Raw genomic sequence first — 115,343 nt, 5'->3', positions numbered from 1 at the left:
CTGCCAGTATCCTACGGATTTCATTCTTCCCTTATTGATCCTGCAGAAGATGCATATAAAGAATTTTTAAGATCAAAATCTTTTAAACACCCTAAAATCCCGTTGGTATCCTGTTTAACGGGAAGCAGCATTCGCGAGATTCATAACGATTTCTTTTGGGATACTGTAAGAAGACCAATGAGATTTCGGGAAGCTATTCATTTTTTGGAAAGTCAGCATACGTGCCATTTCATTGATTTGGGGCCTTCAGGAACCTTAGCTGCGTTTGTTAAACAATTAATCTCGGGAGATTCAGCGAATCGCTGTTATTCAATCATCACACCATTTCATCAGGAGCTGAAAAATCTGGAGATGGTTGAGCGTTTACAGAAACTAGAAAGGAAGTAAACAAGATGATTACATATGTTTTTCCAGGACAAGGCTCCCAGCAAAAAGGAATGGGACAAGGACTTTTTGAGCAATATCAGCATTTGACCGACCAAGCAGATCAAATACTTGGATATTCAATCAAAAAACTCTGTACTGAAAAAGGCTATTTCGATGTCAATCATACTCAATATACTCAGCCGGCTTTATACGTGGTCAATGCACTCAGTTATTTGAAAAAGCTGGAGGAGACCGGCGAAAGACCTGATTTTGCGGCGGGGCATAGCTTAGGAGAATACAACGCGCTGTTTGCAGCAGGCGCATTTGACTTTGGGACAGGCTTAAAGCTGGTGAAAAAAAGAGGCGAGCTGATGGGACGGATTACTGGAGGCGGTATGGCTGCGGTGATCGGTTTACATAAGGAACAAGTTGCAGCCGTATTAGAAGAACATCATTTACATACGATTGATGTGGCAAATGAGAATACACCTCGGCAAATTGTGATTTCCGGGCAAAAAAAAGATATTGAAAAAGCGGGAGCTGTTTTTGAAACCATCCAGGATGTAAAGCTGTTCCACCCGTTAAACGTAAGCGGAGCTTTTCATTCCAGGTATATGAATGAAGCAAAACAAGAATTTAAGCAATTTATAGAAACATTCCATTTTGCACCTTTGTCTTTTCCGGTTATCTCGAATGTTTATGCAGAGCCTTATCAACAGGAAAGGCTGAAAGAGACCCTGTCTCAACAAATGAACAGCACGGTTAGATGGACAGACAGCATTCGTTATCTTATGGGAAGAGGAGCAATGGAATTTGAAGAAGTCGGTCCTGGAAAGGTGTTAACCGGCTTAATTACCCGCATAAAAAATGAAGCGGAGCCGTTAACACATCATGCTGATACAACAGAGAAAAATGCCTTTCCCGGCCAGCAAAATGAACAAGCAGAAACTGACGCCCATTCAGCTCGAATGTCTGCTGAGATTACAGCTCATTCATTAGGAAGTGCCGAGTTTAAAAAAGACTATCAACTTACATATGCTTATCTTGCAGGAGGAATGTACCGCGGTATTGCTTCGAAAGAAATGGTTGTAAAGATGTCAAAAGCGGGGATGATGGGGTTCTTTGGCACGGGCGGTTTGGATCTGAATAACGTTGAGGACGCGATTCTGTCTATTCAAGGCGAATTGGGGCAGGGACAAGCCTATGGCATTAACCTGGTGCACAATATGAAGCATATTGAATCAGAAGAAAAAATGATTGATCTTTTATTGAAACATAATGTGAGACATTTGGAAGCCTCCGCATTTCTAAGTGTCACTCCTGCTTTAGTAAGATACCGCGCAAAAGGATTGAAACGGCGTCCAAACGGTGAAGTGATATGTGCAAATCGAATGATAGCGAAAATCTCAAGGCCGGAGGTTGCCGAATCCTTTATGAGTCCTGCGCCGGAGAATATGGTAGAAAAGCTTTTAAGAGAAAACAAAATCACAACTAGTGAAGCTGAGTTATTGTGGGAGATCCCTGTGGCAGAGGATATTTGTGTGGAAGCAGACTCAGGCGGTCATACGGACGGCGGTGTCGCATACAGCTTGATGCCGGCGATGACATTATTAAGAGACGAAATGATGAAAAAGTATCGATATAACAAAAAAATACGCGTCGGTGCGGCAGGCGGGATAGGAACTCCTGAGGCGGCGATGGCTGCCTTTATGCTCGGTGCTGATTTTATCTTAACCGGCTCAATCAATCAGTGTACGGTTGAAGCGGCCACAAGTGACAGAGTGAAAGATTTATTGCAGCAAATGAATGTTCAAGATACGGCGTATGCGCCAGCGGGTGATATGTTCGAATCGGGCAGCAAAGTGCAAGTGCTAAAAAAAGGTGTGTTTTTTCCATCGCGAGCCAGCAAGCTGCATGAACTTTACCAGCGATTTGGATCATTGAGTGAGATCGATCAAAAGACCTTAACTCAGCTTGAGGAGAAATATTTTAAACGCAGTATCGAAAAAATATATGAAGATATTAAATTACACTATCCATCGGCAGAGATTGAGAAGGCTGAACGGAATCCGAAACATAAGATGGCATTGATTTTCAGATGGTACTTTAGGTACAGCTCGCAATTGGCGATCAGCGGAAGCGAAGAGTCTAAAGTCGATTATCAAGTTCACTGCGGCCCGGCGTTAGGGGCTTTTAATCAATGGGTGAAAGGCTCGGAATTAGAGAGCTGGCGGAACCGTCATGTGGATGACATCGGGAAAATATTAATGACAGAAACCGCAAAGTTACTTAACGACAGAATTGCATTATTTTCTCAAAAGGCGCTTTAAAGTCTATTGTGCAATAATAAAAGATTGAATATTGCGAAAAAATGGGCCGAGCCTGCATGTTTAACATTCCATTTAAAGGAGAGACAAACGTTATGAATAAACAGAAAGTCTTCGAAGTATTGATTACTAATATTTGTGAGGTTCTTCCGGAATTGGACGGACACCGTTTTGAGCCTGAAGACCGATTAGCTGATTTAGGGGCTGATTCTGTAGACAGGGCTGAAATTATAACCATGGTGCTTGAGGATTTATCATTAAAAATCCCTCGTGTCGAGCTGTCTGGTGTGAACAACATCGGCGAATTAGCTGAGGTGCTATATGATAAAGTACAATCCGCCTGAGATTCTGGTGACCGGTGTCGGAGTAACGGCAGCGATCGGCCAAGGAAAAGAGGCTTTTGTTTCTTCGTTGTTGTCTGGGAGGCATGCCTTTGAAGTGATGCAGCGTCCTGGCAGACAAAAAGACAGCCGGTTTATTGGGGCTGAAATTCCTTCGTTATCTTATCCGGACCGTCTTTCTAAGAAACTGCTAAGAAAAGCGTCATTTTCCAGCCGAGCTGCTTTGGTTACTCTCTCAGAGGCCTGGGAGGAGGCGAAGTTAGACGATGCTGGTTCCGCACGTATCGGGCTGGTAGCAGGAGGATCGAACTTTCAGCAAAGAGAGACCCTCCAGCTTTATGAGAATTATAGGGACCGCTCTGGTTTCATGTCGCCAGCATATGCACTGTCTTTTATGGATAGCGATCTTTGCGGTCTTTGTACAGAACAGTTTGGAATCACCGGTTTAGCTTATACGGCGGGAGGTGCTTCCGCAAGCGGCCAGTTAGCGGTGATTCAAGCAATTCAGCAAGTCCTGTCAGGAGAGGTTGATATTTGCATCGCACTGGGGGCGTTAATGGATATTTCCTATATGGAATGTGAGGCGCTCAGGGCTTTAGGCGCTATGGGAACGGATAAATATGCTGATGAGCCGGAAAACGCGTGCCGTCCCTTTGACCAGAACAGAGATGGATTTATTTATGGAGAATGCTGCGGCGCATTGGTGATAGAACGAAAAGATACGGCTGTCCGCCGGGGCGTAAAACCCTATGCTGCATTGTCTGGATGGTCAATCAAAGTAGACGGGAACCGCAATCCTGATCCTTCTTTAGAAGGGGAGATCTATGTTATACAAAAGGCATTGGAGCGAGCCGGTCTCACACCTGAAGAAATTGATTACATAAACCCTCATGGCACGGGTTCTTTCATTGGAGATGAAATTGAATTGAAGGCGCTGCATGCTTGCGGTCTTTCTCATGCTTATATAAATGCAACAAAATCAATAACCGGGCATGGGCTCAGTGCAGCAGGCATTGTTGAGATTATTTCTGTACTGCTTCAAATGAAAGAATCACGCCTGCATCCGAGCCGGAATTTACATGATCCAATTGATCCTTCCTTGCATTGGGTGACGGATCAATCAATTTCACACGACATAAAAAACGCGTTGAGTTTAAGCATGGGTTTTGGCGGAATGAATACCGCTGTTTGTATACAAAACATTGAAAAATGCGGAGGCGAATCATAAATGGTTTCTGCTGGAATAGAAGCGATGAATGTCTTTGGCGGAACGGCATACCTTGATGTCATGCAATTAGCCAAGTACAGACATTTAGATACTGCTAGATTTGAAAATTTATTAATGAAAGAAAAAGCGGTAGCACTGCCTTACGAAGATCCTGTGACCTTTGGAGTGAATGCGGCTAAACCGATTATTGATTCACTAAGTGACGCAGAGAAGGACAGGATTGAATTGCTGATCACCTGTTCCGAATCTGGGATCGATTTTGGAAAATCGTTAAGCACCTATATCCATGAACATTTAGGGCTCAATCGCAACTGCCGTTTGTTCGAAATAAAGCAAGCCTGTTATTCAGGAACTGCCGGATTTCAAATGGCAGTGAATTTTATATTATCCCAGACGTCTCCGGGTGCCAAAGCACTGGTCATCGCCAGTGATATTTCCCGTTTTTTAATCGCTGAAGGCGGAGACGCTTTAAGTGAGGATTGGTCCTATGCCGAGCCGAGTGCCGGAGCGGGAGCAGTGGCTGTTTTGATAGGCGAAAATCCCGAGGTGTTTCAAGTTGATCCCGGGGCAAACGGCTATTACGGCTACGAAGTGATGGATACGTGCCGTCCCATTCCCGACAGTGAGGCGGGAGATGCTGACCTGTCTTTAATGTCATATTTGGATTGCTGTGAACAAACGTTCTTGGAATATCAAAAACGTGTACCCGGGGCTCATTATCAAGATACGTTTCAATATCTAGCCTACCATACGCCTTTTGGCGGGATGGTGAAAGGGGCGCACCGAACAATGATGCGTAAGATGGCAAAGGCGAAAACGGCTGAGATAGAAACTGATTTTTTAAAACGGGTACAGCCTGGATTGCTCTACTGCCAAAGGGTCGGAAACATTATGGGAGCCGCATTGCTTCTGGCGTTGGCTAGCACTATTGACAAAGCGCAGCTTGACTCGCCTAAACGAATCGGCTGTTTCTCCTATGGTTCAGGCTGCTGTTCTGAATTTTACAGCGGAATTGCAACGCCTCAAGGCCAACAACGCCAGCGCTTATTTGAAATCGAGAAGCACTTGGACAATCGATATCATCTTTCAATGGATGAGTATGAAACGCTGTTCAAGGGAAGCGGGATGGTCCGGTTCGGAACTCGTAATGTCAAGCTGGATCTTGAGATGATTCCGGGGGTATTGCAGTTTCATCAAGAAAAGCCGAGGCTGTTTTTAGAAGAAATTTCTGAGTTTCATCGCAAGTACAGGTGGATGTCGTGACATACAAAACGATTAAGGTCCGGTTTCAAGAGTCAATTTGCTATCTAACCTTTCATCGTCCTGACGCTAATAATACGATCAATGACCAATTAATCGATGAATGTTTACATGTGATGAATCAATGTGAGACATCTTCCGTTACGGTCATTGTTTTAGAGGGGCTCCCGGAGGTATTTTGTTTCGGAGCGGATTTTCAAGAAATATATCAGGAGATGAAAAGCGGCAGAAAACAAGCGAGTGCTCAAGAACCTCTCTATGATTTGTGGCTGAAATTGCAGACTGGTCCTTTTGTCACCATTTCACATGTGCGTGGAAAAGTAAATGCCGGAGGTCTTGGATTTGTGGCTGCCAGTGATATTGTCATTGCGGATCAAACTGCATCATTCAGTCTGTCCGAGTTATTATTTGGTCTTTATCCAGCTTGTGTGCTGCCATTTCTGATTCGCAGGATCGGCTATCAAAAAGCGCATTATATGACATTAATGACAAAACCGATTTTTGTTCAGGAAGCCATGGAATGGGGCTTGGTAGATGCCTGTGACGCTCAAAGCGAGGTCCTGCTAAGAAAGCATTTATTGCGCTTGCGGCGGTTAAATAAAAAGGCAATTGCGCGGTATAAACAGTTTATCAATACATTGGATGACCGCCCGCGGCGTACGAAATCCATGGCTTTAACTGAAAATCAAGACATGTTTTCCGACCCTCAAAATCAAATGGGAATCATTAGGTACGTTGAAACGGGGCAGTTCCCTTGGGAGAAGAGCCCGTAAACTTGTGTGAAATACATACAATCAGAAACCGTTAGGAGGACATCATGACGCATTCTGTTGTAGAGCTTTTTGAAATCGAGCCCGCTATTATTCAGGTCAAGATGCATGACCGTGTTCATAAAAACGCGTTTTCGCAAGAACTCACAGACGGATTAATTCAAGCGTTCGAATTCATTCGCAATCAACAAAGCTATAAAGCAGTGATTTTAACGGGATACGACAATTATTTTGCTTCAGGCGGAACACAAGAAGGTTTGCTGAGAATCCAGCAAGGAATCACCAAGTTTACTGATGACAATCTCTATTCTCTGGCACTTGATTGCAGAATTCCCGTCATTGCTGCCATGCAGGGTCACGGAATTGGGGGCGGCTTTGTCATGGGGCTCTTTGCTGATTTTGTTATTCTGAGCAGGGAGAGCGTGTATACCGCTAATTTTATGAAATACGGGTTTACACCGGGTATGGGAGCTACTTTTATCGTTCCCCAAAAACTCGGGTTCAGCTTGGCGCAGGAGTTATTAATGAATGCAGGCAATTACCGGGGAGCCGATCTCGAAAAAAGAGGAATACCCTTTAAAGTCCTCCCTCGATCTGAAGTTTTGGAGTATGCTGTGGAGCTGGCGCGTGAGCTGGCGGAAAAACCGAGAAACTCCTTAATTACACTAAAAGACCACTTGGTTGCGCCGCTTCGCGAGCAGCTTCCCAGCGTGATAGAACAGGAGCTCGTTATGCATGAGAAAACATTTCATCAAGACGAAGTCAAAACGAGAATCACAGGTTTGTATGGGAATTAATTGAAAATAAAAATGATCGTCGTGTGATACATAAAAATGTGCAGGTGAAATGGAGGCAGCTCTATGAGAAATGATGTGAATACCCGCGGATTAGCTAATCCCTCTGTCAGTTATGGGGAGCCATTACATATATCCGAAGATCAACCGGCCACAATACCCGAGGTTTTATACAAAACTGCAGCGGAGCTTGGAGAAACAAAGGGGATCATTTATCTGCAGCCGGATGGAACTGAGATTCATCAATCTTACGGCCGTTTATGGAAGGACGCGCTGCGTATTGTGAAGGGGCTCCGTCAATCTGGCCTGAGAGCAAAGGATAATGTGATCTTGCAGCTTGGTGACAATTCACAATTTATCCCTGCTTTCTGGGGCTGTGTTTCAACTGGAATTGTTCCGGCTCCTTTAGCTGTAGCCCCAACGTACACAGAGTCGAACAGCGGGACTCAAAAGCTGAAAGACGCATGGACACTTCTTGACCGGCCGCCGGTGATTACGAGTCGGGAATTGCTTCAGGAAATGATTGATTGGGCAAAAGAGCAAGAACTTGAAGGTTTTCGCGCCTTGGCTGTCGAGGATCTTTACTGTGATGAGATGGAAACCGACTGGCATCAAGCTCATCCTGAAGATTTGGCGCTTCTGCTGCTGACTTCAGGGAGTACGGGCACTCCCAAAGCAGTCATGCTCAATCACAAAAATATTTTAAGCATGGTGAAAGGCATTATTCAAATGCAAGGTTTTACAAGAGAGGATATCACGTTTAACTGGATGCCGTTTGATCATGTCGGAGGCATCGGGATGCTTCATTTGCGGGATGTTTATCTTGGCTGCCAAGAAATCAACGTCGCAAGTGAAACGATTTTGATGGAACCTCTAAAATGGCTTGATTGGATTGATCATTACCGTGCTTCTGTTACGTGGGCGCCGAATTTTGCTTTCGGACTGGTCACTGATTTTTCTGATGAAATGAAAAATCGAAACTGGGATCTGTCATCCATGCGCTATATGCTCAATGGCGGTGAAGCGATGGTCGCTAAAGTCGGGCGCAGAATGCTAGAGCTTTTAGAACCTCACGGATTGCCTGCTGATGCGATTCGCCCTGCATGGGGCATGTCCGAAACTTCATCCGGCGTGATTTTCTCTCGTGAGTTTACCCGTGCCGCAACAAGCGATGATGATGGTTTTGTGGAAATAGGCTCCCCGATTCCTGGGTTCTCCATGAGGATTGTGGATGACCATAATGAATTGGTTGAGGAAGGCGAGATCGGCCGTTTTCAAGTCTCCGGCCTCTCTGTTACCAGCGGATATTATCGGCGCCCGGATTTGAATGAGAGTGTGTTTACGGAGGATGGCTGGTTTGAAACTGGCGATCTCGGTTTTTTGCGCAATGGGCGTCTAACCATTACGGGCCGTACGAAAGATGCGATTATTATTAATGGTGTCAATTACTACAGCCATGCGATTGAATCCGCAGTTGAAGAATTAGCGGAAATCGAAACTTCTTATACTGCCGCCTGTGCTGTCCGTGTGAATAACAATACAACGGATCAGCTGGCTATCTTCTTTGTTACTTCCACCCAGATGAATGATGATGAAATCGTTCAGCTTCTTAGAAACATACAGTATCATGTCACGCAGACAATCGGTGTGACTCCCGAATTTTTACTGCCGGTGCATAAAGAAGAGATTCCGAAAACAGCTATAGGAAAGATTCAGCGCACGCAGCTGAAAACGGCATTTGAAAATGGAGAGTTCGACCACTTGCTTCACAAACCGAACCGTATAAACGGTGAGGGAGAGACACAAGAAGCAGATGATGCCAAAAGAATAAGAGAAGATATACAGGAATATCTGCTCAGCTGTTTTACTGATGAGCTTCATGTTTCCCGCAATTGGATTGAGCCCAACACCAATATCCAAAGCCTCGGTATTGACTCTATTAAGATGATGAAGCTTATTCGGGCGGTCGAGAAAAAATACCGCATCAGACTCACAGCCAGAGAGTTATATAAGTATCCTGCAATCGAATCTCTGGCCAACTATCTGTCTGAAAAAGAAGATTTGCGGAGCAGCCTGTCTGGTGACAAAGATAGCATTGACGCACCCCAATCAGAAGAGGCGAAAAAAAAGCAGGCAGCCTTTCAACCTCTTTCTGAAGTTCAAAAAGGTTTGTGGACATTGCAAAAAATGTCACCTGAAAATAGCGCGTATCACGTACCTCTCTGTTTTCGATTTACGTCAGCGCTTCACCTTGAAACTTTAAAGCAAGCTTTTCACTATGTGCTGAAACAGCATCCGATATTAAAGCATGTGATTCAAGAAAAAGACGGAGTGCCTTGCCTCAAAAATGAGCCGGCGCTGTCTCTTGATATCAAAACAGAAGACATTTCAGGTATGAAAGAGTCTGACACGACTGCTTATCTTAGAAAAATAGTAAAAGAACCGTATGTAAAGGAAAACAGCCCGTTAATGCGCGTCCGTGTTTTTTCCAGATCAGAAGAAGAGCACTTTTTGCTTGTGGTTATTCACCATATTATTTTTGACGGGATTTCTTCCCTGACGTTTATTCGCAGCCTTTTTGACAGCTATAAGCTTCTATTAGAAGGACAGGAGCCGAAAGAGTCTGTTTCACCGGCCGTTTATCATGATTTTGCCGCTTGGGAACAGTACATGCTTGCCGGTGAAGACGGCGGGAAACATCGTTCGTACTGGCGGAAACAGCTATCGGGCACATTGCCGAATCTTCAGCTGCCGGCTGTAAGCACCAGTACGTCCGTTTCAGAGTTTAAGGAAGACACATACGCTCGGCGGCTGCCCAGCAGTTTAATGAAGCATGTCAGATCGTTTGCCAAAGAGCATTCTACAAATGTTTCAACAGTATTGCTGAGCTGCTATATGATGCTGTTAGGCCGTTATTGCGATCAGAAAGAACTGATCGTCGGCATGCCTGCGATGGTGAGACCTGAAGAGCGATTTGATTCCTCTATTGGGCATTTTCTCAATATGCTGCCTATCCGGGGTGAACTGAAAGCGGGAGAAACTTTTTCTGAGTTTGTTTCGAGATTGCAATTCACAATCCTCGACGGACTGGATCATGCGGCTTATCCTTTTCCAAAAATGGTGCGGGATTTGAATATTTCTCGCCAGCAAGCAGGTTCACCTGTTTTTCAGACAGCTTTTTTCTATCAGAATTTTCTTCAAACTGGAAGTTATCAAAGTATGTTGAGTAAATATAAGGATTCCTTTTCTGTTGATTTCGTTGAGAGTATTCATCAAGAGGGTGAATACGAATTGGTGTTTGAGCTATGGGAAGAAGAAGAAAAAATGGAGCTGAACATCAAATACAATACTGGGCTGTTTGATACCGCTTCTATTTCCGCTATGTTCGATCATTTTGTTTATTTAACAGAACAGGCTGTTGGGAGTCCTTCTCAGACTTTAAAAGAGTATTCCTTATTAACTGACGAAGAGGAACAAATGATTCTCAGAACGTGGAACGCTACTGAAAAGAATTATCCACATGCGTGTTTTCATGAGTTATTTGAGCAGCAGGCGAAAAAGACGCCTAATCGGGCGGCTGTCAGCTATAAAGGTGAAACATTGACGTATCGGGAGCTTGATGAAAAAAGCACACAGCTGGCCATATATTTGCAGGCGCATGGAGCGGGGCCGGATCGCTTGGCAGGTATCTATGTGGATCGATCGCTGGAAATGATTGTGGGTTTATTGGCGATTCTCAAGGCAGGAGGAGCATATGTGCCGTTAGACCCGTCTTATCCGGCTGAGCGATTGGAATACATGCTGAAGGACAGTGAAGTCTCCATTACACTGACTACTTCCGAATTGGCCAATACTTTAAGCTGGAATGGGGTTCAGACAGTTTTGTTAGATCAGGACTGGGATGATATAGCTCAAGCCGCTTTTGATCGACGTGTTCTTTCGCGCACCGTCAAGCCGGAAAACTTGGCTTATGTCATTTATACGTCCGGCAGCACAGGGATGCCAAAAGGTGTCATGATTTCGCATAAAGCGTTGACAAACTTTCTCGTTTCCATGGGTGAGACGCCCGGTCTTTCATCAGCGGATAGCCTGCTTGCTGTGACAACTTACTGTTTTGATATAGCTGCTTTAGAGCTATATCTGCCTTTGATAAAGGGGGCGCAGTGCCATATTTGCCAAACTGAACATACAAAAGACGTTGAAAAACTGAAGCGCGACATACAAGATTTGAGACCGACAATCATGCAAGCAACCCCTGCGACATGGAAAATGCTCTTTTATTCAGGCTGGAAAAATGAAGAGGGAGTCAAGATTCTATGCGGAGGCGAAGCCTTACCTGAAAAACTAAAGCGGCATTTTCTCAATACGGACAGCGAAGCCTGGAATATGTTCGGACCTACGGAAACAACAGTCTGGTCTGCGGTCCAGCGTGTGAATGAAGAAAGCTCTCACATCACGATAGGCCGGCCTATCGCAAATACCCGGATTTATATTACCGATTCGCAGCTAACGCCTGTCCCGGCTGGTGTCCCGGGAGAGCTTTGCATTGCGGGGGACGGAGTGGCAAAGGGCTATTACAAACAGGGTGAATTGACGAATGAAAGATTTATAGACAGCCCTTTTGAGCTTGGGTCAAAGCTTTATAGAACTGGTGACATGGCACGCTGGCTTCCGGGAGGCAGGATTGAATATATCGGCCGCATCGACAACCAGGTGAAAATACGCGGATTCCGCATTGAGCTTGGCGATATTGAAAGCCGGCTTAATGAACATCCGGCTATTCAGGAAAGCGTCATTCTTGCAGCTGAACAGGATGGAGACGAGAAGCTCGCTGCCTATTATACAGTGAAAGATGCAAATTTATCTCTATCATCAAGGGAGTTGCGGAATTATTTAAAAAACAGTTTACCAGCCTATATGGTGCCTTCTTATTTTACCCAGCTTGACCATATGCCGTTAACACCGAACGGCAAGATAGACAGAAATACTCTGAAGAAACAAAAAGTGACAGCGAAGCAGCCAAGGCAAGGGAATATTGCTTCTATGAAAATACAGGAAACTATTTTATCTATTTGGCAAGATGTACTGAACGTTTATGACATTGAGCAGGAAGACGGATTTTTCGATGTGGGAGGCGATTCGCTTCTCGCTGTTACGGCGGCCGAACGCATCAAGCATAAACTATCCTGTGAGTTTACTGTCACAGACTTGTTTGAATACTCAACGATCAAAGGCATCAGTAAATATATCACTGAACAGCAAATGGCGGATACTGGTTTCTCTTTGACTTTAGCATCAGCGGAAAAGTCAGATAAGCCTATTCACATGCAAAATGTTACTGGTGATCTTCCGGATTATTATGAGGACAGTGTAGCGATTATTGGGATATCGTGTGAATTTCCAGGTGCGAAAAACCATGCTGAGTTTTGGGAGAACCTTAGAGACGGCAAGGAAAGTATTAAATTTTTCAGTACAGAAGAGCTTCGGAGTTTTGGTGTTTCAGAGGAACTGACTGAGAGCTCACGGTATGTCCCGGCTAAATCCTCGATTGAAGGGAAGGACGAGTTTGACCCTAGCTTCTTTCAAATATCACCTAAAGATGCTGAATTTATGGATCCGCAGCTGCGGATGCTCATGACTCAATCCTGGAAAGCGATAGAAGATGCAGGTTACGTGTCCAAACAGATTCCGGAAACGAGTGTTTATATGTCAGCAAGCAATAATTCATATCGCGCGCTCTTGCCAAAAGAAACAACGGAGAGCCTTGAAACGCCGGACGGTTATGTATCGTGGGTGCTTGCACAGAGCGGAACCATTCCGACGATGATTTCTCATAAGCTCGGATTGAAAGGGCCTAGCTATTTCGTTCATGCCAATTGTTCTTCTTCTTTAATCGGATTACATTCCGCCTATCAAAGCCTGATGTCTGGTGAATCTAAGTATGCTTTGGTCGGCGGAGCGACATTGCACACCGAGTCAAATATCGGATATGTGCATCAGTCAGGTTTGAATTTTTCAAGCGATGGGCATATTAAGGCATTTGATGCCTCTGCCGACGGAATGATTGGCGGTGAGGGCGTTGCCGTTGTATTGCTCAAAAAAGCAGCGGATGCCGTAAAAGACGGCGACCACATCTATGCGTTGTTAAGAGGCATAGGCGTAAATAACGATGGAGCTGACAAAGTCGGCTTTTATGCTCCAAGTGTAAAAGGACAGGCGGACGTGATTCAAAAGGTCATGAATCAAACGAATATTCAGCCTGAATCCATCAGCTATGTGGAAGCGCACGGTACAGGTACGAAGCTTGGAGATCCAATCGAGCTGTCAGCGTTGACGGCAGTTTACAGGCAGTATACAAATAAAAAACAATTTTGCGGAATCGGATCGGTCAAATCCAATATCGGACATGCTGATACGGCCGCCGGGCTGGCAGGCTGCATTAAGGTGGTGATGAGCCTTTACCATAATGAGCTTGCTCCTAGCATCAATTATAAGGATCCGAATCCAAATACAGACTTAGCTCATTCTCCTTTTTACGTCGTCGATCAAAAGAAAGCATTGAGTAATGAAATAAAAACGCACAGGGCTGCACTTAGTTCGTTCGGGCTTGGCGGGACAAACACTCATGCGATTTTCGAGCAATACAAAACAGTTTCTGCTGATCAGAAACAAACAGGGGCCTGCATCATTCCGATATCGGCAAAAAATAAAGAGCGGCTGCATGAGTATGTACATGGCATTCTGGTTCATTTGGAAAGAAGAGGGCTTGAAAGCGGCCGTCTGGCTGATTTTGCTTATACCCTTCAGGTCGGGCGAGAAGCAATGGAATATCGGGTTGCCTTTATCGCTGATCATGTGGATGAGTTAAAACAAAGGCTGGCTGATTTTATCAATGGAAATTCACCAATAGAAGGCTGTTATCAAGGAGAGAAGCAGCAAGCCAAGGATGTTTCATGGCTGACAGAGGATGAAGACAGCGCGGAACTGATTGGGAAGTGGCTCGCAAAAGGAAAAGTGAACAAGCTGGCGGAGATATGGAGTAAAGGAGCGCATATTGATTGGCTACAGCTTTACAAAGATGTGCGTCCAAACAGAATGAGTTTGCCGACATATCCTTTTGCAAAGGAACGATACTGGGCATCACAGGATGATCACAAGCTTTCGGGAAGAATGTCTGCTAAACAGACAGGCGTTAGTGCATTGCATCCGCTGCTTCATCAAAATACGTCAGACTTTTCTGAGCAGAGATTCAGTTCAGTTTTTACAGGTGAGGAATTCTTTCTGACAGATCATGTGGTGAGAGGGAAGCCGGTGCTCCCTGGGGTTGCCTACCTTGAAATGGCGCAAATGGCTGTAAACAAGGCGACAGGCAGCACGAACGAACAGGATGTCAGAATCAAATTGAATCACGCCGTTTGGGTTCAGCCTGTAGTGGTTGAGAGTCAGCCGGTTCATGTGCATATCAGTCTCTTTCCAGAAGAGGGTGGGAAAATCACATATGACATTTACAGTACCGGAGAAGGGTCAGACTCAGCCATACACAGTCAAGGCAGTGCGGAACTGATAACTGCAGCAGAAAAGCCGGCTTGGGATCTTGGTGAATTACAGCGCCGCTGCAGCCGGAAGGAGCTTTCGCCTCACCAATTTTACGAGGAAGGCAGAAGCAGAGGAATGTTTCATGGTCCGGCATTCCAAGGAATTCAGAAAGTGAATATCGGAAACAGAGAGGTTTTGGCACGATTGCAGCTGCCAGCATCTGTTTCTGACACACAGGAACGTTTTGTGCTGCATCCAAGTATGATGGACTCCGCTGTTCAGGCTGCCACAATCTGTATCATGCAGGAATTTACTGAGCAAAAATTGATTTTGCCGTTTGCGCTTGAAGAACTTGAAGTGATCAAAGGATGTACGTCTGCGATGTGGGCATATGCCCGGTTAAGTGACGGTGATCACGGCGGAGATATGGTGCAGAAAGCGGATATCGATTTGTTTGACGAGACTGGGGACGTATGCGTAAGGATGAAGGGATTTTCAACAAGAGTATTGGAAGGAGAAGTTCATTCGCCAAAACCTGCAGCTACACATGAGCGGTTAATGCTCGAGCCGATTTGGAATAAGCAGGATGAGGTGATCGCTAAAGATGTGACATCTTACGGAGAGCATCTCGTTGTCTTCTGTGAAACCGAACGAAAGGTCAGCGACGGCATTGCATCCCGCATGCAGAATGTGCATGTCATTACTCTGAATGAAACTGAGGGGAATATCGCTGAACGTTTTCAAAGCTATACACAGCAGGTTTTTGAACTCCTACAAAAGAAAATTCGCTCTAAAGCTAATCTGATCATTCAAGTGATTGTGCCGGGGAAAGGCGAGAAGCAATTGTTTGCGGGAATGTCCGGATTACTCAAAACAGCAGAATTGGAGTACAGCAAACTTACAGCTCAGATCATTGAGATCGAGAATCTGGAAGAGATCATTGGTCTTCATCAAAAGCTGATAGACGACAGTCAGAGGCCTGATGACAAACAGATCAAATATGAAGCTGGAGACCGCTTTGTCAAAGGCTGGCGTGAAATAGCGCGTCCGGCGGCTGCTGAGCTTCATATGCCATGGAAGGATAATGGCGTTTACCTTATCACAGGTGGAGCGGGGAGCTTAGGTCTTTTGTTTGCAAAAGAAATTGCCAATCGAGCCGTTCATCCGGCCATCATTCTTACGGGACGCTCAGTCTTAAGTGAGTATAAGGAGCAGGAGCTTGAGGCTCTCCGAAAGTTGGGTGCAGAGGTTATCTATAAACAGGCTGATGTTGGAGATCAAAAGGCGGTCTCACGGCTCATGGATGAAATCAAAGAGACGTACGGCCATCTCAATGGAATTCTTCACGGTGCAGGCATCATAAAAGATCACTTCATTGTGCATAAAACAAATAAAGAGTTTCAAGAAGTGTTACAGCCAAAAGTGAACGGTTTGTTTTATCTAGATGAATGCAGCAAAGATTGGCAGTTGGACTTTTTCATCTTGTTTTCATCTGTGTCCGGATGTTTAGGAAACACTGGACAAGCAGACTATGCAGCAGCCAATACATTTATGGATGCATTTGCCGCGTACAGAAACGCGCTTGCCGTGTCTAAGAAGCGGAACGGCACAACCATTTCCTTCAACTGGCCGTTATGGAAAGAGGGCGGTATGCAAGTTGATGCTGAAATTGAAAAGAGTATGTTGAAAAACGCAGGAATGGTCCCGATGCAAAGTGATCACGGCATTAAAGCCCTTTATCAAGGAATCGCTTCAGAAAAACCGCAAGTATTCGTGATGGAAGGTCAGCTTGCGAAAATGAAGCAAAAATTGCTCTCTTCCGGGTCTAAAATCAAACGGACGGATCATAAAAGCGCAGATAAACATAACAGCCAAACCCGTAAATTGGAACAGTCTTTCATCCAGATGGTCGGAGAGATTTTAAAAGTAAACACTGAAGATATTGATATCAATGCAGAACTCAGCGAGTACGGATTTGATTCGGTTACGTTTACTGTATTTACAAACCGGATTAATGAAGTGTACCGATTGGAGTTAGCGCCGACCATTTTCTTCGAATACGGAAGCATACGAAGCCTGGCTGAATATGTAATGTCTGAGTATCAGGATGAATGGCTGCATCAAGATGTAGCCGTCAGCGGGACTGATGAACCATCCAACTCTTTACCTGCTGCAGACAGCCTGCAAGCTTCATTGAGTCACATGGTCAGCGTCATTTTAAAAGTGAACGTTGATGATATCGATATCAATACAGAGCTGAGTGAGTATGGCTTTGATTCAGTTTCATTCACTGTATTTACGAATCAGATTAACGAAGCATATCAATTGGAATTGACACCGACCATTTTCTTTGAATATGGAAGGATTCAAAGTTTGGCTGACTATCTGATAGATGAATACAAGGAGGCTTTTGCTGAGGAGAACGTAATATCATCGGTTCCTGAAAAAGATGAAGAAACAGCTCCTGCGGCTCCAAGCATGACAAAGAGGAGAAAACAGCGCTTTAAACAGACTGTTATGCCAAAAGAGGAAAGAAACACAAATCAGACTGCCGATTATGAGCCGATCGCCATTGTCGGCATCAGCGGCCGGTTCCCTGGAGCCAATGACATAGATGAATTCTGGAGAAATCTTGAGGAAGGCAAAGACAGTATCACGGAAGTCCCGAAAGACCGTTGGGATTGGCGGGAGCATTTTGGAAATCCTGACTCAGAAGCCAATAAGACTGACATCAAATGGGGCGGATTTATTGATGGTGTAGCAGAATTTGATCCGTTGTTTTTTGGGATATCACCCCGTGAAGCCCATTATGTAGATCCTCAACAGAGGCTGTTAATGGAATATGCATGGAAGGTGATAGAAGATGCCGGATGCTCGCCGCAGAGCCTTTCAGGTACAGGGACAGGCATCTTTATCGGCACAGGAAATACAGGATATAAAGATTTATTTAATAAAGAAAATCTGCCGATTGAAGGTCATGCCGCAACAGGCCATATGATTCCTTCGGTCGGTCCGAATAGAATGAGTTATTTCTTAAATACCCATGGTCCAAGTGAACCGGTAGAAACGGCTTGTTCAAGCTCGCTAGTTGCGATTCACCGTGCTGTGACTGCCATGCAAAGCGGCGACTGTGAGATGGCAATCGCTGGAGGCGTGAACACGATATTAACCGAGGAGGCGCACATTAGCTACAGCAAAGCTGGCATGCTGAGCAAAGACGGTAGATGTAAAACATTCTCTGCTGATGCGAATGGTTATGTCAGAGGAGAAGGTGTCGGAATGGTCATGCTGAAAAAGCTGGCAGATGCTGAGCGCGATGGGAATCATATTTACGGCGTCATTCGGGGTACGGCAGAAAATCACGGAGGAAGAGCCAATACTCTGACATCGCCTAATCCGAAGGCGCAAGCTGATTTGCTGGTGCGTGCATATCGCCGTGCAGGCATAGATCCGAGTACAGTCACATATATCGAAGCGCACGGAACGGGGACTGAATTGGGAGATCCGATAGAAATAAACGGGCTGAAAGCCGCGTTTAAAGAACTGTCTAATAGGGATGAGCACACACAGCCGGAAATTCCGGATCATCGATGCGGGGTCGGCTCAGTTAAAAGCAATATCGGCCATTTGGAGCTGGCAGCGGGTATTTCAGGCCTGATTAAGGTACTGCTGCAGATGAAGCATAAAACCTTGGCCAAAAGCCTGCATTGCGATACGCTCAATCCTTACCTGCAGCTTACTGACAGTCCATTTTACATTGTTCAAGAAAAAGAGGAATGGAAAGCTGTCAAAGACCGGAACGGGAACGAAATCCCGCGCCGGGCAGGAATAAGTTCTTTTGGGATTGGCGGACTAAACGCCCATATTGTGATTGAAGAATACATTCCAAAAGCAGGTTCCCGACATGCGCTTACTGAACATCCGAACATTATTGTGCTGTCGGCTAAAAATAAACAAAGGCTAATGGATCGGGCTGCACAATTGCTGGGTGCCATTCGTGACAAAAAGTATACAGATCAAGATCTGCACCGTATCGCCTACACGCTTCAAGTCGGGCGGGAAGAAATGGATGAACGTATGGCTTGTATTGCGGGCACAATGCAGGAGCTTGAAGAAAAACTGCAAGCGTATGTTGACAGCAAGGAAGGGACTGAAGGGCTCTTCCGCGGACAGGCGAATCGAAACAAAGAAGCGTTGGCCATTTTTTCTGCTGATGAGGACTTGGCAATGGCTATTGAGGCTTGGGTCAGAAAGAGAAAATACGCCAAGCTTGCGGATTTATGGGTCAAAGGTGTCGCGGTTAATTGGGTTAAACTGTATGGCGAGGCGGCCAAACCGCGTCTGATAAGCCTTCCTTCATACCCGTTTGCGAAGGATTACTATTGGCTTCCGGCAGAGGAACGTCTTTCAGAACCGGACAACACAGAGTTCGTTGATCATAGTGAAAAGCGCACCTCATGTGTTTTGACAAAACAATGGAGCGCAAGTCCGATTGCCACAAAAACGCCGGGGACAAGGGCTGTTGCGATTCTCAGCAATGAAGAGACGGCAGACTTGGCAGCTGAAGTATCAAAGCATTTCCCGAAACATCTCATATTAAATGCGAGCCGGATTGACAACGAACAGTTAAGTAATGATTGGAAACAGTTTGACGGCCTTGTGGATTTAATCGGTTGCGGCGGACACGAGGAAGAACAGCTACATTGGATTAGCTGGATTCAAAGGCTGGTTGAAGACGGGCATAAAGAGGGACTCATGCTGCTTTGTGTGACGAAAGGGCTGGAATCATTCCAAAACCCTTCCGTGCAGATGACAGGAGCCTCCCGTGCTGGCTTGTATCGTATGCTTCAAAGCGAATACAGCCATTTGAGATCAAGGCATATGGATGCGGAAGACTCTGTTCATCCTCATATTCTCGCGAAGCAGATCGCTGAGGAGTTTTATTCCGATACTGAGGAGACGGAGGTTTGCTACAGAGAGGGCTTGCGGTATCAGGCTTACTTAAAAGCGCATCCGGTAACCTGGAGAGGAATCGAAGAGCGACAGACCTTCCCGGAAGAACATGTGCTTCTCATTACAGGCGGGACAAGAGGAATCGGACTATTAAGCGCCCGGCATTTTGCGGAACACTATGGAGTGAAAAAGCTGGTTTTGACAGGACGTGAGCAGCTTCCACCGCGAGAGGAATGGGCTCATGCTGAGACATTAAATACCTCTGTAGCGCAGAAAATTCAAGCGGTGCGGGAGCTGGAGGCACAAGGCATACAAGTTCAAATGCTGTCACTCTCTTTGTCTGATGAGACACAAGTACAGCAAGCCTTACATGATATCAATCAAACAATGGGGCCAATTGGCGGAGTCATTCATTGTGCAGGAATAACGGACATGGATACCTTGGCGTTTATCCGCAAAACAGCAGATGATATGCGGCAGGTACTGGAGCCGAAGGTGTCTGGGCTTACAACCCTTTATCGCTATGTAAGTCATGAGCCACTACAGTTTTTTGTATTATTTTCTTCTGTTTCGGCCATTATTCCGGCACTTTCGGCTGGACAAGCTGATTATGCCATGGCTAACAGCTATATGGATTATTTTGCAGAAGCACATAAGGAAAGTGCGCCAATCTACAGCATTCAGTGGCCGAATTGGAAAGAAACCGGTATGGGGGAAGTGACAAATCAAGTATATCGAGAAAGCGGCTTGCTGAGCATTACGAATTCAGAGGGCTTGCGTTTTCTGGATCAAATCTTATCTGGGACCTTGCAGCCGGTTGTCCTCCCTGCTATCACGAATCAGGAAAATTGGAAGGCAGATCGGCTGATGGAGCGGCGGATCCGGCAAGAATCTGGATTGAAAGAAGAAGCTTTGCTTGTATCACAACCCGAAAAAATCGGGAAAACCGCAGAGCCTGCTAAACATGAGCTGCTTTTAGATGAAACGCGGACATGGCTTGTTGCTTTGTTTTCTGAAGAGCTGAGAATCGAACGCGAACACCTGGAAATTGATGATTTATTTCAGGATTATGGTGTAGATTCTATTATTTTGGCACAGCTGCTCCAGCGTATTAATCGAAAGTTAGACGCAGCGCTCGATCCATCTATTCTTTATGAATATCCAACAATTCAGCGCTTTGCTGATTGGCTTGTAGGATCTTATGCCGAATCCTTGACTGCTCTGTTTGGAGAAAAGATAGCGGAAAATGCGGAAGCATCTTCGGCAAATAGAACTGAGACAGTCACACCTCACCCTGCGGAGGATCCAGCTTCTGTCAGCCGAAGACAGGTGCCGGTGTCCTCGTCACCGAGTTCTTATGCAGAGGATGATATCGCCGTTGTCGGATTATCTTGCCGCTTTCCGGGGGCGGATACACTGGAATCATATTGGTCGTTATTATCTGAGGGACGCTCGTCAATCGGACCGGTTCCGGCAGAGCGCTGGGGTTATCAGTCACCGTATTATGCCGGAGTCATTGATCACATCAGCCATTTCGATCCTGATTTCTTCCTGCTCCATGAAGAGGATGTAAAGGCGATGGACCCGCAAGCTTTATTGGTATTGGAAGAATGTTTGAAACTTTGGTATCACGCCGGATATACACCAGATGAAATAAAGGGTGAATCAATCGGTGTCTATCTTGGAGGCAGAAGCCAGCACAAGCCTGATGAAGAGAGTCTTCTTCATGCGAAGAATCCTATCGTGACAGTCGGCCAGAATTATGTAGCGGCAAATATTTCACAATTTTTTGATGTCCGCGGTCCGAGTGTTGTGTTAGATACAGCATGTTCATCAGCTTTAGTCGGCATGAACATGGCTATTCAGGCCTTGCACAGCGGGGATATGAAAGCTGCTGTAGTGGGCGGTGTCAGCTTGCTTGGTTCAGACGCTTCTCACCGGCTGTTTGAGCAGCGCGGCATTTTAAGTAAGCGTTCATCCTTCCATGTGTTTGATGAGCGTGCTGATGGCGTTGTTTTAGGTGAGGGTGTCGGAATGGTTCTGTTAAAAACGGTAAAACAGGCCATACAAGACGGAGATACCATTTATGCTGTGGTCAAAGCGGCCTCGGTCAATAATGACGGAAGAACCGCAGGGCCGGCAACACCTAATTTGGAGGCGCAAAAGGAAGTCATGAAGGCTGCGCTTGCCAAAAGCGGAAAACAGCCAGAGGACATCAGCTATCTTGAAGCAAACGGATCAGGCTCAATGGTAACCGATCTGCTTGAGCTTAAAGCGATTCAATCCGTGTACCGTTCAGGGAACGCGAATCCTCTTTCGCTCGGATCAATCAAGCCGAATATCGGACATCCGCTTTGTGCTGAAGGAATCGCAAGTTTTATCAAGGTTGTTCTGATGATGAAAGAGCGCAGTGTGGTTCCATTTTTATCAGGTGATAAAGAGATGTCACATTTCGATAAGCAGAAAGCGAATCTCACGTTCAGCCGATCGCTGGAAAAATGGACAGAACCGCTGCCTGCTGCGGCCATTAACTGCTTTGCTGATGGGGGGACAAACGCCCATGTCATTTTAGAGGCGTGGGATGAAGATAAAAAACGTGTGATTAAGCGTAGTCCAATATCCCCTCCTGAATTAAAGAAACGGGTGTTTTCGGCTGGCGTGTCAAAGCCGGAAGAGGAGACCTTAAAAATGGACACAGCAAACATATGGGATTCTTATGAAGTGGAGGTCTAACGTGAAAAATATAACGAAGCAACTCACTCTATCGTTAAAAAATCCGTTTATTTATCACCATGTGGTTTACGGACAACATGTTCTTCCGGGTTTGGCTTATATTGATATGATTTACCAGATATTCAGAGAACACGGCTATTCCTTCTCAGAGCTTCAGCTGCGGAACTTATCCATTTACCAGCCGTTGACTGCTAGACAGGATTCGGTAATTATGCTCAATATCGATTGCTCGGAGAAAAATGAAGGGCATTGGCAAATATCAGTTAAAGGCTTCGAAAAACGCCGTGATAAAGAAGCGTCAGATGAAAAGCTCTACATGAAGGCTGATATGCACACCGACGTGCCGGCAGTGTTTGAAGAAACACTGGAGATCAATCACCTCAAAGCAACTCCGGACACGATTGTACAGCTCGATAATGTGTATGAACAGTGCAGACGCCAAGAACTTGTGCATAGCGGATATATGAAAGCGAATGGACATATTTATGAAGAGGAAGACGGTGTGCTCCTTGATCTTTCTCTTGGCTCCGAAGCCATGCTTCATGCAGAAGGCTTTATGTTTCATCCGGCTCTCATTGATGGGAGCGGAGTGGGAGCCAACAATTTGCTTACATCTTTGCTTAAAGGGGAACAGAGGCTGTTTTTGCCTCTGTTCTATGAATCTTTTTCTGCTTCAGCCCTTTTGCAGACGCATTGCATGACAAGAATTAAGCGTTCATCTGTCCGTCAGGAAAAAGAGCTCATTTATGTAACGCTTGAATTTTTTAATGCTTCGGGAGAAAAGGTGGCTGAACTGAAAAACTTCACAAGTAAATTAGTGCGTGAAGCAGAGCTTATTCATGGAGGCCGCAAGGATTTGCCTCAAAACCAGGAGGCGAGAAAAGATACAGCCGAATTTTCACAGGCTGCAGAAGGAATCAAAGAGGTGTCATCGTCAGCCGAGAGTACGGGGACATACGAAGCAGCTGAACAATTCGTCAGCCAATTAATCGCAGACAAAATCAATAAGCCGGTCGAACAGATTGAAAAGCAGGTCGGCTATTATCAAATGGGCCTGAATTCTTCCGGGTTGCTTGAAGTGGTAGAAATCATCAGTGACAAAATTGGTGAGAGCCTTTCACCGACGCTCCTGTTTGAGCATACCACGATTGCGGAGCTGTCAGCGTTTCTTGCCCGGGAGTACGGTGAGCATTTTTCCTCCTCTCATTCTATTGATCAAAATGAACAAAAGCGTGCCGCTTTTCGCGCAATCGATCGCGGTACTGCTGAAAGCCGGAAGAGACGTGTACATGAGGATTCTGCCCGAACTGCATCTCTGAAGGCAGCGGAGGGAGACATTGCGATTATCGGCATGGCGGGCCGGTACCCGAAGGCAAACAATATTCATGACTTTTGGAACAATCTGAAAGAGGGAATGGATTGCATTAGCGAGATTCCCGAGTCGCGCTGGGATTGGAGACGCTTTGAAGGAATCACCTCCCCTTCAGGAAAAAGCATTTCTAAGTGGGGCGGATTTATTGATGATCCTGATTGCTTTGATCCCCGATTTTTCAGAATCACGCCTAGAGAAGCGGAGACAATGGATCCTCAGGAGCGGCTGTTTTTAGAAACATGCTGGGAAACGATTGAGGATGCTGGCTACACGCCGAAGACGTTGGCCACACCTAGAGGACGGAACAAAAGACAGCATGTAGGCGTTTTTGCCGGCGTCATGCACAAGGACTATACATTAGTCGGTGCTGAAGCAGCCTCGAAGGAAAATGTGTTCCCTCTCTCTCTCAACTACGCGCAAATTGCCAACAGAGTGTCCTATTTTTGCAATTTCCACGGGCCGAGTATGGCGGTTGATACGGTATGTTCCTCATCTTTAACTGCCGTACATCTGGCGTTGGAAAGCCTTCGCCACGGAGAGTGCGAGGTCGCATTAGCCGGCGGTGTTAACCTTTCTCTGCATCCGAATAAGTATATGACGTACGGTGTTTGGGATATGTTTTCCACTGACGGGCACTGCCGCACGTTTGGGAAGGATGGGGACGGCTATGTGCCGGCAGAAGGAATTGGTGCGGTCTTATTAAAGCCTTTACGCCAGGCCGAGAAAGATGGAGATCGTATTTATGCAGTAATTAAAGGAAGTGCAGTCAACCATGTAGGAACTGTAAGCGGGATTTCTGTGCCAAGTCCTGTTTCACAAGCTGATCTGATTGAGACGTGCTTGGAGAAAACAGGGATTGACCCGCGGACTGTCAGTTATGTGGAAGCGCACGGAACCGGTACATCTTTAGGAGATCCGATCGAATTACAGGGTCTGGTAAAAGCGTTCCGCCAATATACAGAGGATCGTCAGTTCTGTTCAATCGGTTCTGTCAAGTCAAATATCGGGCATGCGGAATCCGCCGCAGGTATCAGCGGTTTAAGCAAAGTCGCCCTTCAGCTTCACCATCAAACCCTCGTGCCTTCTTTGCATTCAGAAGAGCTGAACCCGTACGTTGACTTTGAAAAGTCGCCATTTTATGTACAGCATAAAACCGAAACTTGGAAGCAGCCTGTTATCAATGAGAATGGTGAGGGAATCATCTATCCGCGCCGGGCAAGCATCAGTTCGTTCGGTGCAACCGGTTCTAATGCCCATATGATTTTAGAAGAATACATTCCTGAAGCAGCGGAGCAGACCGTGTCTGTACCTGACACCACACCGGTGATTATTCCGCTTTCTGCCCGGAATCAAGAACGTCTTCATGTGTATGCGGAACGTCTTCTCGATTTTCTTCATGAGGGTATTGAAATCAGAGATGTGGCTTATACATTGCAGATTGGCCGTGAACCGATGGAAGAGCGGGTTGCTTTTTTGGCAGGCGGGATTCAAGAATTGAGAGGTCAATTAGAAGCATATCTAAAAGGACAGGAAACCATTGAGCATTACTGGAAGGGCCGAATGACAAAAGAAACCGGTGATATATCACTTTCCGGAGAAACAGTACATAAATGGCTGGAACAAGAAAATCTAAACCTGATCGCTGAAAAATGGGCCGGCGGATCTGCGGTTGATTGGAAGCTCTTATACGGGGGAAACAAACCTAAGCGGATCAGCTTGCCGACATACCCTTTCGCAAAAGTGCGGTATTGGGTGCCGGAGAAAGAGACTGACTTGCCAAAACAGAATTTGACCCAAGGCCATGCCATTCATCCTCTCCTGCACGAAAATGTGTCTGACATGTCGGGCGTGCGTTTTCGTTCAGAGTTCACAGGGCGTGAATTTTTCTTAAAGGATCATGTCATTAAAGGTCAGCGCATTTTACCCGGCGCAGCCTTGTTAGAAATGGTTCGGGCGGCTGCAGAAAAGGCGGCTGCGAACCAGATGCATGCAGATATTCGTCTTCAGGATATCGTTTGGATTCGCCCTGTTGCTGTCACAGATCTGCAATCAGACATATACGTTCACCTTTTTCCGGAAGACAATGGTGATATTTTGTTCGAAATCTGCAGGGAGAGTGACAGCGCGGGGGAGGAACCGGTGATATACGGCCAAGGAAGCGTTGTGCTTTGCCAGACTGAAGAAGCTCCTAAACTGAATATTGAAGAGGTGAAAGCAAGCTGCAGTAGACGCATTCTGCCGCCTGATGTATGCTATGACGCTTATGCGGAAATGGGAATTGAGTACGGTGACGGCCACAGAGCGATTGATACTATATATGTCGGGGCAAACGAAGCTCTAGCTAAATTGACGTTGCCGTCTGTCGTTTCACATACCCAAGATCATTATGTTTTGCATCCGAGCATGATTGATGCGGCATTTCAAGCTTCTATCGGTCTGAGGCTTGGAACAGAGGATGCCAGTTTGACAGAAAGACAAGCAATGCTGCCTTTCGCATTGCAGGATATCCAAATTTTCAAAGATTGTGAGACTTCGATGTGGGCCCGCGTGAAATACAGCGAGGACAGTACCGCTGCGGATCGTATTCAGAAGCTTGACATCGATTTGTGTAATGAAGCGGGCCAGGTATGCGTGCGAATGAAAGGTTATTCTGCCAGAACTCTAGAAAACGGGACGGATTTAGCAACTGGCATCCTTTTATTTGAGCATATATGGGAAGAAACAGCTGTTTCAGAGAAAAATGAGTTAATGGAATATCAGAGGCATAAAGTTATTGTTTGTGATATGGCAGAAAGGCAAATCGAAAGAATCCGGAACAAGTTTGACTGTACGGTATTAGAAAAAAGCGGGCAGGCAGTTCATGAACGGTTTAAAGCGTATGCTGTACAGTTATTCGAAGACATTCAACAGCTGCTAAACTCAAAACCTGGCGGGAATGTGCTCATTCAAGTCGCTGTTCCTGCATTGGACGAACCGCAGCTGCTGAACGGCTTAGCGGGACTTCTCAAAACGGCCCAGCTGGAAAACCCAGCATTCTATGGCCAGCTGATTGAATTTGATTCAGGGATATCTGCAACCGATCTGGCTGACAAATTAGCAGAATGCAGGCAATATCCTCATGATAACCATATCCGATATTGGCAAGGAAACCGGTATGTAAGCAAATGGAAAGAGACAGCAGCTGATCAACCGGGCACCGACATGCCATGGAAGGATAAAGGGGTTTATCTGATTACAGGCGGTGCAGGGGGGCTTGGTTTCCTATTTGCAAATGAAATTGCAAACAAAACGCGTGAGGCTGTCATGATTCTCACAGGCAGGTCTTCGCTCAATGAAAGAAAGCAGTCACAGCTTCAGAGGTTACAGAAAATGGGCGCGCGTGTTGTTTATAGACAAACCGATATGACTGAAAAAGAAGCTGTTATGGCTTTAACGAAAGAAATTCAAGAGGAATATGGCGGCTTAAATGGCATCATTCATAGCGCAGGCATTATAAAAGATAATTTCATTATTAAGAAAAAGAAAGATGAGATTCAAGATGTGCTCGCTCCAAAGGTCACCGGCCTGATTCATCTTGACGAAGCAACGAAAGATATCCCGCTCGACTTTTTTATCCTTTTTTCTTCAAATGCCGGGACAGTGGGAAGTGCAGGACAGGCGGATTACGCAATGGCAAATGCTTTTATGAATACATTCAGCGAGTACCGGAATGTCCAAGCAGCAGAGCACAAGCGCTACGGGAAAACCCTTTCCATGAGCTGGCCGCTGTGGAAAGACGGAGGCATGCATGTTGATGCTGAAACCGAAAGGATGCTGACGAGAGATACGGGTATGGTCGCCATGGAAGCAGATGACGGAATTCAGGCATTATACCATGGGTGGGCCTCAGGAAAATCGCAGCTGATGGTGGCTGCAGGCGCGGTAAGTAAAATCCATTCATTTTTGGATCAAACAGGAAATGGGCAATCTCCAAATGGAAAATACAAAAGTGAAATTCAGCATACTGAAAATGCGAGTTCCGTGATGGGAGCCGACGAAGAGATGCTGAGAGAAAAAGCAGAGGATTATTTCAAGAGTGTGCTTTCCTCAGTTACAAAGCTGCCTGTCAGCCAAATTGACGCCGAAGCTCCAATGGAGGATTACGGAATCGATTCAATTATGATCATGCATGTTACCGGACAATTAGAAAAAGTATTCGGTTCATTGTCTAAAACCTTGTTCTTTGAATACCTCAATATTCGGTCATTATCACAGTATTTTACTGAATCACATAGAGAAAAGCTGTTACACATCTTGGGGATTGAATCAGAAACATCTTCTTCAATAGAAGAAAATAGAAAGACAGATTCTGAGACCGAAGAGAAAAAAGAAATTCCGGTTCGCCGCAGAAAGTCCGGATTCGTCCCCATGCAAAGAAATGGGCAAAAGCAGTCTGCTGAAAAAGAAACGGAAGAGATTGCGATTATCGGAATCTCCGGACGCTATCCGCAAGCAGACAACATCCATGAACTGTGGAAAAACTTGAGGGACGGCCACGACTGTATTACCGAGATTCCTGAAGACCGCTGGGACCACAGTCTTTATTACGATAAAGATAAGGACAAACCAGGAAAAACGTACAGCAAGTGGGGAGGCTTTATTAAGGATGTAGATAAGTTTGATCCGCAATTTTTCCATATCTCTCCTCGTGAAGCAAAATTAATGGATCCGCAGGAGCGTTTATTTTTGCAATGTGTTTACGAAACGATGGAGGATGCCGGATATACAAGAGAGCACCTCGGACGTAAACGGGATGCTGAACTTGGCGGAAACGTAGGCGTTTATGTCGGTGTCATGTACGAAGAATATCAGCTGTACGGAGCGCAAGAACAAGCGCGGGGCCGATCTCTGGCTTTACCGGGAAATCCATCCTCTGTAGCAAACCGGGTATCCTATTATTTCGATTTCCATGGACCGAGTATGGCTCTGGATACGATGTGCTCTTCTTCATTGACCGCTATACATTTGGCTTGCCAAAGCTTGCAGCGCGGTGAATGTGAGGCAGCTTTCGCAGGGGGAGTCAATGTTTCAATCCACCCCAATAAATATTTGATGCTTGGACAGAACAAATTTATGTCAAGCAAAGGCAGGTGTGAAAGCTTTGGACAGGGAGGAGACGGCTATGTGCCGGGAGAAGGCGTTGGAGCTGTACTCCTTAAGCCATTGTCCAAAGCGATTGAAGATGGCGATCACATTTATGGAGTCATTAAGGGCACAGCCATTAATCACGGAGGAAAAACAAACGGATATTCAGTTCCTAACCCGAAAGCCCAGGCAGATGTCATTAAAAAGGCGGTTACAGAGGCGCAAATTGACCCGCGGGCTATCAGTTATATCGAAGCGCATGGCACAGGCACTTCACTCGGAGATCCTATTGAAATAACAGGACTGGCTAAAGTGTTCTCAGAACATACGAAAGACAAACAATTTTGTGCCATAGGCTCAGCCAAATCAAATATCGGGCACTGTGAGAGTGCAGCGGGCATTGCGGGATTAACAAAGGTATTGCTTCAAATGAAATACAGACAGCTGGCGCCTTCCCTTCATTCAAAAGTGCTGAATCCGAATATTGACTTTTTTAATTCTCCATTCAAAGTCCAGCAAGAACTTGAAGAATGGAAGAAGCCGATCATTGAAGTAAATGGAAAAGAAATTGAATGTCCGCGAATCGCAGGCCTCTCATCATTTGGCGCCGGAGGGGGCAACGCCCATATTCTAATAGAAGAATATGCTTCGACATCTGAGCCAGAGCATTCTTCAGCGGGACAGGCGGCTGTTATTGTGCTCTCAGCAAAAAATGAAGAGAGACTTCAAAAACGGGCGGAACGATTGCTGGATGCTCTCCGTGATGGGCGTTATTCTGAAGCCGATCTGCCTCGTATCGCATATACGCTTCAGGTCGGACGGGAAGCAATGAATGAGCGTTTGGCGTTTGTGGCTGAAAATATGCAGGAGCTTAAAGAAAAACTGAATGATTTTATCTCTGGAAAAGAACATATTGAACACTTATATCGGGGACAAGTGAAGCGAAATAAAGAAACCATGGCAGTTTTTGCGGTTGATGAAGATATGGCGAAGACAATTGAAGCATGGGTTCGCAAAGGAAAATTCGCAAAGTTTTTAGACCTCTGGGTCAAAGGATTAAATATCGATTGGAACATGCTTTATCAAAATGGTAAGCCGCGCCGTATCAGCTTGCCTGCCTATCCTTTTGCAAGAGACCGTTATTGGATAGAAGAAACTGTGGTGAAGACAGTTGAAAAAAGACCGGTGAAGCCGGCTGTTACATCACAGCCAGTCATCCAAGATCCATTTATTCCGGAAAAAGTAAGCGGTAAGCCTGCCAATATTTCGTTGCAGCCTTTGATGGCAAGCAGTCAGGAAACACAGCAAAGTACATCTGTTCCGCTGCAGCCGGTTAGAAAGCAGCAAACCATAACTGCTGAAGTCTTATGTGATGAACTGACGGCAAGCTTAGCGGACGTGTTATATATGGATCAAATTGAAATCGACCCGGACGAGGCATTTATTGATATCGGCATGGACTCCATTACCGGTCTTGAATGGATAAAATCAATCAATAAGAAATTTGGTACATCGCTTCTTGTGACCAAGGTTTATGATTATCCGACAATCCGTGATTTTGCCGCTTTCTTAAAAGATGAAGTAAGCACACAAGCTGATGGAGAAAATGCAGAAAACCATCCGCAAAAATCAGAGGAGACGTATACACCGATACAACGGGAATCCATCTTATCTAAACCGGATAATATTTCGTTGCCGCCTTTAGGCCATCATGAGCCGGAGCAGCAGAAACCAGTTGAAGACATTCAATATGCAGCTGCGGAAAATTCTGGTTCCAGTCAATATGCTGGAACAATTGAAACACTGAATGATGAATTAAAGGAAAGCATTGCTGAAGTGTTATGCATGGATTCCCAAGAGGTCGATATCGATGACACCTTTATCGATATCGGAATGGACTCCATTACAGGACTAGAATGGATAAAAGTAATCAATAAGCAATATGGCACATCATTTTCAGTTACCAAAGTTTATGATTATCCAACAATTCGTCAGTTTGCAAATATGTTAAAAGCCGAGCTTGTCAATCATAGTAATAGAAGTAATGAAAGAGCGGATGAGCTTTTCCAAGAGAATAAACAGCCTGAAGCACCAGCTAAAGCGAAACCCGCGGAGCGTTCGATTCAGCCTGTTCGGCTGCCAGCGATGAAAGCGCCTGAACAGAAACCAGACCGTTTTCATCAAGGTTACCGAGACGATGCGATAGCCATAGTCGGGATGGCAGGCAGATACCCCGGTGCCAAGGATGTAAGAGAATATTGGGGCAATCTGGTAAATGCAAGAAATGCGATCCGTGACATTCCGAAATCACGGTGGGATGTAGACAAATACTATGACCCGGCACTGAATCAAAAGGGGAAAGTCTACTGCAAATCACTGGGGATGTTGGATGATATTGAACATTTTGATCCGCTGTTTTTTAATATTCCGCCGTCAGAAGCTGAACTGATAGACCCGCAGCATCGAATCTTTTTGCAGGAAGGCTATAAAGCATTCGAGGATGCCGGATATAATGCGCAAACGTTAAGCAATAAAAAGTGCGGTGTTTATCTTGGCATTATGAGCAATGAATACGGAGTGATGCTGAATCGGAATCAGGCAAGAGCAAGCGCCACCGGAAACAGCTTTGCGATAGCGGCAGCGCGTATTCCGTATTATCTCAATTTAAAAGGGCCGGCGATTCCGATCGATACGGCATGCTCATCCTCACTTGTCGGTACACATTTAGCGCGTCAAGCATTAGTAAACAAAGAAATTGATATGGCGCTGGTGGGAGGAGTCACCTTATACCTGACACCGGAATCTTACATCAGTATGTGTGAAGCCGGCATGCTGTCTCCTGATGGACAATGCAAAGCATTTGATAATGGCGCAAATGGTTTTGTTCCCGGAGAAGGGGCAGGAGCGCTCGTTTTGAAACGGCTGAAAGATGCAGAAGCGGATCGTGATCACATCTATGGTGTTATTATCGGTTCGGGCATTAATCAGGACGGGAAAACAAACGGAATTACGGCACCGAGCGTGAAAAGCCAAATGGATCTGGAACGGGATATATATGAGACATATGGCATACATCCTGAAAGCATTAGCTATGTTGAAATGCACGGCACCGGAACAAAACAAGGAGATCCAATAGAATTAGAGGCGCTGTCCACCGTCTTTAAAGAGAAAACAGACAAAAAGCAATTTTGTGCGATCGGTTCAGTGAAAAGCAACATTGGCCATACATCAGCGGCAGCGGGTGTTGCCGGTGTTCAAAAAGTGCTGATGTGCATGAAACATAAAACGCTGGTGCCTACACTGAACTTCTCTGAACCTAATGAGCATTTTCAATTTGAAGAGTCGCCTTTGTATGTAAACACTGAGCTTAAGCATTGGGAAACGGCTGATAGAAAACCGCGGCGGGCCTGTGTGAGTTCTTTTGGATATAGCGGAACGAACGCCCACCTTGTGATTGAAGAATATCAGTCTGATAGGAACAATGATCCATTGCCAGATCGCCATCATTCAAAGTTATTTGTGCTCTCAGCGAAAAAGAGGCAGCAATTGAAGGCTTATGCCCAATCGATGAGAGACTTCGCAGATTCCAATAAAGATATCAATCTGGATGATATGGCATATACCCTTCAGACTGGCCGGGAACCAATGGACTACCGAATGGCATTACTGGCTGATTCGAGAGAAATGCTTATCAAAACGCTTGAAGACTATATTGCAGATATTCCCAATACAGAAATCTATGACGCGCATGTCAAAACGAAGAAAAGTGAAATGTTAGTGTTTGAAACAGATAATGACGCCAAAGCCATGCTGGAAACGTGGATTGAGAAAAAAAGGCTGGAGAAGCTAGCGGAATTATGGGTAAAAGGATTGCGAATAAACTGGAACGAGCTTTATGGCGATCACATGCCTCGCCGAATCAGTCTGCCTGCTTATCCGTTTGCAGAAGAATACTATTGGCTGCCTAATGAAGATGCTGCAGAAAAAGACAGCCGTTCGGCGTTGCCATCTGCTGTACGGCCTACGAAACAGAGCTTGTTACAAAAACAGTGGCAGGATTGCCCAATTACATCAGCAGAACGTATGAGCCAAACGGTTGCCATATTGGCAAACGCAGAAACAAGGTCATTGGCTGAAGAGCTTTCCCTGTATTTCTCGAGCTATCGTATCATTGACAGCCAAGAGCTTGAGCATCTGTCAGACGCCGACTGGGAAAATGTCGGCGGAGCAGTGGATTTGATCGGATGCGGAATGAGCCATGAGCAATCGCTAAACTGGATCAGTTGGCTGCAGAAACTGATTGAGAATGGCCGTAAACACAAGCAAGAATTGACTGTCTTGTGTGTGACGAAGGGGCTCGAGTCTTACGAAAATAAAGATGTTAATCTGTCCGGTGCTTCCCGGGCTGGTCTATACCGAATGCTCCAAAGCGAATACAGTCACCTTACATCAAGACATATGGACACAGACCATGTAACAGCCGAAAAGGAGCTGGCCAGACAGATTGCAGATGAATTTTATGCTGACAGTACAGACACCGAAGTCTGTTATCGAGACGGACGGCGTTATCGCGCATATTTGGAAGAGCGAACAGCAGATGCTGTTAATCAAAAAGAATTATCGTTTCCGTCAGACCAGGTGCTGCTGATTACAGGGGGGACAAGAGGGCTTGGAATGGTGTGTGCGCGTCATTTTGTGCAAACATACGGGGTGAAACGATTGGTTCTCACGGGCCGTGAAGTCATGCCCCCGCGTGAACAGTGGGAGTTTCTTAAAGCGAAAAACACGCCGCTTGCTCAGAAATTGAAAGCCATCCAAGAGTTGGAAGCAATGGGCGCTCAAGTACAAGTACAGTCTCTTCAGCTATCCGATCCGCTTGCTGTCAAACAAAGCATTGAGACGATTCAGCATACGATGGGAGCGATTGGCGGAGTGATTCATTGTGCCGGGGCTGTGAATAAACATAATCCGGCTTTTATAAGAAAATCAGCAGAAGAAATTCAAGCCGTGCTGGAGCCGAAAGTCGGAGGGCTTCAAACCTTATTTGACCTGCTGAAAGATGAGCCGTTGCAATTCTTTGTTTTATTTTCATCTGTATCAGCGACCGTCCCTGTGCTTGCGGCCGGACAAGCTGATTATGCAATGGCGAATGCGTTTATGGATTATTTTGCAGAATCACATAAAGATAAATATCCGATCGTCAGCATTCAGTGGCCAAATTGGAAGGAGACCGGCTTAGGCGAGGTTCGAAGCAAAGCTTTAGAACAGACCGGACTGTTAGGCTTGAATAACGAGGAGGGATTGCAGCTTCTGGATCAGATTCTTTCTGAAAAACAACAAGCTGTTGTCCTGCCCGCGATTTACCATACAGATGTATGGCAGCCGGGTAAGCTCATGCAGCACTCACTGACGGATAAGGCTTTCCGACGTGCTGAGACAAGAGAACAAGACAGCGCTCAAAGCTTGTTCCATGGAACAGTAAAATGGCTTGTGACTATTTTTTCTGACGAGCTGAAGATAGGCGCTGAAGACCTTGAAGCTGATGAGCCTTTTCAAGAATACGGAGTAGATTCGATTATTTTAGCGCAGCTATTACAGCAGATTAATCAAAAGTTAAAAGGAGATATCGATCCATCTATTTTATTTGAATACCCCACAATAGAATCTTTTGCAAAGTGGCTGATTTCTGAATATAAACCTGCCTTACCAGATGCTGTACATCCAGCTGACTCAAAAGAACATGTGCCTGATGCGGCATCATTGCTGCCCGATCAGGGTTCCGCGGCGAAACAGCAAATGCAAAAGGCAAGCGATATAAAACCGGCGCTTCATGCAGAAGACATCGCGATCGTTGGCCTGACATGCCGATTTCCCGGAGCGGAAACGCTGGAGGCATACTGGGATTTAATACGTGACGGTCGATCAGAGATCAAACCTGTGCCGCCTGAACGCTTTGGCAATTCAAGCTCGTATTATGCCGGGGTAATCGAGGACCTGAACCGATTTGATCCTGATTTCTTCCTGATGTCCGATGACGATGTCAGAGCAATGGACCCGCAGGCTTTGGCAATATTGGAAGAAAGTCTGAAGCTGATGTATCACGCCGGGTACACCGAAAAGGAAATGAAAGGCATGCGGGCTGGTGTCTATATAGGAGGACGCAGTCAGCATAAGCCTGATCAATCCAGTCTTTCAAAAGCGAGAAATCCGATTGTGGCTGGAGGACAAAACTATTTAGCCGCTAATATTTCACAATTTTTTGATTTGCGAGGACCGAGTATTGTACTGGATACAGCTTGTTCCTCTGCATTGGTCGGCTTGAATATGGCCATTCAGGCTTTACGAAGCGGAGATATCGAGGCAGCGGTTGTCGGCGGTGTCAGTTTGCTCGATACAGATGCACATCGAATGTTTCAGGAGCGCGGACTTTTAAGTGACAAGCCGTCTTTCCATGTATTTGACAAGCGAGCAGAAGGCGTCGTTTTAGGAGAAGGCGTAGGAATGGTTTTAGTCAAAACGGTCAGCCAAGCACTTGAAGACGGAGATTCCATTTATGCTGTCATTAAAGCCGCAGCTGTAAACAATGACGGAAGAACGGCAGGCCCGTCCGCACCGAATCTTGAGGCGCAAAAGGACGTGATGCTGTCGGCGCTTGAGAAAAGCGGCAAAAAGCCTGAAGAAATCAGTTATCTCGAAGCAAATGGATCTGGTTCAATTGTGACAGACTTGCTTGAGCTTAAGGCGATTCAAGCGATTTACCGCTCCCGCTGCAATGCTCCATTAGGATTGGGGTCGGTTAAACCTAACATCGGCCACCCTTTATGCGCAGAAGGGATAGCAAGCCTGATTAAGGTCGCTTTGATGCTGAAACATAGACAATTGGTTCCGTTCCTGTCAGGTGATGAGAAAATGACGCATTTTAATATTGAGGAAACGGATTTGTATTTTTGTAAAACACAAGCCGAGTGGAAAGAGAAAACGCCGGCTGCAGCGATCAATTGTTTTGCCGATGGAGGAACGAATGCCCACTTGATTATAGAAGCTTGGGATGACTCGGCTGATCGTCCGATCAGAAGAAAGCCTTTGCCGCTGCCTGCACTGCATCGGCGGCCCGTTTTACCAGAGAATCGAGCCCTATCAGCTCAAACTGAGCGGGGACAAGGGTTTTCAGACAAGGGTGCTCCTAAAGAAATGTTTTGGAAAACTTTCAAATAAGAGAGGAGTGGGAACATGATAACTGAACAACTGCGCATCTCATTAAATAATCCTATCATGTGCAATCACAAGGTATATGGACAAGCGTTATTACCCGGCCTTGCTTATATAGATCTGATTTATCAAGTATTCCAAGAACATGGTTACGCTTATCAAGAGCTAGAACTGAAAAATCTGACCATTTTTTATCCTTTGATCGCGGAAGCATCATATGACATTGCCCTGACAATCCAAGTGTCTGAAAGCAAAAAAGGGACATGGTCCATCTTCATTGAAGGGCAAAAACAGCATGGAGAGTCGTTATCAGGTCATAGACGATATGCTTCGGCTGAGATGCATCATAAAGCACCAGCTGCTTTCACGGAAAAGATTGACCTTCATCAATGGAAAAAAGCGGCCGGACGAATTCTGAATTTGGACGACATCTATGATCAATGCCGCCGTCAAGAATTAGTGCATACAGGCATGATGAAAGCAGAAGGACAGATATATGAAACAAAAGAGGCCGCTTTGATTGATGTATCTGTCGGACAAGAAGCATTGCTTCATTCTGAGGCTTTTATGTTTCATCCGGCGCTCATCGACGGCAGCGGTTTAGGGTCAAGCGGCTTGCTCTCAAGTGTAAATAAAAACGAACAGACTGTGTATCTGCCTTTGTTTTTCGAATCCTTTACAGCTTCGGAGCCATTACAAAAAGAATGTGCGGCGCGCATTCAGGCTTCCTCCGTGCGCCAGAAAAACGAGCTTACTTATATGACCATTGAATATTTTAATTCTTCTGGACAAAAAATAGCCGAACTTAAAAACTTCGCAAGCAAGTCTGTCCGGGATGCGAAGGCCTTTCAGCCTGAAAAAGAAATCGATCAGCTCCAGGAAGAGAGAGTGGTAAAAGAAACTTCTGTCTCTCATGACGCTGGCCGGAAATACAATGCGTTTGAAAGGTTACTGCGTCAGTTGCTGGCTGAACAGCTTGAAAAACCGGCAGAACAAATGGATATTCACGCCGGGTACTATGAGCTTGGGTTAGATTCGCCATCCTTGCTTGAAATTGTTCAGGCGATAGGATCTCATGTTGGAGAAGATCTCTCTCCCACTTTGCTGTTTGAATATACAACGATTGCAGAATTATCAGCGCATTTGGCTGAAAACTATTTGTTTGGAGAGGCGGACGATGCTGTCCGCCAGTCTCCTGCATCACTGCCGGAGTCTTTAGATGCTCCTTCTTCCCCGCAAAAAAAAGCGGAGGACATTGCGATCATTGGGATGGCAGGCCGTTATCCTAAGGCGAAAAACATACAAGAATTTTGGGAAAATCTTAAGGCTGGAACAGACTGCATCAGTGAAATTCCGAAATCACGGTGGGAATGGAAGGAATTCGATGAACTGACAACACCTTCAGGAAAGCCCTTTTCAAAATGGGGCGGGTTCATTGAGGATGCCGATTGCTTTGATCCGCAATTCTTCAGAATTTCTCCCAGAGAAGCAGAAACCATGGATCCTCAAGAACGCTTATTTTTAGAGACATGCTGGGAAGCCATTGAAGATGCAGGTTATACGCCTGAGACAATTGCTGCACAGCGAGGCGCTAATAAAAGACGGCATGTCGGCGTCTTTGCCGGTGTCATGCATAAGGACTATTCCCTTATAGGTGCTGAAGCTTTATCCGAACAAAATCCATTTCCTTTGTCCCTGAACTATGCGCAAATCGCCAATAGAGTGTCTTACTACTGTAATTTCCATGGGCCGAGCATGGCGGTGGACACGGTCTGCTCATCCTCTTTGACTGCCATTCACTTGGCGATAGAAAGCATCCGGAATGGGGAATGTGGGGCTGCGATAGCAGGGGGTGTCAATTTATCTCTGCATCCGGCTAAATATATCAGCTATGGCAGTGTGGGGATGCACTCGAGCGACGGCTATTGTCATACATTCGGCGAAGGGGGTGACGGATACGTTTCTGGAGAAGGGGTTGGAACGGTATTATTAAAGCCTCTGCGAAAAGCTGAACAGGATGGTGACCGGATTTATGCCGTCATCAAAGGAAGTGCCATTAATCATGTAGGCAAAGTCAGCGGCATTACGGTTCCGAGCCCTATAGCGCAAGCCGATGTTATAGAAACTTGCTTAGAAAAAACAGGAATCGATCCGCGTACGGTCGGCTATGTGGAAGCGCATGGCACCGGCACCTCTTTAGGAGACCCAATTGAAATTCAAGGATTGGTGAAGGCTTTCAGCCGAAATACGCAGGATCAGCAATTTTGTTCGATCGGTTCTGTGAAATCAAATATTGGCCATGCTGAATCTGCAGCCGGCATCAGCGGGTTAACGAAGACCGTTCTGCAGCTGTATTATAAAACGCTGGTCCCATCCCTACACTCAGAAGAGCTGAATCCTTATTTGGAGCTGGATCAATCACCGTTTTTTGTTCAGCGCGAAGCAAAGAAATGGGAGCAACCGGCATTGACAGAAAACGGAATGGAGATTAAGTATCCCCGCCGTGCCGGTGTCAGTTCGTTTGGAGCGTCAGGGTCCAATGCGCATATCATTTTGGAAGAATACATCCCGGCAGAGAACGACTCAGCTTCTGTTTCGGTGAAATATGAAGAGGCAATTATTCCCTTGTCGGCGAGAAATATAGACAGGCTGCAAGCATACGCCGGCAAACTCATTGAGTTTCTTCACGAGGAGATTAATCTTTTTGAGCTTGCTTATACACTGCAGGCAGGACGGGTGGAAATGGAGGAGCGGGCAGCCTTCATCGCGAAAGACATAAAGGATCTAATTCATCAACTTCAAGCATTTGTAAAAGGTGAAGAAGCCGATCGCTGCTGGACCGGACAGGCCAAAGAGGGCCAAGGGTTTACCGGGGCAAAAGCGGGAGATTTGAAGAACATCGCGGAATCATGGGTTCAAGGAAAACAGGTCAACTGGGATGAACTCTACGGCGCTCGCAAGCCGCTTAAAATAAGTGTTCCAACCTACCCGTTTGCAAAAGAACGCTACTGGATACCGGCACCTGAGACGAAAATCAGCGGCAGAACAACGAATTCTGCATTACATCCGCTACTGCATAGGAATACGTCAGACTTTTCTGAGCAGCGCTTTAGCTCTAGCTTCACAGGCAAGGAATTTTTTCTATCAGATCATGTTGTGCAGGGACAGAAAATCCTGCCGGGTGTTGCCTATTTAGAAATGGCAAGGGAAGCAGCGGAAAAAGCAGCGGGTGATCTGGAAGATGGACAAAGAATTGTGTCGCTCAGAGACATCGTCTGGATTCGTCCTATCGCGATTGAAAGTGAACCAAAAGAGATACATATTGGCCTTTATCCTGAGGAGAGCGGAGAGATCAGCTATGAGATTTACAGCAAAGATGAAAACCAGATGATACACAGCCAAGGGACTGCAATCCTAGGGGCTGAACCGGACATTCCTGTTTTAGATATTAAAGCGCTGCAGGCGGAATGCAGTCTGGACACAGTGACATCAGAGCAATGCTATGCGGCGTTTCGGAAGATAGGGCTTGACTATGGAGAGGGCTATCAAGGGATTAAAAAAGTGCTTACCGGACACGAACAATTGCTTGCAAAAATCTCCTTACCCGCTTTTTTGGAAGACGGTAAGAAGCAATTCATGCTCCATCCGAGTTTGATGGATGCCGCTTTCCATGCATCGATTGGTTTTATCGTTAGCTCAGTCAATACAGATGCTCAAGTCCATAAGCTGTCTCTGCCGTTTGCAATGCAGGAACTTAACATTCTTGCCCCTTGCCCTTCTGAAATGTGGTCTTATATTAGATTCAGTTCAGACAGTAAGGCAGAGGACAAAATCAGAAAGTATGATATTGATCTATGCGATGAAGACGGGAATGTCTGTGTGCAAATGAAGGGGGCTTCCATTAGAGCGCTGGAAGGAGAACCTCAATCTCCGGAAGCAATAGCAGCGGGATCTTCATCGATAGGACATACGATGATGGTTCCTGTCTGGGAACCAGTGTCTCCAAATGCGGAGAGCGGTGTCTCGGCTGCCGGTGGACAAGCCGTTTTATTAGGGGGTACTGAGCACGAACAGAAGTTAATGAAACAATACTATCCTCAGGCTGTGGTTTTGGATATCCAGCTGGCAGATCACATGGAATCGATAGTGAACAAGCTGCAAGCGTGCGGCAGCATTGACCATGTACTGTGGATTGCCCCGCTACACTCAGAGCAGATGTTTATTGAAGAACAGGAAGAAAACGTTCTTCACGTATTTAAGCTTGTGAAAGCACTTCTTCAATTAGGCTATGGCGGGGAAAAGCTGGAATGGTCCATTGTCACCGTCCAAGCGCAGCCGATTACTCAGCATGAAGCTGTCAATCCTGCTCATGCTAGCATTCATGGACTCATTGGCACAATGGCTAAGGAATATCCGCATTGGAAGATCCGACTGATTGACCTTGAAGAAGGCTGCACTTGGCCGATCAAACAGATGTTTACACTCCCTGCAGACCGTCTTGGGCACGCGTGGGCCTATCGGAATTACCAATGGCATCAGCAGCAATTGATTCCCTATCAGCAATCCCCGTCAAATGATACATTATATCGAACCGGCGGAGTGTATGTGGTTATTGGAGGAGCTGGGTACATCGGAGAGGCGTGGAGTGAGTATGTGATCCGCCGCTATCAGGCGCAGATCATTTGGATTGGACGCAGTCAAATCAATGATGCCATCCAGGCAAAATTAAACCGTCTCTCGGCACTTGGACCTGCGCCTTACTATATTGCAGCCGATGCTGCGGATATGCATTCATTGCAGCAGGCTTATGAACAAGTGAAAAAACGCCATCCTCATATTCATGGGATCGTTCATTCTGCAATGGTTTTATTTGAACAAAGCCTGGAAAATATGACGCTCGAAGAATTCAGAACTGGATTGGCGGCAAAGGTGGATGTAAGTGTTCATATGGCCCAAGTATTTCAGCAGGAGGATTTGGATTTTGTTCTATTTTTCTCTTCGCTAGTGTCCCATATCAAAAATGTGAAGCAAAGCCATTATGCCTCAGGCTGTGCGTTTGCAGATGCATTTGCTTACCGGCTGTCCCAAAGCTGGAGTTGTCCCGTTAACGTCATGAATTGGGGATATTGGGGGAACAGGGAAGCGGCCGAAGATGAAAATTATGTACAGCTCATGAATCAAATTGGCTTAGGCTTAATTGAACCTGAGGAAGGGATGAGAGCGTTAGAAGCCCTGCTTTCAGGGCCTGTCAGCCAAACGGCTTTCATTCATACGACTAAACCTGTTGCAGTCGAAGGCGTGAATCAGAAGGAATTCATCACGCTTTACCCGCAGCAGCCTTCGATAGACGCCGAAAGCCTGAAGAGACGCCTGCCGGAAACACGGAAAATAAAAAGAGTAACACACGAGGAGCTGGACGCTCTCCTTTACAGACTTCTGTTAGCGCAGCTGCAGACGGCCGGGCTGTTTGATGGTCATACATTATCGGTTGAACGTCTTCAACGAAACAACAATACTCGTGAGTTTTATGAAAAATGGCTCCAGCAAAGCAGCGAATTCCTTCTGCAGCAAGACTACCTTAAAAAAGATGGAGATTCTTTGGTGAGGAAGGACAAGGCAGAGGATATAGACATGCTTTGGAATGAATGGGATGCAAAAAAATCAGAATGGCTCCAAGACAGCAACACAAAAGCGATGGTTGTATTAGCTGAGGCCATGCTGAAAGCATTACCGGATATCCTGACAGGGAAGGTGCCTGCGACGGATATCATGTTCCCTCATTCGTCAATGGAATTGGTGGAAGGTATTTACAAGCATAACCAAGTTGCAGACTACTTCAATACAGTGCTCGCTGATACGTTAACAGCTTACGTAGATGAACGGCTGAAACAGGACCCTAAAACCTCCATTCGCATTATGGAGATAGGCGCAGGTACTGGCGGCACGAGTGCCGGAATCTTTCAAAAACTGAAAACCTATCAAGATCATATAGGAGAATATTGTTATACAGATCTTTCAAAGGCGTTTTTGCTGCATGCAGAAAAAGAGTATGGGGCGGAAAACCCTTACCTGACATATCAGCTATTTGACGTAGAAAAACCGATCGATCAGCAGGAAATCGAGGCAGGCGGCTATGACGTTGTAATTGCCGCTAATGTCCTTCACGCGACAAAAAATATTCGCCAAACGCTGCGGCATGCAAAAGCTGTCATGAAGCACAACGGATTGCTGTTACTAAATGAAATGGCGGGAAACAGCTTGTTTCCACACATCACCTTCGGACTGTTGGAAGGCTGGTGGCTGTATGAAGATCCTGCGCTGCGAATTCCCGGCTGTCCTGGTCTATATCCAAACAAATGGAAAGAGGCCTTAGAAAGCGAAGGATTTGAATCCGTGTTCTTCCCGGCAGAAGCAGCACATGACCTCAGTCACCAGATCATCGCAGCCTCAAGCAACGGAGTGGTGCGCCGTATGGCTATGGATATGGCGCCTCCTGCAGAAAAGGATTTTTCTTCAGCGAGGAAGGAGCCGGCATCTGTCCAAAACGTAGCTTCAGAGATAGGCGGATCATCAAATGATGCCGTCTTGATAGAAAAAAGCACCGAGTATATGAAAAAACTAATCGGACAAACATTGAAAATCCCTGCAAGTAAAATTGATTCATCTGAACAGCTTGAAAAGTATGGCATCGATTCCATTGTCGTTGTTCAGCTCACGAATACATTGCGTAAGGAACTGGACCATGTGAGCAGCACTTTATTTTTTGAGTATCAGACAATAGACGCGTTAGTGGAACACTTAATCAAAACGAAAAAAGAAGCACTTTTGAGACTGACAGGCCTTGACCGTCAAGTGCAAAATGACAAGCCGGTAGCAATCAATAACAAATCTTCTCAGAAGGCTGGGCAGGCGCCTGACACAACCCGGCGCTATCGTAAGCTTGGCCGCAGCCGCGGGAAAGAAGCATCATCACTGGCACAAGCACCGGTCAGCCGTGATGTTGCCATTATCGGCATATCCGGGCGTTATCCTCAGGCGGAGACAGCAGAAGAATTTTGGAACAATCTAAAAGAAGGAAGAAATTGTATAGAGGTAATCCCGAAAGACCGCTGGGATTGGAAAGCTTATTACGATAAAGAAAAAGGAAAAGAAGGCTCGATTTATACAAAATGGGGCGGATTTATCAAAGGTATGGATACTTTTGATCCTTTATTCTTTCAAATTTCTCCGCTAGAAGCAGAAAGAATGGACCCTCAGGAGCGATTATTCCTGCAAACCGCCTATGCGAGTATTGAAGATGCGGGATACACGCCAGACTCGCTCTGCTCAAGCAGAAAAGTCGGCGTCTTTGCCGGAGTAATGAACAAAAATTATCCTACTGGCTACGGCTATTGGTCCATTGCCAACAGGGTATCCTATTTGCTGAATTTCCAAGGCCCGAGCCTTGCTGTTGACACAGCATGTTCGTCTTCTCTGACAGCGATCCATTTGGCGTTAGAAAGCATTTACAGCGGATCAAGTGAGTGCGCCATTGCCGGCGGCGTCAATTTAGTTGTCGACCCTGTTCACTATCAGAACTTATCTGTCATGAACATGCTCTCTGAAACTGACAAATGTAAATCATTCGGTGATAACGCAGATGGGTTTGTTGACGGAGAAGGAGTGGGGGCCGTCATTTTAAAGCCTTTGCAAAAAGCAATAGAAGACGGTGACCATATATATGGGGTGATAAAGGCCAGCTCCATTAACAGCGGAGGCAAAACCAACGGATATACGGTTCCAAATCCGAATGCCCAAGCCAAGCTGATTAAAGAAGCCATTCAGCATGCCAATATCCCAGCCAGAACGATCAGTTATCTGGAGGCACACGGAACAGGCACTGCCTTAGGAGATCCGATTGAGATTGCTGGATTAACAAAAGCGTTTGAGGAAGATACACAAGAAAGACAGTTCTGTGCGATCGGCTCCAGCAAATCCAATATTGGTCATTGTGAAAGTGCAGCCGGCATCGCCGGTTTGACAAAAATACTGTTTCAGTTTAGATACGGTCAAATCGCACCATCATTGCATGCTGAGCGTTTGAATCCAAATATTGAATTCAGTCAAACTCCGTTTATCGTTCAGCAAAAGCTTGGTGAATGGAAGCGGCCGATCATTGACGGTCGGGAAGTGCCAAGACGCGCCGGATTAAGCAGTTTTGGCGCCGGCGGGTCAAATGCCCATCTGATCTTAGAAGAATATATTCCGAAAACCGGGGCACAAACACCTCAAGCTCATCCTCCTGCTCTGATCGTGCTGTCAGCGAAAAACAGTGAACGGCTTCAAGAAAGAGCGGAGCAGCTGCTCACTGCCGTTCGCGAAAAAAGGTACAGTGAATCAGATCTGGTCCGGATTGCCTTTACGCTGCAAACAGGCCGTGAAGCAATGGAGGAAAGGCTTGGCTTTATTGCCGAATCAATAGAAGATCTAGAGAGCAAGCTGCAAGATTTTATAGAAATGAAAGCAGAGGATCTGTATCTGGATCGTATCGACGATAATAAACAAGCATTAGCGCTCTTATCAGCTGATGAAGATACGGAGAAGATGATAGACGCCTGGATGAGCAAAGGGAAATTTACGAAATTACTGGATCTTTGGGTGAAGGGCTTGTCTTTTGACTGGACAAAGCTGTACGGAGCTCATAAGCCGATCCGAATCAGCCTGCCGACATATCCATTTGCGAAGGAACATTACTGGGCATCAGGTGTTGAAAAGAGAACAACGTCCTTTGAAAACAATATAGAACACCAAGAGCAAGAAGACTTCGAGGTGATGACCTTTAAAGAAGTATGGAAAGAACAGCAGGTGTCTCTCACATCGAAAAGCTTCACAACTCTCGTCTGTTTTCTGACTGACAGAGACAAGCAACAAGCATTTGCTTCAGCTGTGAAAAGCTTTGATTCAGAGACCAAGGTCATATTTGTTTCTCAAGGCGAAACGTACGGCAAACAGTCTCAATACTCTTATCAAATTGTACGGAAGGATCCCAGCACTTTTGAAAAAGCCTTCCGTAGGATTCAGGAAGAACATGGAGAACCGGATGCAATCCTCTATTTATGGGCGACGGAGGATTCAAGCTATAGTCAGGATTATTCCTGTGCAGTCTATTTATTGCAAGCTATGGCGGCCGCGAAGCTTCAACCTGCCCGTGTGTTATTGGCTGGATGTTTTGAAAATGGTCTTGACCGAAGTTATCTGGAATCATGGATAGGATTTGAACGTTCACTCGGGCTAGTCCTTCCGAATACGAAAGTGACAGGAATCTTTCAGGATGCTGATCAAATCCCAAAAGAATCAATGGATGATTGGACAAGTAAGATCTGGACGGAATTACAGGCTTCAACTGAACAAACCGTCTTGTATCAGAATGAGAAACGTTATGTATGTCAGATTGAACAGACAACGTTACAGTCAGGCAACAGCAAATTGAAGTCCGGGGGAACTTACCTGATTACAGGCGGGTTAGGAGGGCTCGGTTATTTATTCGCCAAGCATTTGGCTAAAAACTATGCCGCGAACATCATTCTGACAGGACGAACGCCTATCAATAAAGAAAAACAAAAGCAGCTAAAAGCATTGAAGGATTTAGGCGGCGAAGCCATGTATGCAGAGGCGGATGTGTGTGATCCGATCGCAATGGGAGACTGCGTGAAACGCGGAAAAGACCGGTACGGCACCATCCATGGTGTCATTCATGCCGCCGGTATCGAGAGCGGGGCCTCTATTTTTGAAAAAGAGATGGATAGCTTCAAGCGCATTATTGAACCGAAAATCAATGGAACGATCGCGCTTGACGAGTGGTTTAAAAAAGAAACCCTGGATTTTATTTGTTACTTCTCTTCGTCTTCTGCTATTTTAGGAGACTTTGGTTTTTGTGATTATGCGGTAGGGAATCGGTTCCAAATGGCTTATGCACATTACAGAAACGAGCTTCATCGCGGCAATACGTTTGTTATCAACTGGCCTGTTTGGAAGGACGGCGGGATGACAATCGGGAATGCCAAAACTACCGAGATGTACCTGAAGTCAAGCGGTCAGCGCTTCTTAGAAGCGGAAGAAGGCATACGTATGTTTGAACACATTTTGTCTCAGCAGGATGCGCAGCATCTTATCATAGCCGGTCAGCCAAGCCGGGTCCGCCGCTTTTTAGGAATGACTGAACGTGCCGTTCCAGAACCGGACATGATAGCCCCGCCTGCACAAGAAACATCGGGCGGGATGAAGAACCTAAGCGTTGAAAAACGTTTGGAAATGGATTTGAAAACGCATATTCACACCTTGCTTAAGATCTCAAAAGACAAGCTAGACTTGAATAAGAACTGGGCCGACTTTGGATTTGATTCCATCTACTTGGCTAAATTCTCGAACGTGTTAACTGACTATTACAAAGTCGAGATAACGCCTGCTTTATTTTTTGGCTATTCGACTTTAAAAGAATTGATCCGCTTCTTTTTAACGGATCATAAAGGCCTGATCGAGGAATTTTACCGGGGTGATGCATCTGATACTCAGAATCAGGCTGAAGCTGAAGTGCCGGTTTCTGCAGCACTCCAATCAGAAAACAGCCATAGAAGCGGCAGGCAGCTTTACACAGAGCCTATCGCCATTATCGGAATGAGCGGCAGGTTTCCTCAAGCTGAATCGGTTCATGAATTGTGGAACAATCTGAAAAACGGAAAAAAATGCATTTCAGAAATTCCGAAAGACCGCTGGGACTGGCGTGAAGTCAAAGGACATCCAGAGAAAGCAGAAGTGCCGAGATGGGGCGCATTTTTGAAAGACATAGACCGATTTGATCCGCTGTTTTTCCACATATCGCCTAAAGAAGCCGAAAGTATGGACCCGCGCCAGCGACTGTTTCTTGAAGAAGCATGGCATACATTTGAGGACGCAGGATATATGGGAAACCGGATTAAAGGAAAGTCCTGCGGCGTTTATGTGGGTGTGGAAGAAGGAGAATATGCCCACTTAACCGATGATACGGATTACATTACCGGCACTCAAAACGCCACATTGGCTGCGCGAATTGCATATGCATTAGATTTAAAAGGACCTAATATGGCGTTGACGGCAGCATGTTCCTCAGGACTTGTAGCCATTCATCAGGCTTGCGCAGCCTTGCGTCAGGGAGACTGTGAAATGGCTTTAGCCGGAGGCGTCAGTCTGAATATTTCTCAAATGTCTTATGAGGCGTTGACAAAGGCAGAAATGCTTTCTCCAGATGGACAATGCAAAGTGTTTGACCAGGATGCCAATGGGCTTGTGCCTGGTGAAGCGGTAGCAGCTGTTCTGCTGAAACCATTATCAAAGGCAATTGAAGATCAAGATCACATTTATGGATGTATAAAAGCAAGCGGCGTGAATTATGACGGCAAAACCAATGGAATGACAGCTCCCAATCCTTTTAGCCAGGCGGAATTAATAGAAAGCATTTATGACAAATATCAGATCAATCCGCTGGATATTCAATATGTGATGGCGCACAGCACTGGATCAAATCTGGGAGATCCGCTTGAAGTACAGGCATTGACGGGTGCGTTCAGCAAATATACGAAACAGAAGCAATTCTGCACCATCGGCTCGATTAAATCATTAATCGGACACACATTTGCAGCTTCCGGTGTGGTTGCTTTGGTCAGTATGCTGATGGCTATAAAAAATCAAACCATTCCTGCTACCCATGAATGTGAATCGAGCAATCCCTATATTCAGTTTGCAGAAAGCCCTTTTGTGCTTCACAAAGAGAACCAGCCATGGATCAGAAAAAATCATAATCCGAGGATGGGGACAATCAGCACAACGGGCATCAGCGGTACGAATGCGCATGCAGTAATTGAAGAATACATTCCGGATGAGCAGGCATCCGCGCATCAAGAGCCAACCGAATGTCCGCAAGTTATCGTGCTTTCTGCTCAGAATGAGGATCGGCTTCACGATGCTGTTCTGCAAATGCTTGAGTATGCAGAGCAGAATGACAACCTTTCATTATCTGATGTTGCGTATACACTCCAGGTTGGAAGAAAAGCAATGGAAACAAGACTGGCGATCGTAGTGAATAATCAGGAACAACTGGTGCGAAAATTGAAGGAATTTGCAGAAGCGGTGAAGAATGGTGAATCATTCGGCCAATTTACATCCTTTTATACAGGGAATGCGGAAGACATTTCAGAAGAACGAGATGAAACATCTCTGAAAACGGTCGTCATAGAAAAAGATTTTAAAAAGATAGCAGATTGGTGGACGAAAGGAAATCATATTTCTTGGGAACTGCTCCATGAAGATAATAATGTCCGTATCGTTCCGTTACCTGGTTATCCATTTGCAAAGGAACGCTATTGGATCTCAACAGATAAGAATATTAGGCCATCGTCACAAGTCGCCCGAAGTGAGACTGACGAGTCCAATGAAGAGAAACACATTCAAGACATCATCGTACAATTTCTGGAACGAGAGCTGAGCCTGTCACGGAATCAAATCAGTTTCAAAAGAAACGTTCAAGAATACGGGATGGATTCAATTCTTGGCCGAAAGCTGATGCGTCATTTAGAAAAGACCATTCAGATCAAGCTGACCGGCCGGGAGCTTCTTGAATTCCAGACAATCCAAGCGCTTTCTGCTTATGTGGCTTTAAAAGCTGAAGGAAAAAACCGAAGCGCGGAGGCCCTGCCGCAAAATCAAACCAACAGCCTGTACACTGACGAGCAAATCATCGGTTTGATGCAAGAGGTGGCGCAAGGGAAATTGGATTTTAAGAGTGTGCAAAACATCATAGAAGGGAGTTAATCGTATGAACCATAAAGAAATTCTCGATGCCTACAGATCAGGAGAATTAACGATTACTGAGGTAGAAGAGCATCTTCAAAGCATGAAGCGTCAGTTGAAAAGCCCGCTTTCAGAAGGTCAAAAAGGGTTATGGATGCTTCAAAAAATGTCTCCTGATATGGGCGCATATAATATTCCTTTATGCTTTCGCGTCCGAAAAAAATTACATGTCGAGACGTTCAAGCAAGCCCTTCTGTTTGTACAGAAACAATATCCTGTTTTAACGAGTGTGATTCAAGAGGAAAATGGCATTCCATTTCAAACGGTGCAGCCGTTGCAGGCTCTTCATTTTGAGGAAGCGGATATCTCAGCTATGAATTCAGCTGAGGTATTGCCCTACCTAAAAGAAAAAGCGAAAGAACCTTTTCATCTGGAAACTGGTCCGTTAATGCGCACATATCTGTTTCATCAGTCAAACGAGGCATGCATTGTGCTTATTACGGTTCATCATATTATATTTGACGGTGTGTCAATGCTGACATTTATATCGACGCTTTTAGAGGCGTATCAACAATTGCTGCGAGGAGAAGAGCTGGTGCTGCAGACTTTACCGGCCGATTATCCTGACTTTGTTGACTGGGAAAACCGTATGCTGGGCGCTAGAGAAGGGGCTGAGCACCTTGCTTATTGGAAAGAGCAGATGTCTGGGACGCTGCCTATTCTTGAGCTGCCGGCCGACCGTCCCCGTCCTTCAGCACAAAAATATAAGGGGCAAGCTTACAAAAGCTTGCTCCCTCATAGCCTGAGCAAGGAAATAAAGTCGTTAGCCCGTTCTCATTATGTGAACGAATCTGTTGTGTACCTTTCTATTTATAAAGTGCTGCTGCATCACTATACAAAACAAAAGGACATCATTGTCGGAGTCCCGACAATGGGGCGGCCTGAAGACGGTTTTGAATCGATCATCGGGTACTTTATTAATATGATGGCTGTTCGGAGTAAAGAGCTAGGAACCCAAACATTTCATGAGTTCCTTCGAGACCTGCAGCTGACAGTGGCAGACGGACTTGACCATGCGGCATACCCGTTTCCGGCACTGGTAAGAGAACTGAATGTAGACCGCTCAGCAGCGGATTCTCCGATTTTTCAAACAGCCTTTCTCTACCAGAATTTCTTTCAGACAGCAGGCTTACAAAAAATGCTGGAACCATATCAAGCTCTTGGCATCAAATATATCGAAGACATTCGGCAAGAAGGGGAATTCGAACTGGCGCTGGAAGTGTATGAACAAGAAAACGAAACAGTGCTTCATCTTCTGTATAACCCTGATATATATGAATTATCTACCATTGAAAGAATGATGGAGAACTACATCAAACTCACTGAAAACATCATTAACGATCCGTCTTTATCACTTGAAACATACTCTTTACAGTTAGATCAGGAACAAATCAGCTTGTTCGAGCAATGGAATGCGACAAAGACAAATGACTCCAAAGACAAGTGCATACATGAGATTTTTGAGGAAAAAGCGAAAAAAAACCCCGATGCGATAGCGGTCGTATTCGAAGAGGAGACTCTTACATATAAGGAATTAGATCAAAAAAGCACATCGCTGGCCATTTACCTTCAGGCACAGGGGGCTGGACCGGAACGCCCGGTAGGGATTTGTGCAGAGCGTTCGTTTGATATGCTGATCGGAATTTTAGGGATTCTGAAAGCCGGCGGGGCGTATGTGCCTCTAGATCCGAACTTCCCTCAAGAACGATTAGCGTACATGCTCAAAGACAGTGAAGCGTCTATTGTCCTTACACAATCTAAAGTTCATGACAAAGTAAACAAATTAACTGATGACCATGTAAAAGTCATCAATATCGATTTGGCTTGCAGTCACACGGACACTGCTCAACAAAAAAGTGGATTGAAACGAGAAGTCAAACCCCATCATCTCGCTTATATCATTTACACCTCGGGCAGTACCGGACAGCCCAAAGGAGTCATGGTAGAGCATCAGAGCATTATGAATACGCTGAATTTTCTTGAATCCCAGTATCCTGTCACTGCTGAGGACGCTTATTTATTAAAGACGAACTATGTTTTCGACGTATCCATATCGGAATTATTCGGCTGGTTTATCGGAAACGGCCGTCTTATTATTCTTCCGCCGGATGAAGAGAAATCACCGCAGCTGTGCATGGATGTGATTGAAAAATATCATGTGACCCATGTTAATTTTGTCCCTGCCATGCTGCATGTATTTTTAGAAACGGCAAAAGACAACAGGAAATTTACTGAAGAAGGACCAATCAAATACATGATGGTTGCAGGAGAAGCCTTTCCTAAGGAATTGGTGAAAAAGGCAGTATCGATCTTTAAAAACTGCCGTGTTGAAAATATTTACGGACCAACAGAAGCCTCCATTTACGCGACTTATTTCGGATGCGGAACAGGAGATATCGCCAGTCATCATACGCCAATCGGCAAGCCTGTATCCAATACGAAGATTTATATCGTGGACCAGCATTTGAAGCCTGTTCCGATCGGAAAACCTGGTGAGCTTTGTATCGCAGGCGACGGATTGGCAAGGGGCTATTATAACCAGCCCGGCCTGACAGCGGAAACATTTATTGACAATCCGTTTGAATCTGGGACCAAGCTTTATAAATCCGGTGATTCAGCAAGATGGCTGCCTGACGGCAATATTGAATATTTAGGCCGCATTGACAGCCAGGTTAAAATCCGAGGTTTCCGAATTGAATTAGGTGCAATAGAAACGAAACTGAGTGAATATCCGGGCATTTTAGATCAGGCAGTAGTGGTCAAACAGCTGGAAGGACATAAAAAGCTGGCTGCATATTATACGGAGCAAAATGGACATCAGCCTATCGATCCAAACGATTTGCGACGCTGCCTGAAATCCAGCCTGCCGGAATATATGATACCTGCGCACTTTATCCGCCTGGATGAGATGCCGTTAACACCAAGCGGGAAAGTGAACCGCAAGGAATTGGAACATCGGAAGGTCATTTTAAATAATAGAAAAACACAACACTTACAGTTATCAGAAGTAGAAGACAAAGTGCAGCTCATTTGGGAGGATATGCTGAAAGTCAGCGGTTTTGGGCCAGAGGACGGATTTTTCGATGTGGGAGGCGATTCACTTCTTGCCGTGGCCGTGGCGGAACGAATCCAAAAAGAATTTGACTGTGAATTCAGTGTAACGGAGCTGTTCGAGTACGCCAATATCAGGGCCATCAGCCAATACATTATTGAAATGAAAAACACAGATACGGCGGCCATTCCTCAAAATGAAAGCAAGCAGAATGTGAAGAGGGTGAAACAAACGGAACAGCAAGCGCTGCCGCCGTATTTTGAAGACAGTATTGCCATTGTGGGAATCTCCTGCCAGTTACCGGGGGCGAAAAATCATCATGAGTTCTGGAATCAAATCAAAGAAGGCAAGGAAAGTATTCAATTTTTTTCAAAAGAAGAACTGCGAGAAAATGGAGTGCCTGAAGAATTAATTCAACATCCTGATTACGTTCCTGTGCAATCTGTAATTGAGGGAAAAGATTTGTTTGACCCAGGTTTCTTTCAGATCTCTCCTAAAGATGCTGAGTTTATGGACCCTCAGCTCCGTCTCTTATTGCTGCATTCATGGAAAGCAATTGAGGATGCGGGCTATGTGGCAAAAGAGATTCCGGAAACAAGTGTGTATATGTCTGCAAGCAACAATTCCTACAGAACGTTATTGCCGAAGGAGAGAACAGAAGGACATGAATCTCCGGATGGCTATGTCTCATGGGTATTAGCCCAAAGCGGAACGATCCCGACGATGATCTCGCACAAGCTCGGATTAAAGGGGCCAAGCTACTTTGTTCATTCCAATTGTTCTTCTTCACTAGTAGGTTTGTATCAAGCTTACAAAAGCCTAACAGCTGGTGAATCTGAATACGCGCTTGTTGGAGGCGCAACCTTGCACGCGCAGTCAGGAATAGGCTATGTGCATCAAAACGGATTGAATTTTTCAAGTGACGGGCATGTTAAGGCATTTGACGCTGCAGCTGACGGAATGGCTGGAGGAGAAGGTGTAGCTGTCGTCCTATTGAAAAAAGCTGTGGATGCGGTAAGAGACGGAGACCATATTTACGCCATCATGCGCGGAATAGGAATCAATAATGACGGAGCTGATAAGGCCGGCTTTTATGCTCCTAGCGTAAAAGGCCAAACAGAGGTCATACAGAGCGTATTGGACGAAACCGATATCCATCCTGAAACGATCAGCTACATTGAAGCACACGGTACAGGGACTAAATTAGGCGACCCTATTGAAATTTCTGCCTTAAACAAAGTGTACAAGCAATACACGGACAAAATACAATTTTGCGGCATCGGTTCGGTGAAAACCAATATCGGACATTTGGATACTGCCGCAGGGTTAGCCGGCTGCATTAAGGTTGCCATGAGCTTATCTCATAACGAACTTGCGCCAACTATCAACTGCCAGGAGCCGAATCATAATATTCACTTTGACAGCTCTCCATTTTATGTTGTCCGCGAACGAAAATTATTACAGAAAAATCAAGGTGTACATCGGGCAGCGCTGAGCTCGTTTGGGCTTGGCGGAACGAACGCTCATGCCATATTCGAACAATATGAAAATGCCCAAGATACAAGAGCGGATAACGAAGGAAATCCTCCGTACCTCATTCCGGTATCGGCAAAGAACAGGGAGCGGCTGCAAGCATATGTAAAAGAACTGCTGACATTTGTCAGTCAAAATGATCTGACACAACACTCTTTAAGGGATTTGGCATACACCTTCCAGATCGGCAGGGAGGCGATGGACACAAGAGTTATTTTTATGGCGAGCGATTTGGAAGAATGGAAGCTGCAGCTGGAGCGTTTTGTGAATGGACAACCGTTGACAGAAGGCTGTATTCAAGGAGAAAAAACGCGAGTGAAATCCGCTGATCTCTTGCTTGGGGATGAGGAAACAGAAGAACTGGTTGCATCATGGATGTCCAAAGGCAAACTGAAAAAGCTTGCCGAAGTGTGGTCCAAAGGTTTTCAGGTTGAATGGCGCCATCTTTACCCGAATGCGAAGCCGCGCCGTATGAGTCTGCCGACATATCCATTTGCTGAAGAACGGTATTGGCCTGACATCAGCACGGGCAATCGTAAAACAGCTGAATCACGCTTGCATCCTTTGGTGCACCAGAATACATCTGTTTTATCGGAGCAGCGGTTCAGCTCCAGCTTCACAGGACAGGAGTATTTTATTGCTGAGCATATCATTAAAGGGATGGCGATTTTGCCTGCAGCTGTCACGCTTGAAATGGCAAGAGCCGCTATAGAACAAGGAATTGGCGGTTTAAATGATGAGGAACCCGGAATCCGCCTGAAACATGTGGTTTGGATGCGTCCGGTTGTAGCGGGAGATGAGCCGGTTACAGTAAACATCGGGCTCTATGATGAAGACGGCGGACATATTCTTTATCGGATGTATGGTGAGCCGGAATCCGCTGACGCAGACCCAATTGTATATAACCAGGGCATAGCGGAATTATTTCAGCCAAAGCATGCGGAGGTATTGGATCTAGAGGCGATAAAGAATCAATGTAATCAAGGCTTGATGGACACCTCCTTATTTTATGAAGGCATGATCGGAGCCGATTACGGTCCAGGATACAAGAGTGTGGAGACCGTTTATAAAGGAGACGGCCAGCTGCTCGCCAAATTATCGCTGCCGGGATCTGTCTCTCATACAGCAGCCGATTATGCTCTTCATCCAAGTTTATTGGATGGGGCGTTACAGGCGGCTGAATATCTGCAAAACGTCACCAGGGCGGAGCTTTCTGACAGTGAAGACTTTAAAGCTGCACTGCCATTTGCTTTAGAGGAGCTTGAAGTCTTTCATGAATGCGTTTCTGATATGTGGGTTTATGTTCAATTTAATTCAAAAAATAAACCGGGCGATCTGATACAGAAGGTTGATATTGACCTATGCGATGAGCATGGCAGCGTTTGTATACGTATGAAGGGATTTTCGACGAGAGTGATGGAGGCTGACATACAAACAGAATCATCACATTCAGAAACCTTATTGCTTCAGCCCGTTTGGAAAGAACAAAAGGCTAGCGGAAAAGCGGATAAAGAATATGCAGAGCATCTCGTGTTCCTCTGTGAATGTGATCAGGGTATGAGAAAAAAGATCGAAGCAGAAATGGAGTATGTCCATGTCTTCATCCTGGAAGCAAGGCCTGCTTCAGTGGATGGGCGTTTTCATTCGTATACGGAACAGGTGTTTAGAAAAGTGCAAGCGCTGATTCGCGAGAAACCGAAAGGAGATATTCTGATTCAGATCGTGACCTCCGCAGAAGGCGAGCAGCGATTGTTTTCTGGATTGACAGGACTGCTGAAAACGGCCGAATTAGAAACGGCTAAGCTGACCGGACAATTGATTGAAATCAGCAGTGAAGAAAGCGGGGAAAGTATCGCCCGCAAACTGAAAGAAAATCAAATAAGCAGCGGCACCCATATCAGATATCAAAACGGTACACGATTTATTGCAGATTGGAGTGAAATGAAAGCGGCAAGCCGTAACATCAGCATGCCGTGGAAAGACGGCGGCGTTTATCTCATCACAGGCGGTGCCGGTGGCTTAGGCCTTATGTTCGCAAAAGAAATTGCTGAACAAACGAAAAATGCGACAGTCATTCTGACGGGCCGTTCACCTCTGAATGATAATAAAAGAGGGAAGATTGAAGAGCTTCGCGCCATAGGGGCCGAGATCACCTATCAGCAAATGGATGTTGCCGATAAAATCGCAGTGTACCAGTTAATGAACAATATCCAGAAAGAACATGGCCGTCTTGATGGCATTCTTCATAGCGCGGGAATTATTAAAGATAGCTATTTGGCCAAGAAATCAGCAGAAGATTTGCATGACGTGCTGGCGCCTAAAGTAAAAGGACTCGTTCACCTGGATGAAGCCAGCAAGGATTTGGCATTGGATGTTTTCATTCTCTTTTCATCTCTTTCGGGAAGTTTAGGCAGCATTGGTCAGGCTGACTATGCGGCAGCCAATGTATTTATGGATATGTATGCCAGATACCGCAGTACGCTAGCCGAACACGGTCAGCGGCATGGCAAAACGCTTTCTGTAAACTGGCCATTATGGAAAGAGGGCGGCATGAAGGTCGATCGTGAAACGGAGAAAAGACTTGTGCAGCTGGCCGGAATTGTTCCTCTGGAAGCAAAACAAGGCATACAGGCTTTTTATCAAGCGTTCAATAGTGAGGCAAGCCAGGTCATGGTGATGGAAGGCAACGTTCAGAAGATAAAACAAAACATGCTGTCAAAAACAGCCTCAGCACCTATTGAAAAAAGGGAAACAGAAAGCATGACTGAACCGGCAAAGAGCATTGACACAGGGAGTTTGCTGGATAAAGTAAAGGCGATGTTAAAGCGGGAGGTCGCCAAGCTATTAAAGGTTCCATTTGAAACGATTGATGACCATGCCGAAATGACGGTGTATGGGTTTGACTCCATTTCTATGACTGAATTCACCAACCATATCAATCGGGCATATAAACTGGCGCTGACGCCAACCGTCTTTTTTGACCATCCGACGATCCATGAGTTCGGCAAGCATTTGTCAGAAGAATATCAAGCGGTATTTGCGAAAACATTTGCTGTACGGACTAGGTCAAAGGTTCAGGCTCAGCCTGCATTTGAACAGGATAAAACCATACATGTCACCTCAAAAAGACGCCGAAAGCAGCCGGTTATGCTGCCGGCAACCATACAGAGTGAATCCGGTCCCGAGCCAATCGCAATCGTCGGAATAAGCGGCATTTTTCCAATGGCAAAAGATGTGGATGCCTACTGGAAGAACTTAAAAGAAGGCAAGGACTGCATGACGGAAATTCCGAAAGACCGCTGGGATTGGCGCGAATATGAAGGGGACCCTGCGAAGGAAGCCAATAAAACGAATGTAAGATGGGGAGGTTTTATTGACGGCATTGCGGAATTCGACCCATTATTCTTTGGCATTTCCCCGCGTGAAGCTGAACAAATGGAGCCGCAGCAACGCTTATTATTGACTTACGCATGGAAAGCGATTGAAGATGCAGGGTATTCGGCAAAAAGTCTGTCAGGCACGAAAACAGGCGTATTCATCGGAACGGGAAATACAGGATACAGTTCTCTTTTATCTAAAGCGAACTCGGCAATAGAAGGGTCAGCGGCAGCTAACACGAGCCCGTCAGTCGGTCCGAATCGTGTCAGTTATTTCCTTAATCTGCATGGGCCGAGTGAACCTATTGATACGGCGTGCTCCAGTTCATTGGTAGCGATCCATCACGCCATTTCCTCAATCGAGGAAGGCACTTGTGACATGGCATTAGCCGGCGGCGTTAATACGATTATTCTGCCTGAGGTGTATATCAGCTTTGATAAAGCGGGTGCCCTGAGCAAAGAAGGCAAATGCAAGACGTTCTCAAATCGAGCTGATGGTTTTGCTCATGGGGAGGGAGCCGGCATACTGTTTCTGAAGAAGTTAAAAGCGGCCGAGGAAGCGGGAGACCATATTTATGGAGTGATAAAAGGAAGCGCAGTGAACCACGGGGGACGTGCGGCGTCTTTAACGACGCCTAATCCGAAGGCCCAGGCGGAAGTCATTCAAACGGCATTCCAAAAGGCGGGAATCGATCCCAAAACGGTGACGTACATTGAGGCGCACGGAACAGGTACGGAGCTTGGAGATCCGGTTGAAGTTAACGGATTGAAAGCGGCTTTTAAAGGGCTGGGTGTAAAAGAAGGAGACACTTCTGCCAATCATTATTGCGGCCTCGGTTCAGCGAAGACAAACATCGGTCATTTATCGCTTGCAGCCGGTGCAGCAGGAATTATTAAAATTTTAATGCAGCTTAAACACAAAACCTTAGTGAAAAGTCTCCATTGCGAGACTGTCAATCCGTATATTCAGCTTGAAAACAGCCCATTTTATATCGTTCGGGAAACAGAAGAATGGAAAGCGCTACAGAATGAGCAGGGGCAGGAGCTGCCTCGCCGTGCAGGCGTCAGTTCATTTGGTATCGGCGGGGTAAATGCCCACGTGCTCATCGAGGAATATATTCCGAAGGCGGACGCTGGCAACATACCGTCGATCACTTCTGAACATCCAGGTATTTTCGTCCTATCAGCTAAAAATGAAGCAAGACTGAAAGAATACGCACAGCAGCTGGCTGAAGCGTTAGACCAGCATATTTACAAAGACGAAGATCTCGCAAATATTGCTTATACGCTGCAAGCTGGGCGAGACGCGATGGAAGAACGGCTGGGGATCATTTCCGGGTCAATTGAGGATTTGCAAGACAAGCTAAAAGACTATGCAGCCGGCAAAAATAATGTGGAGGATGTGTATAGAGGGCGGATTGATAAAGGAACGCTGCAAATGCTGACGGAAGATGAAGAAATTCAAGAAGCGGTTGAAAAATGGATGGAGCGCGGAAAGTATGCAAAACTGCTGGAATTATGGGTGAAAGGGCTTGATGTGGACTGGGCGAAGCTGTATGGCGAGAATGAGCCGCATCGCATTAGCTTGCCGACATATCCGTTTGCGAAAGACCGTTACTGGATTTCTGATTATGTCGCAAAAAGGGGAAGCTTTGCAGCCGACAAAAAAGCATCTCACATCAGCGCATCTGTGTTACACCCATTAATGCATCAAAACACTTCGAATCTCTCGGAACAGCGGTTTAGCTCTATCTATACGGGAGAAGAGTTTTTCCTTGCAGATCATGTTGTCAAAGGCCAACGGATCTTGCCGGGAGTGGCCCATCTTGAAATGGCGCGGGCTGCCATTGAGCAGGCTGCAGAGGTACAAAACGGTCAGTATCGCATTACGCTCAAAAACACAGTGTGGGTGCGGCCGATTGTAGTCGGGGAGCAGCCGCTGCAAGTACACATCAGGCTTTTTCCGGAGGAGCATGGTGACATTACGTATGAAATCTACGGCAACCCGGAAACAGCCGGTGACAAACCAATTGTATACAGTCAGGGCGGGGCTGAATTACATCCTGCTGGGGATACGCCGGTCATTGATTTAGCATCCCTGCGCAAGAAGTGTCAGCAAACTCATTTCTCCGTAAACGAAGTATACGACACCTATAAAATGATTGGTTTTGACTACGGTCCCGCTTATCGCGGTGTAGAAAAGATTTATACAGCTGAACATTTTGTATTGGCAAGATTGTCATTGCATCCTTCTGTTTTAGATACAATTGGCCAATTCAGCATGCATCCGGGTCTGATGGACTCCGCTCTACAGGCATCCAGCATTTTGACAGGCGCAGGAGATAACCGGCTGACGCTGCCTTTTGCGGTTCAAGAGCTTGAAGTCTTCGGGACATGCTCCTCGAACATGTGGGTATACGCCAGATACAGTGAAGGCAGCAAAGCAACTGATAAGGTGCAAAAGCGGGATATCGATATCTTAGATGAGAACGGCAATGTTTGCGTACGGCTAAAAGGTTTGTCATTCAGAGCGGCAGAAAGCGATCCTAGATCAGCAGAGCCTGACCAAACAATGGAAACTTTGATGTTTGAGGAAAAATGGATGTCTAAGGAGATCGACAAAGACGGTCCGGAACCAGAATATGAACGGCATATTATCATGCTTTGTGAAATGAACGGACTCTCAAAAGACAGCATTGAATCAAAGCTCAAAGGAGCGGAATGTATAGTATTAGAGTCTTACCGGGAGGGTCTGGCAGAGCGATTCCAAGATTATGCCGAACAAGCGCTTGAGACGATACAGAGTATCCTCAAAAGCAAGCCGCAAGGCCATGTTCTGATCCAAATGCTTACCTCCGCGCAAAGAAAGCATTACTCTTTCTCAGGACTTTCGGCGCTCCTTAAAACGGCCGGGCTGGAGAATACAAAGCTGATCGGCCAGACGATTGAAATCGATACAAACGAAACTATGAATAGGATCGCAGACATAGTCCAAGAGAATAAAAGAAACACAGGAGATCAGCGCATTAAATATGAAAAAGGCAAACGGTACATCAATGAATTAAATGAAATTCATACGCCTGACCGTGAAATCAGATTGCCGTGGAGGGATAAGGGTGTGTACCTCATCACAGGCGGCGCAGGAGGACTTGGATTTATTTTTGCGAAAGAAATTGCAAGCCAAGTCAAACAGCCTGTTTTGATTCTTACAGGCAGGTCCGCGCTTAGCGCTGATCAGCAATTACAGCTTAGCGAGCTTCAGCGTTTAGGTGCTCGTACAGAGTACAGACGGGTTGATGTGACTCAAACGGAGGCTGCGTCCGAGTTAATCACAAGGATCACAGCTGATTACGGCGACTTGCATGGCGTGATTCACAGTGCTGGACTGCTTAAAGACAACTATCTCATGAATAAAACAAATGAAGAACTTAAGCAGGTCCTCGCTCCTAAGGTAAAAGGGCTCGTAAATGTGGATGAGGCAACCGAGCATCTCGCGTTAGATTTCTTTATCCTTTTCTCTTCCATATCTAGTATCACCGGCAGCGCGGGACAGGCGGATTATGCGATGGCAAATGCATTTATGGACAGCTATGCCGCTTATCGTAATGCGCTTGTGACCGCCATGTACAGACACGGTCAAACATTGTCGATCAATTGGCCGCTGTGGAAAGAGGGCGGCATGCGTGTAAATAAAGAAACTGAAAAAATGACAATGAAAAATACGGGCGTTACGGCTATGCGAACCGAAACCGGCATTCAGGCACTTTATAAAGGATTGGCTTTTGGTAAAGATAACGTCATTGTCATGGAAGGTATCAGAGACATGATGAGAGAAAAGCTGTCTCAAAAGCAGCCTTCTGAGGATGTTCCGAATAAACCAGCACAAGAACCGGTGACCCAGAAAGCAATAATGGATCAAGACAGCTTATTGGACCAAATACAAGACATTTTAAAGCAAGCAATCTCTCAATTGCTCAAAATCAAAACTGAAGAGATTGATCCGGATATGGAGTTTAATCAATATGGATTCGATTCAATCACTTTGACTGAATTTGCTAATATATTGAATGAACAATACAAGCTGGATCTGACCCCTACAATTTTCTTTGAGCATGCAACTGTTACTGCCTTTGCCGCATATTTATCAGCAGAATATCAAGATACATTCTCGGCGCAATTTGCAGTACCTGTCAAGGAGGATCTGCCTGTACAGCCTGCGGAAAAAGCCATGAAAGCCATCAGGTTTTCAACCGAAAACCGTTTTGGCAAACCAAAGGAGCTGCCAGTGAAGAAGGCAGCCGAGCATGCGCCTGAGCCCGAACCTATTGCCATTGTAGGAATGAGCGGAGTTTTCCCAAAAGCAAAGGATGTTGAGGAGTACTGGATGAATTTGAAAGAAGGCACAGATTGTATAACAGAGGTTCCAAAAGACCGCTGGGATTGGCGTGAGTACTACGGAGACCCGCTAAAAGAAGCAAATAAAACGAACGTCAAATGGGGCGGTTTTATTGATGGAGTAGCGAACTTTGATCCGTTGTTCTTCGGCATTTCTCCGCTGGAGGCTGAGCAGATGGAGCCTCAGCAGCGTCTATTAATGACCTATGCTTGGAAAGCGATAGAAGAAGCGGGACATTCAGCCCAAAGCCTATCAGGAACCAAAACGGGCTTATTCATCGGTACTGGAAACACGGGATACAGCTCTCTTCTCTCAAATGTAGATATCGAAGGCTCTGCAGCTGCTAATATGAGTCCTTCTGCCGGACCGAATAGAGTCAGTTATTTTCTGAACATTTATGGACCGAGCGAACCGATTGACACGGCATGTTCAAGCTCACTGGTCGCCATTCATCATGCAGTTTGTGCAATTGAAGCTGGAAACTGTGAAATGGCGATCGCGGGAGGCGTCAACACGGTTGTCACACCGCAAGGCCACATTGCCTACGATAAAGCCGGGGCTCTGAGCAAAGAAGGAAAATGCAAAACGTTCTCTGATAAAGCCGATGGATTTGCAGTCAGTGAAGGTGCAGGCATCCTCTTCCTGAAAAAACTAAAGGCAGCGGAACGCGACGGTGATCATATTTACGGTGTGATCAAAGGAAGTGCGGTAAATCACGGAGGCCGCGCGAATTCTCTGACGACTCCTAATCCGAAGGCTCAGGCAGAAGTCGTAAAAACCGCTTATTTAAAGGCGGGAATCGATCCGAGAACCGTGACGTATATTGAAGCGCATGGAACCGGAACGGAACTTGGCGATCCGGTAGAAATTAACGGGCTGAAGGCTGCATTTAAAGAACTGTACGAGAAAACGGGAGATCCTTCTGTTCATGCCAGCCATTGCGGACTGGGTTCAGCGAAGACAAACATCGGCCATTTATCGCTCGCAGCCGGTGTAGCCGGTGTCATCAAAATCCTGTTGCAGCTAAAACACAAAACGCTGGTAAAAAGTCTGCACAGTGAGACGATCAATCCGTATATCAGGTTGGAAGACAGTCCATTTTATATCGTGCAGGAATCCAGAGAATGGAAAACGCTGTGGGATGAAAACGGACGGGAGCTGCCTCGCCGAGCCGGAGTCAGTTCATTTGGCATAGGCGGTGTCAATGCCCATGTGGTCATTGAGGAATATATTCCAAAAGAAACTGCTCCTTCTGAACAAGCGCCAGCAGTGACATCACAGAACCCGGGCATCTTTGTCTTGTCGGCAAAGGAAGAAGATCGCCTGAAGGACCAAGCACAGCAATTGGCGGATTTTATCAGCAAACATTCAATCTCAGATCGTGATCTCACTGATATTGCTTATACACTCCAAGAGGGGCGCGATGCAATGGAGGAGAGATTAGGGATTATCGCTGTCTCGGTTCAAGATTTGCTGGAGAAACTGTACCTCTTTATTGAAGGACAAACCAATGCGACGAACATGTATAGAGGCAGGGCAAATAAAGGGATATTACAGACACTCAGGTCAGACGAAGACATTCAGAAAACACTCGAAAATGACTGGGAACCCGGAGTTTATACAAAACTGGTTGAATTATGGGTAGCAGGATTAAAAATAGATTGGAACAAACTGTACAGCGGCAAACTGCCTAACCGCATCAGCTTGCCGACCTATCCATTTGCAAAAGAGCGCTACTGGATAACGGATATGAAAGAGGAGGCAATCACACAAAAGGCACCGACAAAAACTGTCGATACAGCAGTTTTGCACCCATTAGTACAAACCAACACTTCTGATTTGACAGAGCAGCGTTTCAGCTCAATCTTTACAGGCGCTGAGTTCTTTTTCAACGACCACAAGGTGAAGGGAAAGCCGGTCATGCCGGGGGTCGCGTATCTTGAGATGGTGCATGCAGCCATTTCGCAGGCAGTGCGAGGGCTCAAAGATCATCAATCTGTCATTCATATAAAAAATGTTGTTTGGGTACAGCCGATTGTGGCGGATGGTCAGCCAGTCCAAGTGCATATCAGTCTGGATCCTCAGCACGATGGTGAAATTGCTTTTGAAATCTTTACAGAAGACGGTGAGGGCGCACGAAAGGTACACAGTCAGGGCAGTGTTGAGATAAGAGAAGCAGGAAACATTCCTTCTCATAATATCAGCGCGCTGCAATCGCAATGCAGTCAAAGCACACTTTCAAATGAACAGTGCTATGAGTTATTTAAAGCGATCGGCATAGAATACGGGCTTGGTTTTCAAGGAATACAGCACCTTTACATTGGCCGTAATCAAGCGTTGGCAGAGCTTTCGCTGCCGTCTGGTGTATCTCAAACGCTGAACGAATTTATTCTTCATCCAAGTATGACGGATTCTGCTTTGCAGGCGTCGATCGGGTTAAAGCTGAATTCCGGAGATGAACAGCTTTCATTGCCTTTTGCACTGCAGGAGCTTGAAGTATATAGCCCATGTACAGAAAACATGTGGGTCTCTGTCGCCTCGCGTCCAAACGAGGACAGAATTCAAAGGCTGGATATTGATCTATGTAATGAACAAGGCCAGGTATGTGTAAGAATCAAGGGCATCTCCTCAAGAGTGATAGAAGAAGACATACAACGCCCTGAAAAAATAAAACCATCTGACAGCAAGGCGTCTCTTAATGGAGCGCTTCTAATGGCCCCGGTATGGGATCAAGTGCAAACGGAGAATAGCAGGATCATTCCGTCTGCTGATGAGCGTGTTGTCATTCTAGGTGGGGATGAAAACAGCAGAAAAGCTGTACAAAGACAGTTCCCGCCTGCCAAAGAGCTGCACATCAAGCCGCATGATTCTATTCAACAGATGGCAAACCAGCTTGAAGCATTAGGGGCATTTGACCATATTGTGTGGATTTCTCCTTCTCATATTGCGGAGTGCGAAATCAGTGATGCCATGATTGAAGCCCAAAACCAAAGCGTTATTCAACTGTTCAGGCTCATTAAGGCGATGCTTTCTTTAGGCTATGGAGAGAAGACGATAAGCTGGACGGTCGTGACAGCGAATACGCAATGTGTTGATCAGCATGACATTGTCAATCCAATTGATGCCGGTCTTCACGGTCTGATCGGCTCGATGGCAAAAGAATATACAAATTGGCAGACAAAACTGATCGATGTAGATCGAAATGAGAATTGGCCGGTGGATGAAATCTTTTCCTTGCCATTCGACCAAGAGGGAAATACTTGGTCGTATCGGAACAAAACCTGGCACAAACAGCGTCTGATTCCTGTACACAGCAATCAGCCTGTGCACACCAAGTATAAACACGGAGGCGTTTATGTTGTCATAGGCGGTGCGGGCGGAATTGGAGAAGCTTGGAGCGAATATATAATTCGAACATACCAAGCGCATGTTGTTTGGATTGGCAGAAGAACAAAAGATGCATCCATTCAAAGCAAGCTGGACAGACTTGCGCGTTTAGGGCCGGCTCCGTTTTATATCGAAGCTGATGCCGCAAACCGAGAGGACTTGGAACGTGCTTATGCAGCCATCAAACAAATACATCGGGAAATCAACGGAATCATTCATTCTGCCATTGTTTTGCAAGACCAAAGCCTGATGAATATGGACGAGGAACGTTTCAGAAATGTTCTTTCTGCAAAAGTGGATGTAAGTGTGCAAATGGCTCAAGTCTTCCAGAAAGAGCCGTTGGACTTTGCTTTGTTTTTCTCTTCCGTACAATCATTTGCAAGAGCTTCAGGACAGAGCAATTATGCTGCCGGCTGCAGCTTTAAGGATGCTTTTGCTCATCGGCTTTCACAAGTATGGCCTTGTACAGTAGCTGTGATCAATTGGAGTTATTGGGGCAGCATTGGTGTTGTTTCCTCACCTGATTATCAGCGAAGAATGGCACAGGCGGGCATAGGCTCCATTGAAGCCCCTGAAGCGATGGAAGCGTTGGAACTGCTGCTCGGGGGGGCGCTGAAACAGCTTGTGATGATGAAGATGGCAGACTGCGAAACCGACAATGACTCAGGACAGAATGACGAAACAATTGAGGTGTATCCGGAAACTCACAGCTCCGCCATTGAGAAACTGCGAAGCTATCACCCGGGAGACAGCACAAAGATACAACAACTGTTATAGGAGGGGAAGCGCCAATGCGAAACACAGAAGACATTCTCTGTAAGATGCTGTTAGCACAATTGCAGTCCATAGGATTTTTCAAGGAAAATAAGCCCCAGCCGGTGCTGCAGAATTTCTATGGCAGATGGTTTGAGGAGAGCCTATCGATTTTGGAGCGGCATGGTTTTCTTCAACAAACGGCAAATGGATACGCCGTAACCCGCTCAACAGAGGACATAAATGAATTGTGGAACGAATGGGATGAAAAAAAAGCAGACTTGCTTCAAGACAGTAACATGAAAGCCATGGTGGTGTTAGTAGAGACTGCACTTAAAGCCTTGCCGGATATTCTGACCGGCAAGGCATCTGCCACCGATATCCTTTTTCCGAACTCATCTATGGAGTTAGTGGAAGGAATCTATAAAAACAATCAAGTCGCTGACTATTTTAACGATGTGCTGGCAGACACCTTGGCTGCCTTTATGCAGGAGCGTCTAAAGCAAGAGCCTGAAGCAAGGATTCGTATACTAGAAATCGGAGCAGGAACAGGCGGTACAAGCGCTGCAGTTTTTCAAAAAATAAAACCCTATCAGTCGCATATAAAAGAATATTGCTATACAGATCTCTCCAAGGCGTTTTTACTGCATGCGGAAAAAACATACGGTCCGGACAACCCTTATTTGACGTATAAGGTATTTAATGTGGAAGAGCCGGCGGCTGAACAACATATAGAAGCGGGCGGATATGATATGGTTGTTGCTGCAAATGTGCTTCATGCGACGAAAAATATCCGGCAGACATTGAGAAATGCCAAAGCGGTTTTGAAGAAGAACGGCCTGCTCGTTCTGAATGAAATTAATGACCATAATATATATTCACACCTGACCTTTGGCTTGTTAGAGGGCTGGTGGCTGTATGAAGATCCCGATCTGCGTATCCCGGGCTGCCCCGGTTTATATCCAGACACATGGAAAATGGTGCTTGAGAGTGAGGGCTTTCGTTATGTTTCCTTTATGGCTGAACAATCACATCAGCTCGGCCAGCAGATCATCGCAGCGGAAAGTGACGGAATCGTCCGTCAAAAAACGCGAACAGCAAAACCAGCAGAAGAAATTATAGATTACCATCTAGATGAACATCATTCTCAAACGAAGGATAGTGATGAGGATTCTCTTCTTGAACAAACGACACAATTTGTGAAACATACGTTAGCAAAATCAATAAAACTATCACCGGAGCGTATCCATGCAGAAACAACATTTGAGAAGTATGGAATCGATTCTATTTTGCAGGTGAATTTTATTCGTGAGTTAGAAAAACTGACGGGTGAGCTTCCGAAAACAATTTTATTTGAACACAGCAATACGAAAGAACTCGTCGATTTTCTGATAAAGGAGCATGAAGGGAAGCTGCGGACATCACTGCTGAAAGAAAAATCACAGCCCGCAAATAAAGAAACTTCTACTCAAGTGAAGCCAGTAAAATCTGAACAGCCGTTTACATATGAAACGCGCCGTTTTAGCGGAGACCAGCAGCTAATTAAAACTCAGCAAGCAAAGGCGAATCCAAAATCAGAAACCGAAACAGCGAAAAACGTAAAGGCAATCCCTTCTCATAGAACTACACCGAATCATTACGGCACAGAAGATATTGCAATTATCGGCATAAGCGGACGTTATCCGATGTCTGAAAACGTAGAAGAGCTCTGGGAGCATTTAATAGCTGGGGATAATTGTATTACAGAGGCTCCGCAATCAAGATGGCGGACATCTTTAGTAAACACTTTGTCGAAAGAATCATTACAATCGTCAGATAAGAAGCGCTACGGCGGATTTTTAAAAGACGTACATGCGTTTGATCATCATCTTTTTGAAGCGGATCAGAATCAAGTAATGGAAATGACGCCGGAACTTCGTTTATTTTTAGAAACCGTCTGGGAAACATTTGAGGACGGCGGCTATTCCCAAATCCGTTTAAATGAACTGCAGGACAACGGAACGGGAGTAGGTGTCTTTGTTGGAAACATGTATAATCAGTATGTTTGGAATATCCCTTCATTAGAACAAGCGGTGCTGAGCTCTAATGGCGGAGACTGGCATATTGCAAATCGCGTTTCTCATTTTTTTAACCTGACAGGACCAAGTCTGGCTGTCAGCTCCGCATGCTCCAGTTCTTTAAACGCAATCCATCTTGCATGTGAGAGTTTGAAACTGAAAAACTGTTCGATGGCAATAGCCGGCGGTGTCAATTTAACACTGGATCTCTCAAAATATGATGCACTGGAGCGCGCAAATCTTTTAGGGAACGGACATCAAAGCAAGAGCTTTGGCACAGGAAGCGGGCTTATTCCGGGTGAAGGCGTCGGAGCCGTCCTGCTAAAACCGCTCTCTAAGGCGATAGAAGATCACGACCATATTTATGCCGTCATCAAAAGCAGCTTTGCCAATCATAGCGGCGGAAGGCAGATGTATACAGCGCCAGACCCGAAGCAGCAAGCTGCATTAATCTCCAAGTCCATTCAGCAATCCGGCATTGATCCGGAAACAATCGGCTATATAGAATCTGCGGCAAATGGTTCAGCGTTAGGCGACCCGATTGAAGTAATCGCACTATCTAATGCATTTAAACAGTATACAAATAAGAAACAGTTTTGTGCGATAGGCTCTGTAAAATCGAATCTTGGACATTTGGAGGCGGCTTCCGGCATTTCTCAGCTCACGAAAGTTCTGTTGCAGATGAAAAAGGGGACGCTTGTGCCGACGATTAATGCCACCCCTGTCAATCCAAATATTAACTTGGAAAACACAGCATTTTATCTGCAAAAACGAACGGAGCCGTGGCAGCGGTTAAAAGATCCCGATACAGGAAAGCATCTGCCCAGAAGGAGCATGATTAATTCTTTCGGAGCGGGAGGGGCCTATGCGAATCTCATTATAGAAGAATTTATCGGCGCTGCATCTGAGCAGCAACATCCAGTGCCTCACCAGCAGGAATATCTGGCCGTTTTTTCTGCGAAAACGAAATGGAGCCTGCTCAGCTATCTCGAAAAACTGCGAGTGTTTTTAGAAAAAAAACCATCTTCTTCTATTGGAGCAGTTGTACGCTCACTGCACAGGATCAACCATGACTTAGAACATCGGGCTGCATTTTCGGTATCGTCGACGCAGGAATTGATTGAAAAACTAGAGATTCTCCAAAAAACAAAAGAAAGCTCACTCCAGGATGGTATCTATACATCCTTTGATTTACAATCAGATGCGATTTCTACGAATGCAGGGTCTGCTCATGAAGAAACAAGCTTAACAGCACAGCAATGGGCTGCGGGGGCTTCGATTCATTTTGACCATATACATCAAGGGAATGAAACTGGCTGGATCAATTTGCCTCACTATGCATTTGACCATCAAACAGTCTTTCAATTTGGTGCCCTGCCTCATGAAGAAGGGAAAAGGCATGATGAGCAAACGGTGAATCATCCGCTGATACAAGATTCATTCGCATACGATGAGCCTTTCGTTCAAGGCCATGTGTTCAACAAAGAACGGGTGCTCGTCGGTGCAACCTATGCAAGTCTTGCGATTGACGCATTTTTTGAAATGTTTCCTGAGGAAATTAGCGGCCGTATCAGTAAATTAAGTTATCTAAATCCTGTTGTCATAAACCAAGGGCAAACAATTGAAGTGAAAGCTGATCCTCTTCAGAAAGATCATGCAATCGATTTGCAAATCATGTATCGTGAGCGGGCATCTGAGACGTGGAAGCCTGCCGCAATCGGGCAATGCCAAAAAGATCATTTTGAAACAAAAAAAGTCAACATCGAAAGCGTAAAACGTTCGTTAACAGAGCTGGATCATATTGATCAAATGTATCAAACCGTCGACGGCGGCGCTGAGTGGGGAGACTTGTATAAAACCATCACTCATCTGTACAGAAGCAATAATTCAATCCTTGCAAAAGTGCGTTTGTCTCAAAATGGCATGGCGAATGCGCATCATTACACTGTAAGCCCATTGATTACAAACAGTGCTTACCTGGCAATTCTCAGTTTCATAGAACAATTAGACATAGAGGGGCATTTCTTGCCATTTGGAATCAACGATATTCAATTCACAAAAAATAAAATAAGAGAAGATTGCTGGCTTTTGATTACTTTCGTTAAGAATACCGGTGAAATGCTGCTGTTTGACATAGACGTGATGAATGAAGCGTCAGAGACGGTGCTGCGCTATTCAGGTTACTCTTTAAAGCAATTCCGCTTAACAGATCGAGGAAGCAAAGAGGAAAATCAGGAAGTTCAAATACACGATATAAGAGACCGTATTCGAAGCTATCTCACAGATAAACTGGCTGAGAAGACGGCCAATCCATCAAAACTGTCTCTTGCAAAAGTTCATATCATGGATTTAGGGATTGATTCTTCCCAATTGATTGCGTTGACAAGAGAGCTGGAATCAGAGACAAAGATTGAGCTAAACCCTACATTGTTTTTTGAATATCCGACTCTTCAAGAACTGGCCGATTTTTTTGCCGAAAAACATGAAAAATCCTTTGTTCAATTGCTTGGAGGGGCCAAGCAACAGCAGGAATCCCCGAATATAAAAGAAAATAAAATAAAGCAAATGCAAACCTATGAAAGAAAGACGGATGAAACAAAAGAATATACGGCAGACGGCATAGCCATTATCGGCATGTCGGGGCAGTTTCCAAAAGCAAACAATGTAACGGAATTTTGGGATAACCTGATTCACGGGAGGAATTGTATTTCTGAAGTGCCGGAAGAACGCTGGGATTGGCGAAAATATACCGAAAATACTGATGGGAAGCAGTCAAGCCTCCAATGGGGCGGGTTTATAGAAGGCATAGGTGAGTTTGACCCGCTGTTTTTCGGCATTTCACCGAAAGAAGCAGCGACAATGGATCCCCAGGAGTTTCTGCTTTTGACACATGCGTGGAAGGCGATGGAAGACGCCGGTATAACAGGCCAAGCCTTATCCAGCTGCCCGACAGGAGTTTTTGTCGCAGCCGGCAATACCGATGCGGCTGTGATTCCTTCCTTAATGCCAAACCGTATTTCCTATGCACTGAATGTAAAAGGGCCAAGTGAATATTATGAGGCGGCCTGTTCCTCAGCTCTTGTCGCTTTGCACAGAGCGATTCAATCCATTCGAAACGGCGAATGTGAGCAAGCCATTGTTGGCGCTGTGAACCTTCTGCTCTCACCAAAGGGCTTTATCGGCTTTGATTCAATGGGATATTTGAGTGCGGAAGGAAAAGCCAAGTCCTTTCAAGCAGAGGCGAATGGATTTGTTCGAAGTGAAGGTGCAGGGGTTCTCATCATTAAACCTTTACAAAAAGCCATTGAAGACTCTGATCATATTTATTCTGTCATTAAAGGGACAGGTGTCTCGCATGGCGGCAGGGGAATGTCACTGCACGCGCCTAATCCGGTCGGAATGAGGGATGCGATGAAGAAGGCTTACCAAGGGTCGCAAGTAGATCCGAAAACGGTGACTTATATAGAAGCGCACGGGATCGCCTCGCCAGTGGCTGATGCTATAGAAGTGGAAGCGTTGAAATCGGGATACAGACAGCTCGAATCGGAGTATTCACACCAACTGCAAGGAGAAATGCCTTGTTACATCAGCAGCTTAAAGCCGAGCATCGGGCATGGAGAACTGGTCTCAGGCATGGCTGCTCTTATGAAAGTCAGCATGGCGATGCAGCATAAAACAATACCTGGTATTCCCGGTTTTGATTCGTTGAATGATCAGGTGTCAATAAAGGAAACGCGCTTCCGGATGATTGACGGAAACCAGCAGTGGGGAGAAATGCAGGATGATGCAGGCAGAACGATACCACGCAGAGCAAGCATTAATAGCTATGGTTTTGGAGGAATAAACGCGCACATCATCTTAGAAGAATATGTTCCTTCTCATACAGAACCAGCAATTGAACATACAGATGAGCCGCACATTGTGGTGCTTTCTGCAAAAAACCAAGACAGACTAAGAGCCGTTGTTCAACAGATGCTTGACTATGTAAAACAGCAAAAAGAACTGTCTTTACAAAATTACGCTTACACACTTCAAGTCGGACGAGAAGAGATGAGTGACCGGATGGCCTTGGTCATCCGCAGTAAGGATGAACTCGTACTCGGATTGGAAGAGTACTTAACAGCTGCGGAAAAAGCCGAAAAGCCGAAAAGCACTGTACCTTGCTTTATCGGAAATTCAGAAGAAGGCTTGTCAGATATCGGCGCCTTGCTTGAGGGAACATTGGGCGATATCGTGATGCAGACACTATTGTCTGAAAGCCATCTTGAAAAGATCGCGTTTTGCTGGGCAAAAGGAGTGCAAATTCCATGGGAGCAGCTTCATCAAGGAAAAGGTGCGCGGAGAATCTCATTGCCCGCCTATCCGTTTGAAAAAAGAAATTGCTGGAATGGCTTTCTGTCACCAGAAATAGCACCTGCTTTTTCAAATGATGAGATTCCCCTTCACAAAAGAAACGATATTCAAATGATATCTGATGTATTGGGCATGACGCCTGAAGAATTAAATCCTCAAAAGGCATTACAAGATTACGGGTTTGATTCTATCGTTTGTATACAGTTATTGCAGCAATGGCAAGCAGAAGCTGGCCTGTCAATCAGCCTGGCAGAGCTGCAAACGTGTCAAACCGTGCAGAATATGGTGGACTTGATAGCAATGAAACGGGAAAACACAGTACAAGACCAGTCAGTCCAGACTGTCAGCCGGTCATTTCCAGAATTGATACCGTTAAACGATGGCAAGCGGGGGCGCCCTGTATTTTGGTTTCATGGAGGAGTAGGCGGTGTAGAAATCTATACGCCATTTGCGAAGAAAAGCCAGCGTCCTTTTTACGGCATTCAAGCCAGGGGCTTTATGACAAATCATGCTCCTTTACACGGAATTGAACAAATGGCTTCCTATTATATAGACATTATTCGAGCCGTACAGCCGGAAGGCCCTTATGATGTAGGCGGATATTCCTTAGGCGGACTGCTCGCATATGAAGTAACACGCCAGCTGCAAAGCCAGGGGCTTGCTGTAAAAAGCATGGTCATGATTGATTCCCCTTACAGTCCTGGACGTGAACAAAATGAGCCTTCTGTAAAAACATCAATGCTTCAAACGATAAATACGATGCTGGCATCTATTGTTCAGCCGGAAAAGCTTACAGACGTTCTCATCAGCCGTGAAGAGGTAGATGTTGACAGAGAGGAAGAGGAATTTTTAACTGAACTGATTGGTTTAGCAAGAAAGCGGGGATTAAACAAACCGGATAAGAGAATACGGACTCAGCTTAACCAAATGGTCAAAGCTCAGCATGCTTATGAATTTGAGGCGTACACTGTGCAGCCGCTTGTGGATCCTGAAGCGGTAAAATGTTATTATTTCCGCAATAAAAGCAGGTCATTCCTTGGAGACTTGGACATTTACTTTGCCATTTCAAATGAAAAAATACCGTTGGATGATACTGCCTACTGGGAGGAATGGGAGCGGCAAATCCCTCAATTCCATCTGGTGGATGTCGATTCCAGCAATCACATGATGATGTTAACAGAATCTAAAGCGTCCAGCGCCATGCTGGAGTTTTGTGAAAAACTATATTCAAACAGAGGCGTAGTAAACGCGAATTTCCTTAAGGCTTTTCGCAAAAAACATGAAACCAGCGAAGAAAACGCAGATGAATTGGTAAAGCGCTGAGGAAATATAAAATCCCCCTTTAAAAGGGGGATTTTTATCTGCTGGAAGAAATCAGCTGAGGTGTGAAAGTGAATCTTTCCTTGCAAGTGAGACCGGAAGACTTTCTAATCCTCTTAAAAAAGCATTTTTTCTCCATTTCAACTCTTCTGGCGTTACCGTAAGTTCAATTTGCGGAAATCGTTTCAGCAGTGCGTTAAACGCAATTTGCCCTTCCAATCTTGCCAGCGGCGCTCCTAAACAGAAGTGGATCCCAAAGCCGAAAGAGATATGCCGATTAGGTGTTCTGGTTATATCGAATGTTTCTGGATTTTCAAATCGTTCAGGATCTCGATTGGCAGAACCGATTCCTATAAAAATCATGTCTCCCTTTTTGATAGAATGGCCTTGGTAGGAGAAGTCTTCAATGGCCCACCGATTTGCCATCATCACGACAGGGGAGGTGTAGCGCAGCAATTCTTCAACGGCTGTATCTATCATTTCAGGATGCTGTTTCAGTTTCTCTAATTCTTCCTTGTGCTGAAGCAATGCAAGGGTGCCAGATCCGATTAAGTTAACCGTCGTTTCAAGTCCTGCTACCACCAAAAGGAACAGCATAGAGTAAAGTTCTTTTTCACTTAACGTTTGGCCGTCTTCTTCAGCATGCACAAGTTTACTGATCAAATCGTCTTTTGGCTGTATTCTTCTTTCATGAATTAACTTGCCAACATAGTCTTTAAACTCCCGAAGAGCCTGATTGGTCAGTTCTCGGTTGGCCTCTGAAGTATCAACCATGGCATTGGTCCATATTTGAAACTGTGCCCGATCCTCTTTCGGTATGCCCATCATTTCAGAAATCACGATAAACGGTAACGGTGATGCAAAGGATGCCATGAAGTCTGTTTCATTCTCTTTTTCCATTTCATCTAACAATCGTTCAGTAATTTGTTCGATGCCGATGCGTAGATTTTCAATGGTGCGGGGAGTAAATGCTTGGTGAACCAGTGACCTTAAACGAGTATGGTCAGGTGTGTCTTTTGCCAGCATATGATCTGATACAAAATCAACGTCTTCACTGACATTGAGCATTTCAATTTGTTCTTTGCTCATTACGTTTTTAACGTCTCTTGTAATTCGGTTGTCTTTAAGAAATGCCATGCAATCATCGTAACGGGTGATTAACCACGCCGGATATGTACTTCCAAAACGGTGTAATTCGAATCGATGAATGGGTGCGTGTTCTCTAAAACGGCCTAAAACTGAAAAGGGGTTTTCATGAAACTCTTTAGCATGCGGATGAAACATCAAATTTTCCATTTTCCATTCTCCTCGCCTAATAGATTAAGACAGATGCATTTATTCAGTTTAGACCAGATGTAAAAGAAAGCTTTGCGCAATCTGTATAACAGAATCCCATTGGAAACGACAACCTGTTATGTCTAAAACTATATATCTATTTTAGGTGCCGTTCAATAGTTTTGGGACGAAAATATCGGCTTGCGGGTAAGGAAATGATTCCATGCAAAAAAGCGCCTTTGGGGCAATTTCAAAGGCGCTGTATTCTTTCGACCAGGTGAAAGTTTCTTCATTTGTTTTGTACATCAATAGTATATACCGCACGATCTGTCAGTACCTTCAATCCGCCATTTTCTTGGTGAATGTGAATATCCCCTAATAAAGGAATTTCATAAGCGTTCTGCGGAAGCGGTACGTCTCCAGCTTCTGTAAAGGTTGTTCCTTCGCCTTCCAGGACGAGTTCGTCATTTGCAACGTAGTCGTCAGGGTGGTTTGCGCTGCGTATGCCCACTTTTTGAAGGTGAAGAACAATCTGATCCAAATCTGAAATCTCGTCTTGGTTATTGGTCAGTTCGCCTTTTCTAATATCAAGCGTCTGGCCGATCCGCTCTCTCAACCATTCAGAAAGCTCAGTGTTATTGAGTGCCATCAGTCATTCCTCCTTTTGATCTATACTGTAACTATTCCCAATTGTTTTATGTTTTACACTCTGCTGGGATATACCGGCTTATGTATGCTAAAAACACTGCTGACCCTTTAACGAACCAGCAGTGTTCACGAAGATCATGAAATCTTATTCACCAGGGATAGCTTTCTCAGCATTGATTGCTCCGGCACCGTAAATATTCGGGTCTTCGCCTGTCCATTTATCAGCCCCATTTTTAAGCAGCTCTTTCACTTCGTCCGGCGTAAGATCTGGATTTTGCTGGAGTATTAAGGCGGCGATTCCCGCACAGATCGGCGTTGCCATTGATGTCCCCGACATTGTAAAATACTGAGACCCTACACGGCTTGATTTTTGCAGCTTATCGATATATGAATTCGGTGAGCGAAGGGAAATGATGTTTACGCCCGGTGCTAAAATATCGGGCTTTTCTTTCCCGTATACAGTCGGTCCGCGGCTTGAGAAAGAAGCAACTGTATCATCTTCGCTGCTTACTGTATTGTGATCGTCAAACGCGCCGACAGTAATGACTTTTTCGCTTACACCAGGGCTTGAAATTGTCTGCGGATCAGGGCCTGAATTTCCGGCAGCAACACAGACGACAATCCCGGCGTTCCAAGCTTCTTCAACTGCTTTGACTAATGGATCTTCCAGTTCATTGTCATAACGCAGCGCATCGCCGCCAAGGGACATGCTGATAATATCAATTGGTTCATCCGGATTGTCCTCATTATATTGAATACACCATTCGACGCCTTCAATAATGTCCGCTAACGTGCCTGAACCTTGTTTGTTCAGCACTTTTACTCCGATTAAATTGGCTTCCGGTGCAGGTCCGCGGTATTGGCCGGAAGATGACGCGCCGCTGCTTGCGACATCACCTGCGCAGTGTGTGCCATGTCCATTATCATCATACGGCTCTGTTTTTTGGTTTACCATATCGGCAAATCCAATAATTCTTCCCTCTAAGTCAGGGTGCGGGTAGATTCCTGTATCGACTACTGCGACTGTAACGCCTTTACCGGTTAAGGTTTGCCCGCTTCTGACGACTTCCTTTGCATGGCTTGCTTCGGCTGCTGTGTCAAGAAGCGCTTTGACTTCGCGGTTTAAATACACTTTGCGAATATCGCTGCATTCAGAAAGAAGAGAATGCAATGCTGAAGGGGTAACCTCTGCGCTGCAGCAATTGATTTTGTTAAAACGGTTTTTTAGCTTGCTGCGTTTTTCTTTTTGTAAAACCTGTCCCGCCATTTGAAAGCCGGCCTCATGGCAGCCTTCCTCGAATTCAATGATGACCGACATTTTTTTTCTGTTTTTTAATTTTGTCTCAAAAAACTGATGTAAAAAGCAAGGAGTCCACTTGAAGGGCTTGTAGAGCTGCAAGACGCTTTCACGTAATGGCCAATCAAGCTTATGAGCGTTTGCTCTCACCATTTGTACCATAGAGTAGCCAAACATCGATTTTCCTCCTATTATGAAGTTCTCTGTATACTCTATGAGTGGATCATATGTTTGGTAAGTTTGTTTGTCCTTTAGAAGAGGCGGACAAGAGTTTGTTTTTATGAATCTTTTGAATCTGATACGAAAGAATCATGTGTACTGTTAATCATTGGGTATTGAAAAGAAACGTTTGTTCGTATTATCATTTATATATATCAAACAGGAGGGAGCGATAATCGTATGAATATCTTCTTACGCCGGTCTTTGGAAGATCAGATACCAATCAGCATTATATATATGAAGAAAGACGGCACCATAACAAAAAGAACGATTATCGTCAGGCAGAAAAGCAAAACACAAATTAAAGCTTTTTGTTTTACGAACCATCAGATCAGAACGTTTTTATTAGACTCTATCCTCTCCTGTGACTTTGTGCGAACAAGGAAGCAAGAACCCCGGTTCGCAGGACTATAACAGGCTGTCCGCTTCAGCATCCCGGACAGCCTGGTTTTTAGTAAAACCTTCCTTATTCCTCTATACATTTAATTACCAAGTGAGGTTATTCCTACCTTTTTCGTTTTTCCTCTCAATCTTTTTTCACTGATATTTGAATATAACCGCTGATAAATGTGACATTCAATTGATTTTTTGAAACCGGGAACTTTTTCACTGATGATATGGTGTATACAATGGTAAGATAAAACCTATTGACTATACCTCATATAATGAACCTTGCCATTCTTGTGAAAGGAGTTTAACATGAGAAGATTTTTACTAAATGTCATATTAGTCTTAGCCATAGTCTTATTCATAAGATATGTTCATTACTCATTAGAACCTGAACCATCCAACCAGCCGGATACATATTCAAATTTCAGCAGTCTGGCAGAGAATGAGGACCCTGCTGATTATGATATTTCTTATCAAGAGAAAAAAGGGAGCAAAGTTTTAATCATGTCTCCGCACGGCGGAAGAATTGAAGGCGGAGTAAGTGAGCTTGTGCGTTATTTCAACGATGACTACTCGACTTACCTGTTTGAGGGCTTAAAGTCACATGATAATCAAACGCTGCACATTACAAGCACCAACTTTGATGAGCCATTGGCTGAAGAGAAGATCAAGGAGCACCAGTACGTTGTCGCTTTTCACGGATATAAAGGAGAAAAGAAAAATACACTTGTCGGAGGAACAGACCGTAAGCGGGCGAAAATGATTGTCAGAGCTCTTGAGAATAGAGGGTTTTCAGCCGAATTAGCGTCCTCTCAAAGCGGCCTTGCAGGATTAAGTGCAGATAACATTAATAACCAGGGGGAAACCGGGCTGAGTATCCAGCTGGAAATCAGCCGTGAACAGAGAGAAGCCTTTTTTGATGATTTTTACTATAAAGATAGGAAATACACGAAAACCAGTGAATTCTACTCTTATGTCGGGGCGATAAAACATGTACTTGAAAAAGAATATTCCTAATAAGCAAATCAGAGGACAAAATCAAGGAAGATCAGTAGACTGAAATGGAATCCATTGAAGGAGGCAATCAAATGGCAGATCATCATTTTTATCTAAAAGCGAATTGGCCGGGAAAACGCAATGATGTCGGCACAATCGAAAGCGGCAATCTCATCACGTCTATTTCTATTCCTAAAGAAATGGACGGACCGGGGGAGGGGACCAACCCGGATGAAATGCTTCTCGGGGCAGCGGCAACCTGTTATATTATTACGCTTGCTGCTATGATGGAAAGAAGCGGACTGGAAAAAGAAGATCTGCAGATGGAATCAGAAGGCATAGTCGATGTGACAGGAGGGATCTTTACATACAAAAAAATCATTCACCGCCCGGCAGTAGTTCTCAGACACGATGCCTCAGAAGAAGACGTTGCGTTAGCCCACAAGCTTTGTGAAAAAGCGGAGTCTTCCTGCATGATCTCACGAGCCATTCAAGGAAATGTCGAACTGCAGCTGGAAGCTTCTGTAAAAATATCGGAGCAATCATAAAAAAGCAGACGGTCACTGACAGGCCGTCTGCTTTTTTTCTTTATTAGGGGCTTTTGACTGATTTAACAGCACAACGCCTGCAATAACGAGTGTCAGCCCAAATATACCCTTCAAGCTGATGGTTTCGCCAAAAAGCAAAAAACCGACTACCGCTGTAAGCGCCGTCCCGATACCAGACCAAGTGGCGTAAGCGCTTGATAAGTCTATGGTTCTTAAAGAAAAGCTTAAAAACGTGAAGGCGGACAGAAATCCGGCAGCCACTCCGATAATAGGCCAGAATTGCGTAAAGCCTTCGGAGAGTTTGAGCATTGTGCTCCCAAATACCTCAGATAATATGGCAAGAGCCAAATAAAGAAATCCTCTCATATACAACACTCCCTTACTGCCAATTAAGCAGCACGACACCTGAAATTAATAGACCAATCCCAATAAGTCCTTTTACATTCAGTTTTTCCTTGAAAAATTTCGCCCCGATAACGGCCGTCAGCACCGTACCCACGCCGCTCCATGTCGCATATGAAAGGCTTAGAGGGATGCGGTTTAAGGTAAGCGACAGCATATAAAAGGCAAGGGAATAACCAATCACGACCAATGCACTCGGCTTCCACTTTTTGAAGCCGTCAGACACTTTCAGCATGGCCGCTCCGATTGATTCTGAGCATATGGCAATTGTGAGGAATAAGTAACCGATCAACATCGTAATCCTCCTCACTCAAAATATGATAAATGTAAGTTAATGAAAAGATCATCAGCTAGAAAAATATTAGTGCAAACCTATGTATGAGTCAAGAGATTCATTTCAACTCAGATTCGGGGGATAAAAAAGACCCCTTTTATAAGGGGTCTGCCAGGTTTAGTAGTAATATGGGTACGGGGGATAAGGATATCCGCCATAAAAATAAGGGTTAAATAAAGCACTTCCTACAAGTCCGCCTACCAGCCCGCCAAAAAAAGGTCCTCCGTAAAATCCAAACGGCCGTCCAAAGCCATAGCCAAACCCAGGTCTGCCAAATCCAAAACCTGGCCGTCCAAACCCGTAGCCGAACCCTGGTCTGCCAAAGATTCTTGCATCATTTTCGTCAATGAAATATTCCACTTCGTTCATTTTTTCTTTCCTCCAATAATAAAGTGTAGATGATGCAGTGTATTCAGCCTACCCAAATTTGATTGGGCGTTCAGCTGAAAAAGAAGGAGAGTGAATTGATTGGGCCTGTATCAGTCTGACTGGGCCATGGCGCCGCCTCACGTACATGCTTATCGTGCTAAAACAACCAGTGAACAGGGGCATTATCATATCATTGAAGGTTTTACTCAGCCGGCAAACGGAACGAATACGGATCGCCATACACACTACTTCACTGGGATTACTTCGTTTGAAAATGGACATTTCCACCGCTATTACGGGATCTCGGGCCCTGCCATTTCCAGGGCTGACGGCACACATTATCACGAAATTGAAGAAAACACTTATCTCGCTTATAACGAGCCGATTCAGATCCGTTACGGAGGCGTAGTGTACGATCCCCGAAATCAAAGCAAAAAAACGCATCGCCATCATTTGAAAGGCAAGACAAGGGAAATTGTAGGAAATGAGCCTCTTGGCTGGTAGAAGAGATGTTTACTGCTGCAAAAAAAGGGCAAAATGGATAGGTGGTTATATATGATGAATGCTATAATGGGGGGAGATTTGTAAAAGAGAGTGATACATAGTGAAAAATAACAAACAGCCCGTTGTCATATTAGTCGGACCAACGGCAGTGGGGAAAACCAATTTAAGCATTCAGCTTGCTAAGGCAATGAACGCGGAAATTATCAGCGGAGATTCCATGCAGGTTTATAAAGGAATGGACATCGGGACAGCTAAAATCTCTGAACAGGAGACAGAAGGTGTGCCGCATCATCTGATTGACATTCTAGACCCGGCAGATTCTTTTTCCACCGCGGATTATCAAGGCTTGGTCAGAAATAAAATCAGCGAGATCGCAAAAAAAGGAAAGCTTCCGATGATTGTAGGCGGTACGGGGCTTTACATTCAATCCGTCCTTTACGATTATACCTTTACGGAAGAGGCGAACGATCCTGCGTTTCGGGAAGAAATGCAGAAGGCTGCGGCGCAGGAGGGGGCTGAATTCCTTCATGCTAAGCTGGCTGCGGCTGATCCGGAGGCAGCAAAAGCGATTCATCCGAATAATACAAGAAGAGTGATTCGCGCACTGGAGATTTTACATACATCTGGTAAAACGATGTCGCAGCATTTAAAAGAGCAAAAGCGGGAGCTGCTGTACAATGCTGTATTAATCGGGCTTACAATGGACAGAGACACGCTTTACGACAGGATTAATCAGCGAGTCGATCTGATGATGGAAGCCGGACTTCTTCCGGAAGTGAAACAGCTCTACGACCGAAAATTGAGAGACTGTCAATCGATACAGGCGATCGGCTACAAGGAGCTGTACGCATATTTTGACGGATTTGTGACACTTTCTGAGGCTGTCGAGCAATTAAAACAAAACTCCAGACGGTATGCAAAACGCCAGCTGACGTGGTTTCGCAACAAAATGCCGGTTGACTGGTTCGATATGACCCCGCCTGTTGATATGGAGCTGAAAAAAAAGGAAATTTTCACACATATAGCAGGAAAACTGCAACTTTAATCGAAACTGTATGATATAGAGAATCAAGGAGGACGAAACATGAAACCGATTAATATTCAGGATCAGTTTTTGAATCAAATCCGCAAAGAAAATACGTATGTCACTGTTTTTTTACTGAACGGCTTTCAATTGCGCGGCCAGGTGAAAGGCTTTGATAACTTTACCGTATTGCTAGAATCGGAAGGTAAGCAGCAGCTTATATATAAACATGCGATCTCGACTTTTGCACCGCAAAAAAACGTCCAGCTTGAATTAGAATAGACCATAAAGATAAAAACGAAATAGAAAAACCTCGGGCTTTGGGACTGACCCCCGTTTTTGAGACAGGGATCAAAACACCTTTTATACAGCCAATTGCCGATAGCTTATCGGTGATTGGCTGTTTAGTTTCGTTTGAATACGAATGTTGTTATAATAATGAATGTATTCTTTGACAGTGCGTTCTACGATGGCGGTCGTGGTTCGATCAATACTGTTAAGATAGAACGTTTCAGACTTTAGTGAGGAATGGAACGATTCGATGGAGGCATTATCAGCGGGCGTCCCTTTGCGGGACATGCTCATGGTAATGCCTTTTGTTTTAACAGCTTTCTGATACTCATAAGATGTATACACAGATCCTTGGTCACTATGTAACACGCATTTCCTTTTTTAATATAGCTGTAATTTTTCGATATCCATATCGATACTTGTGCTCTCGGCACAACGTGCCGATTTGTTTTTCCAAATGGCACTTGGGATGATCTTTCATCAGGTTCTTCTTCCAACGATAATAAGACGCTCGTGAGATACCTAAATGAACACAGATATTCTGTACGGTCATTGTGCCGTGCAATACTTCTACAAGTTCAACTGACGTTTGGCTATCAACTTCCTTTCCAATTCGTTGTACTTTTTTAAAACTTCATTTTGTTGTCTCAGATAACGGTTCTCTGCCTGCAGTTTCTCTAATTCGGAAGAATACTCCGGACCTTTTCCGTTCCTGCATGATCTCTTTCGTAGGCACGCCTGCCAATCTCATTTCTACAGCCTTCTGTTTGACTTCAATCGGATAACTCACTCTTGTTCCCATACAAAAAACACCTCCAAGTCTTATTTAAGGATAACAACTATCCGTTTTCAAACTTGAAGGTGTTTTTTATTTGTCTCATCTTATGGGGTCAGTCCCCTTTCAGCCCGAGGTTTTTTGTGTCACAGAAATTCCTATAGAGATTACAAAAAATACAGGAAATTGGTTATTTGTGTAAAATTCCTATTGTTGTACAATGATTTGTAATCACTGGAAAGGGGAGAGGAGAATGATTCACAAACGAAAATGTGCCATATCATGCGGTCTGGTGTTTTTCTTAACATTGCTGTTTGTCACGCTGCCGGTATCTAAAACTTGGGCTGCAAGCGTAAATGGCACGCTGATGCAGTACTTTGAATGGTACCTGCCTAATGACGGACAACATTGGAAACGTTTGCAAGAAGATGCGGGGCATTTATCTGAAATTGGAATCACTGCTGTATGGATTCCGCCTGCATACAAAGGAACGAGTCAATCTGACAATGGATATGGCCCATATGATTTGTACGATTTAGGAGAATTTCAGCAAAAAGGGACGATGCGAACAAAATACGGCACAAAACCGGAGCTCCAGTCAGCGATCAGCTCCCTGCATTCGCAAAACATCCAAGTATACGGTGATGTTGTTTTGAATCATAAGGCAGGCGCGGATGCAACGGAAGATGTAACCGCGGTCGAAGTGAATCCAAACGATAGAAATCAGGAAACATCAGGAGAGTATCAAATAAAAGCATGGACAGGCTTTCATTACCCGGGCCGCGGAAGCACGTACAGCGATTTTAAGTGGCATTGGTACCATTTCGACGGAGCGGATTGGGACGAATCCCGAAAGCTGAACCGCATCTATAAGTTTCGAGGGGATGGAAAGGCATGGGATTGGGAAGTATCAAGGGAAAACGGCAACTACGATTATTTGATGTATGCAGACGTTGACTATGATCATCCGGATGTTGTCGCAGAAACGAAAAGATGGGGTACCTGGTATGCAAACGAGCTTCAACTCGACGGTTTTCGGCTCGACGCTGTTAAACATATTAAATTTTCTTTTCTGAGTGATTGGGTAAAGGCAGTCAGACAATCAACAGGAAAGGAAATGTTTACAGTTGCAGAGTATTGGCAAAATAACCTGAACGAGCTCGAAAACTATTTGAATAAAACTGATTTTAAGCAATCTGTTTTTGATGTCCCGCTTCATTATCATTTGCAGGCTGCATCCTCACAGGGGGGCGGCTATGATATGAGACATTTGCTGGATGGCACTGTCGTATCGAAGCATCCGATGCAAGCGGTAACATTTGTGGAAAATCATGATACACAACCGGGGCAATCATTGGAGTCGACTGTACAAACATGGTTTAAGCCCCTCGCTTATGCCTTCATTTTAACAAGAGAGGCTGGTTACCCGCAGGTTTTCTATGGAGATATGTATGGAACAAAGGGTTCATCGTCAAGGGAAATTCCGTCGCTCAAAAATAAAATAGAACCCATTTTAAAAGCGCGTAAACATTATGCATACGGGACCCAGCATGATTATTTTGACCATGAGGATGTGATTGGCTGGACGAGAGAAGGTGATCAATCGGCCGCCCAATCAGGATTGGCTGCATTAATCACAGACGGTCCTGGCGGGTCAAAGAGGATGTACGTCGGAAAGCAAAATGCCGGCGAGACATGGTATGACATTACTGGGAACCGCTCCGATCCTGTTACGATTCATTCTGATGGATGGGGAGAATTTCATGTAAACGGAGGTTCAGTATCCATTTATGTACAGAAGGAAGAAAGGGAGGGGCTGAAAGGCTAACACAGCAGTCTCTCTGGTTTTTTAACTTGCGTGATCTTTTTTATAATGAGAACATAAGAAGGGGGAAAGTGTATATAATGTAAAAAATTTGAACGCAAGAGGAGTGAACGAATGTTTTCTGAATCCGAAGCGGAGTTGAGACGAATCAGAATTGCACTTGTCTGGATTGCTGTGTTCTTATTGTTTGGTGCGTGCGGGAGGGATGAAACAGTAATTGAAACAGATAGCGGAGATTCTTATGAAACGCCCCAGCCAAGTTCATTTCCGCTCGAAAATAATCATTTTGGAATCGTAAATGACGGCAATATAGAAATTTATGAGTATAATGAGGCTGATAACAAGGTAAAGCTTAAAAAAGAGTTTCCGTCTGATGAGCTTGAATAAAATTCACAAGCATGGAATTTTACAAAGCAGACGCAGGCCGCTAAACTGAATACTGACACAGAACATACAGAGGGTGAAATGATGAAGCATAAGATTATTGTCAATCACTGGGAAGAAATCTGTGAAGACGATTCCTGCTATGAATATGGAACGAGTATTATTGTTAATGGAAAAGAATTAATCAGAGAAGCCTCAATTATAAGCGCATTGAAGGCAGTTTTAGAAGAAATCGGCGCTGACGCAGAAATAGAAGAAACAGTCGAAAGCGAAAAATGCTGTGACAGTATAAGAAAAAAAAATCTAGACTACTAAGCAGTTTTTTTTCATGTTATGATATACATCGGCTTAAAAACGACACTTCGAGTAGGATGAGAGATGATTCTCGTTCTGCTCTCTTTTTTGGGCCCTCATGAGGGTGCCAGAGAGAAAATATGAATTTTTTATTAAAACGAATCTATATATTGTGTTTTTGCCAGAGGGTAGTATACTATATATAGTGTTAGTGGTTGAGAGATTCATATTTTTTTGATAGGTCGTGATAAAACGTGGTACAAATCATATTTGATTCAAAAACAGGGAATGTTCAGCGCTTTGTGAATAAGATAGACTTTCAGCAAATACGCAAGGTGGACGAAATTGACCACATGGACACTCCGTTTGTTTTGGTCACCTACACGACAAACTTCGGCCAGGTACCGGCATCAACACAATCATTTCTCGAAAAATACGCCCATCTCTTATTAGGCGTCGCTGCGAGCGGCAATAAAGTATGGGGCGATAACTTTGCGAAAAGCGCCGATACCATATCAAGACAATATCAGGTGCCGATTTTGCACAAATTTGAACTCAGCGGCACATCTAAAGACGTTGAATTGTTTACTCAGGAGGTAGAAAGAGTTGTCACAAAATCAAGTGCCAAAATGGATCCAGTTAAATAACGAAATCATGATCCAAAAAGATGGAAAATTCCAGTTTGATAAGGATAAAGAGGCTGTACATAGCTATTTTGTAGATTATATCAATCAAAACACAGTATTCTTTCACGATTTAAAAGAGAAGCTGGATTATTTGATTGAAAATCAATACTATGAAGAAGAATTTTTAAGCCTTTATTCTTTTGAAGACATTAAAGAAGTGTTTAAGACAGCTTACGCTAAGAAGTTTCGTTTTCCTTCCTTCATGAGTGCGTTTAAATTCTATAATGACTATGCTTTGAAAACGAATGACAAGAAAAAAATCCTCGAGCGTTATGAGGACCGGATCTCAATTGTTGCGCTGTTCTTCGCAAACGGCGACACTGAGAAAGCAAAAGAATATGTCAACCTGATGATCAATCAGGAATATCAGCCGAGCACACCGACATTCTTGAACGCTGGCAGAAAACGCCGCGGAGAACTGGTGAGCTGCTTCTTGCTCGAAGTCAATGATTCTTTAAACGACATTTCAAGAGCGATCGATATCTCCATGCAGCTTTCTAAACTGGGCGGCGGGGTTTCTCTTAACCTGTCCAAGCTTCGCGCGAAAGGTGAAGCCATCAAAGATGTTGAAAATGCCACAAAAGGCGTTGTAGGCGTTATGAAGCTTCTTGATAACGCGTTCCGTTATGCTGACCAAATGGGACAAAGACAAGGATCTGGTGCGGCGTATTTAAACATTTTCCACCGCGATATCAATGATTTTCTCGATACGAAAAAGATTTCTGCCGACGAGGATGTGCGCGTCAAAACACTTTCTATCGGTGTAGTCATTCCGGACAAGTTCGTTGAGCTTGCGCGTGAGGACAAAGCCGCTTATGTATTCTATCCGCATACCATCTATAAAGAGTACGGACAGCACATGGACGAAATGGACATGAATGAAATGTACGATAAGTTTGTCGACAACCCTCGGGTGAAAAAAGAGAAAATCAACCCGCGGAAATTGCTCGAAAAACTGGCGGTGCTTCGTTCTGAATCAGGCTATCCATACATCATGTTCCAGGATAATGTCAACAAAGTACATGCGAATAACCATATTTCAAAGGTGAAATTTTCTAACCTTTGCTCTGAAGTGCTGCAGGCATCTCAGGTTTCTTCTTACACAGACTACGACGTAGAAGATGAAATCGGTTTGGATATTTCCTGCAACTTGGGATCGCTTAACATTCTCAACGTGATGGAGCACAAATCGATCGAAAAGACTGTTAAGCTTGCGACTGATTCTTTAACTCACGTATCTGAAACGACTGATATCCGTAATGCACCTGCTGTAAGACGGGCAAACAAAGCGATGAAATCAATCGGTCTCGGCGCTATGAACCTTCACGGATACCTTGCGCAAAACGGCATCGCGTATGAAAGTCCAGAAGCGCGCGACTTTGCGAACACATTCTTTATGATGGTGAACTTCTATTCTATCCAGCGTTCTGCAGAGATCGCAAAAGAGAAGGGCGAGACGTTTGATCAATATGAAGGATCAACCTATGCAACTGGTGAATACTTCGATAAGTACGTTTCAACTGATTTCTCGCCGAAATACGAAAAAATCGCAAATCTGTTTGAAGGTATGCATATCCCGACGACAGAGGACTGGAAACAATTAAAAGCATTTGTCGCTGAACACGGCATGTATCACAGCTACAGATTATGCATTGCGCCGACAGGCTCGATTTCATACGTTCAGTCAAGCACGGCATCTGTCATGCCGATTATGGAACGGATTGAAGAAAGAACATACGGCAACTCAAAAACGTACTACCCAATGCCTGGGCTTGCATCTAATAACTGGTTCTTCTACAAAGAAGCCTATGATATGGATATGTTCAAAGTCGTAGATATGATCGCGACAATCCAGCAGCACGTTGATCAGGGAATCAGCTTTACATTGTTCCTAAAAGATACAATGACGACTCGTGATTTAAACCGGATTGATTTGTATGCACATCACAGAGGAATTAAAACCATTTACTATGCAAGAACGAAAGATACTGGGCAAGACAGCTGCCTTTCTTGTGTTGTTTGATTAAAGGAGAGTTTATAGTGACGAAAATTTATGACGCAGCAAACTGGTCAAAGCATGAAGATGACTTTACCCAAATGTTCTATAACCAAAATGTGAAACAGTTCTGGCTTCCGGAAGAGATTGCTTTAAACGGCGATCTCCTCACTTGGAAGTACCTCGGGAAAAACGAGCAAGACACGTATATGAAGGTACTGGCCGGATTGACTCTTCTTGATACAGAGCAGGGGAATACAGGAATGCCGATCGTGGCTGAGCACGTAGACGGCCACCAGCGGAAAGCCGTGCTGAATTTTATGGCGATGATGGAGAACGCCGTTCACGCAAAGTCGTACTCTAATATTTTCATGACACTGGCACCGACTGAAACGATTAATGAAGTATTCGAATGGGTCAAACAAAACAAATTTTTGCAGAAAAAAGCGCAAATCATCGTCGGACTCTACAAAGCGATTAAAAAAGATGACGAGATTTCACTGTTCAAAGCAATGGTTGCATCTGTGTATTTAGAAAGCTTCCTATTCTATAGCGGTTTCTATTATCCGTTATATTTCTACGGACAAGGAAAACTGATGCAAAGCGGTGAAATTATCAACCTGATCCTTCGTGATGAAGCGATTCACGGTGTTTATGTCGGACTTCTCGCTCAAGAAATCTACAATAAGCAGACAGAAGAGACAAAAGCAGAGCTTCGCGAATTTGCCATTGACCTTCTGAATGAGCTTTATGAGAATGAGCTTGAGTATACCGAGGACTTATACGATCAAGTCGGACTCTCCCACGATGTCAAGAAGTTCATCCGCTATAATGCGAATAAAGCGCTGATGAACCTTGGATTTGATCCGTACTTTGAAGAGGAAGACATTAATCCGATCGTTTTAAACGGATTAAATACAAAAACAAAATCACATGACTTCTTCTCCATGAAGGGGAACGGGTACAAAAAAGCGACCGTTGAGCCGATCAAAGACGATGACTTTTTCTTTGATGATGAAAAAGAGCAGATATAATATCTGCTCTTTTCGGCTTGAAGGTTGAAATAGGAGGACGCAGTAATCATGGGAAAAATGGATGAAATCATCTTGGTCGCTCCGCGCGATGAAGTGTTTAAAAAAGAAAAATTGACTTTTCAAGGCGTAAACAGTGAAGATGCCCGAGTAGCAGAAATTATGGCTCAAATTGAGGCGACCTATTCTGAAATGAGAAGGGGAGACGCAGAAGAAGATCCTCATTATAAGCAGCCGATTCCTTATGTCGTCATTAAACGCGAGGATGAAGTTTTCCTTTATGAGCGGCTGGCTGGCGGCGGAGAATCACGTCTTCACAATAAGCTTTCTCTTGGCTTTGGCGGCCATATGAATCATATTGAAGGAGCTGCTTCCTTTGCCGAGGTCTTAAAGCTGAACACAGACCGGGAGCTTGATGAAGAATTGCAAATCGAAGAAGAGGATAAGCAGGCCATTGTCACATTAGGTTTGATAAATGATGATGACAACAGTGTCGGCAAAGTGCATATCGGTATTCTATCTGCGCTTCAATTAAAGCCAGGCTCACATGTGGAAGTCAAAGAGAAAGAGCAAATTGCGGGTAAATGGATGAAAATTTCTGAACTACAACAAACAGACATTTATAACCGTCTGGAAACATGGTCGCAATTCGTGGTTGACATTCTTGAATAAAAAAACCCGGTTTCTCATGAAGAGGAACCGGGTTTTTTTATCAGGCATGCTCGTCCGCAGCAGTATTATGATTCTAGGAAGACCATAGCGTCAAAGCCGGTATTCTCAGCTTTGGCAGCAAGGGCATCGGCATTCTCTTTGGAAGAAAAAGCGCCGATCTGAACCTTATATAATCCGTCCTTTAAGAGCACAATGGCGTCAAAACCCTTAGACTCTGCGCTGGTTGCAAGATTGTCCGCATTTGCTTTGACCTTAAAAGCCCCGATTTGAACCTTATATAACCCTGAGTTGGATGTCTTTTGAAGGCTGAAGGCTTGCTCCAACCCGTTTGCATGTCCTCTTGCCAAGCTTTGAATAAAACTGCTCGTTTTAAGCTTGTTCGCATCTGTAACCGTATCAATAAAACCGTTTTCCGTAAGCAGGGCAGGCATTGAGGATTCCCTTAATACGTGGAAGTTTGCTGTTTTTTTACCGCGATCGGAAAAGTCGACAGCTTGTATGACTTTAGAGTGAATCTCCGATTGGTAAGTCGTTGTCGGTGCTCCGACTCCCGGATAAATGTAGCTTTCGAAACCTGTTCCGCCCCCGGAATTAATGTGAATGGATAAAAAGAAATCGGCTCCCCAGTTATTTGCAGCATTTGTCCGGTCGCTTAAGCTGACATATTGGTCGCTTGTCCGGCTCAGCAGCACAGTAACACCCTCATACTCATTCGTCAATATAGTGCGTAAAGCTAAAGCGATTTGCAAGGTTAACGTTTTTTCTTGGAGACCATTGCCTGTTGCGCCTGGATCGGACCCGCCATGACCTGGATCAATAAAAATTTTAACCATTCTCCATCACCTCATTACAGGATATGAAAAAAGACGGCTTCTGCTTGTACGATTATCATCCGGCAGAAAAATGAGGAAATAACCCCTGTTACCCGAAAAATTATTTCTCGGGAAAGCGCACAATTCAACAGGATGCGACAGGAAGGTTACTAAAAGTGTGCCTTCTAATCGGCTTAAAAAAGGGGGTTATTCAATCGATTTCAGCAGAAAGCGGAGGGGTACATGATGATGACATACACAACGGTCTCTATGCTGCTTCAGTCTTTTTACGGACCGGTGGTTTGGGAGGTCAGTCAGAACGTACTCAATGGAAGTAACGTTCAGACATTCTTTTTGTTTCCATCTCTCACTCATGGTTCGCATGGGTTAACGTTTATACTCACTCTTTTCCTCGGTGCCATTATTTTGCTCTCCAGTTCTTCATCGGATTATTGGCATTTGTATTTGAAGGAGTATGGGGATTTGACATCATCCTAGACTTAGTCACCGATTTTTTCTCAGGAAAGTTGATTTTCCGGGTGTTTTACCCGGGTTTCTTCCAAAAAGTTGCTGGCTTTTATACATCATTAGAAAATCCTCTTTCTCGATGATCCAAAAATTGGTTTAGATATCGTTGCGAAAAGAAGAATACAGCAATTTCTTCATCATGTAAATACTGAGCATAAAACGAAGATTCTTCTCACCTCCGATCAAATTGATGACGTTGAACGTTTTGTAAACGGATCATCCTGATTGAGAAGGGAGAAATCATTCGACGGACCAAAAGAAAACTGTCACAATTGACGAACAGTAAGAGAAGCTCAGCTGTTGAAGTAGACGCCGTTCATGCAGACTGGGGTTTACTTTCATGTCAACCTACTGAAGTGAAAGGGAAGTATATCTGATAATTCATAAATTCCTCAGCACATTACAAGCATATCTGCGCATTAAAAATATCCTAACTGAGGTTTATACATCGAAGAAATATCGCCTTCATAGCTGATTGTTCTAACAAATTTACTGAAAATAAAATCTCTTGGTTTGTCCACCCTGTGTTCGTGAATACAATAAGAAATAAAGTATTTCTCGGGAAAGCGCAGGATTCCCCATTGTTCCCGAAAAAAAGCATTTGTTTCGACACATGATAGGCGTTTGTCACATAAGGCATACGCTTGAATATCATATAGAGAGAACTGAGAGGTGAAAATGTTGGAGCGCGCTGTGACTTATAAAAACAACGGACAGATCAACATTATTCTTAACGGACAGAAGCAGGTGCTGACAAACGCTGAGGCAGAGGCGGAATATCAAGCGGCTTTGCAAAAAAACGAAGCTAAGCACGGCATTTTGAAGGAAATAGAAAAAGAGATGAACACACTGGTTGGAATGGAGGAAATGAAACGAAACATTAAGGAAATATACGCTTGGATTTTTGTCAATCAAAAACGTGCGGAACAGGGCTTGAAGGTGGGAAAGCAAGCGCTGCATATGATGTTTAAAGGAAATCCGGGAACTGGGAAAACGACAGTTGCGCGGCTTATCGGCCGGCTGTTCTTTGAAATGAACGTACTGTCAAAAGGCCACCTGATCGAAGCGGAACGCGCGGACTTGGTCGGGGAATACATTGGCCACACCGCCCAAAAGACGAGGGATTTAATCAAAAAGTCATTAGGCGGCATTTTGTTTATAGACGAAGCCTATTCCCTTGCAAGGGGCGGCGAAAAGGACTTCGGAAAAGAAGCGATCGACACGCTCGTCAAGCACATGGAAGACAAACAGCATGAATTCATTTTAATTCTTGCCGGATATTCACGGGAAATGGAGCATTTTTTATCATTGAATCCCGGTCTTCAATCCAGATTTCCCATCTCCATCGATTTCCCGGATTATTCCGTCAATCAGCTTATGGAAATTGCGAAACGGATGATCGCAGAGCGGGAATACCAGCTCAGTCAGGAAGCTGAATGGAAATTAAAGGATTACTTAATGACAGTCAAAAGCACAACAAGTCCCATTAAATTCAGCAATGGCCGTTTTGTCAGAAATGTCATAGAAAAATCGATCAGAGCGCAAGCCATGAGACTTCTAATGGGCGACCAATACTTAAAAAGCGATTTGATGACCATTAAAAGCCAAGATCTTTCAATCAAAGAAGATACCGCTGGCTCGATATAGACCTCTTCCTGTGAGAGGTCTTTTTTTTCTAATGTATTTCTTGCTTTTCACAGCAATCGATTTGTGGTATACACATGCAGGGTTTGGTATGATAATACTACTGCCCAATATGCAATAGAAAGGAACATCCATTTGAACGAACAAGAAATAAGACAGGAAAAGGCCATTTTAGTCGGATGTCAGCTGCCGCATATCACAGATGAGCATTTTGAAAATTCCATGGAAGAGCTTGCATCACTGACAAAAACAGCAGATGGAACGGTATTGACCAGCGTCACGCAAAAACGAAACCGGGCTGACGCAGCTACATATATAGGAAAAGGGAAGGTTGAAGAGCTGAAGACGCTCGTTGAAGAGCTTGAAGCCGATCTTCTTATTTTTAATGATGAACTGTCACCAAGCCAGCTGAAGTCCTTGGCAACTGCGATTGAAGTAAAAATCATCGACCGCACGCAATTGATATTAGATATTTTTGCGAAAAGAGCAAGAACAAGAGAAGGAAAACTTCAAATCGAGCTGGCTCAGCTCCAGTATGCTCTTCCGCGTCTGACGGGACAGGGGATCAATCTTTCCCGGCAAGGCGGAGGGATCGGCGCGAGAGGACCGGGGGAAACAAAACTGGAGACCGATCGCCGCCATATTAGAAATCGCATTCATGAAATTAACACGCAGTTATCATCTGTCATTCGCCATAGAAGCCGCTACCGGGAAAGAAGAAAGAAAAACGGTGTGCTGCAAATCGCTCTTGTCGGGTATACGAACGCGGGGAAATCAACGTGGTTTAACCGCCTGACAAGCGCTGACAGCTATGAAGAAGACCTTCTCTTTGCCACACTGGACCCTATGACCAGAAAAATGGTGCTGCCAAGCGGCTACAGCGTGCTCCTGTCAGATACAGTCGGATTTATTCAAGATCTTCCGACGACACTGATCGCTGCATTCCGCTCAACGCTTGAAGAAGTAAAAGAAGCGGATGTGATTCTGCATCTGATTGATTCCTCAAATGAGGAGTACACAGGGCACGAAAAAACGGTGCTTCGCTTGCTGGAAGAGCTTGAAGCAGATGATATCCCGGTGCTGACGGCTTATAACAAACGCGATCAAAAGCTGCCTGACTTTATCCCGTCCGTTGGAAAGAATCATATCATGGTCAGTGCAAGATTTGAGGAGGATGCTGAAAAGTTTAAGGAAGCCATCCAGCGTTATTTGCGCCAAGAGCTGTTAACGCCTTTTGAAGCGCAGGTACCGGCAAGTGAGGGCAAGCTTCTCTCCAGAATCAAATCCGAAACGATGGTTGACGTTTTTAATTTTAATGAAGAAAACGAACAGTACGACATATCGGGATATGTACAAGAAGAGCAAAGTATCATCGGTGAATTGAAGAAGTATATGTAAGAAGGGAATACAAGGACATGTTCGAAACTTTAACACACGGAGATTTATTAAAAAAAACAGCAATGGAAGTGGAAACAGAAATTGCCGGCGTTCATAAACAAATAGAAGAAATCAGTGAACGCAATGAATGGCGAGTGCTTCAAAGCTATAGAAAACACAAGGTGAGCGACACTCATTTTACGCCGTCTACAGGATACGGCTATGATGACATCGGAAGAGATACACTTGAAAGCATTTATGCAGATGTGTTTGGCGGAGAAGCCGGGCTTGTCAGGCCTCAAATTATCTCAGGCACACATGCGATTTCCATTGCTTTATTCGGTGTCCTCAGACCGGGGGACGAGCTGCTTTATATCACAGGCAAGCCGTATGATACGTTAGAAGAAATTGTCGGCGTCAGAGGCGGAGAAAATTCTGGATCGCTAAAGGATTTTCAAATCGGCTACAATGCGGTTGACCTGACTGAAGACGGAAAAATAGATTACGATGCTGTCGCTGCAGCTATCAATCCGAAGACAAAGGTGATCGGCATTCAGCGCTCAAAAGGATATGCCAATCGTCCTTCTTTCTTAATTAGTGAAATCAAAGAAATGATCCGCTTTGTAAAAGAAATCAATGAAAATCTTATTGTATTTGTGGACAACTGTTACGGAGAATTTGTAGAAGAGCTGGAACCTTGCCATGTAGGCGCCGATCTCATAGCAGGATCTCTTATTAAAAATCCGGGAGGCGGTCTTGCCAAAACAGGCGGGTACCTCGTTGGAAAATCTGAATGGATCGAGGCTTGTTCATACCGAATGACTTCACCGGGCATCGGCCGGGAAGCCGGAGCGTCTCTTTACTCGCTCCAGGAAATGTACCAAGGTTTCTTTTTGGCGCCTCACGTTGTGTCACAAAGCTTAAAGGGAGCGGTGTTTACAGCGAGATTCCTTGAAAAACTGGGCTTCACTTCAAACCCGAAATGGGATGCGAAAAGAACAGATTTGATACAATCCGTTGAGTTTTCCGACAGAGAAAAGATGATTGCCTTTTGCCAGGCCATTCAATATGCATCGCCGATCAATGCCCACGTGACGCCTTATCCAGCCTACATGCCGGGATACGAAGATGATGTGATTATGGCAGCGGGCACATTTATACAAGGAGCAAGCATTGAATTATCAGCTGATGGCCCTATCCGCCCGCCATATGTAGCGTATGTCCAGGGAGGATTAACCTATGCGCATGTGAAAAATGCCATATGCAGTGCAGTGGATTCTTTAATGGATAAGAATTTAATTTGGATAGTTTAAAATTTTCACTGAATTTCATGTTAAGAATCCTTACATGTTATTGACACAAAATATAACATCACCTATAATGAAACTAAGTTAAGAAAAGGAGGAAATTGAGATGAGTGATAACATTCGCCGCTCAATGCCTTTATTTCCAATAGGAATTGTCATGCAATTGACCGAATTATCAGCAAGACAAATTCGGTATTATGAGGAAAATGGACTGATATTTCCAGCTAGAAGCGAAGGAAATAGACGATTATTCTCATTTCACGATGTAGATAAACTGTTAGAAATTAAACACCTGATTGAACAAGGTGTAAACATGGCAGGAATTAAACAAATTCTGGCGAAAGCATCGGCCGAGCCGGAACAGAAACAAAATGAGAAGACGAAGAAACCAATGAAACATGATCTGTCTGATGACGAACTGAGACAGCTCCTGAAAAACGAGCTTATGCAAGCCGGCCGTTTTCAAAGAGGAAATACATTCCGTCAAGGCGACATGTCCCGCTTCTTTCATTAATCCGTTAGCAACTGTTTTGCTATATACATTTACCTTTTAGAGGAGGAGTTTTACGAAATGGCAAAGTATACAAGAGAAGATATCGTAAAATTAGTAAATGAGGAAAACGTCAAGTACATCCGCCTGCAATTTACCGACATTCTTGGAACAATCAAGAACGTTGAGATTCCTGTAAGCCAGCTTCCAAAAGCACTTGATAATAAGGTCATGTTTGACGGATCTTCTATTGAAGGTTTCGTTCGCATCGAAGAATCAGATATGTACCTGTATCCTGATCTAAATACATTTGTTATCTTCCCATGGACAGCTGAAAAAGGTAAAGTAGCACGTTTCATCTGTGATATTTACAATCCGGATGGCACACCTTTCGAAGGTGACCCGCGAAACAACTTAAAACGGATTCTGAAAGAAATGGAAGACCTGGGCTTCAGTGATTTCAATCTAGGACCTGAGCCTGAATTCTTCTTATTCAAATTAGACGAAAAAGGCGAACCGACTCTTGAATTAAACGACAAAGGCGGATATTTCGACTTAGCTCCAACTGACTTGGGAGAAAACTGCCGCCGCGATATCGTTCTTGAGCTTGAAGAGATGGGCTTTGAAATCGAAGCATCTCACCACGAAGTAGCACCTGGCCAGCACGAAATCGACTTTAAATATGCTGGTGCAGTCCGCTCTTGTGACGACATCCAAACGTTTAAACTAGTTGTTAAAACAATTGCCCGCAAACACGGTCTGCATGCGACATTTATGCCAAAACCGTTGTTCGGTGTGAACGGTTCAGGTATGCACTGCAATCTATCACTCTTCAAAGATGGCGTTAACTCATTCTATGATGAAAACGCAGATCTTCAGTTAAGTGAAACAGCGAAACACTTCATTGCAGGTATCGTGAAGCATGCAACAAGCTTTACAGCAGTAACAAACCCGACAGTGAACTCTTACAAACGTCTTGTTCCTGGCTATGAAGCACCTTGCTACGTTGCATGGAGCGCGCAAAACAGAAGCCCGCTTATCCGTATCCCGGCTTCCCGCGGCATCAGCACACGTGTTGAAGTGCGCAGCGTAGATCCAGCTGCGAATCCGTACCTAGCACTTAGCGTCTTGCTTGCTGCAGGTTTAGACGGAATCAAAAACAAACTAGAAGCGCCAGCTCCAATCGACCGCAACATCTACGTGATGAGCAAAGAAGAGCGCATGGAAAACGGAATCGTCGACCTTCCTGCAACACTTGCTGAAGCATTAGACGAATTCAAATCAAACGAAGTGATGGTCAAAGCCCTAGGCGAGCACCTATTCGAGCACTTCATCGAAGCAAAAGAAATCGAGTGGGATATGTTCCGCACACAGGTTCATCCTTGGGAGCGCGAACAGTATATGTCTCAGTATTAATCTCTTAATCCCTTGGCACTATTGGTGTCAAGGGATTTTTAAATTTTGGTCATAAGTTAAGAGATCGATATTTTGGGTTAAGGACCAAAATATGACCAATCAACAAGTTTCCACTTTGCAGTTGATGACAAAAAGGTTATTCAAGGGTTGCCGTTAAATCATAACGCTTGGCACACAGGAGACGGCACAAACGGCACCGGGAACCGTAAGTCTATTGGTGTTGAAATCTGTTACAGCAAGTCAGGAGGCCCTAAATATAAGGCGGCACAAAAGCTAGCTATTAAATTTGTTGCGCTAAAGAGCGTGGCTGGAGAATTGATCGTATCCGCAAGCATCAAGACTGAAATGGAACGCACCGTATTTTAGCTGAGGGCAGATGGAACCAAGTTAAGGCTGCCATTGAGGCAGAATTGAAGGCGCTAGGAGTATTATACTTCCAAAGAGGGTGGAAAACGTTACGTAAGTAGCATCCGTATGTAATTAAGATTTTTGATTTGACGAAAATTATATAATTTTAGGACGTGGTGGCGCTGTTGGACTTTTCATTTCCAAAATCGCCACCACTTTTTTTGTTTAGTGGCTGCGTGATATATCAAAATATCAAAAATAATCAATTATAAAGATGGAAAAGGGGAAGCCCGAGAACATGCATATTTTTCATAAAGAAAAAGCCACCATTTACCTTCCGTGTCCAAGCTCTTTTTAACAAGTGTTTGGTATAATTATCACAGGTAAAATAAACCGCTTTGAAGGACTGTCCGCTTAATTGAAAGAAATTATATAGTACATGTGTGTTGTTAATTCTTTTGCTAATGAGCTGCTGATTTTAATTCTTATGTTTTTGTTTCCCCGAATATTTTTTCTCCCTTATGCATCCTTGTTTCAAGTAATGTTTTTCAGAAGATGCAGTACATATAATGATCTTGTGTGTGGTATATCAGCAAATTTAGGCCAGAGAGTTCCCTCATATACTCTCTGGTTTCTTTTATTTAAGCTGTTTTCGCAAAATTTGTTGTTTTCGGAAGGCGTTATTGATTCATCCTATAAATGACATATAATAGAATCTAGGTGTTCTTGAGCAAAAGAGGCAGAATAGTTAAAAAAATCCGAAGTGAAAATAACGATATAATACAAGTTGTACTACATATCATTTCGTTTGGAGGCAGATTGATGTGATAATTAAAATGACTCAATTTAATATGAAGGATTTTAATAAACCAAACGAAAGTTTCATTGTATCAGGTAGAATTATCCCAACATTTAAAAACAATGTTTGGAAATATACAGAAGAGATATTTTCTGAACCTTATTTCAAGAAATATGAAGGTGATGAAATTGATATCAGTTATATTCAAGAAGAGGAGAAAGCTGTATTTTTTTATTACGTTGAAAACAACTGCGTTGGTCGGATTAAGCTTCATTCTAATTGGAATGGATATGCACTAATTGAAGACATGGCTGTTGCAAAAGATTATAGAAAAAATGGTGTTGGGACAGCATTATTAAATAAAGCTATTGAGTGGGCAAAGGAGAATAGACTTAGTGGTCTTATGCTTGAAACACAAGATAATAATGTTTCAGCTTGTCATTTTTATGCCAAAAATAACTTTGTAATAGGTGCAGTCGATACTATGCTTTATTCAAACTTTCCAACAGCAAATGAAAATGCGATTTTTTGGTACTATAAATTTTAAGTTTTAATAAATGTATTTCAATTATATGAGAGAATTTGTTGTATCGTCTAGTTGAAATGATGGACTATCAAACGGCGGTCTTTTTATATTTCCTTCAAGAATTCCACTTCATAAATATAGTCCACAGCATGTTCTTTTTTCAGTCTATGTTTGATCAGATCATGTTAAAATTTCACTGAATTCAAGTCAAAAGAGGAATGTGTTTATGCTGGGAATCAAAGTTGAAAAATCAAAAGAAAACTTAATAATCAATTGGCAACTATTCAAAATGGAAATTCCAATCAAAGAAATTAACAATGCATTTCTTGGCCAAAAAAATTGGGTTTCCTTATGGATCTACGGATAGGGTAGTGATTAAAACAGCAAATAGCACTTATATTTTGTTCACCACTAATGCTGCTTCAATAATGAATAAAATCGCATTCTTTGAATCTTAAACAGTATGTAAAAGTAAGTTGGTGAGACTATATGTAATTTCTGAATAAAATTCTTCTTTTATTTAGAAAAACCATAACAAAAAAGATAGAAGGTGGAACCTCCTATCTTTTTATCCTCCCTATTCTTACGAACTCGCCAATTAAAGAGCCAACAATGAAAATAGCCAGTGGAATCACATTAAACTTGTTTCCCAGTACCCCCATGTAAACGAAATAGCACGCACATAAAACAAGGAACAAAAGGATATATCTTTTTATTATCCTATTAATAACTGTTGTTTTTTCTTGTTGCATATTTTCACCTCGTTTTTATGGCCGACAACTTGCCGGAATTGGTCTGCTTCCAAAGAATTTAGCGCTGTCTGCTGTTCTTAAGACTTTCTTTCTTGACGAGTCTTCATAGAATTTTGTTCTATTGGCATAAGGATATGCATTACATTTAAAGGCATAACGATACTGGAATACCGTATAATATGCAGTTGTTTGTGTACCTGCTAAAAATGATACAATACTTAGTATGACATTGTAAGGTGCTTTTGAGACTGCGGCGATTGCTGCGGTAGCAACACCAACTGAAACTCCCTTCAAATTGTATTTACCCATGTATTTTCCACCTGGGGGAATCTTCATAGTTGATGCATTTGAAGGTGATAACATTCCATCTTCTTGCTTGATCAGATTATCGATAAATTTGAATTAGGAGATTACAAATGCAAAAAATTGAAACCCACCGATTAATTTTAAGAAATTTTTGCGAGGCAGATTCTCAAGGCTTGTTGGAATATTCGGCTAATCCAAGAGTGAACTGCTTTCTTGATGACAGAATTTCTACGTTAGAAGAAGCTGTCTTAAGAGTGCAAAAAAGAAGCAAAGATGACTCTTATATTGCAGTCTGCTTAAAAGATAGTGATGATATAATAGGAGAACTATTTTATTTTAAAGAAGAGCCAGATACCTATTCTATTTGTTGGAATTTCAATGCTCAATTCGAAGGGCTGGGATACGCAAGTGAAAGTGCTAAGGCTTTCTTAAAGTATCTCTTTATGCAAAAAGGAGCAAGAAGGCTTTATGCATATGTTGAAGATGATAACTATAGGTCTCAAAAATTATGTGAAAGATTAGGTATGCGTAAAGAAGGTTATTTTCTTGAATTTATTTCATTTACTAAATACGAGGATGGAACACCTAAATATGAAAACACTTTTCAATATGCATTGCTAAAAAAAGAATGGTTAAAACAACAGCCCAGTTAAAAGAATTTAGGGGGAATAGTCTCTCTCTTTTCACCCTAAAGTTTATGAAGAAATATACTTAAATAAAACGGGGAGCTATAAGGAGACTTATACGAATTAACACAATGTTAAAGTATTGTTGCTTTTCCGAGTAAGCATCCTCAATCTAAATAAAATAATGGCTATAAAACAAAAGTTTGCAAATGAGGGAGAGAACATGCTTAATGCAGGTTCTTTTTTTATTCAATTATTAAATCATTTGGAAAATTGTCGATATTTAACATGTGTAAAGATGGAAAGGGTGCTCTAAGATTATAAAAAGCTCTGAAAGGAGTGTGGTTATCGGTGGTAAATGTAAATTCAAGTGATCTTATTTATGATCCAAAATTCTTAGCATTTTGCAGTTTGGCTACTGAAGGGTATGGAGGGAATAATCCAACTCCTTCATCCATTAGTTTTAGTGAATTCTGTGAAAAACTAGAGAAAAATGAGGTAGTTGAACCCGAGAATAAAAAAAGCTCACTTGACATAAATAAGTCTTTAGATTATTGGAAATCCAGATTAAATGGTGGAGGTAGTCTTTCTGCAATGGATTTGAAGGTATTAGATATTATTAAAAAAGCTTACAACTTAGGCATGGTTAACAAAGATAACATGTTACTACGTAACGAAGCAATTAGTGCTTACAAGAACTCAATTTGAATATGAAAATAGCGCCCTTTTAATTATTGAATTTATTTTCTTGTAAATGCTCCTCATGTTCTCTGATGCTGCTATGTCTTGTTTGAATAACAATTGCTATGACCGCAGATTGAGTTGGTGCATAAAGAGGAAGAAGGATATGAACCCTTTCCTTTTTATATTGTATTATTGATAAAGCTAAACCAGTTTTTATGCCAGTATCGTTGCGTGTTGCCCCCTCAAACACCCCTCATCAAACAGTTGTATTTGTATATGGAACTTCCCAAATAATCTGTTGATGAAAGTGTTATTTCCTCTTCTTGAAAAATCCTTCTTTCTTTTCTGTTTTTAATTTAATAATTACTATACTATTTTTCCGCTTGACTTTTTTACTGTAGCCTTTTAAAGTATGGAATGTTGTTTAGACTATGTTTAACGACTTGATACTGAAATTAAAGGTGGCTACTTAGATGAAACAAAATGGAAATCCTTGGGCGCTATTGCCACTAGTCTTATTTGTAGGCCTTTTTGTCGGCTCTGGTGTATTGACTGGAGATTTCTATAAATTGCCGATATTGATTGCGGCAATTATAGCATCAGCTTTCGCGCTTGCATTTAACCAGAAGCAATCTCTCAATCAGAAAATAGAATGGTTTGCTTCCGGGGCGGGACATCCTGATATTATTATTATGGTTATCATTTTTATATTAGCGGGTGCTTTTGCTTCTGCAGCTGAGACGATGGGAGCGGTACACTCAACCGTCAACCTTGCTTTGAGCATTATTCCGAAGCAGTTTATACTGCCAGGGCTTTTTATTATTGCTTGTTTTATTTCTGTTTCGATGGGAACATCGATGGGGACGATTGCCGTAGTTGCTCCAATTAGCGCCGGTTTGAGCGGAGAACTTGGCTTATCTACTGAAATTGCTATTGCAGCTGTTGTCGGCGGAGCTATGTTTGGAGATAATCTTTCTTTTATCTCGGACACCACCATCGCGGCAGTACGTTCACAAAAAACACAAATGATGGATAAATTTAAAACGAATTTTTTGATCGTTTTGCCTGCTGCTATCATAACTATCATTTTATTATTTTTTATACAGACAGGACACGTAGGACATACCGGAGCTGAATCTTACAGTTGGTTTAAAGTACTTCCTTATGTTGCCGTGTTAGTCTTTGCGTTAATTGGTTTTAATGTGGTGGCTGTCATTTTTGGGGGATTGATCTTAACAGGAATTATAGGGTTTGCAAGCGGCAGCTTGACGCTTGAGTCTTATTTTAAAGCAATTACGGATGGAATTATCGGAATGTCTGATCTTATCATCCTTTCAATGTTAATTGGCGGAATGGTCGGCGTCATGAAACAAAACGGAGGGATTGACTTTTTGGTGGGATTCATTTCCAATAGAATCAATTCGAAAAAAGGTGCTGAAGCCGGTATTGCCGGATTGGTCAGTGTTACTAACCTAGCTACTGCCAATAATACGATTGCTATTATTGCAGCCGGACCGATAGCCAAAAATATCTCTGATGAATTTAAAATCGATAATAGAAAGTCAGCAAGTATCTTAGATATCTTTTCCTGCGTGATACAAGGCTTAATTCCTTATGGCGCGCAGATGTTATCGGCCGGGAAGCTTGGGAATATTTCACCTGTCAGCATCTTGCATTACTCTTTCTATCCTGTTTTAATCGGGATCTGCGGCATCATAGCAATTATATTCGGACTACCAAAATTCACAAGAAATGCGAAAAAAATATAAAAAAAGGTACCAAACGGTACCTTTTTCTTTTTTCACCAAAATACGTAAAAACATATAGAAATGATGAAAAAGGAAGATAGAGAGGGCAATGAAAACAAGCTTTCACAAGGGTTTTAAAGCCCTTATTCTTTTTTATGTCTTCTGATTTTTAGAGGTTTATTTATTTGGAGACGTGTAGATTATTTTAAGGAAGGATCATTCGAGGATATGGAATAGCATTACCGATATTTACATCGAACCCTTATTCTTGTTTATGTTAAATAAGGAACTATAGTTCTATTGATATTGGATCAATAAAGGAGCGAGACAAATTGCTTCATTCGTTGTCTAAAATGTGGGGATAGGAGGGAGGATGGAAAGAAACCTAAATCGAATGGGGATATCGACTGTAGGCCAGTTAGCCAAGTTTCCCTTAGAATTGCTTGAGAAGAAGTTTGGAATGATGGGGAACCAGTTGTACTACCATGCTTACGGAATTGATTTATCCAAAATTGGTGCTCCATTATTGCATGGGCAGATTAGCTTTGGTAAGAGTCAGATTTTGCTGAGGGATTATACGGAAAAAGAAGAAATTAAAGCAGTTCTTCTGGAGATTTGCGAGGAAGTCGCAAGAAGGGCACGTGCACATAATAAAGTTGGTCGGAACAATCTTAGCTTGGGGGTGAATTTCTCGAGCCAAAACAATTGATCTTCCCACGAATATCACGATGGATATTTATAGATGCTGCTTGATGCTCTTTCATAAGTTTTACTCAGGTAAGACAGTGAGAAGTATCTCGGTTACGTAATCAAATATTGAAGGTGAAGTTAATCAACAGTTGAGTTTATTTGAGGTGGATAATGAAAAGAGAAGAAAGCTTGGATCCGTTATGGATGGGGTTAGAAGCAAATATGGCACGAAAGCAATTCTGAGAGCAGTTTCTTATACACCTGCAGGAACAGCGCTTTACAGAGCTGTGCTTACAGGTGGGCATAAGTCATCACAAAAAGCGACTAAAAATATAATCGTTTTTTGTTATCATTTAGTTAAGAAACTAACTCATATAAATTTAAACTTCAATTTGCTCTTCAGTTTCACTATAGGGAACGCCAACGCCAACAACTTCTCACTACAATCATAAGAGCCTGGCTATATCGAGGTAGCAGGCTCTTATCACATTTGGCATTATTTTTTTGTATAACGCACCCAGTCGTAATGAGCGTATAGCGGTGTTACACCATTGTAGGAACCGAGCCATTCATCTACACCCGTACCATTCCACAAGTTCATCATGATCTTTCCTGGTGTTGTCGGAATTTGGCTTGTCGCAGTATGTTTTAATTGCCCATCGACATACCATTTAATAGAGTTTGGCTGCCAATCGAACGCATACGTATGATTGGCATTGGCTGCATCAAATCCGAGATCCACAATCTTCTCATGGTTTCCTACACCATTTGTATAATAGTTAAATTGAACCTTTGTTGTGTCTTTTCCTAAAAATTCGATATCAATCTCATCCCAAGGAGTTCCATCCGTTGGACCTGTGTAGGTGAAGAACGATGAAACGATCCCGACGTTTTTAGCTGGTTTCATTCTGACTTCATAAAGTCCATAGCCATATGTTTGAACAGAGCGGTTTTCCCCGCAGTCAAACTTGTTATAAGATGGACTTGTTAGCGCCAAACGCATTTCACCTAATGACGTCACTGAGACGTTATTTGCACGCCAAGTGCAGTTGAACATATTTCCATTCGAATAACCATTTGCTTTTTGCCATAATCCGGAGTTATAGCTGTTAAAAGGGTCAAAAAACGATCCACCGGTTTGAGCCGATGCAGTAGAAGTGACTGCAGACAAACTCATAAACAATCCAGTGATAAAAAGCAACAACACTCGTTTCATACGATTAGACATGTTGGTATCCCCTTTCTTTGAAAGCGTTTTCTGTATCGATCATACATGATTCTTTTAAAAGGGAACATCAGTCAAAATAATGATAATAACAATCTTCTTACTAGAATCATGTAAGTAAGAAGTATCTCAGTTATTCTGTCTAATATTGAAGATAACTCTAATCAGTAAGCGGTCTGTAATGGATGAGATAGAAACAAATATGAATCGGAAGCGATTCTGAGAGCAGTTTCTTATACACCTGCAGGAATGCGCTTCAGAAAGCAGGTCTAACTGGTGGACATAAATCGTAAAAATAACCCCTTCAAAATGTGAAGGGGAATGATACATATTTAAGAAGTATGACCTCTACTAGCAACTTCAAATGAATGTCCATCAGTGAAATAACCAATACTTGCTGTATGCCCTCTACGTGCTTCTTGGACATCTTTTTGAGTATTAGTTAAATAAATGCTGACAAATCCAATTAAAACAATGGCTAAAATAAAGACAGATGCATGCTTAAGTTTCATAAAGACAATCCCCTCTCTGAATTTGTTTACGGGCATAAAGCACTTTCTCATAAAAAACATTAGCTACTTTATGGTCTTCTTTTTCATTATAATACTTCGCTGCATCTGAGGCTAAATCCTCCACGTCTGAAAGCATTGATTTCGATTCTAAATAATTTAGAATCGAATTTAATTTTTCTTTGTCGTCATCAACATATAAGGCATTAATGAATTCAAACATTTTAGCCATAATTTCATCATTTAAATTCTTGGACAAAGACAGACCATGTGCACACCAAGAAATTGCTTCTGATTGATTCCTCATTTTAAATGTGGTTTTTGATAACATTAACAAGATATCTAATAAACGATTTGAATGCTCATACCCATTGTTTTGGTATACTAGAATACCTTCTTTAAAGTACTCAGCTGCCTTTTCATAAGCTTCCTCAGCAAATGAACATAAGCCAAGATTATATAGGGAAGAACCGATTAAACGTGGCATGTCGATGTCTCTTGCTTTGTCTAGAGCTTCTTTAAAATGAGGGATCGCTTTTTCAGGATATTCCATATCTAAATAGTTAAGTCCCATAACAAACGAACATTGAATAACCCTTACAGTATAAGTTTCATGTGCTTTATAACTTTCTATTGCTTGAACAATATGATGCATCGACATATGTGTCTGCTTCATATGATAATAAATCTCTGCAACTTTGTAGTGGAATTCTGCTCGTTCTATCTCATCTGCGACAAGTGATAGCTTTTTCTCGGCTTGCTTATAGAAGCTTATGGCATTAAGATATTCGTACTGTTCAAATTCATACATACCCCGGAAAAAGTTAAAATAATATTCAAGAATTCCTTTCAAATCAGTTTGGTTACTTTCGATCTTTTCTAATAAGTCTGAAATTTTAAAGCGTTCTTCGTTCATTGTTTTGGGTTCAAGGTAATCCAGCATCAGCTGATGGCGAAAACACATGAGAGAATAGTACAACAATAAATCTTGATCTTCTTTCATATGCCTTATTTCTTCCTCGACCTCAGCTTTCAATATTTCCGAATCTGGGACACTAAACAATCTTATGTATTTATACCACTCATTTATTTTCACTCCGACTTTAGAAGAAGAGATCATTTGCTCCAAGACAAGCCCTCCTATATTAAATATGTAATATTTTATCATATTTAAATGAATAAGGAAGATTAATGTTATCTTAAAAACGAAAAAATACTCTCCTCAATTAAGAGAAGGTAGGGGTTTATTGTGGAGATTCGTCATCCATTGCTTGTTCACTGTCATTGCAATTAAAAAAGTTAGAAGTGCATTAAATTTCTCTGTCAAATTGTCAACAAATACAATCAAGTCATATATCGTACACGAATAACATGCTTATCGTAAAAATTAAAAAAGTGTTTAAAAAGGCGATAAACATAAGGATATTTGCTAATTTGATTGGTGAATAGGGATTAAACGATCGTAAAACGTAAGAGAGAGTAGAGGGAAGTGGCTGCTTTAAGTAAATATTGAAGAAAAAGAGGGGATTTTAAGAGAGAAAAACATTGGCATTATGCGGTTTTACGATAGCAATTACGATGTAAAATAGGGTGATTTTGAGGCGGAATTAGGAAAATGAAAATTTGGGAGGGGTGTGGAAATGGAAGTGCTATAGACACGTTCGTTCTTGTTTTTGAGTATTTAGATGTAAATATGCCCCATATATTTGGTAGTTAAATCCCCATATAATAGCTCTTATACCTGCATTTTAGTTACATATAATGGATATGATCTGATATTTTATGAGTGCATATATAAATGCGAAAATCAAGAATGTTTTTTGAAAAAACAAAATGATTTCTGGCTTGAGTAGAGTTTTCGTAACAGGAAAGATTAAAACGAACACTTATTTTATACTTTTATAAGAAATAGTTGTTCTGATGAAGCACTGCATAAATTCAATCTTGTCTTTAATAATGAAGATGGAGAGTTCATCGTTTTCAATAAATGGAGACTTTAATTTTATAGACGAACTTATACAGCAATCACATCAATGGTATGATCATGTACTTATATTGCAGCTAAGGGTGAATCAGTCGAGACCATAACAGAAAAGAAGGAATTAGGGAAAGTTGATATTGCAATTGATTTCATAGATAAGAGACCGATAGAAAGAGGCACTTAGCATAAAAAAGGCAAAGAGTTAAAGCTCTTTACCATGTGGTGTTTTCCTTAACCGTTTCGCAATAAGCTTCATTAAGTTTACTGCAATAGATACCAAAACAATGATCAAAGCGATCTCAAGTAAGATGATAAGTCCAATATTTAAGTTGAGCCTCTCAAAGTAATCACCGATAAAGGAAAGGAGTTGATAAATACCTAGCATTAGAGCTATAAAGATTGCTCCTAAGACAATTAGAGATTTTTTAGAGAAATCCCTGGCATGTTCAAAATTATAAATGATTAAGAATACAAATAGACAAGCCATAGCAAACTCATGAGTCAACGAATCACTTGCTGAAAACCCTTGCACAATTAAGGAAACAATTAATCCAATTATTCCTATTATTTTATTCAAGACATCACCTGCTTTGTATGATCCTAGGTGTCAGCTTACCAATTAAAGGGGAATTTCTCAAGACGATGTACTTTAAAGTTAACTTAAAATCGTGATTCCAAGGAGCGAAGATAATGAACGCTTATGTAGTCGATAACAGCAAGTATAAATGTATTTATGTAGGAACCTATATAAGCAGCTGCTTTAAATAATGAATTTTGAAAACAAAACAAGAGTAAGGGTTTGATTCGAAGGCAATCACATAAAAACATTTGAGAAAGAACTGTTAGATACTATACGACAAGCTGAACAAGTCTAAATAAAAGATAGTTTTTAACTAAACATAAGGATGGATCGTTATCGGAAAAAACACACGTATCGATAACGATCATAGAAGGATGATTTTAGTTTCTATGGCGGCGTCTTTCTTCGAAGTGATCTGGATCTCAGTCTGTTTTGATTTGGACTTGAATACAAACCAAATACAGCAGCTAGTGTATAATCCATGACTTTATCGAAAGTCCAATTCACAAAAAAATCCAGTAGAAATCTCATTACATTTCACGTCCGAGACAAAATGTACAATCTCTTGAAAGGCATACGTATGAAATGTCTTTCATTATTAAAAAGTGAAATGAAATATGGGAAACTAAAAAGGATTTTTAAAAAAATCACATTATAATCAAAATAAAATATTTATTTTATTGAAAGGGGGTAAGGGAAGGACAAATTAAACGCATGAATGATATTAATGACCTGATAAAGCTTATCGCAAGCATTGAGCGTCGAACTTTCTATGGCAAAGAAAACATCTCAGAATAATCTAATCAAAAGCGTATTTCAAATTCAGAACACAGCTATTCTTTGTTGATAATTACACGGGGGAAGACGTTTATCCGTATGAATTACGCCACGATCCAAACGGCTTTTCACACGGAGGTAACGTGTGGCAGATGATCAATAGTTTTAGAGAATTCATCATAACAGGGAACTGTGGCGAACTGAGGGATTATAAAGAAATATGGGCGTACAGCTATGAGGGATGTATGAAAATTCGCAATAAAGGAAAGGAGATTGGATTTGTAGAAAGTATCGTTTACCCTTATAGCTTTGATGAATAGATGAAAATTAAATAAACTAATTAAACCATGTACTAAATTTTCATCAAGCTTTATAGGGGTTGGCACTAAGGAGTTATGTAACGAAGAGTTTATACTCTTCAGAATTTGAAGGAAGGCATGCGGAGTTTACCGTGTTTAGTCTTAAATCTGTGCTTAACCTTACATTAAATAGGCTCAATAAATACATATTCATCAGATTCAGACTTTACTTGTTTCATAGAGTGGAACTTACTTCGTTCTGCATGTGGCATGAATTCCATAAATCCAGCTGAAGTTCCATCGGGATAGGATGGAAGGAAATTTATATCCTTCTTAGTGTAGCCGGTTATGAGAACTTCAGTGTAATCATAATTGATCACTTTCAGCCAATTGTGTGAACGTTTATTGATTTCATAAGGGGAGTCAGCTTTCTTTAGCACGATTCCCTCTAATTTTTTTATTTGGCCAAGGTAAAGTAAGTTAGTCCGTTACCATGAATTCCTTCGATAACAAAGACGTTAGGATGATTCAGTTCAAGTGAATTCAAAACTGTCTTACGCACAGTGAGCGGCTTAGAGGCAATTGACTGACCGTCTTTGCAGATAACATCGAAGACACAGTAAACAATCTTATGAGCTGATTTTTGGGATATGAAATGTTCCATTGCAGCTTCAAAGTCAGGAGCACCACCTGGGGCAGCTACAATGACTTCACAATCTCTAGTGTATATTTCCTTTATAGGAAATGGTTCGAATAGGGTTAATTACAGATATTACTCCATCAGATTTAGAAACAAGAATTGTGATTCTGCGAAAAAAGGATCAGGGTAAGGAGGAACAAGACCACTTATAATATAATTTTTAGGTATTTGTAATTAAATTACAAATGTGCTTAATATTTGCTCGTGAATTCGTGATATTATATTGAAGGGAACGATCAAAAGCCTTGGCGTTAGTAATGAACAATGTTTTAAATATATACGAGTGCTACCTCATGTCAAAGTCAGAAAAAATATTATAGGAGGTAACATATGTTTAAGTTTAAAAAGAATTTCTTAGTTGGGTTAACGGCAGCTTTCATGAGTATTAGCATGTTTTCGGCAACCGCCTCTGCAGCTAACACAGACTACTGGCAAAATTGGACTGATGGGGGCGGTACAGTAAACGCTGTCAATGGGTCTGGCGGGAATTACAGTGTGAATTGGTCTAATACCGGAAATTTCGTTGTCGGTAAAGGCTGGACTACAGGTTCGCCATTTAGGACAATAAACTATAATGCCGGAGTTTGGGCACCGAATGGCAATGCATATTTGACTTTATATGGTTGGACGAGATCACCTCTCATAGAATATTATGTAGTGGATTCATGGGGTACTTATAGACCTACTGGAACGTATAAAGGTACGGTTTACAGTGATGGGGGTACATATGACGTGTACACAACTACACGTTATGATGCACCTTCCATTGATGGCGATAAAACTACTTTTACGCAGTACTGGAGTGTTCGCCAGTCGAAGAGACCAACTGGAAGCAACGCTACAATCACTTTCAGCAATCACGTTAACGCATGGAAGAGATATGGGATGAATCTGGGCAGTAATTGGTCTTACCAAGTCTTAGCGACAGAGGGATATCAAAGTAGTGGAAGTTCTAACGTAACAGTGTGGTAAACAGATTATCTTTAATTAAGGGTAGCTAACGGGCTGCTGATCGTTCCTTGAGAAGTTTTATAATCGTTGTTATTGTGAGTTTACTAAGAGGCGACGGCCTTTTAGTTGGAATCCTAATATATGGATCGGGCATGGTAAATGATTATTAAAATCGTTAGGAATGGTTAAAGGTCGTTTTGCTGGAGGTAGGGTATTCTCCATCAGGTTTTATAACTTTCCCTATAAGTGTAATGGAATAGTATTAATTTTTTGTTTAATAGCAATATTTTTTGTAGTCAGCGCTTGTTCACAACAGACACCTTCACATAACCCCTTCTTCATCAAACATAAGCCTTAAGCAAAATAAAACTCGGTAGTTGAACCAGATCCTCAAAACTTTATACTAGTTAAAGGTGAGACTGTTAAGATCAAAAAGTCTAACTTTTATGGAAAAGGCGTAAAAATATCGAGCTTTTATATCGGCAAAAATGAGGTAACTCAGAAAGAGTGGACAGAAGTAACCCCTCACAATCCAAAAGCGACAAATTGCCGGTAGAAATGGTAAGTTGGTACGATGCTCTTGAATACTGTAATAAACGCAGTATCCAAGAGGGCTTAAAACCCTATTACAACATAATCAAGAATAAGAAAGACTTCAATAATCAGAGTGAGTACGGTAAATTAAAATGGACAGTCACGATCAATTCAGGATCTAAGGGATATCGATTGCCGACAGAAATAGAATGGGAATATGCTGTAAGTGGAGGACAGATGAGCAAGAGTTACACATACTGCGGCAGCAATGATGTAAATGAACTAAGTAGCTCAAGTATTCACAATACTTCTTCTTAATTAATTGAGAAATAATACCTAAAATTCCCATTTGGTATTGTGATCCTCTTTCTAAAATTGCAGACGATAGGGGGATCAGTGTGTAAAACTGAATCCCTCTTATTATAGGGTCTTAAATCCATAAAAGAGAGATTGACCTCACATTTGCAAAAAAATGAAAGAAAAAATCTACACGTACATTACTGGAGTTGATATCTTAAAAATCTCGCCATCTCTTATATAAAAACGGGGGATGCGGCGGCTTAATGTAGACACTACTTCATAGTTAATCGTATTAAGCATTTCAGCAACTTCATCAACGGGAATCTCAGCTTCCTTTTGGTGACCGTAAATCACAACTTCCTCTCCTTGTTTGCCTTCACTCTCTCCTAAACTAACCATGATCATATCCATTGTCACTCTTCCCGCCACCGGCACTCGTTTTCCGCGATGAAGAACAAACCCGCGATTGGAAAGTGCGCGAGAATAACCGTCAGCATATCCGATCGGGAGTGTAGCAATGACTTCACCGGGATTTGCGATGTATGTAGCACCATAACTAATGGTACGGGGTTCTGTCAGCATGGTTTTCACATAAGCGATACGCGCCTTTAAACTTAATGCAGGTTCAAGCTTAACGAGATGTAGTTGTTTTATATATCCTGAAGGATATAATCCATATAAGCCTATACCTAAACGAATCATATCAGTGCTAAATTCCGGAAAAGCGATAGCCGCAGCCGTGTTGCTCATATGCACGGTGGGCAGCTCAATGTCTTGGTTTTTTAAAAAACGGAGAAAACGGAGAAATTGATCGTGCTGCAGTCTGGTTAGAGTGGTGTCTTCTTCATCGGCTGTTGAAAAATGTGTAAAGATACCTTCCCATCTCAGGAGTTTACTTGCTGTTAATGCATTCACTACTTCTAAAAGTTCTTCTTTTGTACGTACACCTAAACGGCCCATACCAGTATCCACATTAATATGAATACCCAATCGGTTAGTACTCGCTTCACTTTCCAATATATCGTTAGCCTTTTTAATCCAATCAACCTGAAATGCTGATAACTCTATATTCCAAGCTGCTGATTTTTTCACACAACTAAGGGATGTAAAACCAAGCACAAGGATAGGCGCTGTAATTCCCGCTTTTCGTAAAATGATTCCTTCCTCCACGCTGGCAACAGCGAGCTCACTAGCCCCATGTTCCAGTGCATGGCGCGCCACTTCTACAGACCCATGACCATAACCGTTCGCTTTTACGACAGCCATAATTTTGGTCTTTTTTGGTATATGATGGCGTATTGCTCGTAAATTTTTTTTAATGGCATCAAGATTTACTTCGATCCAAACTTCTCGGCAGAGCTTTGTCATCGACGATTCCTTCCTTCGTATAGAATAGTGTAAAGCGCATTTAGCCGTTAATAAATCCTGTAACATTGATGGTTGGATGCTTTCAATCTGATTTTATTCAACCTTAACTGAAATCATTCAACAGCAAACTCTTGATCTAACGAGTAGATGCTTATCGATTGCCGAAGTCGACAGTACTTTCATTTTTTTGCATATTTGCTGATTAGTTCAATTTTGATTTTCTTCACTTAAGTATTGGTTAAGAGATGATTTCTTAACACTAGGCGTTGTGGATGCTGAAGTAGACATTGACATCAAAGCTCTCTTAGCGAGGGCTCATGTTTTATATTAAACAAAGACCAGGCGCTTAAGAACGATATGATAAGACGAGATACATCAAAGGATAAGCTCCTGTTCATACTAATTGTCGGGAGGTATGCCGACTTATGATACACATTTGGATCACTGGCCTTTTATTATTGGCTCAGCCCAGCGAGCCATCTGACAGTTTAGCGATCACACAACAAGGACGGACGATTGCTACTGTTCACCGTGAAGATTTTACGATGCCTCTTCCCGGTACCCCAATGATTGATCATGAAAAATACCGTAAGTTTATCAAACAGCTTGATCAACAAATTTACCAGGAGCCCATAAACGCCAAGCTTAACGATCAAGGAATCATCATCCCGGGGAAAATGGGTTACAGACTTTATCAACAAGCGTTTAAGGAGAAATTTTATGCCTATTTCTTTGGTCATGGCCCATCAAAAATAGAAGTGCCGGAATTAAACATCTATCCGAAAGTTGACAGCGAGTTGCTTGCTCACATCAGTACGCAGCAATTAGGCAAGTATGTAACTTATTTTAATTCAAGCAATAAAAGCCGTTCACACAATATTTCCCTTTCTGCAAAAGCAATTGACAATCATGTTGTTTTTCCAAATGAGACGTTTTCATTTAACCAAGTTGTTGGGATGAGAACTCAGGACAAAGGATACATGCGTGCACCTATTATCGTGAAAGGTGAGTTGTCTGAAGGTGTAGGCGGGGGAATTTGTCAGGTGTCATCAACATTATTTAATGCTGTCGATCGTGCAGGGCTGCAAATCGTTCAGCGCTATTCTCATACAAGAAGCGTACCATATGTGCCGTCCGGACGCGATGCAACCGTAAGCTGGGGAGGCCCTGACTTTCGCTTTCATAATCAATATAACCAACCGGTCCTAATCCGGGCCAAACGATATGAGGGAAGTATGATTGTTACGCTTTATTCCTCTGATGTCATCAATATCAAACTGCGAAAAGTTCCCAAAGCGCCATCACAGCTACCAAAAGAAATAAATGCCGAGCGATAAAGACATAAGTTATTCATTCACTTTATGCAACCTGACGACTTCTTTTATGGGAGGGTGAGTTAGAGAGACATAAGGTTAAGTCCAAATGACGGAGTTCTCTAAACGAAAGCTGATTTTGATTAAAGCATTACTTCCTGGTCGAAATCTTACTGAAATAACCCTCTATTTTTCCGGCAGCTATTTATAAAGAAAAAAGCAACAATTCAAACGTTGCTTTTTCCACTTTATCTTATTCAGAATGTTGTACGCTAATTCCTTACTATGTGGGATTCTACTTTTATTAAAGAAGATTCTTAACAATTATAAAAATGGACTAGTATCTATCCTGGTGGAATTTTTCCCCTTAACTTGTTTTAACGTCGCTACTATAAGAAAGCTGACAATCACTAACAAGAGCCATGAACTCACTTTTCCTAAATGAACGAGACTCCATGTATCGGTTTGGTTTGGGTATTCCCAAGCCCCAAAAAACGTTGCAATATTTTCTGCTATCCATATAAAAAATCCGATGAGCATAAATGAAAGGGCGAGCGGCATACGGTAACGAGTCCCATTCACCTCGTATGTAACCCATGATTGCCAAAAGACGATCAAGACAAGTCCAGATAACCAAAAGCGGACGTCAATCCAAAAATGGTGGATGAAAAAATTCAAATAAATCGCAGCGGCGAGAGTTACAACGGCCCAAAACGGCGGCCACTTAACCAGTTCAACCTTAAGCCTCCTCCATGCCTGGCAAAGATAACTGGCTACACTTGCGTACATGAAGCCGCTATACAAAGGCACTCCAAAAATTTTGGAATATCCCTCCTCCGGATAAGACCAAGAGCCCATATGTACCTTGAAAAGTTCAAGAGCAAGGCCAATAAGGTGGAACATTGTGATCACCTTTAGTTCATCACGTGTTTCAAGCCCTGAATACACCATCCACCATTGCATGAGAAGGCAGATGATGAGCAGCCAGTCATACCGTGGCAGGAGGGGAAGCGGTATGATTTGTGTAATTGCCAAAGAGGCAAAAATAACGACAGGAAACAGACATGATAGGGCCTGCTCCCAGCCAAAACAAACGAGCTGTTTAAATGCTTTCATGAATTTTGCCTCCAAAGGTTTTTTTGATTAAATGGAAGGCCTGTTTAGTATAGTAGCTAAATAGACATAGGGTTATGTCCATAGAATCACCGCCGAGTAACTATCTTTTCCTTGCATGATTATTCCTGCTTTATTAATCTGGGGTGTCTTCATGACTTCGGTATTCCAAAATATCTCCGGGTTGACATTCTAAAGCCTTACAAATCGCTTCTAAAGTTGATAATCGAATGGCCTTTGCCTTTCCATTTTTCAAAATAGAAAGATTAGCCATCGTGATTCCAACCTTCTCCGACAGTTCCGTTACGCTCATTTTCCTTTTAGCCAGCATCACATCAATATTGATTATAATTGCCATTGTTTTCACCTCAGACTGTTAAATCATTTTCTGATTTTATATCTATAGCTTCTTGCAAAAGCCTTTGGAGAACAGCAGCAAAGACCGCGATAACCATTGAGGCAAAAATAAGAACCAATCCAATTAGTATAATACCTGGAGCATCGTCCATCTCCGCGATGAGATAGAAGAGTGGCATGCCTGCCGCAAGTAAGAGACTGATGGTGATTGCACAGTATTT

54 protein-coding genes and 9 pseudogenes (2 of these 63 only partly in view) are annotated in these 115,343 nt (G+C 43.6%); 43 read left to right on the top strand and 20 right to left on the bottom strand.

Annotated elements, in window-relative coordinates; translation table 11 throughout:
- The 12 genes from UJ203_RS06100 to UJ203_RS06045 all read left to right on the top strand — a co-directional run.
- A protein-coding gene (locus UJ203_RS06100) for an acyltransferase domain-containing protein (protein ID WP_322009134.1) crosses the window boundary here: on the top strand, positions 1 to 387 show its final stretch. The gene continues 579 nt to the left of window position 1, outside the view; the window shows 387 of its 966 coding nt (coding positions 580–966); its start codon lies off the left edge, out of view; the stop codon is at positions 385 to 387.
- A gap of 5 nt (positions 388 to 392) precedes the next feature.
- Entirely contained in the window at positions 393 to 2,696 is a 2,304-nt protein-coding gene (fabD, locus tag UJ203_RS06095) for an ACP S-malonyltransferase (RefSeq protein ID WP_322009132.1), read from the top strand.
- Between the two features lie 92 nt (positions 2,697 to 2,788).
- Complete coding sequence (locus tag UJ203_RS06090) at positions 2,789 to 3,037, top strand: acyl carrier protein (RefSeq protein WP_024121473.1); 249 nt, start codon at positions 2,789 to 2,791, stop codon at positions 3,035 to 3,037.
- Positions 3,015 to 4,262 (top strand): beta-ketoacyl synthase N-terminal-like domain-containing protein, encoded by a 1,248-nt coding sequence (locus UJ203_RS06085; protein WP_322009129.1) that lies wholly within the window; start codon positions 3,015 to 3,017, stop codon positions 4,260 to 4,262. The genes UJ203_RS06090 and UJ203_RS06085 overlap by 23 nt, the downstream gene beginning before the upstream one ends.
- On the top strand, positions 4,263 to 5,525 hold the full coding sequence (locus UJ203_RS06080) for a hydroxymethylglutaryl-CoA synthase family protein (protein WP_322009127.1): 1,263 nt from the start codon (positions 4,263 to 4,265) through the stop codon (positions 5,523 to 5,525). It abuts the gene before it with no gap.
- The gene (locus UJ203_RS06075; RefSeq protein ID WP_322009125.1) at positions 5,513 to 6,295 is read left to right on the top strand and encodes an enoyl-CoA hydratase/isomerase; all 783 of its coding nucleotides are present in this window, start codon (positions 5,513 to 5,515) and stop codon (positions 6,293 to 6,295) included. Before UJ203_RS06080 ends, UJ203_RS06075 begins: the two co-directional genes overlap by 13 nt.
- A 44-nt stretch (positions 6,296 to 6,339) precedes the next feature.
- Positions 6,340 to 7,089 (top strand): polyketide synthase, encoded by a 750-nt coding sequence (locus UJ203_RS06070; RefSeq protein ID WP_322009123.1) that lies wholly within the window; start codon positions 6,340 to 6,342, stop codon positions 7,087 to 7,089.
- Positions 7,090 to 7,152: 63 nt separating this feature from the next.
- Complete coding sequence (locus UJ203_RS06065) at positions 7,153 to 22,308, top strand: non-ribosomal peptide synthetase (protein WP_322009121.1); 15,156 nt, start codon at positions 7,153 to 7,155, stop codon at positions 22,306 to 22,308.
- The gene (locus tag UJ203_RS06060) at positions 22,292 to 36,019 is read left to right on the top strand and encodes a type I polyketide synthase (RefSeq protein WP_322009119.1); all 13,728 of its coding nucleotides are present in this window, start codon (positions 22,292 to 22,294) and stop codon (positions 36,017 to 36,019) included. The genes UJ203_RS06065 and UJ203_RS06060 overlap by 17 nt, the downstream gene beginning before the upstream one ends.
- Before the next feature lie 15 nt (positions 36,020 to 36,034).
- Positions 36,035 to 48,835 (top strand): SDR family NAD(P)-dependent oxidoreductase, encoded by a 12,801-nt coding sequence (locus tag UJ203_RS06055; RefSeq protein WP_322009118.1) that lies wholly within the window; start codon positions 36,035 to 36,037, stop codon positions 48,833 to 48,835.
- Positions 48,836 to 48,917: 82 nt separating this feature from the next.
- Positions 48,918 to 65,396, top strand: a complete 16,479-nt coding sequence (locus tag UJ203_RS06050) for a non-ribosomal peptide synthetase (protein ID WP_322009480.1) — start codon at positions 48,918 to 48,920, stop codon at positions 65,394 to 65,396.
- 14 nt (positions 65,397 to 65,410) lie between these two features.
- A complete protein-coding gene (locus UJ203_RS06045) occupies positions 65,411 to 73,105 on the top strand; it encodes a beta-ketoacyl synthase N-terminal-like domain-containing protein (protein WP_322009116.1) in 7,695 nt (2,564 codons plus the stop codon).
- A gap of 51 nt (positions 73,106 to 73,156) precedes the next feature.
- Here the strand turns inward: UJ203_RS06045 and UJ203_RS06040 are convergent, their stop codons facing one another.
- From UJ203_RS06040 to UJ203_RS06030, 3 genes are all read right to left on the bottom strand, one after another.
- Positions 73,157 to 74,398 carry a cytochrome P450 gene (locus UJ203_RS06040; protein WP_322009114.1) on the bottom strand — a complete coding sequence of 414 codons (1,242 nt, stop codon included), beginning with the start codon at positions 74,396 to 74,398 and terminating at the stop codon, positions 73,157 to 73,159.
- Between the two features lie 268 nt (positions 74,399 to 74,666).
- Positions 74,667 to 75,026: a hypothetical protein gene (locus UJ203_RS06035; RefSeq protein ID WP_024121485.1), complete on the bottom strand. Its 360-nt coding sequence runs from the start codon at positions 75,024 to 75,026 to the stop codon at positions 74,667 to 74,669.
- A gap of 144 nt (positions 75,027 to 75,170) precedes the next feature.
- The gene (locus UJ203_RS06030) at positions 75,171 to 76,499 is read right to left on the bottom strand and encodes a S8 family peptidase (RefSeq protein WP_322009113.1); all 1,329 of its coding nucleotides are present in this window, start codon (positions 76,497 to 76,499) and stop codon (positions 75,171 to 75,173) included.
- A 222-nt stretch (positions 76,500 to 76,721) separates the two neighbouring features.
- Between UJ203_RS06030 and UJ203_RS06025 the strand changes: the two genes are divergently transcribed.
- The 3 genes from UJ203_RS06025 (at position 76,722) to UJ203_RS06015 (ending at position 78,475) form a co-directional block, all read left to right on the top strand.
- A complete protein-coding gene (locus tag UJ203_RS06025; RefSeq protein WP_024121487.1) occupies positions 76,722 to 76,955 on the top strand; it encodes a hypothetical protein in 234 nt (77 codons plus the stop codon).
- A gap of 285 nt (positions 76,956 to 77,240) precedes the next feature.
- Positions 77,241 to 77,948, top strand: coding sequence for a poly-gamma-glutamate hydrolase family protein (locus UJ203_RS06020; protein ID WP_322009112.1), 708 nt, complete (start codon positions 77,241 to 77,243; stop codon positions 77,946 to 77,948).
- A gap of 71 nt (positions 77,949 to 78,019) precedes the next feature.
- Positions 78,020 to 78,475 (top strand): OsmC family protein, encoded by a 456-nt coding sequence (locus tag UJ203_RS06015; protein ID WP_322009110.1) that lies wholly within the window; start codon positions 78,020 to 78,022, stop codon positions 78,473 to 78,475.
- 12 nt (positions 78,476 to 78,487) lie between these two features.
- On the opposite strand, the gene UJ203_RS06010 is transcribed toward UJ203_RS06015, so the two are convergent.
- From UJ203_RS06010 to UJ203_RS06000, 3 genes are all read right to left on the bottom strand, one after another.
- Positions 78,488 to 78,841, bottom strand: a complete 354-nt coding sequence (locus UJ203_RS06010; RefSeq protein WP_024121490.1) for a DMT family transporter — start codon at positions 78,839 to 78,841, stop codon at positions 78,488 to 78,490.
- Between the two features lie 13 nt (positions 78,842 to 78,854).
- On the bottom strand, positions 78,855 to 79,172 hold the full coding sequence (ebrA, locus tag UJ203_RS06005; RefSeq protein ID WP_044155800.1) for a multidrug efflux SMR transporter subunit EbrA: 318 nt from the start codon (positions 79,170 to 79,172) through the stop codon (positions 78,855 to 78,857).
- Between the two features lie 156 nt (positions 79,173 to 79,328).
- Positions 79,329 to 79,580: a hypothetical protein gene (locus tag UJ203_RS06000; protein WP_024121492.1), complete on the bottom strand. Its 252-nt coding sequence runs from the start codon at positions 79,578 to 79,580 to the stop codon at positions 79,329 to 79,331.
- A gap of 126 nt (positions 79,581 to 79,706) precedes the next feature.
- Between UJ203_RS06000 and UJ203_RS05995 the strand changes: the two genes are divergently transcribed.
- The 3 genes from UJ203_RS05995 (at position 79,707) to hfq (ending at position 81,390) form a co-directional block, all read left to right on the top strand.
- Positions 79,707 to 80,084, top strand: coding sequence for a YmaF family protein (locus UJ203_RS05995; protein ID WP_322009478.1), 378 nt, complete (start codon positions 79,707 to 79,709; stop codon positions 80,082 to 80,084).
- A 100-nt stretch (positions 80,085 to 80,184) separates the two neighbouring features.
- Positions 80,185 to 81,129, top strand: a complete 945-nt coding sequence (gene miaA / locus UJ203_RS05990; RefSeq protein WP_322009106.1) for a tRNA (adenosine(37)-N6)-dimethylallyltransferase MiaA — start codon at positions 80,185 to 80,187, stop codon at positions 81,127 to 81,129.
- 39 nt (positions 81,130 to 81,168) lie between these two features.
- Positions 81,169 to 81,390 (top strand): RNA chaperone Hfq, encoded by a 222-nt coding sequence (gene hfq / locus UJ203_RS05985; protein ID WP_003221097.1) that lies wholly within the window; start codon positions 81,169 to 81,171, stop codon positions 81,388 to 81,390.
- 81 nt (positions 81,391 to 81,471) lie between these two features.
- On the opposite strand, the pseudogene UJ203_RS05980 reads toward hfq, so the two are convergent.
- Positions 81,472 to 82,201: pseudogene (locus UJ203_RS05980) on the bottom strand (IS3 family transposase).
- A 226-nt stretch (positions 82,202 to 82,427) separates the two neighbouring features.
- Between UJ203_RS05980 and amyS the strand changes: the two are divergent.
- The 7 genes from amyS (at position 82,428) to UJ203_RS05945 (ending at position 89,062) form a co-directional block, all read left to right on the top strand.
- Entirely contained in the window at positions 82,428 to 84,002 is a 1,575-nt protein-coding gene (gene amyS / locus UJ203_RS05975; protein ID WP_415859178.1) for an alpha-amylase, read from the top strand.
- A 111-nt stretch (positions 84,003 to 84,113) separates the two neighbouring features.
- Entirely contained in the window at positions 84,114 to 84,386 is a 273-nt protein-coding gene (locus UJ203_RS05970; protein WP_105954286.1) for a YmzC family protein, read from the top strand.
- Positions 84,387 to 84,467: 81 nt separating this feature from the next.
- Positions 84,468 to 84,698, top strand: coding sequence for a hypothetical protein (locus UJ203_RS05965; RefSeq protein ID WP_024121497.1), 231 nt, complete (start codon positions 84,468 to 84,470; stop codon positions 84,696 to 84,698).
- Between the two features lie 233 nt (positions 84,699 to 84,931).
- A complete protein-coding gene (nrdI, locus tag UJ203_RS05960) occupies positions 84,932 to 85,324 on the top strand; it encodes a class Ib ribonucleoside-diphosphate reductase assembly flavoprotein NrdI (RefSeq protein WP_322009098.1) in 393 nt (130 codons plus the stop codon).
- Positions 85,284 to 87,386 carry a class 1b ribonucleoside-diphosphate reductase subunit alpha gene (gene nrdE / locus UJ203_RS05955; protein ID WP_106020805.1) on the top strand — a complete coding sequence of 701 codons (2,103 nt, stop codon included), beginning with the start codon at positions 85,284 to 85,286 and terminating at the stop codon, positions 87,384 to 87,386. The genes nrdI and nrdE overlap by 41 nt, the downstream gene beginning before the upstream one ends.
- Positions 87,387 to 87,403: 17 nt before the next feature.
- The gene (nrdF, locus tag UJ203_RS05950; protein ID WP_044155791.1) at positions 87,404 to 88,393 is read left to right on the top strand and encodes a class 1b ribonucleoside-diphosphate reductase subunit beta; all 990 of its coding nucleotides are present in this window, start codon (positions 87,404 to 87,406) and stop codon (positions 88,391 to 88,393) included.
- Between the two features lie 48 nt (positions 88,394 to 88,441).
- On the top strand, positions 88,442 to 89,062 hold the full coding sequence (locus UJ203_RS05945) for a hypothetical protein (protein ID WP_105954289.1): 621 nt from the start codon (positions 88,442 to 88,444) through the stop codon (positions 89,060 to 89,062).
- A gap of 65 nt (positions 89,063 to 89,127) precedes the next feature.
- Here the strand turns inward: UJ203_RS05945 and UJ203_RS05940 are convergent, their stop codons facing one another.
- On the bottom strand, positions 89,128 to 89,895 hold the full coding sequence (locus UJ203_RS05940; RefSeq protein WP_322009094.1) for an N-acetylmuramoyl-L-alanine amidase: 768 nt from the start codon (positions 89,893 to 89,895) through the stop codon (positions 89,128 to 89,130).
- 225 nt (positions 89,896 to 90,120) lie between these two features.
- Between UJ203_RS05940 and UJ203_RS05935 the strand changes: the two genes are divergently transcribed.
- From UJ203_RS05935 to UJ203_RS05905, 7 genes and pseudogenes are all read left to right on the top strand, one after another.
- Complete coding sequence (locus UJ203_RS05935; protein ID WP_322009092.1) at positions 90,121 to 90,372, top strand: hypothetical protein; 252 nt, start codon at positions 90,121 to 90,123, stop codon at positions 90,370 to 90,372.
- Between the two features lie 708 nt (positions 90,373 to 91,080).
- Complete coding sequence (gene spoVK / locus UJ203_RS05930) at positions 91,081 to 92,049, top strand: stage V sporulation protein K (RefSeq protein ID WP_049809927.1); 969 nt, start codon at positions 91,081 to 91,083, stop codon at positions 92,047 to 92,049.
- 132 nt (positions 92,050 to 92,181) lie between these two features.
- Positions 92,182 to 93,444, top strand: coding sequence for a GTPase HflX (gene hflX, locus UJ203_RS05925; RefSeq protein ID WP_322009088.1), 1,263 nt, complete (start codon positions 92,182 to 92,184; stop codon positions 93,442 to 93,444).
- Between the two features lie 17 nt (positions 93,445 to 93,461).
- A complete protein-coding gene (locus UJ203_RS05920) occupies positions 93,462 to 94,736 on the top strand; it encodes an aminotransferase class I/II-fold pyridoxal phosphate-dependent enzyme (RefSeq protein WP_322009086.1) in 1,275 nt (424 codons plus the stop codon).
- A gap of 100 nt (positions 94,737 to 94,836) precedes the next feature.
- Positions 94,837 to 95,244, top strand: a complete 408-nt coding sequence (glnR, locus tag UJ203_RS05915) for a transcriptional repressor GlnR (RefSeq protein ID WP_010334345.1) — start codon at positions 94,837 to 94,839, stop codon at positions 95,242 to 95,244.
- A gap of 57 nt (positions 95,245 to 95,301) precedes the next feature.
- Positions 95,302 to 96,636 (top strand): type I glutamate--ammonia ligase, encoded by a 1,335-nt coding sequence (glnA, locus tag UJ203_RS05910; RefSeq protein WP_105954294.1) that lies wholly within the window; start codon positions 95,302 to 95,304, stop codon positions 96,634 to 96,636.
- 99 nt (positions 96,637 to 96,735) lie between these two features.
- Positions 96,736 to 97,061, top strand: a pseudogene (locus tag UJ203_RS05905) (N-acetylmuramoyl-L-alanine amidase family protein); the annotation flags it as partial.
- Positions 97,062 to 97,178: 117 nt separating this feature from the next.
- Here the strand turns inward: UJ203_RS05905 and UJ203_RS20880 are convergent.
- Positions 97,179 to 97,232: a hypothetical protein gene (locus tag UJ203_RS20880; protein ID WP_373690333.1), complete on the bottom strand. Its 54-nt coding sequence runs from the start codon at positions 97,230 to 97,232 to the stop codon at positions 97,179 to 97,181.
- 576 nt (positions 97,233 to 97,808) lie between these two features.
- Here UJ203_RS20880 and satA point away from each other — a divergent pair.
- Both satA and UJ203_RS05895 read left to right on the top strand, forming a co-directional pair.
- Positions 97,809 to 98,330: a streptothricin N-acetyltransferase SatA gene (gene satA / locus UJ203_RS05900; RefSeq protein ID WP_322009081.1), complete on the top strand. Its 522-nt coding sequence runs from the start codon at positions 97,809 to 97,811 to the stop codon at positions 98,328 to 98,330.
- Between the two features lie 205 nt (positions 98,331 to 98,535).
- A pseudogene (locus UJ203_RS05895) lies at positions 98,536 to 98,767 on the top strand (hypothetical protein).
- A 309-nt stretch (positions 98,768 to 99,076) separates the two neighbouring features.
- On the opposite strand, the gene UJ203_RS05890 reads toward UJ203_RS05895, so the two are convergent.
- Positions 99,077 to 99,370 (bottom strand): hypothetical protein, encoded by a 294-nt coding sequence (locus UJ203_RS05890; RefSeq protein WP_322009080.1) that lies wholly within the window; start codon positions 99,368 to 99,370, stop codon positions 99,077 to 99,079.
- 107 nt (positions 99,371 to 99,477) lie between these two features.
- Between UJ203_RS05890 and UJ203_RS05885 the strand changes: the two genes are divergently transcribed.
- From UJ203_RS05885 to UJ203_RS05870, 4 genes and pseudogenes are all read left to right on the top strand, one after another.
- Positions 99,478 to 100,020 carry a GNAT family N-acetyltransferase gene (locus UJ203_RS05885; RefSeq protein WP_322009078.1) on the top strand — a complete coding sequence of 181 codons (543 nt, stop codon included), beginning with the start codon at positions 99,478 to 99,480 and terminating at the stop codon, positions 100,018 to 100,020.
- A gap of 324 nt (positions 100,021 to 100,344) precedes the next feature.
- Positions 100,345 to 100,701 (top strand): hypothetical protein, encoded by a 357-nt coding sequence (locus tag UJ203_RS05880; RefSeq protein WP_024121536.1) that lies wholly within the window; start codon positions 100,345 to 100,347, stop codon positions 100,699 to 100,701.
- Positions 100,702 to 101,150: 449 nt separating this feature from the next.
- Entirely contained in the window at positions 101,151 to 102,446 is a 1,296-nt protein-coding gene (locus tag UJ203_RS05875; RefSeq protein ID WP_322009075.1) for a Na+/H+ antiporter NhaC family protein, read from the top strand.
- A 323-nt stretch (positions 102,447 to 102,769) separates the two neighbouring features.
- Positions 102,770 to 103,426: pseudogene (locus UJ203_RS05870) on the top strand (DNA polymerase thumb domain-containing protein); the annotation flags it as partial.
- Positions 103,427 to 103,611: 185 nt separating this feature from the next.
- On the opposite strand, the gene bglS reads toward UJ203_RS05870, so the two are convergent.
- On the bottom strand, positions 103,612 to 104,343 hold the full coding sequence (gene bglS, locus UJ203_RS05865; protein WP_106022090.1) for a beta-glucanase: 732 nt from the start codon (positions 104,341 to 104,343) through the stop codon (positions 103,612 to 103,614).
- 114 nt (positions 104,344 to 104,457) lie between these two features.
- Here bglS and UJ203_RS05860 point away from each other — a divergent pair.
- Positions 104,458 to 104,633, top strand: a pseudogene (locus UJ203_RS05860) (UV damage repair protein UvrX); the annotation flags it as partial.
- 39 nt (positions 104,634 to 104,672) lie between these two features.
- Here UJ203_RS05860 and UJ203_RS05855 read toward each other — a convergent pair.
- The 4 genes and pseudogenes from UJ203_RS05855 to UJ203_RS05840 all read right to left on the bottom strand — a co-directional run bounded on the left by UJ203_RS05855 (position 104,673) and on the right by UJ203_RS05840 (position 107,941).
- The gene (locus tag UJ203_RS05855; protein ID WP_024121541.1) at positions 104,673 to 104,852 is read right to left on the bottom strand and encodes a hypothetical protein; all 180 of its coding nucleotides are present in this window, start codon (positions 104,850 to 104,852) and stop codon (positions 104,673 to 104,675) included.
- Positions 104,842 to 105,978 carry an aspartate phosphatase gene (locus UJ203_RS05850; protein ID WP_322009071.1) on the bottom strand — a complete coding sequence of 379 codons (1,137 nt, stop codon included), beginning with the start codon at positions 105,976 to 105,978 and terminating at the stop codon, positions 104,842 to 104,844. Before UJ203_RS05850 ends, UJ203_RS05855 begins: the two co-directional genes overlap by 11 nt.
- A 1,054-nt stretch (positions 105,979 to 107,032) precedes the next feature.
- Positions 107,033 to 107,407 (bottom strand): YoqO family protein, encoded by a 375-nt coding sequence (locus tag UJ203_RS05845; protein WP_322009069.1) that lies wholly within the window; start codon positions 107,405 to 107,407, stop codon positions 107,033 to 107,035.
- 383 nt (positions 107,408 to 107,790) lie between these two features.
- Positions 107,791 to 107,941 (bottom strand): annotated as a pseudogene (locus UJ203_RS05840) (hypothetical protein).
- 183 nt (positions 107,942 to 108,124) lie between these two features.
- Between UJ203_RS05840 and UJ203_RS05835 the strand changes: the two are divergent.
- Positions 108,125 to 108,507 (top strand): annotated as a pseudogene (locus tag UJ203_RS05835) (hypothetical protein).
- Positions 108,508 to 108,605: 98 nt separating this feature from the next.
- Here UJ203_RS05835 and UJ203_RS05830 read toward each other — a convergent pair.
- A pseudogene (locus tag UJ203_RS05830) lies at positions 108,606 to 109,204 on the bottom strand (ATP-dependent DNA ligase); the annotation flags it as partial.
- Between the two features lie 312 nt (positions 109,205 to 109,516).
- Here UJ203_RS05830 and UJ203_RS05825 point away from each other — a divergent pair.
- Positions 109,517 to 110,158 (top strand): glycoside hydrolase family 11 protein, encoded by a 642-nt coding sequence (locus UJ203_RS05825; RefSeq protein WP_322009067.1) that lies wholly within the window; start codon positions 109,517 to 109,519, stop codon positions 110,156 to 110,158.
- Positions 110,159 to 110,531: 373 nt separating this feature from the next.
- Positions 110,532 to 110,959 (top strand): annotated as a pseudogene (locus tag UJ203_RS05820) (formylglycine-generating enzyme family protein); the annotation flags it as partial.
- Positions 110,960 to 111,157: 198 nt separating this feature from the next.
- Here the strand turns inward: UJ203_RS05820 and alr are convergent.
- Positions 111,158 to 112,339 (bottom strand): alanine racemase, encoded by a 1,182-nt coding sequence (alr, locus tag UJ203_RS05815; RefSeq protein ID WP_322009065.1) that lies wholly within the window; start codon positions 112,337 to 112,339, stop codon positions 111,158 to 111,160.
- Positions 112,340 to 112,764: 425 nt separating this feature from the next.
- On the opposite strand from alr, the gene UJ203_RS05810 reads away from it, so the two are divergent.
- On the top strand, positions 112,765 to 113,676 hold the full coding sequence (locus UJ203_RS05810) for a VanW family protein (protein ID WP_322009063.1): 912 nt from the start codon (positions 112,765 to 112,767) through the stop codon (positions 113,674 to 113,676).
- Positions 113,677 to 113,976: 300 nt separating this feature from the next.
- Here UJ203_RS05810 and UJ203_RS05805 read toward each other — a convergent pair whose 3' ends face one another.
- The 3 genes from UJ203_RS05805 to UJ203_RS05795 form a co-directional block, all read right to left on the bottom strand.
- Entirely contained in the window at positions 113,977 to 114,768 is a 792-nt protein-coding gene (locus UJ203_RS05805; RefSeq protein ID WP_322009061.1) for a DUF817 domain-containing protein, read from the bottom strand.
- A gap of 133 nt (positions 114,769 to 114,901) precedes the next feature.
- Complete coding sequence (locus tag UJ203_RS05800; protein ID WP_322009058.1) at positions 114,902 to 115,123, bottom strand: helix-turn-helix transcriptional regulator; 222 nt, start codon at positions 115,121 to 115,123, stop codon at positions 114,902 to 114,904.
- 10 nt (positions 115,124 to 115,133) lie between these two features.
- A protein-coding gene (locus tag UJ203_RS05795) for a DUF2975 domain-containing protein (RefSeq protein ID WP_322009056.1) crosses the window boundary here: on the bottom strand, positions 115,134 to 115,343 show its final stretch. The gene runs 273 nt beyond the window's last position; the window shows 210 of its 483 coding nt (coding positions 274–483); the start codon falls outside the window, past its right edge — the gene reads right to left on this strand; the stop codon is at positions 115,134 to 115,136.

The sequence above is a fragment of the Bacillus sp. V26 genome (genome assembly GCF_034296245.1).
Taxonomy (GTDB): Bacteria; Bacillota; Bacilli; order Bacillales; family Bacillaceae; genus Bacillus; species Bacillus halotolerans.
The sequence above is the reverse complement of the archived record's forward strand: the minus strand, read 5'-3'. Positions and strand labels throughout refer to the sequence as shown.

What these genes read in the sequence shown, in the direction of transcription:
- UJ203_RS06045 (WP_322009116.1), top strand. Translation starts at nt 65,411, where the DNA reads ATGCGAAACACAGAAGACATTCTCTGTAAGATGCTGTTAGCACAATTG.
- glnR (WP_010334345.1), top strand. Translation starts at nt 94,837, where the DNA reads ATGAGTGATAACATTCGCCGCTCAATGCCTTTATTTCCAATAGGAATT.
- fabD (WP_322009132.1), top strand. Translation starts at nt 393, where the DNA reads ATGATTACATATGTTTTTCCAGGACAAGGCTCCCAGCAAAAAGGAATG.
- UJ203_RS06030 (WP_322009113.1), bottom strand. Translation starts at nt 76,499, where the DNA reads ATGTTTGGCTACTCTATGGTACAAATGGTGAGAGCAAACGCTCATAAG.
- UJ203_RS05810 (WP_322009063.1), top strand. Translation starts at nt 112,765, where the DNA reads ATGATACACATTTGGATCACTGGCCTTTTATTATTGGCTCAGCCCAGC.
- UJ203_RS06080 (WP_322009127.1), top strand. Translation starts at nt 4,263, where the DNA reads ATGGTTTCTGCTGGAATAGAAGCGATGAATGTCTTTGGCGGAACGGCA.
- UJ203_RS06055 (WP_322009118.1), top strand. Translation starts at nt 36,035, where the DNA reads ATGATAACTGAACAACTGCGCATCTCATTAAATAATCCTATCATGTGC.
- spoVK (WP_049809927.1), top strand. Translation starts at nt 91,081, where the DNA reads ATGTTGGAGCGCGCTGTGACTTATAAAAACAACGGACAGATCAACATT.
- UJ203_RS05890 (WP_322009080.1), bottom strand. Translation starts at nt 99,370, where the DNA reads ATGGGTAAATACAATTTGAAGGGAGTTTCAGTTGGTGTTGCTACCGCA.
- ebrA (WP_044155800.1), bottom strand. Translation starts at nt 79,172, where the DNA reads ATGTTGATCGGTTACTTATTCCTCACAATTGCCATATGCTCAGAATCA.
- UJ203_RS06010 (WP_024121490.1), bottom strand. Translation starts at nt 78,841, where the DNA reads ATGAGAGGATTTCTTTATTTGGCTCTTGCCATATTATCTGAGGTATTT.
- UJ203_RS05995 (WP_322009478.1), top strand. Translation starts at nt 79,707, where the DNA reads ATGGCGCCGCCTCACGTACATGCTTATCGTGCTAAAACAACCAGTGAA.
- UJ203_RS06090 (WP_024121473.1), top strand. Translation starts at nt 2,789, where the DNA reads ATGAATAAACAGAAAGTCTTCGAAGTATTGATTACTAATATTTGTGAG.
- UJ203_RS06050 (WP_322009480.1), top strand. Translation starts at nt 48,918, where the DNA reads ATGAAGCGTCAGTTGAAAAGCCCGCTTTCAGAAGGTCAAAAAGGGTTA.
- bglS (WP_106022090.1), bottom strand. Translation starts at nt 104,343, where the DNA reads ATGTCTAATCGTATGAAACGAGTGTTGTTGCTTTTTATCACTGGATTG.
- UJ203_RS06020 (WP_322009112.1), top strand. Translation starts at nt 77,241, where the DNA reads ATGAGAAGATTTTTACTAAATGTCATATTAGTCTTAGCCATAGTCTTA.
- UJ203_RS06015 (WP_322009110.1), top strand. Translation starts at nt 78,020, where the DNA reads ATGGCAGATCATCATTTTTATCTAAAAGCGAATTGGCCGGGAAAACGC.
- UJ203_RS05805 (WP_322009061.1), bottom strand. Translation starts at nt 114,768, where the DNA reads ATGAAAGCATTTAAACAGCTCGTTTGTTTTGGCTGGGAGCAGGCCCTA.
- alr (WP_322009065.1), bottom strand. Translation starts at nt 112,339, where the DNA reads ATGACAAAGCTCTGCCGAGAAGTTTGGATCGAAGTAAATCTTGATGCC.
- UJ203_RS05920 (WP_322009086.1), top strand. Translation starts at nt 93,462, where the DNA reads ATGTTCGAAACTTTAACACACGGAGATTTATTAAAAAAAACAGCAATG.
- UJ203_RS05940 (WP_322009094.1), bottom strand. Translation starts at nt 89,895, where the DNA reads ATGGTTAAAATTTTTATTGATCCAGGTCATGGCGGGTCCGATCCAGGC.
- glnA (WP_105954294.1), top strand. Translation starts at nt 95,302, where the DNA reads ATGGCAAAGTATACAAGAGAAGATATCGTAAAATTAGTAAATGAGGAA.
- UJ203_RS05970 (WP_105954286.1), top strand. Translation starts at nt 84,114, where the DNA reads ATGTTTTCTGAATCCGAAGCGGAGTTGAGACGAATCAGAATTGCACTT.
- UJ203_RS06085 (WP_322009129.1), top strand. Translation starts at nt 3,015, where the DNA reads ATGATAAAGTACAATCCGCCTGAGATTCTGGTGACCGGTGTCGGAGTA.
- amyS (WP_415859178.1), top strand. Translation starts at nt 82,428, where the DNA reads ATGATTCACAAACGAAAATGTGCCATATCATGCGGTCTGGTGTTTTTC.
- UJ203_RS05800 (WP_322009058.1), bottom strand. Translation starts at nt 115,123, where the DNA reads ATGGCAATTATAATCAATATTGATGTGATGCTGGCTAAAAGGAAAATG.
- UJ203_RS06040 (WP_322009114.1), bottom strand. Translation starts at nt 74,398, where the DNA reads ATGGAAAATTTGATGTTTCATCCGCATGCTAAAGAGTTTCATGAAAAC.
- UJ203_RS06035 (WP_024121485.1), bottom strand. Translation starts at nt 75,026, where the DNA reads ATGGCACTCAATAACACTGAGCTTTCTGAATGGTTGAGAGAGCGGATC.
- UJ203_RS05875 (WP_322009075.1), top strand. Translation starts at nt 101,151, where the DNA reads ATGAAACAAAATGGAAATCCTTGGGCGCTATTGCCACTAGTCTTATTT.
- UJ203_RS05825 (WP_322009067.1), top strand. Translation starts at nt 109,517, where the DNA reads ATGTTTAAGTTTAAAAAGAATTTCTTAGTTGGGTTAACGGCAGCTTTC.
- UJ203_RS05855 (WP_024121541.1), bottom strand. Translation starts at nt 104,852, where the DNA reads ATGAAACTTAAGCATGCATCTGTCTTTATTTTAGCCATTGTTTTAATT.
- UJ203_RS06070 (WP_322009123.1), top strand. Translation starts at nt 6,340, where the DNA reads ATGACGCATTCTGTTGTAGAGCTTTTTGAAATCGAGCCCGCTATTATT.
- UJ203_RS05965 (WP_024121497.1), top strand. Translation starts at nt 84,468, where the DNA reads ATGAAGCATAAGATTATTGTCAATCACTGGGAAGAAATCTGTGAAGAC.
- UJ203_RS06065 (WP_322009121.1), top strand. Translation starts at nt 7,153, where the DNA reads ATGAGAAATGATGTGAATACCCGCGGATTAGCTAATCCCTCTGTCAGT.
- UJ203_RS06060 (WP_322009119.1), top strand. Translation starts at nt 22,292, where the DNA reads ATGAAGTGGAGGTCTAACGTGAAAAATATAACGAAGCAACTCACTCTA.
- UJ203_RS05885 (WP_322009078.1), top strand. Translation starts at nt 99,478, where the DNA reads ATGCAAAAAATTGAAACCCACCGATTAATTTTAAGAAATTTTTGCGAG.
- UJ203_RS05935 (WP_322009092.1), top strand. Translation starts at nt 90,121, where the DNA reads ATGATGACATACACAACGGTCTCTATGCTGCTTCAGTCTTTTTACGGA.
- UJ203_RS06025 (WP_024121487.1), top strand. Translation starts at nt 76,722, where the DNA reads ATGAATATCTTCTTACGCCGGTCTTTGGAAGATCAGATACCAATCAGC.
- UJ203_RS06000 (WP_024121492.1), bottom strand. Translation starts at nt 79,580, where the DNA reads ATGAACGAAGTGGAATATTTCATTGACGAAAATGATGCAAGAATCTTT.
- hfq (WP_003221097.1), top strand. Translation starts at nt 81,169, where the DNA reads ATGAAACCGATTAATATTCAGGATCAGTTTTTGAATCAAATCCGCAAA.
- UJ203_RS05945 (WP_105954289.1), top strand. Translation starts at nt 88,442, where the DNA reads ATGGGAAAAATGGATGAAATCATCTTGGTCGCTCCGCGCGATGAAGTG.